Genomic DNA, 112,484 nt, shown 5'->3' with positions numbered 1-112,484 from the left:
CACACGTTCTTTTAATTGTTAATTACGTGTGAAGTAAATCTGTATCATGTCATTCTATGTCGGCACATTAAAAATGTAATTATTTTGAAATAATATGCAGCGTTTATCGTTTTATAAGCATCTAAGCTTATATAGTCATAAAAACAAGTTAGACATGAAGCCATTGATTTTATCTTTTTTTGCGGTTTTATTAGGATACTCATTCTTTTTCGATAAAGATGATGAAATAAAATTGCGTAATGTTGACCAGATATCGTTGGAATCTAATTCTACGATGCCTGAGAGGGGTGATTCTGTCACTTTGTATGCGAAAAGGCTCCCTAATACTCCGGAATATATTTTACGAATCGCAAAACCGGAGGATTATCTCTTTACGAAATAAAATTTTCGTGTTAAAATATTTGTTTATTTGACGAATATTGCTATGTTTGTGCCCATGTAACTTTTAATGCGTGGGATATGGATTTGAAATCTACTCAATATATAGAAAAAACAGGAAGTGTCGCAAAGGCATTCCTGTTTCTTTTTCTTCTCTTTCTATCAAGCATATATAATCTGTTTAAGTTTGCCAGCCTTGAAAATGAGGAGGTAGAAGTATCAGATATGGTGCTACCTTCTAAGACTTCCGGTGATGTCGAGTATATAGAACAAGATGACTTATCTGCAAACTGTAAATTCCTAATCGATAGAACTACTCACTGGTTGGGCTGAGTAAGCCCTTATCTGATCCGTGTGAGTGCATAGAAGGATAAGGGGGACTTATTTTAGATAATTAAACGATTTTCTCCAATAGATTGTATTCCGGTATATCTTCGAGGAAAGCATACGTCTGTTTCTCATAGTCAATTTTGCAACAAAAATGACGGATGCCGTTGCTTACGGTTAAGTATTTTACGTGTAAGACCATGTTATAACGTACGATTTGATCGAATACAGCGCTTGTTATCTCGATATGTGGAGCTTTATATTCAATAATCATTAGAGGTGCTAGAAACCGATTGTATGCAACGGTATCGCATCGCTTGGATGTTCCGTTTAGTTTTACCGCTACTTCATTCGCTAAAAGTTCTTGAGGATAGTTTTTTTCCGTGACCAAATAGTTCACGAAATGTTGTCGTACCCATTCCTCTGGCGTTAATGCGACAAATTTTCGGCGTACAGGATCCCAAATAGAAGGCTTTCCTGCTTTCTCCGTAACTTTGACTGAGAATTTTGGTAGATTTAATGGGAGCATTTGCTATATTTGCTATTTATATTCTAACTAAAATGCACCTCAAAGGTAGTTATTTATGAGAACAAAACAAGAAATCGTAGAAAATTGGCTGCCTCGTTATACCGAGCGAAAGCTAGAAGACTTCACTAAGCACATATTACTCACTAACTTTACTAAATATGTCGAGATATTTGCGGATCATTTTAATGTCCCGATTTTGGGATTGAAAAGTTCGATGCCCAATGCCTCGGCAGAAGGGATTACCATTATCAATTTTGGGATGGGAAGTGCGAACGCTGCTACAATCATGGATTTATTATCAGCAGTCATGCCCAAAGCGGTGCTTTTCCTCGGTAAATGTGGAGGATTAAAAAGAGCGAATGTATTAGGGGATTATGTATTGCCAATAGCGGCGATCCGAGGTGAGGGAACGTCGAATGAGTATTTACCACCTGAGGTACCTTCATTGCCCGCTTTTTCAATGCTTCGTGCCATTTCTTCCGCCATACGTGATCATGGAAAAGATTATTGGACAGGTACGATTTACACGACAAATCGCAGGGTTTGGGAATACGATAATGCTTTCAAGGAATATCTTCGTAGTACGCATGCCACTGGTATCGATATGGAAACCGCAACCTTGCTTACTGCCGGTTTCGCTAACCAAATACCTACGGGTGCATTGTTGATGATATCGGATAAACCGATGGAAGAAGATGGTGTAAAAACAGAAGCGAGTGACCGGAAGGTAACTCAACAATTTGTAGGAGAACAGGTAATGTTGGGAGTTGAAGCTCTTCAACAGATTTTGGATGGTAAGAAAACCATCCGTCATATCCGTTTTAGTTGGTAATAGCGAAACCTCATAATTTATGGCAAAAAAAGAAATTACTTTCGAGGAGATTTGTAGAGATATAACAGCAAGGAAGTTTCAGCCTGTTTATGTGTTAATGGGCGAAGAGCCTTTCTTCATCGATCAAATAACAGATTTGTTATTAAAAAGCGTATTAGAGGAATCTGAGAGAGATTTCAATCAGATTATTCTATACGGCGCAGATACAGATGCTATTTCTATTATCAATGCGGCACGTCGTTTTCCGATGATGTCCGAATATCAATTGATCGTTGTTCGAGAGGCTCAATTAGTGAGAGATATAGAGTTGCTGAGCAGTTATGTGAAGAATCCTTTGTCATCAACTATTTTGGTCATAAATTACAAATATAAGACTTTAGATCGCCGTCGTGCGTTAGCGGCCGCAACCGATAAAAACGGTATTTTATATGAGTCAAAAAAGATCCCGGATTATAAAATGCCGAGTTTTATCACCTCTTTGATGCAACAGCGTTCTATCGGTATCGATCCAAAAGCCGCTCAAATGCTCTCAGATTTCCTTGGAAACGATTTAAACCGTCTTAATAAGGAATTAGATAAGCTGGCAATTATCTTGGCTGAAAAGGCCTCAAAACGCATCACACCGGAATTGATCGAGCAAAATATAGGGATTAGTAAAGAATACAATAACTTTGAGCTGATAAAGGCACTTGCCATGAAGGATATATTAAAGGCTAACCGGATCGCTCAGTATTTTGAGAAAAACCCTAAAAGTAATCCGATACAGATGACACTTCCTGTATTATTTAACTATTTCTCAAACTTGCTGATTTGTTATTATTCAAAGGATCGATCGGAATCAGGATTGATGACCGCACTTGGTTTACGGGGAACTTATCAAGTAAAGGACTATCTTTTGGGGATGAAAAATTATCCAGCGATGAAAGTTTTTAATTTGATCAGCGATATCCGAACGACTGACGCAAGATCTAAGGGAGTGGAAAACTCTTCAGCGACAGATGCAGATTTACTAAAAGAATTACTTTACAAAATTTTACATTAAACAGAAATCATAGACTTAGTGCAGGCAAAAGGGCCTTTTTTCCTAGAATGATGAAAAAGTCAAACTGGAAAAAGAGGCCTTTTTGTTTATTTATCAATTAATTACGCATATTTTATCTCTCTGAGATTTTAAAATTTATTCAATCACGTATCTTCTTCCTCAAAAATTCCAAGAAATCCATACTTAAAGCTATAATCGGTATAGCCATAGATTGCCTTCATTATCCGTTAAAGGAAAAATAGACAAGTTGGCAGTAAAATAAATAGAGTAAAATTATATTGTATACAAATATAACCGAGAAATAGATGTTTACAATCATATATACAATAAAAGTATTTGAGTAGATTACAAATGTTGGTGGTTTTTGTAATCATTATATAGGCGTTACAAATGTATCATATTTACATTACTAATATAAATCATGGATTACTATATATTTCTTTATCCACGTAAGATTTGCTATAAATTATAAATAACCAGTTTTTTATATAGAAATATTGATTGTTTACATTAACTAAACATGTTTTTTCGTCTACAAACGTATAAAAACCCCCTAACTATACATCATATGTATTATTATATTTACATATAGATCAGATATATATGCTATTTTTCTAAAGTTTTTCTAAATACTCTATACCTCCTTCTTGAACACGGTTTACAGTTCTACCCATCACATATGTATCGGCGTGACACATATGTATTAATTTAGTTTTATAAAAATAAATTGCACAAATGGAAATATTGATTTATCTTTGTATCTAGTTTACTTTATGGAGATTTATCTTAGTAAACGGTCATAATGGCAGTATTCTAGTAAGAATTTAAGATATATATGAATATGAGAGATCGTATTTTAAAAATAATGGAACGTGAAGGACTTACCCCTTCTAAATTTGCCGAATCGATCGGTATACAGCGTTCGGCAATGTCACATATTATATCTGGGAGAAATAATCCGAGTTTGGATGTTCTGCTAAAAATACTGGAACGGTTCACTTATGTTGATTCTGACTGGCTATTGTTTGGCAAAGGCGAAATGATCCGAGAACATGTGTTAACTGAACCTAATTTGTTTACAAATATGCTTGAAAATCGTCCCAATGTACAAGTTGTTGCCGAAAATCGCAAGGAAATTGGGGTTGAGACACCTGTAAACATCCATAAACAACCTGTTGTAGAGCAAGTTATATGCCAAGAAAAGCCTTCTAAAAATGTTAGTAAAATAATGATATTTTACTCCGACAATACGTTTGATACTTTCGTCCCTGAAAAAAACAAGAAAGACTAAGGTAAACTGTTCGGTATATACGTTATATTCATGTATCTTTGCGGATAAATTGAGTAATCGTGTATATGAAGAAGTACATCTTAGACATGAAGGTGACTGAAAACTGTCACCTTCATAAAAATTATTGCCTGCTAAAGTTAACCTCGGATGGGAATCTTCCAGAGATGCTTCCCGGACAATTTGTAGAGGTTCATGTAGAAAACTCTCCTACAACATTCTTACGTCGTCCGATTTCCGTCAACTATGTAGATAAGTCTAAAAATGAGTTGTGGTTATTGATTCAACTTGTTGGTGATGGCACGAGAAAAATGGCAGAATTCCGTCCCGGTGATATTGTAAACATAATGCTACCACTGGGTAATAGTTTTACAATTCCTTCCAAGGAACAGGAGAACAAAAGACTTTTGCTGATTGGTGGTGGTGTTGGAACCGCTCCGATGTTATATCTAGGAGCTTGTTTAAAAGAAGCCGGTTTTGAGCCTACTTTTCTACTTGGGGCTCGTTCTAAGGATGATGTATTGCAATTAGATGAATTCCAGAGATTTGGTAAGGTTTATATCACAACCGAAGATGGTTCGCTAGGCGAGAAAGGGTATGTGACTAACCATACGATCCTTAAAGAGGTTCGATTTGACCAGATTTATACTTGTGGTCCTAAACCAATGATGGTGGCGGTAGCGAGATACGCAGGTGCGGAAGCTATTTCTTGCGAGGTTTCTCTTGAGAACACGATGGCTTGTGGCATAGGTGCTTGTTTGTGCTGCGTAGAGAAAAACAAGGAAGGTCATAATGTGTGTGTATGTACAGAAGGTCCCGTATTTAATATTGAGAAATTGTCATGGCTGAATTAAATGTAAACATTGGGAATTTACCGTTGAAAAATCCGGTAATGACAGCATCCGGCACGTTCGGATATGGTATAGAATATGCTGATTTCATGGATATTTCACGTTTGGGGGGTATTTTCGTGAAAGGTACCACTATCCAACCTCGTGAAGGTAATGATTATCCAAGAATGGCGGAGACTCCTTCCGGAATGTTGAATGCCGTGGGGCTTCAGAATAAGGGCGCCGATTATTTCGCTGAGCATATTTATCCGGAGATCAAGGACATCGATACGAATATGATCGTAAACGTGAGTGGATCTTCGGTTGAAACGTATGTCGAGTGTGCGGAAAAGATCGCAGAGTTGGATAGGATTCCCGCTATCGAACTGAACATTTCTTGTCCGAACGTAAAGCAAGGTGGTATGGCTTTCGGCGTTACTACGTGTGGTGCGGGGGAGGTTGTTAAGGCTGTTCGTAGGGTTTATCCAAAGACACTTATTGTAAAACTTTCTCCTAATGTAACTGATATTACGGAGATCGCTAAAGCTGTTGAAGCGGAGGGTGCGGATTCTGTTTCGTTAATTAATACGATGCTTGGAATGGCCATCGACGCAGAGAAACGTAAACCTATATTATCTACAATAACTGGAGGTCTTTCCGGGCCTTGCGTAAAACCTGTAGCTCTACGTATGGTATGGCAAACGTATCATGCGGTAAAGATTCCAATTATAGGTTTGGGAGGTATTTCAAATTGGAAAGATGCCGTGGAGTTCATGTTAGCTGGGGCTAGTGCTATCCAGATCGGAACTTATAACTTTGTAGATCCAACTGTTTCTATCAAGGTTATTGATGGATTGAATGACTATTGTGACCGACATGGTTTTAAATCAGTAAAAGAGTTGATCGGAGCATTGGATATTCAGAGATAATCTAAGTTCATTTATAGACTTTATTTCCATTTTTTCAATAATAAAAAAGGATGTGTTCGCTTACGCAAAAAGAACACATCCTTTCTTTTTATTATGAAAGATTATTCGATCTCTAATACGGCCGGACAATGATCAGAATGTACGGCATCATTTAATATATAAGCGGCTTTAACTTTCGGCTTCATATTGTCGCTAACCATACAATAATCAATACGCCATCCTTTATTTTTAGATCTGGAATTGAAGCGATAACTCCACCATGTATATTCTTGCTTATCCGGGTTCAAGAAGCGAAATGTATCCGTAAAACCTGCGGATAAGAAGCGAGTCATCCATTCCCGTTCTTCCGGAAGGAAACCACTGTTCTTTGCGTTCCTGATCGGATCATGAATATCTATCGGCTCGTGGCAAATGTTGTAATCGCCACAGAGAATTAAGTTCGGACGGGATTTCTGTAACTCAACGACATATTTCTGGAAATCTTCCAACCATATCATCTTAAAATCCTGCCGTTCATCCCCACTAGTCCCGGAAGGATGATAGACACTTACGATCGATACATCCCCGAAATCAGCACGGAGGAAACGTCCCTCATTATCATACTTCTCGATCCCCATTCCATACTCGATATGATCCGGTTCCTGTTTCGTAAGAATGGCCACGCCACTATATCCCTTCTTTTGGGCACTAAACAAATAAGACTTATATCCTAAAGTCTCGAATGTTTCCGACGGAAACTGGTCTGGTTGTAACTTTGTCTCTTGGATACATAACACGTCTGGCTGTTCTTGAGCCAACCATTCGGGCAAGCCTTTACCTACGGCAGCCCTTAATCCATTTGTATTGTACGTTATTATTTTCAATTTTTCTAAGTTTAGAGGTGAATGACTTTTATTCTGTCTCAAAGATACAACTTTTGACGATTTTACATTGTTTTCATTCCATAATCGGTACATAGAAATTTTCTATATTTGTATAACTTAGAATGAATGACAGACTATGCTGGAACATTTGAACGATATTTTAGAGAATACTCAGATAACGGCCTCGACCGCCGCCGTACGATTAGCTATCAGTTTCGTGCTTGGCGCTATTATCGGTGTAGAAAGACAATTTCGCCGCAGGGACGCTGGTATGCGAACCTTTACCTTGATCTGTATGGGATCTGCCGCCGCCATGTTGATATCTATCTGGATACCACAAACCTATCCGAATTTCTTGAATGGAGATCCGGGGCGTATCGCCGCCCAAGTCCTTACAGGTATTGGTTTCTTGGGAGCAGGAGCTATTATTCAAAGTCATGGAAGCGTGCATGGACTCACTACGGCGGCTTGTATTTGGGTAATGGCTGTAGTAGGTTTGGCCGCTGGTGCCGGTATGTTCTTGGCCGCTTCTATCACTACGGCATTTACCTTGTTCGTATTGGTTTCTTTAGAAAGGTTGGAGCGACGTATGTATTTGGATGGTGTTAATAAAATACTTACGATAATTTGCTCAACCTCGACTCCCGATCTTAAAGGTATCCGGAAAATCTTGGAAAATAGGAGCATATTTATCGTAAGTCTTTCTTATGAGCATAATTACGACAAGAATACATCGACAATTACCTATAAAGTCAATGTGAAATCCAAGTCCTCTTACAGTGAGTTATTCACTGAGATTCGAAAACTTGGTTACATTTCACAAATACGTCTTCTAGCTTGACAATCCCGTTTATTCAAGTTCACCCTTTAGCATATGCCCGGCGATACGAGCCGCTTCCTCAACGTATTTACCGCAAGGACGTTTGGCATAATACTGTTGTGTGCGTGCGGAAGGAGCGGGATTCGTCGATGTCTCTTCCGGAGGAAGAAGGCTACGGCAAATGATCGTCCCATGTTTCTCCTTGAATAAAGCCGCCATTTTTTGTACCATGCCATAGTTGCGGGCACGCGCCTCTTGATCTAGCGGATCAAATACCGGATACTTAAATCCGGCTAACATCGCCATTGCGTTTACGGTACCACAAACCTCACGCATGCGTCCGACACCTCCTCCAAAAGATACAGACATCTTTTTCGCCAGCTCTAAATCCAACTCGAAGACATCCGAATAAGCGAGGAATACTGATTGAGCGCAATTATATCCGGACTCGAAGTTGTGGACCGCTTGGTTCACACGCTCCTCTATATCAAAGGATTTCATAGTCAACACAAGCTCTGTCCGCCTTTACCGGGCCAATAATTCCTTTAGCGACCGCTACATGTTCCGGATGATTAGCGTACGTATTTACATCTTCCAAGGTAGGTAATTCAGTAGTTAAAATAATATCCCAAGTCTCCGCCTGATTACAATTAAAATCTACACGGATCATTTTCAATACGTCTATCTTATTGATTAAGGCTTCCAGCTTATCCTTAATTTCTTGCATTTTGGCTTGCTTCTCAGCCGGAGTTTGAAACTCCCTCAACTTAAACATTACAATATGTCTGATCATAATCGCTATACGTTAATTATATATATTACATCTGTTCATCCAAATACGAATCCTTGTATCCAAGGAAATATAAGATACCATCGAGGCCAATCGTAGAGATAGATTGCTTGGCGGTCGCCTTAACCTTCGGTTTGGCATGGAAGGCGATACCTAGACCGGCGATACTAATCATCGGCAAGTCGTTCGCCCCGTCGCCAACCGCTACGGTCTGGCGAATATCTACGTTCTCCACTTGCGCGATCAGGCGTAATAACTCCGCTTTACGCTTTCCATCTACGATATCACCCACATGATTACCCGTTAGCTTGCCATTCTCGATCTCAAGCTCGTTGGCGTATACATAGTCGATATTATATTTTTGTTTAAGGAAATTACCGAAATAAGTGAAACCTCCGGAAAGGATAGCGATCTTGAAGCCCACCTTTTTCAAGATACGCATCAAGCGGTCTACACCTTCTGTGATCGGTAGATTCTCGGCGATCTCCTGCATCACGGATACGTCCAACCCCTTTAATAAGGCACAACGCTGGCGGAAGCTCTCGCAGAAATCGATCTCTCCACGCATGGCTGCCTCTGTAATCGCTTTTACTTGATCGCCAACTCCGGCACGTATCGCCAACTCGTCGATAACCTCCGTCTCTATCAAGGTAGAGTCCATATCGAAACAAATCAGACGGCGCATACGGCGATACATGCTATCCTCTTGGAAAGAGATATCCATCTCAAGCTCCGTGGAAAGTTTCATGAACTCCGCTTTCATGCACTCCTTGTTTTTCGGGGTGCCACGTACGGAAAACTCCACGCTCGCCTTAGGAGTACGGGCATTCTCGTCCAACGGGATACGTCCCGTGAGCCGCTTGATATCATCAATATTCATATCTTGCTCCGCTACGATCCGGGAAACACCTGCGATTTGCTTGGCCGTAAGCTTACGGCTTAATATCGTGATGATATACCGGTTCTTGCCCTGCATACCTACCCATTTACTATATTCTTGCTCTGTAATGGGATTGAAACGGATATTGACGTCTAATTCGTAACTCTTGAACAGTAGTTCTTTTAATATATCGCCGGAATTTCCTTCCGTGCTTTGAAACAAGATACCCAATGATAAATGGTTATGGATATCCGCTTGACCGATATCGAGGATAACAGCGTTGTTCTTGGCTAGAATCTCCGTAAGAGCTGCCGTTACACCCGGACGATCCGCTCCATTGATATTTATCAGTATTATTTCGTCGTTTTGTGCCATATTTGTCATTCTATTAGGCAAAAGTACGTAAGAATTATCGAAAAAGAGTACATTATATTGAACATTTTTGCTTATATTTGTTTTATCGTATTAACGACAAAATGTTTAATGAGAACCTGGCAACCTTAAAAAGTCCTGACCGGCAGGCGAAATGTATGAGAATCCAATTTGAAATCAAGGAAAAGTTGCCCGACATTATTTCTGAAATACTTCATTCAGATAAGTGGCTGACTTTAGTGAGAGATGAGAATCATGGATTGCGACGTGTGACGATTAAAGATCCCTACTTTGATTCAGAGGCATGCGTCGATATCTGGGAGCATGAGATTCATGTAACGACAGCTTGGTCTAACTACACCTATCGAATCTATCAAAAAGGTAATTCTGTTTGGTGCGAATACATTGGCGCTTATAGAGGATTGTTGGAACAAAACCTTTTGCCGACAATGACTCTGAAAGAAAACATTCTGGATTCGGAAGTATTGAACAGTTCTTTGTTTGGTGACAGAAAGGAGACCTTGAGAAATTACAGCGCGGAAAACCTTAAGCTGAAGAATTTTAGGCGGGATAATTTCGCCGCGGAATATCAACTGGCTTCTCCGCAAGACCATCCTAAGATCGTATATGATGAGTTTATTAAAGAAGGGGTTCCAATTCCCCCTCCTGAAGATAGAAAAGAAAAGTCCGGTAATTAATACCGGACTTTTTTTATTTGAGGATCATCGCATGATACCCGAATCCTCGTCACTATTCCAAAGTTTCTTGTTGGTCTCCTTGAACTTGCGGCCGAAGTCAAAATTCCAAGAGAAGGTTAGCATCAACATTCGGCTGAAGTCGTTCGCGTACATGTTCGTACGGCTGGGAGCGTAAGCGTTCCGATTTTCCTCTACCCGTTTGTACTGGCTGGAGAAAGGCATCATCAATCCGGCTCCAACGGCGAATTTACCTTGATTGTACCGGAACATAAACATATGGATATTCTCGCCGCCATGCAATAATTCGCCGACAAACGTATTATAGCTACTTTGTATCTGGAACATAGCCATGAATTTCTTGTACATAGCCATGACGGAAGCCCGGTAATACCAATTGTTATAGGTATGCGAGTAACTATTTCCTTCGCTGATATAACGATTGACTCCACCTGTCACGGATAGGCTTATGATCCGCTTGATGATAGGGCCGACACGTAATGTCAAGTCACCGCTTAGTTTCTGCCATCCTTTTTGGTTATCGGTAATGCGAATGAACTTATTGTTTTCCCGTATCACTTCCTCCATGATCCGGTTCGGGCTATTGCTGTAATAAAAGTTTAAGTCTCCGGTGAATATTCCTTTTTTATATAGATAATTGGCTTGCATGTCATAACTCTTATAGGGTTTCAGATAAGGATTTCCCCGGCGTATCTGGAGCGTATCGATGTATTGCTCGATGGCGCTTAGCTCCGATAGGCTAGGTGAGACATTATTTACGCTACCGTTCACCCGGAAATACATATTATCCGTAAAGTTATATTGTAAGGATACCTTTGGGCGGAACGTATAATATTGATAATCTTCCTCACCTTCTTGCTTGAGCCATGAGCGGGAGACACCTATTCCGGCGGTATAATTCAACTTCTTGACACGTCCGCTGAATTCCGTATAGAGATACGTCTCCGACTGTTTCATCTTGGTTCGTCCTCCAACCGTTCCGCTGTAGGTGTTATCCGTCCACGATTGGGTGTGTTTCAATCCTCCTCCCAATCGACCGGCCTCGAATTGCCGTTCGTAGATTCCCTCGCCGATGATGGAATATTTGTCTCCGTCCACGTTCGACAAGATATCCGATAAGAGGATATCGTTTTTCCATTCTTGATACATTTGGTTTGCGTTCGTATGTATGTACGTACCTACCATATTAAGTATCAATGTCTGCTTATGTGGTAAGGAGCGTTGGTAATAAAGGTCGAGGGAAGGACGTTTGGTAGAGTTGCTATTTGGATTCCAAGCGTATGTCTTATCTTCGGGATTATTGTTGGTATACAGGTTCTTGCCGCCACCTTTATCCTCGTCTGATAAGAAATAGCGTAGCGTGGCATTGAAATAATAATGGTCGTTATCTACCAGATTATAATTAAGAGAGAGGTTATGAGCGGTCTCGGACATTCCTCTTGGCAGACCTTCCGAGGTACGTTCCATCGTCTCGCCACTCTCAAAGCGGAAGGTCTCGACTCCTTCCGTCCAGATATGATACGGATTCCGGTAACGGACGGCGTATTGCAATCCGAACTCCGATTTCTTATGATTGAACTTCGTCGATACCTGATCGTCTCCAAAAGAGGTGGTCGGTGAATTACTAAGATCCAGATTGACAGAACCGCCGCTAGTTTCCCTCCGGACAATGTAGTCGAGTACGACAGAGGCGTTACCGTAACGTAAGCCCGGATTATCATGATATTCTACCCGGATTACCTCCTGTGGCGATAAGCCCCGGATATCGGATAGCTCCACCTTGATACCGTTGATGCAGAATTGAATCGTCCCTTCATTCGGTAGCGATACGCTATTCCGGATCGGGTCTACTTCCAAACGAGGAAGCATCAAGGCGTTCAATAGATTGATGCCATTGCTGGAGGCCGCTTTTTGCTCGGAGGTAGGGAACGCGATCTTACGGTCCGCCGTATTACGGATAGCGGAAGCGTTGACCGTGACTTCATCTAAGGATATAGAGGAGGATGCCAATGAGATCGTACCGAGATCTATATTCTGGGAAAGTCCCAGCACGGAGACTACCGAGGTCTTGTAACCTATGGAGGAAACAGATACTTGATAATCTCCGGCCTTGACTTTCTCGATCCGGAAAAGTCCTTTACTATCCGTCGTCGTCCCTGTGATGAATGCGGAATCGGCTGTTTGAAGCGTGATATTCGCAAACTCAAGAGGAGACTTGTCGGATAGATCAATGACTTTCCCCCGGATCTGTAATTGTTGTGCCCGAATACCCCAAGAAAAGGATATAAGAAGAGCTGCCATAATGATTTGTTTCATTATAGTACGATTTAATGATTAAGAAATAATGTGTGTATGTGCTTGTTACTTAGTCCAAATCTCTTCTCCGTTCAGACGGATCTTCTGGATATTGTTGATACGGATATGCAACGTGAGATTTTTATCTTGCCCGGCGTCCCTCGCCCCGCTAACCAATAATAGAGAATCGTGGCGGCTGACTTCCGGCAAATACCGTTTCATTCCCTCGTAATAGAGCAGCGACCGGTCCTTTGCTTCCAGTATTTGCCCCCGGGGAAATTCGGAGGCGGTTCTCGTATCGACTTTTATGTTTTCCGCTTTCAACTCCGGATTATCTATCTGGATAATCTGAAACTTTTGCGTGAAACCTGTAAGGCATTTTTCCGACGTAAACTGGGCAACGCCGAAAGTGAGGGCTGGAACGATATATAATGTCGCTATCAAGGCGATAAATACGCGATTACTTTTTTTCATGATTGTCTTTATTTAATGGTAGATATATATAATGTATAGGCTTTCGTAAGCTCGTCGATACCTACATCTAGCAGGTGCATCTCCTTGAAGACGGCGGGAAGTACCTCTTCCACGAACTGGTTATGGCGCATCTCACGGATTTTTTGCTCGGCGTCGGAAGCGACGAAGTAGCCGATCCCACGCTTGTTGTAAATAATATCGTTGGCTTGCAGGCGCTCGAAGGAACGCATGACCGTATTTGGATTTACCTCCATCTCTACCGCCAGTTCCCGTACGGACGGGATACGGCTATCGGCTTTGTAATTACCACTCAATACCCGGTCGCAAATCCGCTCGGCTATCTGGATAAATATGGATTGATTCGTATTGTAGTTCATCTTAGTTCCTTTTCTTTAAGTTTTAGATAAGCGACGTATAAGACCACGAGGGTCGCGATGAGAAATGCGGGTGTAAAGGCAAAGCTCAGCCAATACACGGCGGTATAAAGCGGGGAAGATTCATAACAAAAACTATTCATACCCGGCTGGATATTCAAGATGTTTATGCATAGATAAACAATCCCTATGATAGAAGCGATTATCAATATATATCCACCACAAGCGATTCCTAAAGCATACTTCTTGAATGTGACATAAGAGAGAAACATCAAGGAGCCGGCAAACGCCAGCATGGTGAAATCTTGCAAGGTCATGATAATGTCCTTGAATGCTACAGGCTGTATATGAATGAGCATTGAGGCTATTCCCGTCCCAGTCCAGAACGTGACTTGGTATGTTAAGAATACCACGATGCCTTCGATCAAGATAGCGGCAAATTTCTCTTGGTTGCTCGCGGGAAGCGTCAAGAACAATCCTCTAGGGCGGTGTATCATTAAGTTTACGTAGCTACAGAAAGCGATAAAAGTTCCTAATGATCCCAATACATATAATGTAAAGGTACGGAATCTCGTAGCCCATAAAATGGAGGATAATAGGAAAAAGAAGAGGACTCCGAGGATGACCAACACCCCATAAGCTAATTTCTTCTTATTCTCTATCCAATCTTTGCGAAGTAAAAGATTGATGCGTTGTATACTAAAATCTGTTTTCATATCTATGTGTATTTAGGAGTTCATGATTCTTTGGATCTCTTTGGGATACGTTATCGCCGCGTTAAAGAGCAACTCTAAGGATACGGCCGTCTCTTCCTTGCCATCCCTTGCGGTGACGCCTATTGTCCCTTGCGGGGTAGGCTCGGAATAAAGAGCTTTCTCTTCCGGCAGGAGTGGTCCGAAATAAAGTTTCTCGCCGATCTCGTTCAACGTCTTATTCAATAGGATTTGCCTTTGGTCTAAGATCAATACCGTGTCGATCAAGCTTTCCAGATCCCTGACCTGATGCGTGGAGATAATAACCGTCTGATTGTCATCTATCAAAGAGGCTACCAGTCTGCGGAATGTCGCTTTCGAGGGAATGTCCAGCCCATTTGTAGGCTCATCCATTAGAAGCAGGGGCGTATGAGCGGCCAGCGCCAAGGTTATCGCCACCTTTTTCCGTTGTCCTTGAGACATTTTCGACAGGCGATCGGATAGATTGATCTCAAACGATTCTACGCAAGCCTTGCAGATATCGTCCCTAAATGTCGGATAAAAAGGCGCGTACATCTTTATATATTCTATGGCGGTGACCTCAGGCATGGAGATTTCCTCAGGCAATAAGAAGATCTGCTGCAAGAAACGAGCGTTTCTCTCTGAAGGAGTTTCCTCCAATACGAGGCAAGAACCTTGATCCGGAAAGATCTGTCCGCTTAGAAGGTTTAGAAGCGTAGTCTTTCCTTCGCCGTTCTTTCCCAATAAGCCACAGATGTGTCCCGATCCAACCTCAAGATTGATACGATCAAGTACCTCTTTTTTGCGGCTATAGCTGAATGAGAGTTCTTTTAATGTAATCATATGTTTTGCTGCTTTAGTGTATTAGTTTAATAGTACACTGCAAATGTAGTGGAAGTTTTTGAATAAACAAGAGGGAAGGGTATTTTTTTCCTTTTATTTTTCAAGATGGCAGTACAAGGTGATTAAAGGGAATCTCTTAATGCTATTAGCCTCTTTTCCAAGAAGGATTAGCGGTTTGTTCTTGAAGCATTGCTAATTTTTCAGTTGGTGCATGATCTTCTAACGGCTGTTGGAAGATCATGCACCAACTGTTAGATGATTATGCAACAGCCGTTGGATAATCTATACTTAAAGATGAAATCGCTAAGGATTCCCTGTTATCGGTCTAAAGGTAGGGGAGCGGGAAGCTAATGATTCTTGATGATTTTGCGGTTCTCTCGGGGAGAAAAAGGTACTCTACTTCTAAATTTATGTTGCAAAACAGTTAATTTTTTATCGATGTGTGCGCTAAAACATATAAAAAAGCTTGCTAATTTGCAGAAAATCGCTATATAATTTGGTGGAAAGAAGTATTTGGTTTTATATTTGCACCCGTTAAAGACAAGTAAGTGTCTCTTTAGCGAAAGAAACATGCTTGTTTACGATCCTGAAAATCAGGAGTCGGGAGTTTGTCCCCCGGGAGATTCCCCCGATTAAGTTTAACGTAAAATTGAAAATATGAAGGTAAGAGCTTATGTTCTCATCGCATCGGTAGCGTTATTAGGGATGTCTGCCGGTTCGAAAAAGGCGAAACTTACCGAGGGTGTGAACCCCGGTGATCTAGCTCCGAGAATAGAGTTTTTGGGAAACGACGCTAAAGCCAGTTTCCACAACCAATTAGGACGTTATACATTGCTCAACTTTTGGGCGGCTTACGATGCGGAATCGCGGGCTCGTAACGTGCAATTGGCGAATGAGGTTAACAAGTTTGGTCCGGACAAAATCGCGATGTGTTCGATCTCTATGGATGAGAAAGAATCTATTTTTACCGAGACGGTAAAGATTGACAAGTTGGATCTGTCAACGCAATTTCACGAAGGACTGGGTAAAGAGTCAGAGTTGTACAAGAAGTATGATTTAAGAAAAGGTTTCAAGAACTTCTTGATTAACGACGAAGGAGTGATAATCGCCGCCAACGTCACCCCGGAAAAACTGACCGAGATTCTGAAAGCAATTTAATCAGTATTATTTAGCAAAGAGGGCTGTTCCACTTCAAGATGGGACAGCCTTTTTTTTATCGATTCACGAGTTTTCGTTTCGAGATGATGAAATATCATGTATAGTCTGAGAAGGAAATGTACGCTTTCTTTTTAAGTCCGTGTTTATTATTAACTCTTTTTGATTTATTAACCCTAATGGATAGGGTGATTGAGAAGGTCCTCTGTCTTTACTGTAAATGAACAACTAACATCCTATAAATAATGAGATCTATACTTTTCTTTATTTGTTTGATCTTTACCTTTGGGGGACAGGCGCAAGAGGAAGAAAAATCCCATATGTGGAAAGTAGAACTCTCCGGTGCCTTGAATAATAATTCAGCATGGGAGGTAGAGCCATCTGTTACTTATCTACCGATTCCTTATGTGGGAATTACTATGGGGTTGCTTTTCTGTAATACGATTGAGAAAGATAGTTATACGGGGTTTTCAAGAGATAATCAGTGGTTCTGGGATTCAGATGAGAGTAATCCGGGCTGTCATTTCTTTGCGTTACGTCCGGCCATCCAGTTAGTAACTCCCGCTTTTAAATTCGGGAAAGACAAGGATACGGGACTCTCTTTGGTCGTTTCACCCGGATTAACCATTCCTTTGCCTGTCAATCAAGAGTTTAATATAAGCTATGTTCCAAACACTCCCGGGGTATGGATACCTCAAAAATTCGATCATATAAAGAACAAGGGAGGTAAATCGTTATTTTATCATATTAAAAGTATGTTGAGCCTCGATATAGACCAGCGGTATATATTCTCTTTGGGGTATATATTCTCGAATTTTGATTTATATAGTGGAGGGCGAAACTTCGTTGTAGAGGGGAAAAGGCTTAGTATGCCTCGGATTCGTTTTATGCATTCGTTCTTTCTAAGTATCGGATACCGCTTTTAAATCGTTTCATACATTGTCTTTCTCGTTTAGCCCAAAAAGGGAGAGCTGTTTTAAGGCTCCCCCTTTTGCATAAGCTTATATATAATAATGTATAGGATTTATCGAATGGCTTCCACTTCTTCCGTACGCAAAGGGATCTTCTTTCCTAATAGACGAGCGCCGTTCTCGGTAATCAGATAGTCTTCCTCGTTACGTATGCCACTGAAATCTTTATATGTAAACAACTTCTCGTAATTGATGAATTCGGTGAACTTGTTCTGGCCTCTCCATAAATCCATTAATTCAGGGATGAAGTATACACCCGGCTCGATGGTCAAGACAAAACCCGGTTCCAGCTTACGTCCCAAGCGCAATGACTTACGTCCGAATTCCGTACTCTTCGGCTGTCCGTCATAACCAACGTATACCTCTCCCAGATTCTCCATATCATGTACATCCAATCCCATCATATGGCCTAAGCCACAAGGCATAAACATGGCGTGAGCACCGGCTTTTACGGCTTCCATCGGATCTCCTTTCACGAAACCAAGGTCCTTTAAACCCTCCATGATCACTTTACAAGACAACTCATATACATCCACGAAAGGAATACCCGGGCGCAAAGCCGCTACGGCAGCCTCATGGGCGGCTACTTGAATGTCATAGATGTCTTTTTGACGGGTCGTGAACTTGGAGTCGGCCGGGATGGTGGAGGACATATCTCCGGCATATCCCATCTCAGTCTCGGCGCCGGCGTCCAATAACAGCATATCGCCGCTCTTAATCATATGGCTATGATCATGGTTGTGCAAAGTCTGCCCATTGATCGTGGCGATGATAGGGAAGGAGAGCTGGTAATTGTTGGCGAAAGCGACTTCCGCAACGGCAGCCGCTACATCCGACTCCCGGATTCCCGGACGTACGGTACGCATGGCAGTCAGGTGCATATCGGCGGTTACGATACAGGCTTTCTCGATCTCGGCGATTTCTTCCTCGCTCTTGTAATTCCGTTGGTTTACGACACCCATGATAAAAGGCACGGAAGGTTTCTCCGCGCCGGGTACGATACCCAACCATTGGAATAACTTGATCTGGTGTTCCGCACGATACGTCGGCAGATAATGGATTGGCTGGCCTTTTTGCTGGGCATTCTTCAAGTATGTCTCGATCTCCTTGAAAGGACGGACTTCCTTGATACCTGCGGCCTCGCTCTTCTCTTTTAGGGTGGGCTGCGTACCCATCCATACAATCGCGTCTATAGTCAACTCATCGCCAAAGATGATCTCCTTATCGTTATCGATATCGATGATAGCGGATAACCCGGCGTATGGCAATCCGAAGAAATACAAGAAGGTAGAGTCTTGACGGAAGTGATACGTATTATCGGCGTAGTTCATCCCACTCTCGTCGTTTCCAAGGAATAGCAACAAACCGGAACCTATGGTTTGTTTCAGCTTAGCCCGGCGGGCCATATAAGTTTCTTTACTGAACATAAGGATTATTTTTTGTTAGTGTACCAAAGATAGTAATTAATGTAATATACTAGGCCGACATTCGAAATTATTTCTTACATTAGCCCATGTAAAATGTAACCTCTGGTACCTTATGAAGATTCAAAGAATTCAAGAACTTACCGATGCCTCCATCGTCTGTGGCTCAGAGAAACGGGAGAATGATGTGCAGTGCGCTTTTGCCAGCGATCTGATGAGTGACGTGCTTACGCTGGATTGTGGCGATGTGCTGTTGGTGACAGGACTTTGTAATTTGCAAACGATCCGTACCGCGGAGATGGCGGAAGTTTCTTATATACTTTTCGTGCGGGGGAAGAAAGTAACCCCGGATATGCTGGAGCTGGCTCGTGAGAACAATATGGTTCTTCTGGAGACGGATCATTCTATGTATCATACGGTCGGAGAGCTTTATAGCGCGGGGCTCCTTCCTATATATTGAGAAAGGAGGTCGTGAGATATGCTATTTAAGTTTGAGTTAGAGGGCGGTAATTTCTCGAAGGCGGGTTATGCGTCTAGCCAGATAAAGAAGGTCTTGAAGCAATTGGCTATCGATCCCCGGATCATTAAGCGGGTGGTCGTGGCGCTTTATGAGGCGGAGGTGAATATCGTGGCTCACGCTTGGAGAGGAACGGTTGTCGCTGAATTGGACGCTGATAAAATATCTTTGGAACTGAAGGATGAAGGGCCCGGAATCCCGGATATATCGCTAGCTATGCGTGAAGGGTATTCGACGGCATCCGAGGCCGTGCGTGAGATGGGATTTGGTGCCGGAATGGGACTTCCAAATATGAAGAAGAACGTAGATGAATTAACGATCGAGAGCCAAGTAGACGTAGGTACCACGGTACGTATGGTCACATGGTTTAATAAAGAAGGAGCGTAGACCATGGAGGAAGCTAATTTTTATCATGCCTTGAAGATTGACAATGACCGCTGTATAGGCTGTACGCATTGCATGAAAGAGTGCCCTACGGGAGCGATCCGTATCCGGGATGGTAAGGCTTTGATCCATAAGGATTGGTGCGTGGATTGCGGCGAGTGCTTGAAATCGTGCCCGACAGAGGCTATCTATGTGGAGCAGGATGACTTCCAGCGTATATTTGATTATAAATGCAGGGTAGCGTTGATGCCCACGGTATTTATCGGGCAGTTCTCAAAGTACACGACCGAGAAGGAAATTATCAGCGCCGTTATGGAACTGGGCTTTACCCATGTTTTCCAAGTAGAGTTTACCGCCGATATGATCCATAAGGAAATGGTACGGCAGATGGAAAACGCCGAGGAAAAACCGGTGATCAGTTCTTTTTGCCCCGCTATCGTCCGGTTGATACAAGTCCGTTTCCCTGCGCTGGTGGAGAATATCTTATTGGTGAAAGCGCCGGTAAACGCCTCGGCCACTTATTATCATAAGATATTGGAAGGGCAAGGTGTTCCCTCGGAAGAGATCGGTATCTTTTATGTTACGCCTTGCGCGGCGAAAATCGCGGCGTTGAAGGGAGCGGAAGGTTACTCATCTACGATCAAAGGCGTGATAAATATGGATACCCTATATAATAAGGTATACCATATTCTTAAGAATCGCCCGAGAGGATATGAGCCGGAATGTGAGCTTCCTCCGCCATTAACGAAAAAAGAGATGCGATGGAGCCAGACAGGAGGGGAGGCCAAACATTTCTCCGGTCGTTGCCTCGCGATCGATGAGATCCATAATGTGATCGATTTCTTGGAACGAATGGAAACGACCAGCGAGGTACGTAACGTAGACTTTCTGGAACTGAGGGCTTGCGACCGTAGCTGTGCCGGAGGTGTATTAGCCGTAGCGAACCGTTTCCTCACGGCCGAGCGTATCATGAAGCGATCCATGAACCGGGATAAAGTACCGATGATATACGCCGCCGATAATTTCGAGGCTTTATCCTATTTGAGGCAGCATATTACGATCCGTCCGGTGCAACCGAATCCCAAACGGTTGTACGAAGGAACGATCGATGAGATGCTGAAGAAAATGGAGCAAGTGCGGAAATTGATGTGCTACCTACCGGGAATCGATTGTGGCGCTTGCGGCAGCCCGAACTGTCAAAGCTTGGCCGAGGATATCGTACGCCACGAGGCTCAATTCAGTGATTGCGTATTTATGCAACGTAATATGGAGAAGCACGGTAAACTAGACCAAGAGCATGCCTTCCGTATCGTTGAGAAGACATGGGGGAAAGATCGTTTAAATAAGGATTGTTATAAGAAAGGAGCTAAATATGAAGGTTTGTGATTTAGTGAAGATGTTGAATCTTACTGTATTTTGTGGAGAAGAGGGCCTTGATACAGAGATAACCGGGGGCTATACGAGCGATTTACTAAGTGATGTCATGGGACATATCGAGGAGGGTATGCTATGGATTACCATGCAAACGCATCAGAATATACTGGCCGTGGCTACTTTAAAAGACGTCTCCGCGGTATTGATCGTGAACGGAACCTCTCCGGATGATGAGACCTTACAAAAAGGTAGGGAAGAGGCTGTCCCTCTTTTAGGAACTACACGCTCCGCGTTCGAGGCTTCCGGTATGATTTACCGCTTATTACAGAATGAGAATGGATGAAACAGTATTTAGCTGATTTACATATCCATACTTGCCTGTCGCCATGCGGCAGTCTGGAAATGAGTCCATCGGAGATCGTGCGTCGTTCCTTAGCGAAAGGTTTGGATGCTATTGCCATTACGGACCATAATACGACCTTACAATGCCCGGAGATTCAATCCCTTGGCGAGAGATTCGGACTAAGGGTCTTTGCGGGCGTAGAAGTTACGACCCGTGAGGAAGCGCATTGTCTGGTTTATTTCCCGACCGATGAATCCCGTAAGCGATTCCAACGATATTTAGAAGAGCATCTCCCTCCAATTCCAAATGATCCGGAACGTTTTGGCGATCAAGTTTGGGTGAATGCGGAGAATGAGATTCTAGGAGAAGTACCCTATCTTTTGCTCTCCGCCTTGGATCAAAGCGTAAACCAAATAGCCGCTCAAGCACGTAAGGTGGATGCTCTATTTGTAGCCGCCCATGTAGAACGTCCGTCATTCAGCTTGATCAGTCAATTAGGTTTTATAGACCCCTGCTTATCTTTAGATGCTATTGAATATAATAATCAGCAAAGATACAGTAAGTTATTGTCTATTCACGGGTATTTGAAAGAGCAGACTCAATACTCAGCCTCGGATGCTCATTGCCCCGAACAAATAGGTACTCAGCCCTCCATTTGGCAAACGGAGGAATTAACCTTCGATGGCTTACGAAAGGCTTTTGATCAAAAAGACAATCACTTAATTTTCGCCTCTCATGGATAATCTCTCGTTTCATATCACGGATATAACCGCTAATAGTATCAGAGCAAAAGCTTCTGACATAGAGATAGATATACAGATAAAGGACACATCCATATGTATTCGTATCGCGGATAATGGCTGTGGTATGGATCCGGAAACAGTCTCTCTGATCCGTAATCCGTTTTATACGACTCGCACGACACGAAAAGTGGGTCTAGGCTTACCTTTCTTGATACAAAACGCGGAGCAAACAGGCGGGAATGTGGAAATATCTTCCATACAGGGAAAAGGTACGGTAGTTGTTGCTTGTTTTGTCTCATCTCATATTGATTGTCCGCCTTGGGGAGATTTGGCGGGTACAATGGCTATGCTTATAGGCAGTAATCCAGACATAAACATTCATTTCTCATATCATTCAGATCTGGTTTCATTTGATATCAGTACGCGAGAGCTTAAAGAAATCCTAGAGGACATGCCATTAAGTCATCCGAAAGTCATGCTTTATTTGAAGGAGTTAATAGCGAATCAAATAGTTGCGTCAAGCTGAATTAATCTTTTCATATAGGTGATCTGATCTTTTCACAGCTGTGATACGATCTTTTCACATCCATGAAACAAACGTTTCACAGCCGTGAAAAGATCTGTGTCTTTACTCAAAGCAGCTACAAGCTTTGCTTGAATGCACTAATTTATCCTTATCTTGCTATTAATTTTATAATTCCCATTATGTTTAATAGTATTATAAGCGATCAAAAAATGACTACTCCAATACATGATACACAAATAAAAAACCGCCTAGTAACCTTATATTACTAGACGGTTCCAATTTATTCTGAAAGAAGAAATTACTTATTCATCTCTGCTTCAATAGCATCGAATTTATCACCCATATTCAAGTTGTAGTAAATACCTCTTAAAGCAGTCATATATTCTCTTTCTTCTGGTTTCATTTGGTGAGCTTTCTCAAAGTAAGGAAGAGCTAGCTTAAAGAATTCCTTAGCTTTGCCTAATTCCTCTTGATATTGTTTTGCGTCGTTGATCATATTAGCCTCACCTTGCTTGTTTACACCTTGGTTGTAATATACACGACCTAAGTTAGAGAGAGATTCGATATAGTCCGGATTGATCGCCAATGCTTTCTTGAAATACTCTTCAGCTTTAGCGTAATCTTTCAAACCAGTCTCATAAACACGGCCCATTACATCGTAAAGCTGTGGATTGTTGGAATCCTTAGCGATAGCTGTGTTCAAATATTCAATAGCTTTCTCATTTCTATTAGAATAGATGTAATTGTTTATAAGGCTCATTAAGAAATACTGTTCCTCAGGGAATTTATTCAAACCTTCTTCCAAAGTCTTCTCTAAATTCACGGTATCTTTAGCTTGCTCATACTCATAGCATAAGTATTGATATACCTCGCTTGCTCTATAATCCGTATTTTTAGCACGCTCTAACGCTGCGATAGCTTTTTGAGAATCGCCAAGTTGGGTCGCTGCTACAGCGGCATAGAACTGAACTGTCATGAAGTTTGAATCTCTTTCAGCGACAGCCTCACCTTTAAACATCGGCATATCAGATATTTTCAGGTATTGCTCGAAGAAATCGTAAGCTTTGTTATAATCTTTCTGATCGAAATAGTAAGCACCACCATTGATGTAATATACGTGGTTTGCTCCTAGGATACCTTTGATATCTTTCGTGAACTTAGGTTTAACTTTTCCTTTTTCATTAGGAAGTTGATCTAACTCATATGCTTTCTCAAAGTATGGCAAAATACTACCCAATGCCTCGTACATAACAGGCTCGTCCGGTTGTTGGCCCAAGACTTGTTTAGTTCTTTCGTTGCTGAACTGTTGATCCTCGATAAAACCGGCAACATACCAAGTTTTAGCGTCATCCTTTGTTTCTGGATTTTCCAAAGCTCCTTTAATAAGAGTTCTGGCTTCCGAGAAATCAGGAGTTGAACCCTTAGCTATACTTTGAGCCTCATTTACAGCTTTTTTCTGTGCAAAAGAGACCGATGCTGCGACACATAGTGCCACTGTTAATAATACTCGTTTCATTGCGATAGTAATTTTGAGATTAATATTTCTATTTGTTTAAAATTATTCAGTTATTTCTTCGTTATCATTTTGTTCGTTATCCTCCTCTGATTCCGGCAGATCAACATCGGTACCTAGACTAGCTTGATTCTCACTGAACTCTCTTCCCTCATTCTCTTGTCTGGCTTCTTGTTCCGCTTTTTGCTCGGCTATCTCCTCCTCGCTCTCAGACAATACTTTACATACAGAAGCGATTTCGTCGTTACGCTTTTCCAGATTAATCAAACGAACACCTTGAGTAGCACGTCCTATTACGTTTAAATCGGCCACTTTCATACGGATAGCGATACCCGACTTATTGATAATCATTAAATCGTTCTCGTCCGTAACATTCTTGATGGCAACTAATTTGCCGGTCTTCTCCGTGATATTAATGGTTTTTACGCCTTTACCGCCACGATTCGTTATACGATAATCCTCGATAGAGGAACGTTTTCCATATCCCTGCTCAGATACGACGAGTACGGTCTCTTTTTCCTTGTCCTTGATACAGATCATACCTACGACTTCATCGGTATTATCCTCGTCCAAAGTCATACCTTTCACTCCGGAAGCCGTACGGCCCATTACACGTACCGCGCTTTCATGGAAACGGATCGCCCGGCCGTTACGGTTCGCTATGATCACCTCGTTGTTGCCATTCGTCATACATACTTGGATCAAGCCATCGTCTTCACGCAATGTAATAGCGTTCACACCGTTTTGACGAGGACGGGAATAGGCCTCCAACAAGGTCTTTTTGATCACACCTTTCTTCGTACAGAATAATAGGTAATGAGAATTAATGAATTCCGTATCGGTGGTTAATTTCTTAACACGTATAAAAGCTTGTACCTTATCATCCGGCTCGATATTCAGAAGATTCTGGATCGCACGTCCTTTAGCGTTCTTAGCTCCTTCCGGAATCTCGAATACCTTCAACCAATAACATTTACCTTTTGCCGTGAAGAATAATAAGGTTGCGTGCATGGATGCCGGATAGATATACTCAACGAAATCCTCGTCTCTAGTCTCGGAACCCTTCGCTCCTACACCACCACGGCCTTGCGCACGGAACTCACTTAACGGGGTACGTTTGATATATCCCATATGAGATACGGTAATGATCATCTCATCATCCGCATAGAAATCCTCCGGATTTAATTCCTCAGAGGCGTAAACGATATCCGTCTTACGTTCGTCGCCAAATTTATCCTTGATTTCCAATAATTCATCTTTGATAACCTTCATACAAAGGTCCTCATTCTCCAGAATCTCATTCAAATAAGCGATCAACTTCTCGATCTCCTCATATTCCGCACGCAATTTGTCTTGTTCCAGACCTGTCAACTGACGAAGTCTCATCTCGACAATCGCACGTGCTTGAAGCTCAGATAAAGAGAAACGTTCGATCAAACGCTCGATAGCCTCTTGCGGGCTCTTGGAAGACTTGATAATCGCGATTACCTCGTCTATATTATCGGAAGCGATGATCAAGCCTTCCAATATATGGGCTCTCTCTTCCGCTTTCCTCAATTCATATTTTGTACGCCGGATAACGACCTCATGACGGTGCTCAACAAACGCCTTGATTAAGTCTTTTAAGTTAAGCAACCTCGGACGGCCGTTCACCAAAGCGATATTATTAACGCTGAATGAGGATTGCAGAGCCGTAAGCTTATACAATTTATTCAGTACGACACTCGAGTTCGCGTCACGTTTCACGTCAACTACGATACGCATACCGCTACGGTCGGACTCGTCATTGACATTGGAAATGCCATCGATACGCTTCTCGTTTACTAGGTCAGCGATATACTTGATCAACTCAGCCTTATTTACCAAATAAGGAATCTCGGTAATAATAATCTTCTCATGATTATTCTCCACCTCAATCTCGGCTTTACCGCGAAGGATGATACGTCCCCTACCCGTCTCGAAAGCGTCTTTCACGCCTGCGTAGCCATAAATTGTAGCGCCTGTAGGGAAGTCCGGAGCCTTGATATATTGCATTAAGCCCTCTACCTCGATATCTCCCTTGGCATCGATATAAGCGATACAACCATCTAATACCTCGCTCAAGTTATGAGTCGGCATATTCGTAGCCATACCAACGGCGATACCCGATCCACCATTTACAAGTAAGTTAGGAACACGAGTCGGCAATACGGTCGGCTCCTTCAACGTATCATCGAAGTTAAGCTGGAAATCTACCGTGTCCTTATCGATATCCCGGAGCATTTCTTCGGCGAGTTTACTCAGCCGTGCCTCTGTATAACGCATAGCGGCAGGACTATCACCGTCCACTGAACCGAAGTTACCTTGTCCGTCTACTAACGGATAACGCATAGACCATGTCTGGGCCATACGAACCATGGCGAAATATACAGACGAGTCGCCATGTGGATGATATTTACCTAAAACTTCACCAACTATTCTCGCAGATTTTTTATAAGGTTTGTCGGATGTGTTACCCAGTTCATTCATTCCAAATAAAATACGGCGGTGAACCGGCTTAAAGCCATCCCTAACATCAGGAAGAGCACGTGAAACAATGACAGACATTGAATAATCAATGTATGCCGATTTCATTTCCTCTTCGATGTTAATCTTAATAATTCTGTCTTGATCAACCATTTAGTTTTATATTAATTACACTCAATATCTCACCTCTGAAAAATTGCACTAAGGTAAGGTTTTTCCGTATACTACGAAAGAATTTGTCTTGAAATTTTGCGCCTCCGGGCTTTTCAAGGCTTATTAAGGAATAATGGCACGAAATTTGATGATAGTTGGAATAGATTATGTAACTTTGCGTAATCAGTACATATATAATATAGTATGAAAAATTATTCGAAAAGATTGATTGACGTGATTGAGTATAGCCGTGAAGAAGCGGCTAGACTCCAGAATAGCTATATCGGGCCGGAACATTTGATGCTAGGCATCATCCGGGAAGGCGAAGGCGAGGCAATGCGTGTCTTGCGAGAGCTACATACCGATCCGATGGATATTAAACGCAAGATTGAGCAAGAAATAAAGAACACATTCGATTCTGAGGATTCTGTCCAGCATGAGATCGCTATAAGTAAGACTACAGAACGTGTCTTGCGTATGAGTATGCTGGAATCTCGTTTATTCAAGGAAGATGAGACCGATACGGAACATCTCCTATTGGCGATATTGAAAGAGGAGTTTAACGTAGCCGCCAAGGTGTTGAACGATGCGGGTATTACTTATCGTTCCGCATATAATATATTAGTAAGCGGAACCGGTTTGAATAATATGGAGGAATTCGACGAGATCAGCGACGGATATACGGATGATGACGAAGATGACGAGGACGAAGGTTTCTCCTCTCGTCGTGAGGCATCTCGCCCCTCTTCCGGTACTGGAGCGGGAGCCGCTCAACCGAAATCCCCTAATGATACACCTGTTCTGGATAACTTCGGAACGGATATGACACGTGCCGCCGCAGAAAACCGTCTAGACCCGATTGTGGGACGTGAGAAGGAGATCGAGCGTTTGGCCCAGATATTAAGCCGTAGGAAGAAAAATAATCCGGTATTGATTGGTGAGCCGGGTGTGGGTAAGTCGGCTATCGTAGAGGGATTGGCTTTACGCATTATTCAGCGTAAGGTTTCCCGGGTGTTATTCGATAAGCGTGTGATTAGCTTGGATATGGCTTCTATTGTCGCCGGTACGAAATACCGCGGACAATTCGAGGAACGTATTAAGGCTATCTTGAATGAGTTATCGAAGAACCCGAATATCATCCTCTTTATCGATGAGATTCATACGATTGTTGGCGCTGGTTCCGCTTCCGGATCTATGGATGCGGCGAATATGCTGAAACCTGCGTTGGCTCGTGGTGAGATTCAATGCATTGGCGCTACTACTTTGGATGAATATCGTAAGAATATCGAGAAAGACGGTGCGTTGGAACGTCGTTTCCAGAAAGTGATCGTTGATCCGACTACGGCGGAAGAAACTTTGCAGATCTTGCGTAATATCAAACCTCGTTATGAGGAGCACCATAATGTGATCTATACTGAAGATGCTTTACAAGCGTGTGTAAAATTGACAGAAAGATATATCAGTGACCGTAATTTCCCGGATAAGGCGATCGATGCTTTAGACGAGGCCGGTTCCCGTGTACATATATCTAATATCATTGTTCCGAAAAGTATCGAAGAGCTTGAGGCAAAGATCGAGGATACGAAGAATGAGAAATTAGCGGCCGTGAAATCTCAGAACTTTGAGTTAGCCGCAAGTTTCCGCGATAAGGAGCGTCAGTATTTATTGCAACTGGAGGCCGCGAAAGCTAAATGGGAACAAGAGCTTCAAGAACATCGGGAGACCGTTGATGAAGAGAAGGTCGCTGAAGTTGTTGCCATGATGTCTGGTGTGCCTGTTCAACGTATCGCTAAGGCAGAGAATGTCAAGCTTCTGGAAATGGCGGACGTATTGAAAAGTAAGGTGGTCGGGCAGGATGATGCTGTTCAAAAGATTGTAAAGGCAATTCAACGTAACCGTGTTGGCTTGAAAGATCCGAATAAGCCGATCGGAACTTTTATGTTCCTAGGACCGACGGGTGTAGGTAAAACTCACTTGGCCAAGAAGCTTGCTGAATATCTATTTGATTCGGCGGATTCTTTGGTACGTATCGATATGAGTGAATACTTGGAGAAATTCGCTGTTTCCCGTTTGATCGGAGCGCCTCCCGGATACGTTGGTTACGAGGAAGGTGGCCAGTTAACAGAGAAAGTACGTCGCAAGCCCTATTCAGTGGTCTTATTGGACGAGATCGAGAAGGCGCATCCGGATGTATTTAACTTGCTGCTGCAAGTCTTGGATGAAGGCCGTTTGACGGATAGTCTGGGTAGACGTATTGATTTCAAGAATACGATCTTGATCATGACTTCCAATATTGGTACCCGGCAATTGAAAGATTTCGGCCGTGGCGTTGGTTTCAATACCCAGATGGCTGGTGAGCCGGATAAGGATTTCTCCCGTAGCGTGATCCAGAAAGCGTTGAATAAAGCATTTGCTCCAGAGTTCTTGAACCGTGTGGATGATATCATTATGTTCGATCAGCTTGATAAAGCCGCTATTCATAAGATTATCGATATTGAGTTACAGGGTCTGTATCAGCGTGTATCAAATCTGGGCTATGAGTTGTCGATCACAGACGAGGCAAAAGATTTCATTGCGACAAAAGGCTACGATATCCAATTCGGTGCCCGTCCGTTGAAGCGTGCGATCCAGAAGTATCTGGAAGATGAGATGGCGGAGATGATTATCCGTGCCTCAGTAGGTGAAGGCGATACGATTATCGTAGACTTTGATAAGGAAGAGCAGAAAATCACGACTTCGATAAAAAAGAAAGATGCTGAATAAGTTTGTCTATGAATATAGAAGCCGGGCGTGAGTCCGGCTTTTTTTATGTTCGTCCATCTTATTCGTCTGTCATTTTGACACACAAAAAAAGCATGACCTAATTGAATAGATCATGCTCTTATTTCTTTTTTTACTTAAGTACGCAGGATGAGACTTGAACTCACACGCCGTAACCGGCACTACCCCCTCAAAGTAGCGTGTCTACCAATTCCACCACCTGCGCATTTTAGGAAGGGTGCCCAGAACAGGACTCGAACCTGCACGATCGCAAAACCACTCGCACCTGAAACGAGCGCGTCTACCAATTCCGCCACCTGGGCAATCAATACGAGAAAGAGCGGAAGACGGGACTCGAACCCGCGACCCTAACCTTGGCAAGGTTATGCTCTACCAACTGAGCTACTTCCGCATATACAACCGCTTTGTTCTCGATTGCGAGTGCAAAGGTAGTGATTTCATTGAAACCACCAAGCCTTTGCGTTACTTTTTTATTGGATTTTTTTGACCAATTCCGTAAATAGTTGTGTCATAACAGATGCTGCTTTATTAGCCGCTACGATAACATCGGCACCATCATTTACAAAGTCGTCAGCGAAGTGATAACCTTCGTTCGTGATGACAGACATACCGAATACACGCAAGCCCGCATGACGTGCCACGATTACTTCCGGTACCGTACTCATGCCGATCGCATCTCCCCCGACTTTTCCATAGAAAGCGTACTCGGAAGGAGTCTCGAAGGAAGGGCCTGTCAAACCTACATATACACCTTTCTTTAACGGGATAGATCGGGAGGCGGCTATTTCTTCCACATAGCGGATAAATTCACGATCATAAGCACGGGTCATATCCGGGAAACGAGTGCCGAAATCCTCATTGTTCGGACCGATCAGCGGGTTCGGCATCATATTGATATGATCCCGGATGATCATCAGATCACCTACCTTGAACGTATTATTGATACCTCCGGCGGCGTTCGAGACCAAAAGGTTCTTGATTCCTAAGAGCTTCATTACACGTACGGGAAAAGTGACCTGTTGCATTGTGTAGCCCTCATAGTAATGAAAACGGCCTTGCATAGCCAAGACTTGCTTATCCCCTAGTTTGCCACAAATAAAATTCCCCTTATGCCCGGTAGCGGTAGATTTCATAAAATGTGGGATCTCCGCATAAGGTATCACTATAGGATCTGTTATTTGATCGGCTAAAGAGCCTAAGCCACTACCAAGGATAATGGCGGTCTCCGGGTTACCTTCGATCCGGCTAGCTAAATAGGCGGCCGCTTCCCGATATTGTTCGGTTTTAATCATTTCCATATTTAATCAATTTAACGTTTCATCAAGTTATAAGCTATCTCTGTCGCTTTCTCCATAATCTCGTCCTCTCCCGGTACCTTCTTATTCTCCATCAATATTTTACCATCACAGATAACGGTATCCACGCAACTGCCGTTGGCGGCGTATACAAGATTTGAGACGAAATTGAAGTTCGGGGTAAAAGCGGGGGTGTTGAGATCTATCAAACATAGATCGGCTAAATACCCTTCCTTGATCTGCCCGGCTTTTAAACCGAACATAGCGGCTCCTTCCGCAGTAGCGGCTTGCAGCATCTCATTTGCGGTCAAGGCTTCGGGATCCTTTCGCCAAGCTTTTCCTAACAGGGAAGCCAGCTTCATCGCCTCGATCATATCCAAGTTATTGGAAGAGGAACAACCGTCCGTTCCCAATCCCACGGTAATACCCAATTGGCGCATTTCCTTAAACTTAAAATGAATACCGGAAGCCAGTTTCATGTTTGAGGCCGGGTTATGTACGACTTTCACCTCGTGATCGGCCAACATGCGAAGCTCGTCATCATCGATGTAAATTCCGTGAGCGATAATCAAACGTGGAGAAAGCACACCTAACTTATATAAATAACGTACAGGAGTGAGTCCGAATCTATCGAGAGAGTCTTTCACTTCCCCCTCTGTCTCTGCTAGATGCAGATGGATCGGGATTTGATGTTCCATAGCGAACCGATGCGCCCATTTCAGAAGCTCACCGGAAACGGTATAGATGGCGTGCGGCCCGATCGAGAAGCGAACCCGTTTGCTGTAGTTATCCACATCTTGGATCAGTCGCTCGTTATGGCGTTTGCATTTCTCCGCCTCTTCTTTATCAAAACCATCGAAGCAAACGCCGGCTATGATACCTCGCAATCCCATCTCCTCCGTCACATCGGCCGTGACACGAGGGCGTTGATACATGTCGAAGAAAGTGGTCGTGCCACTTTTTATCATTTCCAAGCACGCTAATTTCGCTCCCCAATATACATCCTCACGGGTCATTTTCGCCTCATTCGGCCAGATCTTTTGCTCAAGCCATGGCATAAGCGGCATATCATCGCCGAAGCCGCGGAACAAAGTCATGGCAGCATGTGTATGAGCGTTCACGAAACCGGGAATGACGGCTTTACGGCTACCATCCAGTATCTTATCGGCAGGAAAAGACAAGCCCTCTCCTATTTGCTTGATCTCTTTTCCTTCGATATAGATATCAATCGTCCTATCGTTAAACAGGACATTCTTTATTAATATACTCATCTTCTTCCTTCTTATTTATATAAACGGTAGAATTCCGCTACCGACTCGATTCCCTTGAAGAAGATATCCAACTCCTGACTCTCGTTGGGCGAATGGATCGCGTTTTGCTCCAAGCCGAATCCCATCAGTACGGTCTTGATACCTAATACCTGCTCGAATGTAGAGATAATAGGAATGCTACCTCCGCGACGAACCGCCAACGGTTTCTTCCCGAATGCGATGCCAACAGCCTTTTCTGCCGCTTGATAAGCTGGCAAGTCTATCGGACAAACATATCCTTGCCCGCCATGGCTGGGCGTAACTTTCACTTTAACATAAGGTGGGGTCACACGAGCTATATACTCCTCAAACATTTGGGAGATCTTGGCATGATCTTGGTGTGGAACCAAACGAGTGGAAACCTTGGCATAAGCCTTTGAAGGCAATACAGTTTTGCTTCCTTCCCCCGTATATCCGCCCCAAATACCACAGATATCGAAAGAAGGCCGACAACTATTACGTTCTAGCGTAGAATAGCCTTTCTCTCCGAAAAGAGCGTCTACCCCGATCGCTTTCTTATATTTTTCCTCGTCGAATGGGATTTGGGCGATCATCTCCCGTTCTGCGGGAGATACATCCTCCACGTCGTCATAAAAACCCGGGATCGTGATGCGTCCATCCACGTCGGTGATATCTGCCATCAATTTGCAAAGTACATTGATCGGATTCGCTACGGCTCCGCCAAAATGACCGGAATGCAAATCGCGGTTCGGTCCGGTTACTTCTATTTCCCAGTAAGCCAAACCACGTAAGCCTGTCGTGAGCGACGGTGTTTCAGCGCTGACCATGCTTGTATCGGAAACGAGGATTACATCCGCTTTCAATAATTCTTTATGTTCCCGGCAAAAATCTTCCAAGCTAGGAGAACCTATCTCCTCCTCTCCTTCGAAAATAAACTTCACGTTACACTGTAACAAGCCTTCTTTAATCGCTGTCTCAAAACCTTTTACTTGAATCATACCCTGTCCCTTATCATCGTCTGCTCCACGGGCCCAAATGCGTCCGTCCCGGATCACCGGCTCGAAAGGTTCACTCTTCCACAATTCCAAAGGTTCGGCGGGCATCACGTCGTAATGAGCGTAAACCAATACGGTCGGAGCATTGGGAGATACCATTTTCTCGGCGTATACGACAGGATTGCCTTTCGTAGGCATTACCTCGGCCTTATCCGCACCAGAAGACAACAGCACCTCAGTCCAACGCTGGGCACATGTCAACATGTCCGGCTTATTCTCATGCTTGGCGCTGATTGACGGAATGCGGATTAAAGAGAACAATTCCTCAAGAAAACGATCCTTATTGGATTCGATATAAGATTTTACTGACATAGCGTTTTATTTTATCAAGTTTATAAATTGTAGCAAATATAACCAAACAGATGGGGATTGCAAGGAGTTTTATGGTATTTTAGCCGTGTTACTACAATAGGCGTGCAGTAACACGGCAAGGCGGGTTGCAGTATACGAAAGAGTTTCATCCCATGATCCATTTAGCTCGTTCACCTAATATACGGTACATGAACCAAGTAAACGCCCATGAGATTATGAAAATCAAAAGTGCCATTATGGGTACTTGCAAAGGTATCGGTAAATCAAACTTCCCGATCAAGATAAAGATCGGACCTACGACAAAATAATGTACGATATAGATTCCGAAACCATATTTGGATATTTTCGATAGTTTTTTAGCTATGAGAGTATTATGAATACGTACCTTTTGAAGAAGAATAAATACAGCTGCCGTCATTAAGACTACATTCGGACTACAGAAGGTGAAAAATAACTCCATATCCAATTCTGTTGCCTCGGGATTCGCTGCGGCCGAACTGAATCCACAATAGGTTATGGCATAACCAACCACAAACATGGCTGCGCAAATAGCGAAGGTTTTCCAAATATTCCAATTATTACCTTGTTTTAAGTAATGTCCTAATAGGAGATATCCGTTGAATCCTGCGAAATAATAAAACATGCCGAATTGATTCCACGTCGCTTCCCCGTATAAATATTTGCTGATATAGGCAGACATATAAGGCAAGAAAAGAGATACGAACCATATCCCTAAATAGACCCTCTCTTTGGAACGATCCGCCTTCTCGATCCATGCGGAGAAGAATGGCATATACAGATACAATCCGATGAGTAAATAAATATACCACATATGGTTTTCCTTAAAACTGAAATTGAACGGGATCATGGCGATGTCTTTCAATGCGTCGGATAAGGATTGTGACTCATTTCCTTGCACATAGCAGAAAAACTCACCGATTATCTCTTTCGGCAAACCTAATAGCCCTGTAACCCAAGGGAATATATTGTATAATACAGACCATATCAAAAAAGGAAATAATACCCTATATATTCTCTTTTTATAGAAAACACCTAAAGATTGTTCCCGTATAGGCAATAGTAAAAGTCCCGTCATCATAACGAAAAGAGGAACGGAGGGCCGTAAAAGAGAGCCGTAAACAGCGGCCCAATGTTTATATTCCGGTAAACTTCCGAGTGTAGGTGAGATATAAAAAGGATCTATACAATGTACTCCGATAACCATCAGCATAGCTACGGTTCGTATTACATCGAGCCACACGATATGTGACTGTGTTGTTGCGTTGTTCATGGATTTATGTGTTAAATTTAAAAGATGGGTGACAAAGATAGAGCTTAGTATGAGAATTTTGTTTATCTTTATTGTTAATTTATTGTATTAAGTATTATGGTCAAACGAATTATCATTATCGGCGCTACCTCCGGTATCGGCTATGAGGTTGCTAAGATTTATTGGAAACGAGGATATCAACTGGGATTGGCTGGTCGTCGGGTTGATCGGTTGGAGGAGTTTCGTAAGCAAGATCCGGAGCATATCCAGATAAAGCAGTTGGACGTGACCGCCGAGGATGCCGCTGATCGTTTAGACGAATTAATCCGTGATTTGGGAGGAATGGACATCTTCCTGCTTAGTTCAGGGATCGGCAACCAGAATAAATACTTAGATACTTCCATTGAACAAGCTACGATACAGACGAATGTGACAGGCTTTACACGTATGGTACTAGCGGCCTATCGTTATTTTTCCAGTCAAGGTGGCGGGCATATATCTGTAATCAGCTCTATTGCCGGAACCAAAGGATTAGGTGTCGCTCCCTCCTACTCGGCTACCAAACGATACCAAAATATTTATATAGACGCTTTAGCCCAACTTTCCCGTATGGAGAAACAGCCTATTACATTTACGGATATCCGTCCGGGATTTGTCCGTACGGATTTATTGAAAGACGGCAGGAATTATCCTATGCTGATGTCTCCCCAATACGCCGCCTTGCGTATCGCTAACGCTATAGACCGGAAAAAGAGAAGGGCGATCATCGATTGGAGATACGCTATCCTTGTCTTTCTCTGGAGACTGATCCCTGAATGGCTTTGGGAACGGCTGCCAATACGGAATTAGGATCGGATATGTTAGAGGTTCATCTTTTTTGCTTCTACATTAGATTTTCTCTTGTGTCGGGAGCATGCTGAAGGACCGCACCGACTATCTGGCAACTATCCAATTCATCACAATCGCCACATGTATTAAAGCCTTTTCCGGATACACATTTGCGTATTTCACAATAATCACTGCAATACGCAAATTTCACTCCGTCCGTACGACACCCCATACAGTTTATAGTTGCGGCTGTAATTTCGGGCGCATTGTTCATGGCACTCCACTTTTGGGCGGTTTTTTCTCTTAGCTCATTATCATTCTTAACTGTGGCTATGCGGGCATCGCAACTTTCGCAATCTAATCCGCAACAGGCTATCAATTGTTTCATTATTTAGTTGTCTATTTATTTTCTTGTTTGTTTCTGTCCTTGCTTTTACTTTTCGGCAAACATAATAAAAATTCCTACCTTTGCGCCCAATTACTAATTTTTTAATCTATACAGATGGGTTTATTTATTAAGAAGCCTTTAGCGGATTTGATGACCGAGGCAAATGATTCGGGCAGTAAATCGCTGAAGCGTATCCTTGGCCCGTGGAGTTTGATCGCCTTAGGTGTCGGTGTTATTATCGGTGCCGGATTGTTCTCCATTACGGGTGCGGTGGCCGCCGGGTATACGGGGCCTGCCATTACTTTATCTTTCGCTATCGCCGCCTTAGGCTGTTGTTTCGCCGGGTTATGTTACGCCGAGTTCGCATCCATGATCCCGGTGGCAGGTAGCGCATATACCTATTCGTATGCCACGATGGGTGAGTTGGTCGCTTGGATTATCGGTTGGGATTTGGTGCTCGAGTATTGCGTGGCCGCTACGACCGTTAGCATAAGTTGGAGTCGGTATTTGGTCGTTTTTCTGGAAGGAGTCGGAATGCATTTACCGCAAGCTTTGACGGCTTGCCCTTGGGATGGCGGTATCGTAAATATTCCGGCTTTTTTGATCGTGGTGTTAATGAGTATTTTGTTGATACGAGGGACGGAAGGCAGTTCTATCTTCAATGGGATTATCGTATTCTTGAAAGTCTCCGTAGTATTGGTGTTCGTAGTCTTGGGATGGAAATATATCCGTATGGAGAATTATACGCCTTATATACCCGCTAATACGGGGACCCTAGGCGAGTTCGGTTTCTCCGGTATCCTACGAGGGGCGGCTATTGTATTCTTTGCTTTCCTCGGTTTCGACGCTGTAAGTACGGCGGCGCAGGAAACCAAGAACCCGAAACGGAATATGCCGATCGGGATCTTGATGTCATTAGTGGTTTGTACTATATTATATATGTTGTTTGCCCACGTGATGACCGGAGTCGTACATTACTCAGCGTTTGCTGGCCAGAATGGAATCGCTCCTGTGGCAATAGCTATCGATCATATGGGGCAAATGGATGCTTCTGGTGTGATTCGTCCGGATTACCCTTGGATGAACCGGGCGATCGTAATAGCTATTTTACTGGGGTATTGCTCGGTTATCATGGTAACGTTATTAGGACAGAGCCGTGTATTCTTGAGTATGAGCCGGGATGGGCTGCTCCCTCCCCTATTTTCTCATATCCATGAGAAATTCCGCACGCCGGCACGAAGTAATTTCCTGTTTATGTTATTGGTCGGTGCATTGGCAGCTTTCGTTCCGGCGAGCGTAGCGGGCGAGATGTGTAGTATCGGGACTTTGTTCGCTTTTACGCTAGTTTGCGCCGGGGTATTGATTGTCCGTAAGACAATGCCGGACGCTCCCCGGTCTTTCAAAACCCCGTTGGTTCCGTTCGTGCCTATCGCCGGTATCATAACTTGTCTGGTGATGATGCTTTTTCTCCCGGCTGATACATGGATTCGTTTGGTATTATGGATGTTAATCGGTCTGGATATATATGTCTGCTATGGCATCAAACACAGCAAACTGGAACATATGCAGAAACATCGCTCGGGACAGACCACATTGGATATGATCGGTATTACCCTATCCGTGCTTTGCGTGATTACGGGGCTTTGGCACCAGCAAACCGTGGGATGGGGCGAAAGTAAAGTCTTATTGATTATCTCATTCGTATTCGCTTTTACGCATCTAGCTTTCTATCTTTACAGACTCGGGAAGCAGTTTACGAGCCTTACCCGTTAGCGATTCAGCACGATTAGTCTCGATGGCTCACGCGACTAGTCCCGATGGTCAACACCAGTAGTGGTGAAGGCTTATGCGAATAGTCGCATTGACCTTCACCACTACTGGCGTACTATACCACTTCCTTTGATACGATTTATCGGATTCTAGCTCTTAAAAGTAAGCCTCTTATTCATCATAAAATTAACGGCTCCGTAAACGAAAAGTCCAAGGAACTGACCCAGATATTCATTTAGATCGATCACCTCCACCATTAAAAGCAAGAATATGAATTGAGTAGCGTAAGCGCAACCAAAAGCGATTAGGAATAAAGGAATCTCCTTCCAGAAATTACCTTTCCCGGAAGAAAATACCCAGTATTTACTCCAAAAGAAGTTATTCACCAAGGCAGCCACATATCCAGCCATGTTCGACCACAAGTAATTACAATCCAGAATATCCATTAATATCCAGATTACCAATGCGGTGATCAAAGCGTTAGAAGAACCTACAATGGCGAAACGAAGAATACGAACAGATTCCTTCATGCTGTTAATTATACGTTTCGAATGACAAATATACGGGTTTATTTCTATATTTGTGCTGTACTTTTGATCAAGTATGTAACATTCTTAAAACAATTATGAGTATGATTAGACTAAATGTATTTATTCAAGTAAGTGAGGAGAATCGTCCCGCCGCATTGGAGACTGCGAAAGAATTGGTTGAAAAGTCTTTGAAAGACAATGGCTGTATTGCTTATGATATTTTCGAGAGCGCTACTCGTAGTGATGTATTGATGATTTGTGAGACGTGGAAAGACGCTGAATCCTTATCAGCTCACGAAAAAGCTGAGCATTTCGTAACGTTGGTTCCTAAATTGCAAGGATTAGGTGCGATGAAACTTGAGAAATTTACATTTTAAGGGTTTTATGTAGGCTTATTATTATAAGCTTGAGCATGTTAAAAAATCATAGTTATGAATCCTTCAACTTATAACTATGAATGAAAGAAAACATAACTATGATTTTTTTAGTGTTATCGCTCGTTGATTGAGATATATTCCCTATCGTCCAAAACGTTCTTGTAAGCCGGACGGATGATGCGTTTTCCGTCAAAGTTCAACTCCTCGATACGGTGAGCGGTCCAACCCACGATTCGGGCCATGGCGAATAAAGGCGTATAGATTTCCTGTGGCAAACCGATCATCTCATAAACGAATCCGGAATAGAAGTCCACGTTCGAGGAAACCCGTTTCTTAGTTCCTTTATGCTTGGCGAAACATTCGATCGCTCTTTCCTCTAATAACTCAAGGAAGGCGAATTCCTCAAAGCGACCTTTCTCTTTTGCCAGATCACGAGCCAGTTCCTTTAATACAACCGCACGGGGATCGGAAATCGTATAGACCGCATGGCCGATACCATAGATCAAGCCTGTCTTGTTATAAGCCTCTTTGTTAAGCATCCGCATGAAATAAGTATCGATCTCGTCCACGTTCTTCCAATCCGCGATATTCTCTTTCAAATGATGGAACATATCTACTACCTGAATATTGGCGCCTCCGTGCAACGGGCCTTTCAATGAGCCGATACCAGCTGCGATAGATGAGTACGTATCCGTTCCCGTAGAACTAGTGACGCGTACCGTGAACGTAGAGTTATTACCACCACCATGTTCTGCTTGCAATACCAAGAGCAAATCCAACGTACGTGCGTCCAGATCCGTGAAATCACGTTTCAGCATGTGAAGGAAATTTTCTGCGATCGATAAGTTCTCGTGCGGATGACGGATGTGTAAAGAACGCCCCTGTGTGCTATGACGATAAATATTGTAGGCATAAGCGATAATCGTCGGGAACTTAGAGATCAATTCAATAGATTGGCGCATTAAGTTATCTCGGGAGGTGTCGTCCGGGTTTGCGTCGAAGGTATACATCTCCAATACGCTACGAGCCAATATATTCATGATGTTCTGTCCTTCCAGATCCAGAATATTCATCTTGGTCTTTTGCTCCAAGGGCATATTATCGTTCAACAGTTCTTTAAAGGCTGATAATTCCTCTTTATCGGGGAGTTTACCAGAAAGTAATAAATAAGCCACTTCCTCAAAACCGAACCGTTTTTCCTTGATGAAATCACGCGCTAAATCCTCTACGTCGTAACCTCTATAGAATAACTTACCGGGGATCGCTTTAAGACCGCCCTCTGGCAAGCGTTCGTATCCTACTACATTACCGACTTGGGTCAATCCTACTAACACGCCACTACCATCCTCGTTACGAAGGCCACGTTTCACATTATACATCGGGAAAAGTTCGTTGTCGATCTTGCAAGCCTCTTTGGCAGCCTCGGACAATTTGTAAATTAAATATTCTTTCTTCAACATGACTATACTAATTTAATTGTTTCGATAATAGAGATGATACGATCACCAAATTCTTTGGTGCCGAGAGATTTGCCGTTCGGCATAAAACGAGCCAAGTCATGAGTGGCCTCTCCAGCGGAGAAAGCTTGCTCCATAGCGGATGTAATCAGGTTAGCCGCATCACTCCATCCCATATATTCCAGCATCATCACGGATGATAATAATAAGGAAGAGGGGTTTACGAGATTCTTTCCCGCAATATTCGGAGCGGTTCCATGTGTTGCCTCGAAGATCGCATGACCACTGTTATAGTTGATATTAGCACCGGGAGCAATGCCAATGCCACCTACCATCGCCGCTAATTGATCGGAGATATAATCGCCGTTCAGGTTCAAGGTAGCGATCACGGAATATTCTTCCGGAATTAATAGAGTGTTTTGCAAGAAAGCATCGGCTATGACATCCTTGATAATGATTTTACCGGCCTTTGAAGCTTCCACTAAGGCGGTATTGGCCGCTTCCTCGCCTTGCTCTTTCTTGATCTTCTCATATTGAGGCCATGTGAAAGTGAGATCCGCAAACTCCCGTTCCGCTAAAGCGTATCCCCATAGTTTGAAACCACCTTCCGTGAATTTCATGATGTTACCTTTGTGTACCAAAGTCACGCTCGGTAACTGATGCAATATCGCGTATTCGATAGCGGCACGCACCAGACGCTCCGTACCTTCCACAGAAACCGGCTTGATGCCGAAAGAGGAAGTTTCCGGGAAACGTATTTTCTTCACTCCCATTTCCTCGGTGAGGAACTTCAATAACTTTTGTGCCTCCGGAGTCCCTTGTTGCCATTCGATTCCGGCATAGATATCTTCCGTATTCTCACGGAAGATATACATATTCACTTTCTGCGGCTCCTTTACCGGAGATACGACTCCTTTGAACCAACGAACCGGACGGAGACAAACATATAAATCCAACGTCTGACGGAGGGCCACATTTAATGAACGGATACCTCCACCAATTGGAGTCGTCAGCGGTCCCTTAATACCGACGATGTATTCACGGAACGCTTCCATAGTCTCATCGGGAAGCCAACTTCCGGTTTGCTTAAACGCCTTTTCGCCGGCTAAGACCTCTTTCCATTCGATGGAACGGGTTCCGTTGTAAGCTTGCTTGATGGCAGCGTTTACTATCTTTTGGCTAACGGGAGTGATCTCATGCCCCACGCCATCTCCTTCAATATAAGGGATTGTCACGTGATCCGGAACGAAAATATGATTACCTTTCTTTGTTATCTTACTCATGATATCAAGATTTTTTGTTTGTCTTAGTGAGCTGTATTTAAAGCGGAACCCGCCTTGAACCATTTAATTTGTAAATCATTATACGTATGGTTAACCGGGAATGATTCTTGCGTACCATCCGCATGAAGAAGAACGGCCGTCAACGGTTTGCCCGGCTGAAAATCTTTCAATCCGATGATCGAGATATGGTCATTCTCGCGGATCTTGCTGTAATCCTCCTTATTGGCGAAAGTCAGTGCTAACATTCCTTGTTTCTTCAAGTTTGTCTCGTGGATACGGGCGAAACTCTTGGCTAGGATCACTTTTACATTTAGGAAGCGAGGCTCCATGGCTGCATGTTCCCGGGAAGAGCCTTCACCATAGTTTTCTTCCGCTACGACGATCGAGGAAATACCATTTGCCTTGTATTGTTTCGCTACGGCAGAAACTGCTTCATATTCATTGTTCAGTTGATTCAATACAGAGTTTGTCTTCCCGTTGAAAGCGTTTACGGCTCCCATCAACATATTATCCGATATATTTTCCAAATGCCCACGGAAACGTAACCATGGACCGGCCATCGAGATATGATCCGTCGTACATTTACCTTCAGCCTTGATAAGAAGGGGCATATCCGTGAAATCCTCTCCATTCCAAGGAGCGAAAGGCTTTAATGCTTGTAGGCGGTTGGATTCCGGATCGATGTTCACCACTACGTTCTTACCCGTAGGTGCCAGATAGCCGTTATCCTTTACCTCGAAACCTTTCGGCGGAAAATCCGTGCCTTTCGGTTCTTTCAGTTTCACAACCTTACCATCCTCTGTCTTCAATGTATCGGTCAAAGGATTGAAACATAGATCACCTGCGATGGTCAAGGCCAGTGTCAGTTCCGGAGAAGCGACAAAAGCATGTGTATTCGGATTACCGTCCGCACGTTTAGCGAAGTTACGATTGAATGAAGTAACGATCGAATTCTTACGGGTATTATCATCCGTATGACGTTTCCATTGTCCGATACAAGGACCACAGGCATTCGCCATAATGGTTGCGCCAATCCGTTCAAAATCACCGATAATACCATCTCTTTCCGCCGTATAACGGATTTGCTCGGAACCCGGGTTGATGATCAAGGGTGCCGCTACCGGTATTTTATCCTCATAAGCTTGGCGAGCAATGGATGCCGCACGGCTTAGATCTTGATAAGAAGAGTTGGTACAGGAACCGATTAATCCGACCTCCATCTTTCGGGGATAGCCATTCGCTTTTACTTTTGCGGCAAACTCCGAGATAGGCGTAGCTGCATCCGGCGTGAACGGACCGTTGATATGCGGCTCCAATTCGGAAAGGTTAATAACGATTACACGATCGTAAAACTTATCTGGCTCGGCACGAACGTCCATATCCGCTTCCAGATATTCACCGATAGCTTCGGCCCAGCTCGCTACCTCGTCACGTCCCGTGGCACGAAGATATTGAGCCATTGTATTATCGAATGGAAATAAGGAAGTCGTCGCTCCTACCTCGGCACCCATATTACAGATCGTAGCTTTTCCGGTCGCTGAGATTGAGGCGGTGCCCGGACCAAAATATTCGATGATAGCGTTCGTTCCACCTTTTACGGTTAAGATGCCCGCTAGCTTAAGAATCACGTCCTTCGGCGAGGCCCAACCATTCAAATTACCAGTTAACTTAACACCAATTAGTTTCGGCATCTTCAGTTCCCATTCCATTCCGGTCATGACATCCACGGCGTCGGCTCCTCCTACTCCGATAGCGACCATTCCAAGTCCTCCGGCATTCGGGGTATGTGAATCAGTTCCTACCATCATACCGCCGGGAAACGCATAATTTTCCAATACCACTTGATGGATAATGCCTGCTCCGGGTTTCCAAAAACCGATTCCATATTTATCGGAGACCGATTTCAAGAAATCATAGACCTCGCTATTGCTTTTGGTAGCCGTATCGATATCCGTCTTGGCTCCCATATTCGCTTGGATCAAATGGTCGCAATGCACGGTAGCCGGTACTGCGGATTTTTCTTTTCCGGCGTTCATGAATTGTAAAAGCGCCATCTGAGCGGTGGCATCTTGCATAGCCACACGGTCGGGACGGAAATTCACATAATCCTCACCTCTTTTGAAAAGGCGAGTCGAGCTTTCATCGTATAGATGCGCATATAAGATTTTCTCGGCCAAGGTCATCGGGCGACCACCGATACGTTCGCGGGCTGTGTCCACTCTTCTGGGGAAATTCGCATAGAAATTTCTAAGCATGTCAATGTCGTACACCATATTCATATTCGTTTTTTATTGTAAGCCTTTTCGCAAATATATTTATCTATAACCAGCTAAAATGTAATAAATAAGACATCTGCCAATGAGTCTTTGTTTTTATTATCAACAAATATATAATATAATGAAATACAATTTGTTCGATAATTTCTATGAGGTTATAGAGGTTATTTATAATCTCCCGGATAACTTAGAAAAACGGGCTAATCGCACGTTTATTAATAAAACGTACCATTAGCCCGTTTTGTTCAAGCCTTGGAGCTGTTTTTTCTACTTATCGAGACTTTCTTTCCATCTTTGGGCATAACTATGCAAAATAGATGCGATACCCTCTCCGATCCGGACATAATCTTCCCGTTTAAGGTTGGCTAAAGATGCGCGGATAGACCACTCGGGAGCATCAAAACCTCCTCCGTTCAGTAAAACCAAGGAAGTTTCCTGTGCCAGACGGAAAACGACATCCAGAGGTTCGTAATTCTTTTTTAGATATTCCACGAAATCATCCCCATAGAATTTCTTAGCCCAGACAAGCATATCGATCTCACTATAATATCCCGCACGCAAAGGGTCGTCTAATAAGGTGAATCCGGTGCTTTCCCACAATGTGTGTAAACGCTCGTGGATCATATCCTGCATCCTTTTCTTATAGGTATTTTCCGCATCTAATAGAGCGAAAGACGCAAACAGAGACATTTGTGTTTGCTGTGGCAAGGAAAGACCGGCCGTATGATTCAAGGCTACTTGACGGCTATCGGCTACCATACGATCAATAAAGCGGATATCCTCGGGATGTAAGGATAGACTGCTATATCGTTTTTTTAGAAGCTCCTGTTTATCTCTTGGCAATTCACGGATCATCCGGTCGTAAATATTATCTTGATGTAAAGCGATTACCGCCAATCTCCATCCGGTTGCCCCGAAATATTTGGAGAAAGAGTAGACACATAACGTATTCTTTGGTAATTCGGCCATCATCGAGCGAAAATGCGGAATAAATGTCGCATACACATCATCCGTAATAATCATGAGGTTGGGATTGTCGTTCCGTACGATCTCAACGATCCTATTCATCAATGCTTTTGTCAATCCGTATGAAGGCGGGTTGCTCGGGTTTGTTATGAAAGCAGCTTTCACGCTAGGATCTTTCAGGACATCTAAATCTTTTTCTTGATATTGCCACGTGTGATAGCCGTCTTTTGTCATCTTCAAGGCTTTTATCTCTATGACATTAAAAAGATAACGAGCCTGTTCCGGAATCTCTATATAAGGAGTGAATACCGGAGCGAAGAGAACGATCTTATCTCCCTTATTCAACAAGAAATTCTGCTGCAAGGTATCGAAGATATAACACATGGCGGCAGTTCCGCCCTCGGTAGCGAAAAGGTCGAATATTCCCTCAGGGGGCTGGTTATCACATAATTCTTGGTCTAAATAATCCCGCACGAGCATTTCTGTATATTTCAAGATACGATCGGGAACCGGATATTGATCACCAATGACGCCTTCCGCCCATTCATATACAAGCTCATTCTCATCTACACCTTTTTCCGTGACCAGATATTCATAGGTACCCTTCAATAAAGTAGCGCCGGGAGATTGCGCATGTTTCTTTAGAAACTGTACGAAGCGAGACGCGATCCTTTTGCGGTTGGGAACCCCTGCGGCTCCGGCCATCTCATCTGCCAATTCGGTTTCCTGCAGGCATTCCTCCAAGGCGAACTGCCCTAATAGGAAGAATGCCTCCCGTGGAACCGTACTGATCCAGTTTGGATTTCCCCTTCCTGCGTTCAGCATGATGTGCGTACTTTTACGAGCGCTCTCATCCGCTAACTCTATCAAGATGTTCTTTAGCTCGAAAGGGCTAATCTCCGACATCTTTTTCTCATATTCTCTCGTGACATGTATTTTCTTCTTGTCCATACATTATATATATTACATGATTAGCACAATAACGACACCCCAGATGATTAATAAAGTATTACCCACCGCATAGGTAACGGTATAGCCTAAGGCTGGAGTCTCACTTCCTACGGCATCTTCCACCGCTCCTAATGCGGCAGTTGTCGTACGTGAACCCGCCGTACAACCTAAAGTAATAGCCGGGTGGAACTTAAAAACGTAACGTCCCATCAGAATACCGATGATAAGCGGGATAGATGTCGCTAAAGCACCGATAATAAATAAACTTATACCGACTTCCTTCAATCCGGTCACGAAACTGGGACCCGCCGTGATACCGACTACGGCGATAAACATATTCAACCCCAAATTATTTAATATCCAAACGGAAGGCTCCGGAATACGCCCGAAGGTCGGATGCTTAGAACGAAGCCATCCAAAGACGAGCCCGGCTATCAAAGCACCTCCACTCGTACTTAGGCTAATCGGGACACCCCCGAAATGAATCGCGAGCGAACCTAAAATTCCCCCTAAGAAAATACCGATACCCACGAAAATCAAATCGGTCTGATTGGTTGGGCGATCGGGATATCCCAAAGCCGTCGCCGCTTTATTTACCTCTGATTTCATGCCTACCAATTCCAGCATATCACCAGAATCTATCACCGTAGCGGCCAAGACCGGGATATTGATACCCGCACGCCTTACGGACTTGATGCTAACACCATGCATAAACGATTGATTGCGTAAATAGCAGATCTTTTTCCCCACGTATTCCTTATGGATCACTAGTACGGGTAACGTCTCTGCCGGAAAATCGAGCAATTCAATGTCATTGACCTCGTCGCCAATCCAGTTCTCCTCTCCGATCACGAATTCTCGGCGACCGCTTAGAACAACCTCATTTCCGGTATGTAAAACCAAATCCGGTTTAACATCGGTTACTACATTATTAATACGGACACACTCCACGAACAAATGCCGTCCCAATTGGTCTAAATATACCTCCAACTGCTTTACGCTTTTGCCATCCTTGAACCATTCATTACTAATCTTATAGGCCCGGAAAGTTACCGGACGGGCAGCAGGCATAAAGCCCGGTTGCTCGCTCTCGTCGTTATTTCCCATTTTAGCCTCTAGCTCTTTACACGCTTTTTTCACGTAGTCGAGTCCTCCTAAAAGACGTGGCCCGATATCACTCACTAACCATGCGGATCCTGCCGTACCGAAAATATAAGTTACCGCATAGGCCACGGGCATTACATTTACCATAGCGCTTTTATCCGTATCGCTAATATTCATCTGTCCGATCGTATCTTCGGCAACTCCTAATACTGCCGACATCGTCTGGGAGCCCGCCAATAATCCTGCGGCCTCGCCTGCGTTATATCCCATAAGTTTCGCTAACAAAAAAGGAGCGATCAAACAAAACACACACATGACGGCGGCGAAAAGCATTTGAGGAAGACCTTCCTTTTTCAATCCCCGGAAGAACTGTGGCCCAACACTATATCCTACAGCGAAGAGGAACATCAAGAAAAAGACGGACTTTAACGGTCCGCTTATATCGATTTTTAATTGCCCGATCAATACACCGACCAATAATACGCTGGTAACCGTTCCCAGCGTGAACTTCTTTATCTTAAACTTGCCAATCCAGAAACCGAGAGCTAAGGTTATGAAAATAGCTAGCTCCGGATAATGTTGAAGTAAATTAGTTATCCATTCCATATCTATTTATTTGATGTTAAACAAAAAAGATGCTATTGAAACAGGGATTCTTTGAAAGATGTTGTTACTTTTCGGGATTATTTATATAAATTTGCGACCGCTTAGGTGATAGAGTTTGTCTACCGACAATTCTATAAAAGGGAATCCGGTTAGAATCCGGAACAGTGCCCGCTACTGTGAAGCTCTTGAAAAGGAAAGCGTTCTGCTATGCCACTGTCTTAAGAAAGATGGGAAGGTTGCTTTTCGAGCCAGTCAGGAAACCTGCCAAGCGAAGTAATGATTAATTCCTCCCGGGGTTAGGAGTAATTAAGAGGATAGAAATATCACCTATATCTAAAAGATGTTGGAGACGGAATAATACGTTGTCTCCGTGGGATTGATATGTAATCTAATTATTAATATATTCATATGATGAGGAAACACTTACTATCTTTCTTCCTGCTGGTCATCAGCCTAGTTTGTCGTGCGCACGATGGCGAGAATTTTGTAGCATCCGATTTATTCGCCTCTTTACAACCGGGCGATAAGGCCGCTTTATTGATGGTACATTTTGGAACAACCCATGATGATACCCGTGCCTTGACAATCGACGCGATCAATCAAAAAGCGAAAGAAGCTTTCAAAGATGTTGAGTTGCGTGAGGCATGGACTTCTCGCATTGTAATGCGCCGCTTAAAAGCTCGTGGCATAGAGAAACTAAACCCGATCGAAGCCTTGGAAAAGTTAAAGGCTGATGGTTATACGCACATCTTGATCCAATCCACGAATATAATCGAAGGTATCGAGATGGAATCCTTACGTAAAGACGTTGCCGCCATGAAGTCTTCTTTCAAGGAAATCCGAATCGGCAATCCCCTATTGTATACGCCGGAAGATTATGAGGCAGTAATCGCTGCTATCATAAAAAATGGGGCGAAGGAAGGCGCTACATTATTAGTAGGTCATGGCACTTATACTCCAGCAACGGCCCAATATGCCATGTTGGATTATATGTTGAAGGAGAAGGGGTTCAAGAATTATTCCGTAGGAACTATTGAAGGTTATCCTTCTTTTGATACGATGGAAGCTCAAGTAAAAGCCAATGGTACGAAGAAAGTCGTGTTAATGCCATTTATGTTTGTCGCTGGAGACCATGCGAAAAACGATATCGCCGGTGATTGGAAAGAGGAACTGGAAAAGAAAGGCTACGAGGTAAGCGTATTTATGGAAGGTCTGGGACAGAATCCGGATATTCAGAAGATTTTCATCGAACATGCCCGTTTCATGGCTAAACATAAGATGATCGATATCGTTGATAAGAAGAAAGCTTATGCGGTAGAGAAGGACTAAAAAAGTTCTCCAAATCTATGTTTTATTCCTTTCGGAAGAAAAAGTAATTCCTTCCGAAAGAAACTAAATTTTCATTCGAAGGAAAATGGAATTTCTTTCGAAAGGGATTTCACATGCATACAATAAACAGTTATAATGCTAAATATATGAAAAGAGTTTTGACAATCTTACCGTTGACAGCCTTATGTATCAGTACGATGCAGGCACAACACAAGAATGAGTACACGAATTTCGCCGATACGACATTCAATATTCAAGAAGTCGTAGCGACCGCCGCACGCAAGCCACGTCCACAAATCACGAAGTTGGACGTACCTATGAAATATCTTCCTATTTCAATTAATAGCATTACGGCGAGTAGTTTGGAGTTGCGAGGTATCCGTAATATCCAAGATGCGGTACGCTTTATGCCGGGCGTACGATTCCAGACATCTTATGGCGCATTTCAACAATTGTCGATCCGTGGTTTCGATCATTCTATCATGATGATAGACGGTATCCGCGATGAACGTTCGGCAATAAACAACTCTTATCCCGTACCCGATCTATCCTGTATCGAGTCTATTGAATTATTAAAGGGACCGGCTTCTGTACTTTACGGACATTCAGCCGTAGGTGGAACCTTGAATATCGTTCGTAAATCCCCGTCAGAGAAACAGAGCGTTAATGCTCGATTGGCCTACGGTAGTTACGAGAATAAAGAGGCGACACTTGGCATGGGCGGTAAATTGGTCGGTCCGGTCAATTATTACGCCAATGTCAACTTTTCCGATCAAGAGGGCTGGCGTGATAATGGCAACCGTCGCTTTTCCGGTTATCTGGCATTGCAAGCTAAAATGACGGAACGTGACATATTAGATGTTCGCGGAGGTTTTAACCGCGACTTCTATGGGACGGAGATCGGTCTTCCCGATTTAATGGCAAATGATGTATATAATGTGCAAACAGGACAGTTATATCTCCATAAAAATGAGATGCTACCGGGACTTGACCGTGAGGCTCGCTACAATAACGAGTCCGACTTTATGAAGAATCACGCATGGAACGTATCGACGCAATACACACATACTTTTTGGAACGGCGCGAAACTAACAGATCGCCTTTCTTACAATAACGACGATATCAACTATTTTGGGACGGAAGCCCTCGACTATCTCGAAAGTGATGATCCGATCTATGATCATTATTATATGAAAAACGGCCAGAAAAAATATATCTGTTTGGACAGTGTATATCTTTCTTTCCCGCTTCGCTTCTCCCATATAGCCAAGACGGTAGCCAATACGCTCGAGCTAAGCGGTAAATTCAGGACGGGTGAGATAAAGCATACGTATATGGGAGGTTACTCTTTCGTCGCCTTGAATCGTACCAGCTATTCGGGCTATAATTTAGGAGATGATGTTCAGGGTCCCGGCCTTTATTCGCATGTATCCGTTTATGATCCGCATAGCATGGGATATATGACCAGTAAATTCTCGAAAGCAACGGTTACGCATCATTATTCCAACAGCCTTTATCTTCAAGATATGGTTGAGTTCAACGAGCAATGGAAGGTATTAGCCGCTCTACGTTACGACTTTTTCCGTTATATGTCCGCCAGCGCTACAACTCCTACCGGACGACGTGAGTATGAGGAGCATTCAAGCTTCAATATGATAAAGAATAAGGCGTTGACTTATCGTTTCGGAGCGGTCTATCTGCCCCATCCGAATACATCCATTTATGCGTCTTTCGCCTCTTTCTTCAAGCCGATCCGTACGTTCTATCAAGATAACGTCATTTATGTAGGAGGTGATGGAAATCGTTTCGAGCCTGCTCGCAATGAGGAAGTATTTAAGCCGGAGAAAGGATACCAAGCCGAGGTGGGTCTTAAATATCAATTGAACAATATATTAAGCGCCAATGCCAGCTTGTTCTATATCCGGAAGATGAACAGTACGGCTACGTTGACCAACAACTATCAAGAGGAAGTAAACGGCGAGACTACCACGATGAGTGTAATCGGACAGGTGGGTGTACAAGATTCCAAAGGTTTTGATTTTGATGTCACTCTTTCTCCGGTAAGCACCTTAGCGCTGACGATCGGTTATGGATTGAACGACTCCAAGATCCGGGAGATGAAAGAAATAAAGGATCCGGAATTGATCGAGGCTATCTATGGCAATAACCCGGATGAGACAAAGCAACAATTGAATAGCCAAGAAGGAAACTGGCAGAGCAACGTACCGAACCAGACTTTCTACGCATACGGCAGTTATACCATCCCTCGGGGTGTCTTGAAGAATCTGGAATTTCACTTGAGTAGCAGTTATACCGGTAAAGTATACCGTAATACATCTAACAACTCTTGGTTCGATCCGTATTGGGTAACCGATTTCGGTATGTCTTATTTGTTGAACAACAATATTCACCTTACATTCAACTTGAATAACTTGTTTGACAACAATTATTATAACCAAGCGCTCGGACAACAGATAGTGCCAAGCATGCCTCGTAATTTCCAAGTGGCTATCTTCTATACATTATAATATATAGAACATACGCTCATGAATCTATTGACAAAGATCATGCAATTTATACACAGGATACTGGGCACGGCGCTCAGTATCCTGTTCCTCGTTTGGTTCCTATCGGGATTGGTAATGATCTACCATACGTTCCCGCGAGCGGATCGGGCCGATAAACGGGCGAAGATGGATATTCTCTCTCTGGAGAATCTTCCTTCGTTAGACCAGATAGAGAAACGTTTACCGCAGAACGAGCGGATAAGCCATGTTACCTTAAACAGCTATTTGGGACAAACTGTTTTTCATATCCGGACGGAGAAAGGGAGCTATGATATTCCTGCCGACTCGACGGAAAGATTACCCGTAATCGACTGGAATCGTATCCAACGTGTGGCATCACTATGGAATACCTCTTCCATAGCGAAGGTAGATTCCTTGTACACCTTGGACCAATGGATTCCATTCGGTCGTTTAAAAGAGGAATTTCCGATCTATAAATTCCATTTCGCCGATCCGGAACGACATGAATTATACATATCCTCTAAATCCGGGGAGGTTTTGCAATATACGGATAAAAACAGTCGTTTCTGGGCTTGGCTCGGGGCGATCCCTCATTGGGTCTATTTCACTTCCTTGCGGCAAGACGCTGAATTATGGATAAAGGTAGTTGTCTGGTTATCCGGAATCGGGTGCGTTATGTGTATCGCCGGGATCTATTTAGGAATACGGGATTTCCGGTTAGCGAGGAGACGTCATTTGATTTCCCCTTATAAGAAGTTCTGGTATAAATGGCATCATATTCTTGGGGTGTTATTCGGTTTATTCGTCCTCACCTTCTGCTTTAGTGGTATGATGTCTTTAGCTCGTGTACAGGATTGGGGGTTGAAAGCCAAGCTCTATATAAACCCGGTTCAAGAACTGCGGAAGATGGCTCCTTCCCCACTCGATTATCCGTTGGATTACAGGGCGGTCATACAAGCCTATCCCGGCCAGATCCGTCAATTGGAATGGAGTAGTTTTGGTGATATACCCTTTTACATCGTACAAACAGACACGAAGGATATTGTCGTGAACGCAAATAAGAGTGACGGGATATCTTTATTGAACCTGCGACCGGAAGAAATCCGTTCCGTATTGTCTCAGATACATGGTATCGGGACCACGGCTGATATCAAACTGTTGGATGCTTATGATACGTATTATATCTCACGAAAAAGGAATTTAGAACTCCCGGTCTGGAAAGTATCTATTCAAGACGTGGATAATAGTTGTTATTACATTAATCCCCGTAATGGACAATACCGTTATGTAAATACGCCGTCTCGTTGGAACCATTGGATGTATCCGGCATTGCATAGCTTGAATCTGAAATTCTTGGTAGATCATCCGGTCTTATGGAATATCGTGATGTGGGGAACCATGTTGGGAGGCACGTTCGTTTCCTTATCCGGTGTATGGCTTGCGATAAAATATATCAGGCGAAAAGCGAGAAGAAAGAAGTAAAGCCTGTATATTTGTATTATATTTATTGAGAACATTGTATTATAAAATAGATTTGAATGAATAAAGGCAAGATTATAGTCGCCGGAATCGGCCCCGGTAGCGAGGCCGATATAACGCCTGCGGTTTTGGCCGCTATCCAAAGCTCGGATGTCATCATAGGATATAAATATTATTTCCGTTTTATCACCCACTTGCTTCGTGAGGGAACGGAATGTATAGATACAGGTATGAAACGTGAGCAAGCTCGTGCCGAGCAAGCTTTCGCTTATGCGAACGAGGGAAAGACGGTTTGCGTGATCAGTTCCGGTGACGCCGGTATTTATGGCATGACTCCTCTGATTTATGAGATGAAGAAAGAATCCGGAAGCGAGATCGAGATCGAGTCGTATCCGGGCATCAGCGCTTTCCAGAAAGCTGCGTCCTTGCTTGGCGCTCCTATCGGACATGATTTCTGTGTGATTTCCCTCTCAGACTTGATGACTCCTTGGGAACTGATCGAGAAACGGATTCGTGCGGCGGCCATGGCCGATTTTGTTACGGCGATCTATAATCCAAAAAGCGAGGGACGTTATTGGCAACTCTATCGTTTAAAAGAATTGTTCCTGCAAGAACGCAAGCCGGAGACTCCGGTCGGTTATGTACGTCAGGCCGGACGGGAGGAGCAAGAAGTATTCGTCACTACGCTCGCAGATCTGGACCCCGAGCAGATCGATATGTTTACGGTAGTCTTGATCGGAAACTCACAAACATATCTTTCCGGGAATCATATGATCACTCCCCGGGGATATTATGGCGAGATCAAACAAAAGAAAATGGATACGGGTATCGGACAGGACATCATGATCCGTAGTTTCCGTACGATCGAGAAGGAATTGAAAAACCAAGAGATCCCGTTGGATAAGAAATGGGCGTTACTCCATGCCATTCATACGACGGCCGATTTCGATATGGAAAATATCCTTTATGCCGACCCGGATGCTGTCTCTACATTATATAATAAGATCAGCGGCGGGGAAGTTCCTACGATCATCACCGATGTCACGATGGCTGCTTCCGGCATTCGTAAGGGAGCTCTGCAACGTCTGGGTGTCGAAGTGAAATGTTACCTTCAAGACGAGCGGGTCGCTGAGATGGCTTCGAGCAAAGGAATTACCCGTACTCAAGCCGGTATTCGTCGGGCCGTGGAAGAGCATCCGACCGCTCTGTTTGTCTTCGGGAACGCCCCGACCGCCCTTATGGAATTATGCGATTTAATACGTAAAGGTAAAGCCACTCCAGCTGGCATTATCGCGGCTCCGGTAGGTTTCGTACATGTGCAGGAATCCAAACATATGGTGAAACCTTTTATCGGTATACCGAAACTAATCGTGGAAGGTCGTAAAGGAGGTAGTAATTTAGCGGCTACGCTAGTGAATGCCATCCTTTGTTTTAATGACGCAGAACAATTAAAGCCGGGAAGAGACGTATGAACCGATTTTATGTCATAGGGCTGGATGATAATATGCGGCAATACTTTCCGCCGGAGATATTGGAGATAATCTCGTCCCACCGGGTGTTCTCCGGAGGCGTGCGGCATCATGAGATCGTACGTTCGCTCTTGCCCGAGAAAGCGGACTGGATCGATATAAAAGTCCCGTTGGACGAGGTCTTCGATCGCTATCGTTCGTACGACGGTCGGGAAAGCATCGTTGTATTCGCTTCCGGAGATCCTTTGTTTTTCGGATTCGCCGTTACGATTCAAAACCGATTGCCGGATGCGCAAATCCGCCTGTACCCGTCATTTAATTCCTTGCAACTCTTGGCACAAAATCTATTGATGCCTTACCACGATATGCGGATCGTCTCCCTTACCGGACGGCCTTGGCACGAGTTCGATCGTGCCTTGATCGAAAGTGCGTCTAAGATAGGCGTGCTCACGGATCGGGAACATACGCCTACGACTATCGCTCGCCGGATGCTGGAATACGGCTATGATAATTATACCATGTTCGTGGGAGAACGGTTAGGAAATACCGAACGGCAGAGCATCCGCCAATTCAGTATACAAGCCGCAGCAATGAATAATTTCGTTCATCCGAATTGCTTGATTCTCCGGAAAGAACGTGACGGGCATTCCCGTAAGTTCGGCCTGCCGGATTCCGCGTTCGAGCATTTGAGCGGGCGGGAGAAGATGATAACCAAAATGCCGATCCGTTTGTTATCTTTAAGCATGCTGGATCTGAGAAACCGGGAACGTTTTTGGGATATCGGCTTTTGCACGGGTTCTGTCTCGATAGAGGCTAAATTGCTGTTCCCGCATTTGCATATCACGAGTTTTGAGATCCGGGAAGAGGGACGAAAGTTAATGACTGAGAATTGTCGTCGTTTTGGGACTCCGGGTATCGAGGCTATAATCGGAGATTTCTTATCGGTGGATTTATCAGCGTTGGAGGCTCCGGATGCAATCTTTATCGGCGGACATGGCGGGAAATTAGTGGAGATCCTTATGGTAGTTTCCAAAAAGATGAAAGAGAACGGTGTCATCGTCTTCAACTCCGTATCCGACGAAAGCAAAGCGCTTTTAGAGGAAGCGGTCCGCCAAACCGGTCTTCGGATATCCGCCCAAACCCGTATCACGATTGATGATTTTAATACGATTACCGTGAATGTTATTTATAAATTATGAGTACAATATCAATTATTCCAATATCCGGTAGCAGCCGGGTGCTTGCTGAGCGAATTCTTGCTTCTTATCCCGAGGCGAAGATCTTACCATTCGGCTCTTTCTCAAAAGAGGTTTTTCACGAATCCAGTAGTTTGGTATTTATAGGAGCGATGGGAATTTGCGTACGCAGTATCGCTCCCTTCGCGGAAGATAAACATACCGATCCGGCCGTGGTTTGTATAGATAGTACCGGCAAATACGTGATTCCTGTCTTATCCGGACATATCGGTGGAGCGAACGATCTTTCCAAAGAGTTAGCGAACCTATTAGGAGCCGAAGCGATTATTACGACACAAAGCGACAACGCAAACCTATGGGCGCTCGATACATTAGGGAAGAAATACGATTGGACCTTGATCGTCAAAGATAGCAATGCCGCCATCTCCACTTTTGTCAATGGAAAACCGACAGCGCTACTCCTTGATATACGAGATAAAGGAACGGATTATTTGGAGCGTACGGTCCCGTCTCATGTCTCTATCTTTTATTCCTTCGAGGCGATACCGCAGCAAGACTATGAGTTATTGATGATCGTCAGTCCCCAACAATACGATACATCCATCCCTACGATCACCTATATACCGAAAGTCCTCCACCTAGGAATGGGTTGCCGCAAGGATATGCAAGGCGATCCTACGGTCGTTTACGAACATATTAAAGATGTATTGCGTGATAAACGCCTATATCCGGAAGCTTTGGCGGATGTAAATACAATCGATTTGAAGAAATGCGAACCGGTGCTGACATTACTGGCTTATGGAGTTATGGAATGCCCTTTCCACACCTATACATCGGAGGAGCTGAAAGATATCCCGGTACCCAATCCCTCGGAGAAGGTACTGGAGGTAACCGAATCCCCAAGTGTATCGGAAGCTTCCGCCATTTATGCGGCTCATGGCGGTCCGCTTTTGGTCGAGAAGCAAAAAGCGGATTTAGGGAAAGGAAATGAATATACCTTTGCCGTAGCGTTAGATCGGGCGGCCTGCCGCAAGGGACATATCGAGATCGTAGGAGCCGGTCCCGGCGATCCGGACTTGATCTCTATCCGCGGACGGCAAATGTTGGAGAAAGCGGATTTGATCCTGTATGCAGGAAGCCTCGTCCCGAAAGAACTTACCTTATGCGCGAAGGCAGGCGCTACGGTGCGAAGCTCGGCGGATATGAATCTGGAAGAACAGTTCGCGTTGATGAAAGAGTTTTATGATAAAGGATTGTTTGTCGTTCGTTTGCACACGGGCGATCCTTGCATCTATGGAGCTATTCAAGAGCAAATGAATTACTTTGATCAATACGGGATGGATTATCATATCACTCCGGGTATTTCCTCTTTCCAAGCCGCCGCCGCCGCTCTTTATTCCCAGTTCACGATTCCGGAGAAAGTACAAACGATCATCCTCACTCGTGGCGAAGGACGTACGCCCATGCCTGAGAAAGAGCAACTGCACAAACTGGCTCAAAGCCAAAGTACGATGTGTATCTTCTTAAGCGCCGGTGTCGTAGAGAAGGTCCAAGAGGAATTATTGCGACATTACGCTCCAACCACTCCGGTAGCCGCTTGCTATAAATTGACATGGAAAGACGAGCGGATCTACCGTGGGCAACTGAAAGATCTCGCGAAAATCGTAAAAGAGAATCATCTTACACTGACAACATTACTTGTCGTCGGGGATGCCATCGATAATCGCAAGGGTCTATCCCGCTTATATGCGGATGAATTCAAACATCTTTTCCGTAAGTAATGATACTGATCCTTGGAGGAACGACAGAAGGCCGTGTGGCTGTGCGGATAGCGGACGAGGCAGCCGCTACCTATTACTATTCTACGAAAGGAACTTTGCAATCCATTGAATGCGCGCATGGAATCCGTTTGACCGGAGCCATGAATGCGGAGGAAATGGAGTGTTTTTGTCGTGACCACGCGATTAAGCTATTGATTGATGCGGCACACCCTTTCGCTCAAGTGTTACACCAAACGATCGAAAAAGTATCGAAATGTTTACAGATTCCGGTGATCCGTTACGAACGTCGGTATCCACCTCGTGATGAGGACTTGATTTGGTGCGATAGTTATGCAGACGCAATTCACCAAATGGAAAACAAAGGTATCCAACGGCTGCTTGCCCTCAGTGGCGTGAACACCCTTGCCCCGCTCCGCCCTTATTGGCGATCGCATACCACTTGGTTCCGTATATTGGAGCGGGAGGAATCTTTGTCGTTGGCCGAGAAGCAGGGCTTCCCCCAAGAACGTCTGGTTTTCTATCGAGAAGGTGAGGATGAGTTAAAGTTGTTGGAGCAACTCCATCCGGATGCGATCTTGACAAAGGAAAGTGGTTTCTCCGGCTATTTTACGGATAAAGTGAACGCTGCCCGCCAATTCGGAATACCAGTATTTGTCGTGAAGCGTCCCGCATTACCGGAAACTTTCTACCGAGTGTATGGTGAAGACGGATTGCGCAAACAAATCGAACGCCTATTACCCGAATTCTTTCCCTTGAAAAGCGGATATACGACCGGAGCTTGTGCTACCGCCGCCGCAAAAGCCGCTTTATTGGCCTTATTATCAAGGAAGGAACAAACAGAAAGCCAGATAACATTACCCTCGGGAGAACAGATAACGTTGCCGGTAGCCTATACCGAATGGGCCGGGTGTTCCGCCACCTGTACCGTGATCAAGGAGTCTGGGGATGATCCGGACGTGACGAATCATAGCCGGATCCGGGTTACTGTTCAATTATCTCTCGATGCATCCGGTTGTGCCATCGCCGTGGCACGACTCTGCCACGGTGATGGCACAGCTGTGCCAAGCCGATGGCACAAGCGTGCCACGGTAATGGCACAAGAAGAATATTGTCAAGAAACAGAAAGCGACGATACGGGAAGAGTCATCTTCCAAGCAGGTGAAGGAGTCGGAACCGTGACCCTTCCGGGACTCGGCTTGAAAGTCGGCGGCCCGGCTATAAACGCCACGCCCCGTAAGATGATCCGGCAAGAGCTGATTCCACTCCTGCCCTCACCCGATTCCGTCGCTATTGTCACGGTCTCGGTTCCCGGTGGCGAGGAGTTGGCGAAACGTACCTTCAATCCGAAACTTGGAATTATCGGGGGAATCTCCATTATCGGGACATCCGGAATCGTGCGTCCTTTCTCATCGGACGCTTTTATCGCCTCGATACGGAAAGAAGCCAGTGTCGCCAAAGCGATAGGTTGCGAGACGTTGGTTATTAATTCCGGGGCGAAGAGTGAACGCTACCTTCGGAGCTTATACGCTTCTTTGCCTCCACAATCATTCGTCCATTACGGGAACTTTATCGGAGAGACGCTAAAGATCGCTGCCGATTTAGGTTTCAAGCAGGTTATCTTAGGTATCATGATCGGCAAGGCGGTGAAACTTGCGGAAGGTTTCCTAGATACACACAGCAAAAAAGTCGTCATGAACAAAGGCTTCCTTCAAGATGTAGCGAAAGAAGCGAAATGCGAGGAGGCGACCGTAGATGCAATCAATCGGATTACGTTGGCCCGTGAATTATGGGAGCTTCTTGCGGAAAAAGAACAAAATCGTTTCTTCCCATTACTTTTACAAAAATGTAAATCGTATTGCGCTCCTATCCTTCCCGACGGCGAACTAACCTTGCTGTTAATATCCGAAGAGGGCAAGGTCTTATACCAATCTTAGCTGTAGAGACGCAGCACGCACGCTACGTCTCTACAACCCCCAGACTGTAATAGCATTTCTTTTTAGCTGTTTATTCTTTTTTATTAGGGATTCTTTAAGAATACATATTAGGAGGATTTCGTACTTTTGCCCTCTAAATATTGATTAAAATAATGTTTAGATATCTTTTAATTTATATGGCCTGCCTTCTATTCGCCTTTTCCGTAAAGGCGCAAGGTATTTCCAATGACACGATTCCGAAAGAAGTGCTGATGCTGGACGGTAAGCCTATGACCGAAAAGCAAATACAACGTTATCATAAACAATTACGTAAAGACTCCATACGGGCCAACAAAAGGATCTGGTGGTCTATCCTTGGTGGACCGTCTTATACGCCGGAAGCCTCCTTTGGCGTAGGTGGCGCGGTTTTGGCTAGCTTTCGCTTAAACAAGAATGATACGATATCCCAACGATCGTTTATCCCTGCGGGATTTAACATCACCTTAAACGGGACGTTCGTTTTTGCCGGTGCTGGTACCTTATTCTTCAACGAGAATCGCTTCCGTATTTATATCAGTTACGGTTATCGGAACGAACCTTCGCATTATTTCGGGAAAGGCTATGAGACGATCGAGCAAATCGAGAAAAGCGATTCGACAACGAAATTCCATAAGAGTTCTTTCCAACTATATCCCCGTTTCGTATGGGAAGTTAGGCCTCATTTATATACGGGTCCTCTTTTTGATATTAATTTCAGCAAATCAGATGATATCAACCCGGTGATGGCCGAAGATCCTTATTTCAATAAGTTCAAACGAGATTATGTCAATATCGGTGTCGGCGGCTTGATTCAATACGATACACGAAATGACGTGGCGACCCCAAGTTCCGGTATGTTACTAAGCGCGATCGCTAAAGTGTATGGAAAGTATTTAGGCGGTGCATATAATTATGAGATGTTCGAGCTGGAATACCGCCAATTCCAGCAAGTATTTCGTCCTCGTAGCACCTTGGCATGGATCGCCAAGACACAAATCGGTGTGGGAAACGTTCCTTTTACGGAGCTTCCTTCGTTTGGCTCTCCTTTCGATCTTCGCGGATACTATTGGGGCAAGTACCGTGACAAGACCATGGCGTATGGGATTCTGGAGTATCGTCATATGTTCGGCAGCGTGGAGAAATATAAGAGCGGTAATTTCTGGGCGAAGTGTGGTTTTGTTGGCTGGGTCGGCACGGGTACGATCGGAAACGCTCCTATCGTAGACTGGAATAAATGGAAGTTCAACTACGGCGTAGGCTTACGTATCCAAATGCAACCCGGCAAGAACTTCCGCTTAGACGTAGGCAAAGACCCGAACCAAAAAGGGATGGCGGTTTATATGAATATGACGGAAGCCTTCTAAAACCAGAAGGCTCCCGCCTACGATTTATGGAAGTATAACCTTGCGTTAAAATTATCGTTTAAAAGCCGGAAATATCTTAATATCGATTTTTTTCACTAAGTTTGCGTCGTCGAAGGGGTGCCATACTATATGGGCTGAGATCATACCCTTACTACTTGATGCGGGTAATGCCGCCGTAAGAAAAACGAATGTTAGATGGATAAAAATGAAACGTACCGTTATCCGGTAGCTTTAACGATCGCGGGCTCTGATAGTGGCGGTGGTGCCGGAATACAAGCGGATATTAAGACTTTTTCCTCGCTGGGTGTTTTTGGAGCCTCGGCGATAACGGCTATAACCGCTCAAAACACACAGGGAGTGCGAGGGATCCAAGCGATCTCTCCCGAGATTTTGAGAGGACAAATCGAAGCCATTCTTGAGGATTTCATTGTAGATGCCATAAAAATAGGGATGCTACATAACAAGGATGCCGTAAAGGTTGTATCTGAGACTTTACCTTCCTTCCGACGAACTTCTATCATTTTAGATCCAGTGATGATATCCACGAGCGGAAGTAAATTATTGGAGGATGACGCCATCCGAACCATCATGGATGAGTTGTTCCCTAAAGCGACACTGCTTACTCCGAATATTCCCGAGACGGAATATCTTTCCGGTATAAAAATCAATAACGAGGCGGATATCTTACTTGCCGCCCGGAAATTGCAGGAAAAAGGATGTAAGGCTATATTGATCAAAGGGGGGCATATTCCCGGAGTAGAAACGGTGGATCGGTTATTTATCAATGAGAATAATCCGATTTGTCTGGCTTCGCCAACAGTGGAGACCTTCAATACCCATGGAACGGGCTGTACGCTATCGTCCGCCATCGCCGCTTATATGGCACTCGGCCATTTATTGGTGGAAGCCGTACGATTAGCCAAGGAATATATGAATAATGCGCTCGTTCACGGGGCAAATGTATGCATGGGAAAAGGGCACGGACCTGTAAACCACTTCTTCTCACCCTCTGCCCTTCATAAAATCCGATGGAATCATGAATAAGCTGGTCGTAATTACTACACCTTATTTTTTCGCGGATGAAGCTTCTTTGATCGAACTTCTATTCGCGGAAGGAATGTCTCGTTTACATCTACGTAAACCGGATTGTAAACGTGATGAATTGGAGGGCTTATTGGATAACATCTCTCCGGCTTATTACGACAGGATCGTTCTTCATGATTGGTTTACCTTGGCAGAAGAAAGGGCTTTAGGAGGAGTCCATTTGAACAAGAGGAACCCGGAAGCTCCACCTTTATATAAAGGCAGTATAAGTCGTTCTTGCCATAGTCTGGAAGAGATTATCAAGTATAAACCGGTATGCGACTATGTATTCCTTAGCCCGATCTTTCAGAGTATATCCAAAGAAGGATATGGTAGCGGATTCCCCTTAGATGGATTGCGAAACGCAAAGGGCATCATCGATGATAAGGTGATCGCCTTGGGAGGAATCTGCTCACAAACAATAACGAAATTAAGAGATATCCCCTTCGGCGGTGTCGCCGTTCTCGGGGCCCTTTGGGGAAACGATCCCTCCCTTCTTGTTGCGGATCAACTCATAAAACAATTCAAACGATTACAAGTATGGCCTTAAATTATTATTTCGGATATGATGAGAATGGAAGAGTCGGTCGGAGAACAACCGGATTACGCCCTCCTTTTGGTGGGAGTAACCGCTTGATGTTTATAACGCATCGTACACCTAAATATACGGAATGCGACGAGGTACGCATGGCAATCCAAGGAGGATGTTCGTGGATACAATTGCGTATGAAAGACGGGATCTATGAGGATACCGTACGTAAATGTGCCACTATCTGCGCGGACGAATGTGAGCGAATCGTGGATTTCTGCGTAAACGATGATCTGGAAGCCGCCGTGACATGTGGCGCTACGGCTTGTCATCTAGGTAAGAATGACATTCCCTTGGATATCGCTTGGGAAGTACTGAAAGACAAGTTGGACTCCAATGCCATCTTCTATATCGGGGCTACGGCTAACACGTTCGAGGATATCCGGCTGGCCGTAGAACGAGGCGCCTCGTATATCGGACTAGGGCCGTATCGCTTTACAGGTACCAAGAAGAATTTGAGTCCCATCTTAGGTTTGGAAGGTTATCGTAAAATTATCGTTCAATGTAAGGAGGCTGGCATTGATATTCCTATCTTCGCGATAGGTGGTATTACGTTGGAAGACGTAGGCCCTTTGATGGAGACGGGTATAACCGGAATCGCTGTTTCGGGCGCGATTATCAATGCCCCCGATCCCGTGGAGGAAACCCGCCGGTTTATAGAGGAAATCAATAAGTACTAAACTAAATACATATGGCTACTAAAAAGAATATGCGTATTTCCTATCCGTCCTCGGAAAAGATTTATGTCCCGGGCGAGATCAATAAGATCAAGGTTGGTATGCGTAAGATTAAATTGTTGGACACGGTAACCTTGGATGAGCATGGAGAGCGAATCTTCAAGAAGAACAATCCGGTAATCGTTTACGATACGAGCGGCCCGTATTCCGATCCCAAGATATCGATTGATATCGCTAAAGGACTTCCTCGTATACGTGAGGAGTGGTACGGTAAGCGTAAAGATGTGGTTCAATTGCCGGAATTGACTTCCGCTTATGGCCGTGAGCGATTGGCGGACGCGAGTCTGAATTCCCTGCGTTTCCCCAAGCGATACTTGCCTTTCCGGGCTAAAGAGGGTAAGAATATCACCCAGATGTATTATGCGAAGAAGCGTATTATCACTCCGGAAATGGAGTACGTGGCGATTCGTGAGAACCAGCAAATCGAGGCTTTGGGACTGAAGTCGTATATCACGCCGGAGTTCGTCCGCAAGGAAATCGCCGCCGGTCGCGCGATCATCCCGGCGAATATCAATCACCCGGAAGCCGAGCCGATGATTATCGGTAAGAAGTTCTTGGTAAAGATCAATACCAATATCGGTAACTCCGCTCTTTCCTCCGGTATCGACGAGGAGATCGAGAAGGCGATATGGAGTTGTAAATGGGGCGGAGACACGTTGATGGATCTCTCTACCGGCGATAATATCCATGAGACGCGCGAGTGGATTATCCGTAACTGCCCGGTTCCGATGGGTACGGTTCCTATTTATCAAGCCTTGGAGAAGGTGAATGGTAAGGTAGAGGACCTTTCTTGGGAGATCTATCGGGATACGTTGATCGAGCAGGCGGAACAGGGCGTGGATTATTTCACGATCCATGCGGGTTTGTTGCGTAAACATGTGGAGCTGACGGCGACTCGCCTGACGGGGATTGTCTCCAGAGGCGGATCGATCATGGCTAAATGGATGCAGCTTCATGACGAGGAAAACTTCCTGTACACACATTTCGCCGAAATCTGCGAGATACTAAAGGCATATGACGTGGCGGTCTCTATCGGAGACGGGCTTCGTCCGGGTTCTATCTATGACGCGAACGATGCGGCGCAATTCGCCGAGCTTCACACGATGGGAGAACTGACGAAAATAGCTTGGGAGCAGTTCGTACAAGTGATTATCGAAGGCCCGGGCCATGTTCCCATGAATAAGATTCATGAGAATATGAAGGAACAACAGTATGCCTGCCATGGAGCGCCGTTCTATACGCTGGGCCCGTTGACGACCGATATCGCTCCTGGATACGATCATATCACGTCGGCTATTGGTGGCGCGCAAATCGCTTGGCATGGGACGGCTATGATCTGCTATGTTACGCCGAAGGAACATTTGGGATTGCCGAATAAGGAAGACGTGCGTAATGGGGTGGTCGCTTATAAGATAGCGGCGCATGCCGCTGACTTGGCGAAAGGGCATCCCGGCGCTCAAGTACGTGATAACGCGTTGAGCAAGGCCCGTTTTGATTTCCGCTGGAAAGACCAGTTCAATTTGTCCTTGGACCCGGAAAGGGCTTTACAGTATTATAAGGAGAGTGCTGTTACGGATGGAGAGTACTGTACGATGTGCGGTCCTAATTTCTGCGCTATGCGGTTAAGTAAGGATTTGCAAGGTTGTAAATAAAATACTGTTTTGAGGGGATGAGACGGGGCATGCCCCGTCTCTACAATTGAGTGATTTGTTTTCCGCATTCGTAGCCTTCCTCATATAGTTCTTCCAGTTTCTTTGTGTCGCTTCCGGTACGACCGACTTTAATCGGGCTTTGCGGACGGATGACGAAGGCTTTTCCTTCGGCCTCCAGTTGGTCTATGTAATCCAAGACCTCGTTGTACTGCCGGTATCGTAGTCGCAACTGTTCCCGGATCGCCGGGTATTTGTTATAAATAAAGCCGGGAAGGTAAAAATCTTTCTCTTCTTTCCGATAGCCTTTGTTACGGGTAAGGATGATGACGTTCTTGGAGAAGCCGTCAGCGATAGCCCGTCGGATAGGGATGGCGTCGCATACGCCTCCGTCGACCATCGGTATCCCGTCTACATACGTAATTGGACAGAGGATCGGTAAGGTGCAAGATGCTTTACAGATATCCACCAAACGTTTCTTATCTTTCTTCTCCTCGAAATATTCCGCTTTACCCGTCAAGCAATTGCTCGTGACCATAACGAACCGATCCTTGGACTTGAAATAGGTATCGTAATCCAACGGATAATACAAATCCGGATAGACATAAAACAAGAAATTCAGATCGATATATCCCCTCCCCCGTAAGAAATGACGAAGACCTATGTAATTATATTTCTTCAATAGGTCGATATTGCTAAAACGGGAGCGTCCCCGCTGGCGGGAAGCATACGAGATTCCGTTACTCGCGCCCGCCGATACTCCGATCGTATAAGGAAACCAAATATCATGATCCATAAAATAATCCAATACTCCCACCGTAAATATGGCACGCATTCCGCCACCTTCCAACACCAAACCTGTCTGACTATCTATTTCCATATATATACCTCTGAATTAAAAAAGCCATTGCTGGGTTCCCACCAAGCAATGGCCACAAAAATATAATAAATCAGCGATAAATAATAGTTCCTTTTTAGAATTTACTTGGTCACTTCGTTCACTAAGGGACGGCCTTCCTCGAAATCCTTGATGTTCCGCAAGGTAGTCTCAGCGATATTATGCAGAGCCTCTTTCGTGAAAAACGCCTGATGGGAAGTAACGATCACATTGTTGAACGAGAGCAGACGGGCCAAGACATCATCATCGATAATCTTATCCGATTTATCCTCGTAGAAATAGTCTCCCTCCTCCTCGTAGACATCCAATCCAGCGGCAGATACTTTCTTGGTCTTCAATGCCTCGATCAAGGCGTTGGTATGGATCAGTAACCCGCGTCCCGTATTGATAATCATTACGCCGTCTTTCATCTTGGCGATCGAATCGTCGTTGATCAGATAACGGGTCTGGTCGGTCAACGGGCAATGCAAGGAAATGATATCGGACTCTTTGTATAACTCGTCCAAAGCGACATAGGTGATCCCTTCCTCCTTGGCGAATTTCTCATCCGGATACAGGTCGTTTGCCAATACACGCATCCCCAATCCTTTTAAGATATGAATCAATATCTTGGCGATCTTTCCGGTACCGATAATACCGGCGGTCTTGCCATGCATATCAAATCCCATCAAGCCATTCAAGGAGAAGTTGCCATCTCTCGTACGCCAGTATGCCCGGTGTATCTTACGGTTTAACGATAACATCAAGGCCAACGTATATTCAGCGACCGCATAGGGTGAGTAAGCCGGTACGCGTACGACCGGTAATTTCCCCCTGGCGGCATTCAAATCCACATTATTAAAACCGGCGCAACGAAGCGCCAACAGTTTCACACCATTGGCAACCAAAGCGTCTATTACGGCGGCATCAGCCGTGTCGTTCACGAAAATACATACTGCGTCTACCCCTTGGGTTAAGACGACATTATTGATATTCAAATGTCCTTTATAGTAACGAATATCGAACTCATACCGCTCATTGATCTTATCGAAAGAAGCGATGTCGTAGGGTTTAGCACCAAAAAACGCGATCTTATACGCCATATAACTTTAGTTTTTTAATATAACTAAATTAAGTCCTTGATTGTTTATCGAAAAAGAAATCCATTCGTTTAATTATAGTACTTTTGTCCGCTGGGTAACAATATAGATGAGCATGAATCAATCCCATAAAAGATCTTTTATAGCAGTTCTTATTTTTATTGGCTTTCTCTTGTTTATGGCATTTTGGGGCATCGACCTGATCTTAGGGGCGTATGCGGGACATAAATTGAGTAAACTTGCCGAAAGGCATCATCTTGACATACGCTATGATAAGATCCGGTTGATGGGGCTGAGTACCGTACGTATGGAGGGATTGACCGTTATCCCGATTGATGCTGATACGTTGATACATGCGGACAGGCTTCAAGCGAAACTGGAGCTTGGCAGATTATTGCTACTTACCCCTTCCATAGAGAGTGTACAAGCGGATAATTTGCATATTCATTTTATTAAGAAGGGAGAGAGAGCTAATTTTGATTTCCTTTATAAACCATCGAATCACCCAGGTGAGCCAGAGGAAACAGCTGTAGATGATAAGGAACGGGATTACGCGCGCAAGGCTGAACGCTCCCTTAGTCTCCTTTTCAATTTATTGCCCGGAAATGCCTTGGTACATGATTTATGTGTTTCTTATAGTAATAAAGGAGATGAACTAATACTAGAGATACCCGAACTCAATCTTACTAACAATCAATTCTCTACGCATATAAATAGCACGGAGAACGGAGTTCGTAGCGAATGGATTTGCGAAGGCTCTATCTCTGATAAGGAGCGACTCGTGAAAGCCCGTCTCTACGCCGACGAGCATACGAAGATTCCTCTTCCTTTTCTGGAATATCGTTGGGGGGCATCGGTACGTTTCGACACCTTGGCCTTCGAGCTTAAGGGACCTAAAATAGAAGAAGACATACAATCCTTACTCGGAAGCGCCTATGTGAGCGGGCTTACCATCCACCAAGAGCGTATATCTCCGGACACGGTCTTACTGGATAAAGGCTCTATACACTTCCGGACAAACATCGGTAAGAACTATATCGAATTAGATAGCGTCAGTGATATCCGGTTTAATCATCTGGATTTCCATCCTTATCTGAAGATCGTTAAAGATACCAGTTGGCAAATCACGGCCTCTGTGAATAAAAGGGATTTCCCTGCGGATCAACTGTTCTCCTCCCTGCCTAAAGGCTTATTCTACAATCTGGAAGGCCTGAGAACAGAAGGTACCCTCTCCTATCATTTTCGATTGGATCTGGATTTCGGACAGGTAGACAGCTTGATCTTGGAGTCTACCTTGAAAGCGAAGGACTTCCAGATCCTTGCCTATGGGAATACAGATTTGCGGAAGATGAATGAGCCATTTGAATATACTGTCTATGAGCAAGGCGAGCCGGTACGCTCTTTCGAGATCGGTCCGGCGAATCCCTCTTTCCGCCCGTTCAACGCCGTATCCCGTTATCTTCCTTTAGCGATCATGCAGAGTGAGGATGCCGGCTTCTTTTATCACAACGGTTTTATTCCAAGCGCTATCCGGGAATCGTTGATACAGGATATCAAGGAACGACGTTTCGCCCGTGGCGGCAGTACGCTCAGCATGCAATTGGTGAAGAATGTATTCTTGAGCCGTAATAAGACGATCGCCCGCAAACTGGAGGAAATGTTAATCGTATGGCTGATCGAGAGCGATCATCTGACCTCTAAAGAGCGGATGTTTGAGGTTTATCTGAACATCGCCGAATGGGGCCCCATGATTTATGGAGCCGCCGAGGCCTCACGTTATTATTTCGCGAAGGAACCTTCCCAATTAAACCTTGCCGAGTGCATTTTTATGGCCAGTATTATCCCCAAGCCCAAACAGGTCCGCTATTGCTTCGACGGGTTGCGGTTGAAGCCGTATTATGAGGATTTTTACAGGGTAATACTGGATCGCTTGGTAGATCGCGGACTTATATCTTCGGAAGAGGCGGTAGGGGTAACGCCGGAGTCTGTCGAAATAACAGGTCCGGCTAAAGAATACCTGACGGCTACCCAAAGTCGATCTCCACGCTCGTCCCAATTCCTAGATCAGAAGTAATATTCACCTTCGCCCCATAGGTGCTCAATATGCGTAGCGAGAGGCTTAGCCCGACACCATGCCCGGCGTATTCCCGGGTATTGCTCGCCCGGTAAAAGGGCTGGAAGATTCGTTTCAACTCCTCGGGAGGAATGCCGATACCTCGGTCGGATATGGTCAAGACACTGCCTCGAAGCCGCATCTCTACCGGTTTATCGTCCGAATACTTACAGGCGTTGCTCAAGATATTCTTGATCGCTATCTTCAATAAATAGGGATTGGCACGGATCATATAAGAGAAATTATCCGGGGAGAACGAGATCCGGGCCGAGGAGAACTGCATCAAGAAGTCCGCTAGGAAGATCGTCTCCATCGCGCTTTTCTGGATCTCCTTATCCCCGTGCGACAAGAACAGCAAGTGTTTGATCAATTGTATGATACGGCTTGTCTCCGTAGCGATACGTCTTAATGCCGCTTGGTATTCCTCCGGGGAGCGCTCTTTCAGCAGGCTGATCTCGCATTCGCCTTGAATGGCTGTCAGTGGATTGTTCAACTCATGCGAGGCGTTGCTGATAAACGCTTTCTCACTTTGGTAAGCAGCGTCGATCCGGTCTACCATCCGGGTCGCGTATAGTCTGCCGACAAAATAGATCAATACCGAGCTAACCAATATCAATCCCAGCAACAGCCAGCCGATCCGATGCTGGATATCCATCCCATACTGATTCCCGGAAAGGACAATCACGATGAAATTCCCCTCGTTGTCGGGATAATACAAAGCCGCTCCCATTTGCGTATCGTGCTTGAAGTGAACGATATCCTCTTGGTATAGAGATCTCACCTGCGTGGCGTCCAGATAACGGGACAGCACTTGCCGGGTCTCCAAGCTATCGGCGTTCAGCAATATCTCGGTAGCGACGGGAAGGGTTTCCTCGTAACGCTGTTGGATACGGGCATAGCTCTCGTCGTCGGTCTCGTCCTTCTCCCAATGCTTCTGTGCCGTGGCATAGGCTTTTTCCGTCAGGTAAGAATAGTACAGGCGAGAGATATAGCTCGTGGAAACCCAATAGAAGACAAGCGTCACGACGGCTATCACGCCTATGGTAATGGCCGAGTAAAAGAGAGCGATCTTGTTTCCTGTCTTCATGCTTCCATCATATAGCCCACACCCACCACGGTATGGATTAGCTTAGGTTCGAAGTCTTTGTCTATCTTCGTGCGCAAATAATTCACGTAAACATCGACCACGTTCGTATTGGTATCGAAATCCTTGTCCCAGACATTCTTTAGCAAGTTCATCCGGCTCAAGGCCGTTCCTTGGTTCTGTATGAAATATTCCAAGAGCCTATATTCCTTTACGGTCAAATCGATGACCTGCCCATTCCGTATAGCCCGATGGCTTGGAGGATCTAAGACCAGATCTCCGCACCGGAGAGCCATATGGACGGATTCGTTTCCCGATCGACGTAATAACGCCTTTATGCGGGCCTCGAGCTCTTGGAAGCTGAAAGGTTTTACCAGATAATCATCCGCCCCGGCATCCAGCCCGCTAACGATATCCTCGGTGGTTCCCAAGGCGGTCAGCATAATCACGGGGGCATGGTAACCGAACCGTTGCCGGTACTGTTTGCAAAGTTGCAGGCCATTCATCTTCGGCATTATAATATCCAGAATCAGCAATTGGAAATCGTTCTTCTGTGTCAGTTCCCAACCAGCGGCACCGTCATAAGCGACATATACCTCATGCCCGAACTCCCGCAAGCCTCTTTCTATAAAAGAGGCGATGTTTATCTCGTCTTCTACTAATAATATCTTCGCCATTGTATCGTATGTATTAATTAAGAATGTCCATCATTAGTAATGCGTACTTAGGGTGATGCTAATCGTATCACAGAGGTGAATCGTTCTTTTCACAGTTGTGATACGATCGTTTCACCTCTGTGATATGATCTTTTCACAGCCGTGAAAAGATCAGTAAGTATAATCCTTTCGCATAATAACTCCAGTCGCCCTCCCTAATAGTTCCGGACTTTCTTGCTACAAATATAGCAATTACAACCTACGTTGCACTAATTTACCGTTCTTATCATAAAGCATTCGTCGATAAAAAGCCTCCACCATCAACGGAAAGACAAAGAGGGTGAAGAACGTGGCTCCTATTAATCCGCCAATGATCACGATCGCCAAAGGACGCTGGCTTTCCGATCCGATACCGTGGCTCAAGGCGGCCGGAAGCAGGCCGATAGCGGCCATGGAGGCGGTCATTAATACGGAACGTACCCTTGATTTCACGCTCATCTTGATCGAATCTTCCAGAGGATGCCTCTCCCGCAGGTTATTCTTGATGTCCGATATCATGATCACGCCATTCTGTATACAGATACCGAAGAGGGCGATAAAGCCGATACCGGCGGAGATCGAGAAGTTGAAACTCGTGATTAATAGGGCCAAGATACCTCCGACGGCGGCGTAAGGCACGTTTAATAAGACCAGTCCGGCATCCCGGGCGTTGCCGAAAAGGACGAATAGGATCACGAAGATGATCGCTATACTTACGGGGACGACTTGGGCCAAGCGTTTGGTAGCCCGTTGTTGGTTCTCGAAATCTCCGGTCCATTTCAAGGTATAGCCTTCGGGGAGCTTTACCTGCCTCTCCACTTTCCGCTGGGCTTCAGCCACGGCGCTACCCATGTCGCGGCCCCGGACCGAGAATTTCACGGCGCAGAAACGAGCGTGGTTATCCCGGTAGATAATCAACGGGCCGGTAATCGTATGGATATCCGCCAGCTCGCGGATAGGAATCATGGAACCATCCTTCGCCGGAACCAGTATCTTGCCTATCTCATTCTCGCTACGGCGGAAAGCGGATTCGTAGCGGACCATGATATTGAACTTACGCTCGTCCTCATAAAGCAGGGAGGCGCTCTTACCTCCTATCGCCATCTCGATAATGGATTGTACATCCTCCTTGGCCACGCCGTAGCGGGCTAAACGAGACTCGTTCAACTCGATCCGCAGCTCCGGCTGGCCGATATTCCGGATAACGCCCAGATCCTCGATACCGTCTACGGTCTCCAAGACCTTGAAAACCTCTACCGCCTTTTTCTCCGACTCGTATAGATCTTTACCGAAGACTTTCACGGCGATGGAACCTTTCACGCCGCTGGCCGCTTCCTCTACATTGTCCGAGATAGGCTGCGAGAAGTTAAAATCCACGCCCGGATAGATCGCCAGATCCTCTTGCATCTTCTCGATCAGGCCCGCTTTCGAGCGTTCGCTTTCCCACTCTTTCTCGGGATATATATCCACATGAAACTCGATGTTGTAGAAACCTGTCGCGTCCGTGCCATCGTTCGGCCGGCCGGTTTGCGATAAGACCTGACGAACCTCCGGATAAGCCGCCAGCTTCCGGCGCATCTGGTTGGCCAACGTAACGGATTCATCCAAAGATATACTTTGCGGTAAGGTCGCACGGATATAAATAGAGCCCTCGTTCAGTTGCGGGAGAAACTCGCTGCCCAACAAGGTGAAGCACCAGATACCTACGGTGGCTACCAGCGTGGCGAACGTGATTGTCCGCTTCTTACGGGCGTGGCACCAGTCGAAAATACCGATCGACTTCCGATTGATCCACGCAAGGAACGGATTATGTTTCTCACGCACCTCTTTCTTTAATAGCATGGAAGAGAGGACGGGTACCAATGTCAACGTAAAGATCAACGCTCCCAACAAGGCGAACCCCAAGGTATAAGCGAGCGGGCTGAACATCTTTCCTTCCACCTTCTGGAAAGAGAAGATCGGGACCAAGGCTGTGATGATAATCAGCTTAGAGAAGAAAACCGCTTTCGCACGGTCCTTCGCCGTATGACGGATAATACCCATCTTACTCATCAAATTAAAAGCGGGCATGCCGACTTCACGGGCTTTCCGGTCCAATGCCACGAAAAGCCCCTCCACCATCACGACGGCGCCATCGATAATAATACCGAAGTCGATCGCTCCCATAGATAAGAGGTTGGCGCTCATCCCCATCGCCCGGAGACAAATAAAGGCGAAGAGGAGTGCCAACGGGATAATGATCGACACGATCACCGTCGTACGCCAATCCGCCATGAAGATTAATACGATGAAAGTTACCAGCAGAATACCTTCCGCCAGATTATGTGTTACGGTCTTGACCGCCAGATCTACCAGATTCTCACGATCGTAGAACGATACGATTCGCACGTCTTCCGGCAAGGTGTTTTGTTGGATATCCTTGATCTTATCCTTCAAGGCGGTGATTACCTCGCCGGGGTTCTCCCCTTTTCGCATGACAACGATGCCTTGTACGACATCATCTTCCTCCATGCGGCCCACTTGCCCTAGGCGGGGAAGACTGGATTCGTGTACGGTAGCCAAGTGCTTGACAAGGATTGGCGTGCCATTGATATTCTTTACGACGATATTCTCGATCTCTTTTATATCGTTAATCAAGCCAATACCCCGCACGACATAGGCTTGCGAGCTTTTCGTGATCACGTCGCCGCCTACGTTGATATTACTTTTCGCGATAGCGTCATAAAGTTCCAAGGTTGTTACCCCGTAACTGATCAGTTGATTCGGGTTGACGCTAACCTCGAATGTCTTTACCTCTCCTCCGAAGCTGACGATATCCGCTACACCGGGTACGGCCCGCAACTTCCGCTCGATCACCCAATCCTGCAAGGTCTTCAATTCCCGGACGGAACGCTTATCGCTACGTAATGTATAGCGGAAGATCTCGCCGGTCGGACCATATAAGGGCTGCACTTCCGGCGTGACCCCTTCCGGCAGGTCGGCGTCGTTCAAGAGATTATAAACTTGCTGGCGGGCGAAGAAATCATCCACCTTATCTTCGAACATCACGTTGATGACGGAAAGACCGAAAAGGGTTGTGCTCCGGATATCCGTCTTTTTCTGTACCGGGTTCATGGCGATCTCGATCGGGATTGTGATAAACTTCTCGATCTCCTCGGCGCTCCTGCCCGGCCATTGGGTGATAATCGTCACCTTCGTATTCGTCACATCCGGAAACGCGTCGATCGGCGTATGGATAAAGCTGGTGATACCGGCGATTACGGTGATCGTGGTACAGAAGAAGATAAAGAATTTGTTCCGGAGGGAGAACGTTATGATATTATCTATGAATGTGTGCATATCGTCTGGTTACTTTAATTCGTTATACACCAAGAGAGCGTTCCGATCTACGATCCGATCCCCATCCTTCAAGCCGGATCGCAGGTAACAGAACTTCTCGGTTTGCTTATACACCGAGATCTCACGCATTTGCAAATATCCCTCCTTCGAGACATAGACAACGTATTCTTTACCATCCTCGAAAATCACGGCATGGGCGTTTACGCAAGGCATACTTTCTCCTTTTACCGCGCTCTGTACATATACGTTCGTAAACATTCCGGGTTTAAGCATATACTTCTCGTTCCTTAATTTGACTCTTACGCTCATGGTCTTACTTTCTCGGTCTAGCATATGATAGACCTTATCGATCGTTCCCGTAAACTCCATATCCTTATAGGCCAAAGTGGTGATACGAACGGTAGCCCCCTCTTTTACCTTGCTGATATCTCCCTCATAGACATCGGCCATCACCCAGACATCGTCGAGACCGGAAATGGTAAACATCTCCTCCCCTTGATCGGAACGGATCTGCATATCCCGGTTTATATTCTTATCGATGATAAAGCCGGAGACCGGCGCTTTCACCACATAGGTAGATGGGTCTGTTATGTTATAAATAGAATACATTTCTTGGATACGTTTGGTCTCGGCCTCGGCATCGGCTTGCTCTTGCTGGGCTTGCAGGAAGTCCCGGTCGGAAGCCATACCGCTCCGGGCCATATCTTGGGTAGCCTCCAAGTTACGGTTAGCGATAGCCAGTTGATGCTCGGCCTCCTTTCGCTGCTTGTCGATATCAGCGATCTCGCCGCTCCGGATCACCGCTAGGACATCTCCTTTCCCTACGTAATCGCCAACTTCCGCATGAATGGAGGTGACATTTCCACCAAATATCGGATACACATGGGCCACTCGCTCTGGATTGAAACTGACACGGCCATTGAGCAATAACTCGTTGGTTAATGGTGTGTCACGAACCGTATCCAGTGTTATAATCTCCTGTAAACTGTCATTTAATAGTAAAGGTTCCCGGGTATCGACCGAGGTGGTCGCCTGTTTCCCGCAGGAACATACCAAGGGTACTAAAAGGATGCATGTGATTAGATGCTTATTCATATCATTTGATTTGCTTTTAATAGTTGAATACATGGCTACCCGTTACGGTATTTACCTCCTCCAAGGCCAGTAACACTTCTTTTTGAGTTTGGTAAAGTTGCAAGCAGGTTGTTTTGTAGGTCTCATAATAATCGATAAACTCAAGGAGACTGATATTCCGTTTTTGGAAATTCAAGTTCACGCCTTCGATAATCAAGGCGAAATCCTTCTCCAATCCATAGTTCGAGGAACGATAAAGCTGAATCGCCTTTTCCAATCGGGCATAGCTGGTGAATAATTCATTCTCGGCCTGGCGGCGTGCGTATTCTTCCTTATGGGCCTTTTGAGCGACAGATATTTTCGCCGCCCGGATATTCCCTTGATTCCGGTTAAATATAGGGAGAGAGACGCTCAATCCGATCGCCCAATAATCATTGATAAAGTTACCGGCCTTATCATACGTACCCTTTACGCTCACTTCCGGGAAAGCGAGGGAACGTTGTAATTTCACGTCCGCCTCCGAAGCCTTGATGCTTACTTGCGCCAACTTAAGATCCGGACGTTCGTATAATAAAGAGGTCAATTCAGAGAAAGGGACGGAGTCCATATCGATCTGGTTCAACACAGACTCATCGAATATCGGCTCGAAGGTATCATTGCCGGATATTCCTAGTAAAAGCCGCATGTCTCCTTGAAGGGAGATTGCTTGATTGGCGATATCATTCCGCTCTTGCCGCAAGGAAAGCAATAGGGCCTCGATACGGGACTTCTCTAATAAAGAAACATTCCCTTTCTCATTCTGCTCCTTGAGAACCTCCAGCAGATGAGCCAAAGAATCGATCTCACGATCGTAAATGGATTGGGATTTCCGGGTGAAATAAAGCGTTACGAATTTCTCCTTCAACTCGCTCCGGAGGGTTCTTAATACTTCCTCGAATTGGTAAAGGGCCATTTCCTTATGGATCTTCTCCAAACGGACACGTTTGTTTCGCTGTCCGGCGATATAGATCAACTGTTCCACCTCTACGATCGTTTCCCCTTGTTTTCCGAAATCAAAGTAATGTCCGTTCAACCGGTTATAAACATTTTGCTCCAAAGAGACCACGGGATTCTCGAAAAGTTTGGCCTGTACCACCTGAGCCTCGGCTATATCGATATTATACCGTTCGGCTATCACTTCCAGATTGTGTTCAGAGAAACGTTGCTCGGACTCTTTCAAGGAGAGGGAGACAACAGAGGCTTTCGCCCCAGAGAAAAGAAGAGATAAAAAAAGTAAAAGAGTGACTCGTCTGTCCATTTGCGTTAAATTTTACGCAAAGGTAGAAGTCACTCTTTTATCGCTTATGAATATTTAGTTAGAATACTCTTAGGCCAAATTAGAAATTTATTAGAGAGATTTAAAGTATAATATTGTTTTCTTTAATCCTTCCTCCAAACAAACCGTAGGTTCCCACCCATCTAATTTCTCTTTGGCCAACGTAATATCGGGCTTACGTTGCTTGGGATCGTCTCCCGGCAACGGGCGGTATACGATCTTAGAGGAGGAGTTTGTCAAACGGATCACGATCTTGGCCAACTCGTTCATCGAGAACTCTCCCGGATTTCCGATATTTACCGGACCGATAAAATCATCCGAGGTATTCATCATACGAATCATCCCCTCGATCAAATCGTCTACATATTGGAAACTACGAGTTTGGTTTCCATCCCCATAAATCGTAATGTCCTTATTTTGTAATGCCTGTATAATGAAATTAGAGACGACACGGCCATCGTTCGTACTCATATTAGGCCCATACGTATTAAAGATGCGGATGATTTTAATGCGAACCTTGTTTTGGCGATGGTAATCCATAAATAAGGTCTCGGCGCAACGCTTGCCCTCGTCATAACAAGAGCGAGGCCCTATCAGGTTGACATTTCCCCAATAGCTTTCCGGCTGCGGGTGTATCATGGGATCTCCATACACCTCACTGGTAGATGCTTGTAATATCTTAGCGTTCACCCGTTTTGCCAGACCTAACATATTGACCGCTCCTAACACGGATGTCTTGATCGTCTGTATCGGATCTATTTGATAATAAACTGGAGATGCGGGACATGCCAAATTATAAATCTCATCGACCTCGGCTTGGAACGGTATAGAAACATCATGCCTGATCAACTCGAAATGTGGATTTTTCAGCAGAGGAATCACATTCTCCTTACTTCCCGTAAAATAGTTATCCAGACAAATTACTTCATTTCCTTCTTCTAAAAGACGGGCACATAAATGAGAACCGATAAAGCCGGCGCCCCCGGTGATAAGTATTTGCTTCATTATATTAAATTTATTTCGTGAATTTCACCCTATAAGGTGGATCCGGACGTAAATAATCTATATCCAGATAAGGAATCTTAGGATAGATCAAGTCCAGATAGCGGAGGTCTAAGGGGCCGGGAACGACTTCTATCCGTACCTTAGCGACACCTTTATCGATAAAATCCAATATCTCGGCGGCGCTCGCTGATACATCAATGATTCGTTTTCTATAACGAGGTCCACGATCCGTTACGCATACAATGGTACTTTTCATATTCTCCAAGTTCGTGACTCTTAAAAAAGTACCAAAAGGATACGTACGATGCGCGGCGACTAATTCTTCTTTATCATGAACCCTTCCACTGGATGATTTCCTGCCGTGGAAACGATGATGGTAATACGAAGCAAGTCCTTCCTCCTGTGCCCATATTCCTTCTCCACACTTAACTGCGGCAAATATAAGTAATATGTAGAACAAGCGGAAGGACATGTACCTTTTTTAATCAATTATTGAAGCATTTTTCCATTATATTCTCCGTTCAAAGTTCCTAGAAAAACAACGATTTTTTCAACTTCTACATCATTGATCTCCTTTCCGATCTGGAACTCATGCATGATACGGATCGCATCCTCTACAGAGGCTACCGTTCCGTCGTGCATGTACGGATAAGTCAGCATCACGTTACGAAGTGTCGGGGTTTTGAACTTATGACGATCGGATTCTTTCTTAGTCACGGCATAGCGTCCGTTATCACCGTCCGTCAACCCTGTATTCCGGTAATCGAAATAGCTGTTCTTGATACCCATGAACTCGTAAGATTGACCACCGACATTTACACCAACGTGGCAAGTAGCGCATTTATTGTCCTTGAATAGTTGATAGCCCTCTAATTCTTCCGCTGTAAGCGCGTTTTTATCTCCCATCAAGTATTTGTCGAAACGACTCGGCGTAAGCAAGGTCTTCTCAAACTCAGCGATAGCGTCCGTGATCGTAGATTGAGAATAACCTTCCGGATACACTTCCGTGAATTTCTTCGTGAAATCCTTATCTTGCGCTAAAGCCTCGCAAATCTGGTCGAATGAGGTACAACCCATTTCCACTGGGTTCAATGGAGGACCAGCCGCTTGCTCTTTTAGGTCTGCCGCACGTCCGTCCCAAAATTGAACGAAATTAAGCGCCGCATTATATACGGTCGGAGCGTTAACACCACCGAACTGTCCATTAATACCTTCCGAATATTGCTTACGGTCTACACCACCTGTGTTCAATCCGTGGCAAGTAGCGCAAGAGATCGTATTGTCCGCAGACAAACGAGTATCATGATACAGGGCAAAACCCAACTCTACCTTCGCCGGATCTGTAGGCAAGCTCTTCATTAGAGGCTGAAGAGGCTCATTCTTAAATTCTTCCGCTACGGTTTCGGTCGTGAAACGATCTTTACGGACATTCTTCGCCCATGAAATGATCACCGCTTTCTCATTGTCGTCAAGGCTGGTTCCCCAGTGCATCGGCATATGGGAATACTTAGCCGGGGGCATAGAGCCGCTTAGGGCCGTATTCTCCACCTTCGCCAAATCAACCTCTGAAACGGGCTGCCCGTTCTCCAAGGCTTCCACCATAGCAGTCAAGTCCACATAGTGAACGGCCTCCTTCATGTCTGCCTGTACTACGGGACCGATCAACGGTAAATTACCGTAAAATGGCAGAGGCGCATTTTCAGAGTGGCAGGCCAAACAGTCGTTTTCCCGCAGGATAGAGGCCACTTGCTTACCTTCATTGTCGGCAAATTTCTTGTATTCGGAAGAACCGCACGAGGTAACCGCAAAGGCTAAAGCGCAGAGTCCTACCGGTAATGCCGTCATTTTAGCATAAATTGTTTTACGCATAACTATATTTATTTAGATTTATTAAGTGCAAATATAGAACAATTCACTTACATGTACCCTAAAAGCCTTGGATTTCATTGATCAGTTTTATCTATGGGAAGATAAATAGAATCTATGCGGTGGGCTTCCATCCGCAGCATCGCGGCAAGCTCCTTCCTATAATGCCCAGTATGAGGTTCTAACAATGGGCAATATAAGGATGTTACAATGCCCATTATAAGCAGCTAACAATCGCAGTTATAAGCAGCCGCCAATCGCTATGTGGATAATCCGATTTTTTTATATAGCTTTGTCTCATTATGTATAATCAATAAATTATAAGGCAAAGATGTTTAAGAACAAAGTTGTATGGATTATCATCGCTATCGTAGCGATATTATTCTTTTGGGTGAAAGGCGTGTATAATAATATGGTAACTCAAGACGAAGGCGTGAAAAACGCATGGAGCCAAGTTGAGAACCAATATCAACGCCGTATGGATTTGATCCCGAATCTGGTAAATACGGTAAAAGGATACGCCGCGCATGAGAAAGAGACTTTAGAAGGTGTGGTCAACGCTCGTGCCGAGGCGACGAAGACTACGATTGATCCTTCTAACCTTACTGAGGAATCCTTGAAGAAATTCCAGTCCGCACAGGGTGAGTTAGGAAATGCCCTCTCCCGTTTGATGCTTGTTTTAGAGCGTTATCCAGACTTAAAAGCGAATCAAAACTTTATGGAGCTTCAAGCGCAATTGGAAGGGACCGAAAATCGTATCTCAGTAGAGCGTAAACGTTTTAATGAGGTAGCTCAGTCTTATAATACCTATATTCGCCAATTCCCGAACAATATTTTGTCCGGAATGTTCGGCTTCCAATCGAAAGCTTATTTCGCCGCTGAATCCGGTGCGGAAAAGGCTCCTAAGGTAGAATTCTAATAGCCATTCGCTGAATGAGTGAGATAAAGAATATAAGATCTAGGCGCAAGTGTCCGGTAAGCCTTTTATGGATCAGTTTATTGCTGGTTGGTTTTGCCTCTTCTATTTTCGCGGCAAAGGATTATTCGATCGAGACCATTCCGAACGTACGTCTTTCCAACCGGTTGAACCATGTCAGTAATCCGGATGGTATCATTACCCCGGATGACGCGGCACGTATCAATCAATTATTAAATGTAGTGGAAGATAGTCTCGGTATCGAGGTAGCTGTCGTTGCCGTGAATAGCATCGGGGATCAGGATGCCCGGATGTTCGCCACAGATCTATTTAAGCATTGGGGCTTGGGGCAGAAGAGCAAGGATAATGGTTTATTGATCCAGTTGGTGACGGAACCTTCCCAACGTTCGGTCGTTTTCGAGACGGGATATGGCATCGAGGGTGTCTTACCCGACGCGATTTGCTACCGGCTCCAGCAGCGGTATATGATGCCCGATCTAAAGGCCGGGGATTATAGCGCCGGCATGTTGAAAGGAGTCATGGCGGTTACCAAGTATTTAATGTCCAGCGACTATGAACGGGCAGGCATGACTGGCAACCGTTCTTCTTCCTCGTCCGATGATGATTTTATGTGGATATTCGTGGTGGGGATTATCGGGATGATCGGTTTCTCGGCATTTATCGCATACTTAAAGTATCGTCCGAAGGCATGTCCCCGTTGTGGAAAGAAAACCTTTGTATATATGGGGCAGCAGGTGATCCGGGAAGCGACTCGTTTCTCGGAAGGTCTGGCCGAAGATGTATACCGCTGTAAGAGTTGCGGGTATACAGAGAAAAAAAATCGTACCATCGACCGCATACACCGAGGAGGAGGTGGCCCTATTATTATGGGTGGCGGTGGTGGTTTCGGAGGTTTTAGCGGAGGCGGCGGTGGCGGCTCTTGGGGAGGTGGAAGCTCCGGGGGTGGCGGTTCGATCAGTCGTTTCTGAAAATACGATTATTCGCATTATTTTATACAAGCGGTCACGTAAAACCTTATGTGACCGCTTGTGTTTTCGTATCTTATTGCTCTTTCAGATAGTAGTCGGAAAGTATATCCCGTACCTTCTCGGGAGTAACCCTTCCATAGACCTTCCCGCCGATCATGACCACCGGAGCCAATCCGCAAGCACCGACACAGCGTAAGCAATCCAAGGAGAACAAACCGTCCGGTGTAGTCTCTCCTACCTTTATTTCCAATTGACGTTGCATTTCTTCCAGAACATTTTCCGCACCACGCACGTAACAGGCCGTTCCCAGACAAACCGAGATGGGGTATTTCCCCTTGGGGGTCATCGTAAAGAATGAATAAAAAGTAACTACGCCATATACCCTTGAGACCGGGATATTCAATTCGGCGGCGATAACCTGTTGGACTTCCGGTGGTAAATATCCGAACAAGCCTTGGGCGGCGTGCAAGATATTGATCAACTCCCCGGGATCGTTGTTGCGTTCAGCGCATATCGCATGTAGCTCCGCTACTTTTGTTTTAGGCAAATGTATCTCATTCATGGCTTATTTACTTTTTTCAGTTTCTATATACATACCGATTACTTCCTTACGATCTATGTAATGTGTATGCAGTAATTTGTGGGCTTTCGGTCCGCAAGGCTCTCCCAAATACTCGCTGTATAATTGCTGGATATACGGATTCTCATGGCTCTTGCGAAGCGGTTTGTTAGCGTCTTCCCGGTAAAGAGCGGCAGCACGCCGGCGAAGTACCTCCATACGGCCTCGGTGGAACGGTTGTCCGCCACCGCCGATACAGCCTCCCGGACAAGCCATCACCTCGATCGCATGATAAGGAGAGGTACCGTTCTTCACCTCCTCGATCAATTTGCGGGCATTCCCCAGACCATGAGCGATACCGATCTTTACCGGAGTCCCATTAAAATCGATGGTAGCGCTACGAATACCTTCCAGCCCGCGTAACTCCTCGAAGTCCACTTTATCCAGATTTTTCTTCGTATATAATTCATAAGCAGTACGGCAAGCGGCCTCGATAACACCGCCGGTAGTACCGAAGATCACGCTCGCTCCGGTAGATTCACCCAACGGACGATCGAACTCACCATCCGGCAGTTCATTGAAATCTATATTCGCATAACGGATTAAACGGGCTAACTCACGGGTATATATCGAATAATCTACATCGGGATTACCTTCCACGCTAAACTCCGGGCGGCTAGCCTCATACTTCTTCGCCAAACAAGGCATGATAGATACGACTACCAAATCCTTACGGTCCACTCCCAACTTCTCGGCGAAATAGCTCTTGGCGATCGCTCCGAACATTTGCTGCGGGCTCTTGGCTGTAGATAAATTATCCCGTAACTCGGGGAAATGTTGTTCCACAAAGCTAACCCAGCCCGGACAACAACTCGTCATTAACGGTATTTTCACCTCTTTGTCTCCATTCAAGTAACTACCTAGGCGATGTAATAATTCCGTTCCCTCTTCCATAATGGTCAAGTCGGCGGCAAAGTCCGTATCAAATACATAATCAAAACCCAATTGACGCAAAGCTGAAACCATCTTGCCTGTAACCAATGTACCCGGCTCATACCCGAAATCACGTCCCAACGCTGTGCGAACCGCCGGCGCTGTCTGGGCGATAACAATTTTAGTAGGATCGGCCAAAGCGTCCAAGACCGGCTGTTGCGTATTACGTCCGCTAAGCGCGTTTACAGGACAGACGGATACGCATTGTCCACAATAAGAACAGGTACTTCCGGCCATATCCCGTTCGAAAGCTGTCGATACGGCCGCGTTAAATCCACGGTTCACGGCAGTCAAGGCGCCAACCGTCTGTATCGTATTGCACATGGTCTCACAACGGCGGCACATGATGCATTTGTTCATGTTCCGGACAATAGAAGGGGAACGATCTATCGTAAATGTAGACATTTCTCCCTTATACCGGATCTCGCGGATTCCTAGGTCGTGCGCGATCTTTTGTAACTCGCAATGTCCGTTGCTACTACATGTCAGGCATTCCGCCGGATGATTCGAGAGGATCAGCTCCATCACCGTCCTGCGGGCATTCATTACCCGAGGGGTATGTGTCCGTACGACCATACCTTCCGTACATTCCATTTTACAGGATGGGGCTAAATTTCTACGTCCCTCGATCTCTACGACACAAATACGGCAAGCTCCCGGATTATTCTCATAATGCAAATCCTCCAGTTTCATATAACAGAGTGTCGGGATATGGATACCTACACTTTTTGCCGCATCTAAAATGGTGGTTCCTCTCGGCACTTCCACCTCTTTATTATCTATGATTAATTTAATTGTTTCCATGATTGTAAATGAATTTAGTGGACATAAATCGCTCCGAACTTACACTTCTCCATACAGGTACCGCAACGGATACAAGCTTGCGGATCGATAATATGAGGAATTTTCCGTCCACCTGTAATTGCGTGCACCGGACAAACACGGGCACAGAGCGTACATCCTTTACATTTCTCCGGATTGATGAAATATTGAGTAAGTTCCCGGCATTGATGAGACGGACAACGATGCTCCCGGACATGCGCCAGATATTCATCGTAGAAATTATCCATCGTAGATAAAACCGGATTCGGGGAAGTCTGTCCCAAGCCGCATAAAGCGGTATCCTTAATCACCATCGCCAGATTCCTTAGACGGGTCAAATCCTCTTCGGTTCCGTTTCCACTCGTAATTTTCTGCAATATCTCATGTAAGCGTTTATTACCGATACGGCACGGTGCGCATTTACCGCAAGATTCCTCGACCGTAAAGTCCAGATAGAACTTAGCCATGGCTACCATACAATCATCCTCGTCCATGACGATCATACCTCCGGAACCCATCATGGAACCAGCGGCAAGCAAATTATCATAATCGATAGGAAGATCAAGATGCTTTTCTGTCAAGCAACCTCCTGACGGGCCACCGGTTTGCACAGCCTTAAACTTCTTTCCATCCTTGATACCTCCCCCAATTCCAAAGATAACCTCACGCAAAGTCGTACCCATAGGAACCTCGATCAGACCTACATTGTTTACCTTTCCAGCCAAGGCGAACACCTTTGTTCCTTTGCTTTTCTCCGTTCCGATACTACTGAACCATTTAGCGCCTCTTAACAAGATCACCGGGATATTCGCATAAGTCTCTACGTTATTTACATTGGTCGGACAACCTTTATACCCGTGTTCACTAGGGAACGGTGGCTTTACGGTAGCCTCGCCTCGCAAACCTTCCATACTGTGGATCAAAGCGGTCTCCTCTCCACAAACAAAAGCTCCGGCACCGTACCGGATCTCGATATCGAATGAGAAATCAGTCCCAAATATATTCTCGCCCAGCAATCCATATTCTTTCGCTTGCCGTATGTCTATTTTCAAACGTTCCACGGCTAGCGGATATTCGGCACGGATATATACCAAACCTTTGCTAGCTCCCGTACAATATCCATTAATCGCCATAGCCTCCACAATCGAATGCGGGTCGCCCTCCAATATGGAGCGATCCATAAAAGCGCCCGGGTCGCCCTCGTCCGCATTACAAACCACGTATTTTTGAGGCGCTTGTACCTTACGGGTAATCTGCCATTTCAAGCCTGTGGGGAAACCACCACCGCCACGACCTCGTAAGCCGCTATCCATGATTTCCTTGATTACTTCCTCGGGAGTCATTTCCACAAGGGCTTTTCCCAACGCTACATAGCCGTCACGAGCGATATACTCATCGATATTCTCCGGGTTGATAAAGCCACAATTTCGAAGGGCGATTCGTAGCTGTTTCTTATAGAATCCGATATGCTTGGAGTCCGGAACCAGCTCACGGTTCTCTGGATTCATATAAAGTAACCGTTCCACTTTACGGCCTTTTACCAAATGCTCCCGTACGATCTCGTCCGTATCCGATGGTTGAACTTGTACGTAAAAAGTGTTATCGGGGATCATCTTAACCACCGGACCCTTCTCGCAGAAACCGAAGCATCCAGTACGGATCACTTGTGTATCCTCTAATCCGTATTGCTCGACGGCGGCTCTCAGATTCTCGATGATCTGCTCGCTTTGTGATGCACGGCAACCTGTGCCACCGCACACCAATATATAATTCGTGTATTGTGCCATTTATGTAAGATATTAAATTTCTTATTCGGGTTTTACGGTGGTGTAAGTTACAGGAATGATGCCGTCTACCAAGATACCCTTACGGATATACTTGTCTATGATCTCTTCTACTTTTGCCTTATCGACATAACCGAATACCAACGGCTCCTGACCCGGAAGCTTGATTTCGATAGTCGGTTCCGCATAACAATAGCCCATGCATCCGGTTTGAGTTACCAACGCATCGATTCTCTGCCGGTCTAAAACCTCGATAAAATAACTCATTATCTCCTTGGCTCCGGCAGCTATACCGCAAGTGGCCATAGAAACCTTAATTTGTACGAGCTGATCAGGGGTATTGCTTTTTTCACGCAGATCCAAAGACGCACGAAGAGATTCACGCATTTTCTTGAGATCATCTAATGTCTTTACTTTGTTCATGGTCATATTCTATTATTTAAGGAAAACACCGTAATGTCATTTGCACAAACATACGGAATCTCTTTCAAATAATATCATATTTCCGTGAATTTTTCTTCGACACGTGATTGAGATATCTTGGAATTGGGAGGTACACTATGGGTGAGCCAGATGTTACCCCCGATAATAGATCCTCGGCCAATAGTGATCCGTCCTAATATCGATGCGTTGGAATAAATGGTCACATAATCCTCGATGATCGGGTGACGGGGCAAATCTATCGGAAGTCCTTCCTCGTCCAGCGTAAAACTCTTGGCTCCTAACGTCACACCTTGATAAAGGCGGACATGGTTTCCGATAATGGCGGTTTGTCCCACGACAATACCCGTTCCATGATCGATACTGAAATATTCTCCGATCTGCGCCCCGGGATGAATGTCGATCCCGGTTTGCGAGTGTGCCATTTCCGTAATGATACGCGGGAGTACCGGTACGCCTAGCTCGAATAATTCATGAGCGACCCGTTGATGTAAAAGCGCGTAGACCGCCGGATAACAGAATATAATCTCACTCACGCTCTTGGCTGCCGGATCACCATCCAAGATGGCCTTTACATCGGTGGACAGTAAATATTTGATATGAGGAATCCGGTTAATAAAAGCGATCGAGATCTCGGAAGCCCGGTCCTTGGAATCACAACAACGCTCTACCTCAAAACAAAGTCCATTATATATTTGCTCTTGCAAGAGATCATAGATCTTTTCCAAATAGACTCCCGTATAATATTGGATAGAGCCTAATTGAGCCTCTTGTTCCGTACCAAAGAATCCGGGGAAGATAACCGTACGTAATAGGCGCATGATCTCATGCAACGTAGCGACTGAAGGCGATGGCTTCTGATGCAACGGGATATATTTGTATTCCGGTAGATCAGGAGCCGACAGCCGTTCTACGTTCTTCTGTATCTGTTCTAAAATCGCTGTTCTATTCATCTTTAATTATCCCAAGTAGGATCGTAACTGATTAATGAGTTAGAGGCATTGCCCAAACCTATATAGATATAATTATCCAAGACATACATGCAATGTACAGACCTGTTAGCCGCTGGTAACTGGGATTTCTGGCTCCAGTTCTGAGAGTCCGGATCATAGCGCCAAATATAACCGTCCCCGTCTACGCCATATACGTAATTACCATAAGCGATAGCACATAAAAGCATCCTTCCGGGGAACGAAGCCTCCTTTTCCCAAGCTACAGCGTTCTTGTCTGTAGACCAAAACTGTGTCGTATATTCCAAAGAAGGATCCGCTTTATTAATAATCCCCAGTCCGGCATATATACGGTCACCAATTACAACGGATATTCCGCCGTATTGTTTAATCGGGAAATTAGATTTCTTGCTCCAAACGAAAGCGCTCGGTTCATAAGTCCAGACTTCATCGATTAGTTCGTTACCTCTACGTCCACCTATGAGGAACGCTTGATCTTCCATTCTGCAACATGCCGCCCGATACATACCTTTAGGCCGTTGCTGGTCTGTTTGTACGGCGCTCCAAGAATTATCGGATGTGGAGTATACATATAAACTGTCACATATCTTTCCCGTGTTATCCAAACCACCAAAAGTCCATAGGCCAAATCCGATGCTGAAACATGCTTGGCCCGATAATTTCTCAGGCTGAGACCTTAAGGGCAACCATTCTTTCTTAGAGGTCATATATCCCCAAAACTCATCGGTGTATTCCCTACCCGTGTCACCGCCTAACAAGAATCCCGTGCTATTAGCCAAGGTACAGAAAGAGGTAGATCCCGGTATCCGGAAAGCTCCCTCAAACCTTGCCCCTGCTCCAAATATATCCGGAGTTTGGAAGCGAACTTCCTCTCCGTAAGCGATACCATTCTTATTTTTAGCGTAAGCTCTTAAATAATAGCTCGTGCCTCCTCTCAATTCCTTTATCGTACCCGTAAACGCTTGTGTACCGGAAGAAAGAGCTACCGCTCCTTCACAATTACCAAAGGCCGGACTAGGACTAGTTCCCCAACATACACCAGCCTCTGTAACCGGTGAGGCACCTTCGGCTAAGACCTCTCCTCCTACCCATGCGGTACCGTTTTTAATAGTAGACACCTCCTTTGTATTGACTGTAGGCAACTCACTTTCCAGAATCGTATGGATACCTTCGCCTGCGCTATAGGTAGTACCTAAAGCGTTTGTCGCATAAGCACGTACGTAATACCCTTTCTGCTGTTGCATATCATAGATTTTCCCGGCAAATTCTCCGATACCCGCTCCGCAAATAATAGTATCCCCATTTTCTATTGTCGGTGATTTATCAGTACTAAAGCAGAAACCACATGCCGTGATCGGAGAATCTCCCTCGCTTATTATTTCCATGGAGAACTCCGCATAGGTAAACTCTGTCGCTATTTTCTTGAATTTGTTATCATCTAATACAGGACGACCATTCGTGGTCTTAAAGGTCTCGACTTTCGCCCCGTTATACTCACCATATTTACTTTTTGCGTAAGCTCTAACGTAATAGGTAGTTTCCGGTTTTAAATCGGAGATCGTACAATAGAACGAATCGGCTTCCATGTCTATACGAATCGTAGAGTCGGATGCTGAAGGCTCCGGATTCAGCATTAAGTAAATACCCCTTTCCTCGATTTCGGCTTCCCCTTGTTTGGTTATCATACCTCCGCATTGAACGGAAGTAGACATCACGTTGACTGGAAATAAGGTCTTAACGCTTCCTAATCCATCTTTCGTCTTAAAAGGTAAAATCTCTCCATAAGCGGTATCTACCGCATTGATCGCATAGGCCCGGATATAGTAATCCAGATCATTGGTTAAGCCCTCGATCGTAGCCTCATATTTTACCTTACGCTTGGATACGGCTTTTTTATTTTTCTCTATCACAGTAAAGGTAGATTCCGTGCTCCAACAAAAACCGGCCTCTGTCACGGGAGCGCCGTTTTCTTGCAGGACCTCCCCCGATACTGTCACGGAACTAGCCGTGGACTTCAATATCTCGTCTGTCTTAACAGACGGTTTTTTAGCGTTTCGAATGCCACCATCTATATCCGGATCATTCACGCATCCGGCCATTAATAAAGCCGCAAATAGAATAGAGAAGAGTGAGTATATATGTTTCATAAATAATCAATATTAAAAGAATACACCTAAGCCAGCGTTTAGATCCAAGTACTTAAAATTAACCGTATTGCATCCAACGCTAATAAATACAGAGTTCGTTATTTTCATCATCAAGTCAACCTCGGCAGCGACCCCTTTGTATGAGGAATCAATATTCCGGCACCATACCTCTCGTGTACTATCGTAGTTTTCATAGGAATGGGTCGTGAACGAATGTAGTAAAGCTCTTTCACCATATCCCAAACCAACGGAGGCATATAGCCACGGAAAGCATTTTACGATTAAACCGGCCGTTCCGGCTATACTATTTGTCTTCGAGGATTTACCTGTATTAAGCTCATAAGATTCCCCTTCCGAATTAGAGAACTTAATAATCTGCCCTTGGTTATTACATTCGTCCGTATAATTCATAAAAGACATATTCGTCTTGAAACGGACATACCAACCGAAGCGTTGCCCCATACCTCCTACCGTGATTCCATAAGGAGATTCGATCGAATACGAGTATCCCGCAAAAAACTCCATTCGTTTCTTAGGGGATACCGCCGCGGAATCTATCGGTTGGGCCTCCGGTTCCGCCGGCTTTAACAACATCTCTTGGTATTCTTTCCAATAGGTTGCTAGCTCCTCACTTTTAGGGGTTCCGATACCTTCCGAATAATAAATGATTAATTTAGAGATGGCATCCGGATCATCTTCCGTAGCTTTGACTGTCAGGCAGTTTAAACATTTATTCATCAAGCTACGCATGGAAGGCCGCATTCGCTCGTTGGAAAGCCAAATCGTAGTCAGCTGATCAATACTGTATGCGTCGCATTGCGATACGCCTTCCTCGTACCACATTTTAGCGTCACTATAATCAAGACGTTTCATCGCTTCATCTCCCTTACGGTTGTATTCCGTACGCTGTTGCGCCAGCAGTCCGAGGGGAAATACCGCACATATCATCAATATCCAAAGTCTTTTCATATAATAGGTAAATACATGTTTAGTTGTTCATAATATTACAATCAATAATAAGTAAGGCCTTCGCTAATCAATGATCCGTCAGAATTATAAATATCAAACAAATTGTCTTCCCGTTCGAATGCCCGGCCGTTATCCGCGATACCGACACTTAGGTATTTGCAAGGAATACGTTCCTCGGCTTTCGAATCGATCGCCCCGTATCTGTTATTTGACTTCTTACGTACGATCTTATATCGTCCGAAAGCCATTTTCTCCTCATACAGGGCCTTTTTGTCCGCTATACGTTTCTCCTCGGTTTTCTCATCGCAAGCGATGATCAACCGGACTACCTCTTCCGTAAGTTTCGTATCCTTTGCCTCCGACAAATCTTTCTTAGCTCCCAAATAATCAGCTTTGGCCATTTTTTCCTTACCGGAGGCGATTAACGAGTTATATTTCTCATTCATCTCATTTTCCGATGGCTGATCCGGGAGAACATTCTCTTCTATCGTATGCTCTGTTTCCATAGGTCGTTTCTCTTCCACTTTAGGCTCTTGTTTCTCCGCTTCCTTTATCTCAGAGATAGGAGGTTCCGTATGTAAAACTGGGTGATCTGGCATTTCTACTTCTTTTGAGACATTGCTATCCGGCTCCACAGCTGAAGGTAAATCAATACTCTCGACAACCTCTTTTGTGGGCCTATTGCTATGCACTAAAAGAGCCGTAGCGGATCCTACAACGACAAATATAGCGATTCCGATAGGAATTATTTTCTTTCTGGAATTATTCTTTTCTGTTATTGGCTCCACGGCAGGTGGATTAGCCACATTGACAACAGTCTCTTCATCATCCGATCCTACTAATTTAGAATCTACAGGTGATGAATAAACCACCGTTGTTTCCTCATTCACAATCTCGGGAGATGGACTTGGGACAACCTGAACTTCCTTTTCCGCTTGAGAAAAATCCAAAGACGCCAACATCTCGCCCACCGTCTCAAAGCGATCCGCAGGAATGATTTGCATCGCTTTTATGATAACAGCCTCTGTTTTCGGGCTGATCGCCGCATTGATTTCAGAGGGGTTTCGCAAAGGACGTGCGGCACGTAGTATAGATTCTGTAGGGATTGTTCCCGTTAACAGATTATACATCGTGGCTCCCAAGGAATAAATATCCGGACGGGGCGAGAACACTTGTGTTCCTTCGTTATCGTATTGCTCTATGGATGCGAATCCTTTAGAAAGGGTTAACATCGTAGTGCTGGTCTCTTCCTGTTCGATATCGTAACGTTTGCTGACTCCGAAATCGATCAAGCGGGCGTTCCCGTTCTTATCGATCAAGATATTGCTAGGCTTGATATCCAGATGCAAGATACTCTTATCATGAACGAATTGTAACGCCTCGCCAATTTGCCGTACATATTTAAGGACCGTAGCTTCGGGCAATATCCCGTTTTTCTCAAGCATATATTTTAGCGAGAAGCCGGAAATATACTCCATGGCAATATAAGCCGTATTGTTTTCCTCGAAAACCTCCAACACGTTTACGATATAGGGATGGTGAACTTCCGATAGGATCTTTGCCTCTTTGATCAGTTTTTCCTTGAACTTGTTAAATAAGACCTTTCCCGTCTCCGAATGTACTTTTACGGCTTGGGAACCGGGTTCTCTATAACAATAATCCTTGAAGAAATATTCCTTGACACAGATAGGGACCTCCGTCTTTACGGTGCCTAAAGATCCTTTAACCTCTGTATACCAAACTCCTCTGTAGGTTATGCCAAAACCACCTTGACCAACCACATGAGTAAGTCTGTATTTTCCGTTTTGAAGAAGATGTCCGTCTGGCAGATTCATAACCTTGAATAATTCCATTTAATCTGCCAAAAGTACGTTATTTATATAAAAGAATAAAGAAAAGAGAGAATATTTTGCTTAAAACCCATGCTATCTTCCACTTTTTGAATAGGTATGATATAAAAAGAAAAATTATCCCGAGTCTTGCCGTCACAGGCTTCCATGAGAGCGTCCTTTATTTCCGGAACAGATAAACGACCATTAAATATCTCTGCGATCTTTTCATTCTTCAGTCTTTCAAGAACCCCGTCCGTACAAAGAAAGAGGAAATCGTCGGGTTGAATATCGTTCAAGGTAATAATGTCCGCTTCTGTTGGAGTATGAGTGCCTTGTATAGCCCGGATAATCACATTCCGCTGGGGGTGGGTTAACGCTTCTTCCGGAGTGATCTTACCTAATTTAACCAATGAATTTACCAATGAATGATCTTCTGTTTGATATAAAATCTCCCCCTTCCTCAGATGATAGATCCGGCTATCTCCGATATGAGCCAATACGATTCCGGAAGAAGCGATATAGGCCATGGTGAGCGTAGTAGCCATACCCATCGCTTCCGGATGCTCTTGAACATAGGAGTCGAAACAGACTTCCGCATAATGTACGGCTTTATGGATAAACTCAGGCGTGGGATCATCCTTTAGGAACGTAGAAAAGAAAGTTTGTATGGACTCGCAAGCTAATGAGCTGGCTACCTCCCCTTTCTCGGCTCCACCCACACCATCGCAAACCATAAACAATTTTTGGTCAAGGGTCACTTGTTCGGGAAGCGGGTAAATGGAATCCTCGTTATTCGATCTGCCTCCTTTTTCCGTAATAGCACATGGCTTACCGATCGTTATAATCATAACAAATGAGTTTTATTCATTAAAACGTAAGACGGTGCGACCAATAATAATCTCGTCATTATCATTGAGCACGACCACCTCGCCATTCTCTAGGTAACTGTTATTATATAACGTATGGTTTTTACTATTATTGTCGGTAAGGAAATGTTTATATCCACCTTTTGAATCTTTTTTCACCTCAATGCAAATATGCTCGCGACTCATCGTGCGATCAGCCGTGATAATTGGCATCGTGGCTTGTGAGGCGTTCGACTTCCGGCCAATGACAACCTTCCCTTCGTGAAGAGGAAACGCTTGTTCAGGTGTATCGGCGTCTGGAAGAACCGTCAGTCTGTCGATTCCAGTCTTGACAGGTGTCACTAAAATCGTATCGGAATCGACTTCCTGATGATTACTTTTCTCGGATAATAAGGACAAAGGAATAGGCTCTTTGCATTTCGGACACTTAAAGGAGGTAATGCCGAGGGGAATCTTCCCCTCGTCTACCTTTAATCCTACATGGCAATGTGGACATTTAACTGCGATCATACGATAAACGAAATATCTGCGCCATCCATATCCGTAGAGTACAGATCCATCATATCTGTATCGGAAAGCATAACCGTATCGTCCGCCAATGTTATAAAGTCTGAATGATCGAAAGACTCGATGCTACTATCGTCTATAACAATGGCGTCGCCTAGGTCGACACCTCCTCCTTCCACGTCTATTATGACAGCATCCGCTGGCATGACGTCATTGCCGTCTAAAGTTACGAATGTATATTCCTCTTCTTGCATAACCTTTGTTCCTAATATATTAATATTCCGAAAACAAAAGTACAAAAAGCAATGGATTAATAAACTTGTTATTCTCTCTTATAATCAAACATTTGGGTTTCATGTACAAAAGAGGCTGTTTTACTATACGAAAAGAAAAGGCTCATTCTCTCACCCATTTGGCCTTACAGGAAGAAACTGGGCATTGCTTTCGGTTTTTCAATGATTCCCAAGGGATCTCACCTAAGAATGTCCCACATTTCGGACAAACATAGTCTATCTTAAATTGATTGGCGATATCCTGCAATTGCTGGGGAATCTTGGCCGACTGCTTGGCTCCTAGATAGATTCCTACCGTAGGGGCACAAATCGTTATCAGGAGGCTGATGCCGAATAGTTCCGGGCTACCTTTCCCTAAGAAGCCTATCACGACCCCCACTATTCCGGGCAAAGCAAATGGTAAGGATTGAAATAATCTGGTCTTAAACTGATTAGAGGATTGAATCTTAACTTTTGCTTGAATATAATCATCGTAGACTTTTTTCAATGCGGCAAATTCATCGCTATAATCATTATTGTATTTAAGCACCTCGGAAAGATTTAAGACATAGCTATCCCCCAAGCGAATATGATCCGTAGGAGTAACACGTTTCTTTACGATCTGGGCTCCATTCACGAACGTACCGTTAGTAGATCCCGTATCCTCCAATAATAAGTTGCCACCATCCTCACGTATCAGACGGGCATGATGGCGGCTTACATGAGGATCGTTTGCAATAAAATCATTGTCTTTTGCTTTTCCTATCTTTATAATCATAGTCTTATTCCTTTTCCTCTTCCTCTTGAGGCTTTCCCATCTCCTTCTCAAGATTATCTTTCAGCACTTTCAACGGATCCTTGGATATTACCAACTCTTTAGGCTTACCCTCTTCCGTCAATAATAATAAACGCTGCTTAGGGAGATTTATTTGTAAGATATGATTTTTATTTATGATATGACTTTTTCCGACACGCATTAATATCTTGTTACAACCAGCGACCTGCTTCTCTAAGATCTCTTCTATTTTTCCGATATTTATAGCGAAGGTAAATTGGATGCCATTTGACAACAATAGTTTCGTATAGTTCCTGTCTGCTTCAAAATAAAGGATCTGACCAATCTTAATGCGCAACAACTCATCCCTTGTTTTTATAATTAAATACCGCTCCATACGTAGAAATTGTTTTTTCGTTTCTCTTTCAAAAACAAATATACGGTATTTTCTTTATTTAATAGGTATCTTTTGGGGGAAAGATTGGTAAAGTGCACCAAAAACAAGAGCCTTTTCCCTGCTCAGAAGAGACACCGATACGCCCTCCCAGCCTTTCAATTATATTTTGGCAGATAGAAAGTCCAAGCCCTATGCCTTGCTTTTGGTTTCGTCCTTTATAAAAACGATCGAACACATGAAGTTTTATTTCCTCCGACATTCCTTCCCCCGTATCGGTCACGGACAAAAGAACCTCGTTCTCCATGGCTTGATATGACAAGATGATGCTACCTATAGAGGTGTACTTAATTGCGTTTGTTATAAAATTGCCAAGAACTTGTTTCAAACGGATACGGTCGGAGCGTAATAAAAAGGAATCCAAAGATTCCGGATAGGTCAAAGCTACCCCTCTCGGTACTTTGATCTGGAAAGATGCTACCGTTTCTACAATAAGTTGTCTTAGATCAAATTCCATGAAATCAAAGGTCATGGTACCAGACTCGAGCTTAGCCAGATCCAATACATCATTAACGATACCCAATAATAACTCATTATTGGTCTGAATAAGATTAATATACTCTTGTCTTAGCTCACCATCCTCTTCATCCCCTAAAAGAGAAGAGAATCCGACAATAGCGTTTAATGGCATGCGGATCTCATGGCTGATGTTTGCCAAAAAGGAGGATTTCAAACGCTCTGATTTCTCGGCCTTCAGCATTCGTTCTTCCATCGCTTTCAGTTCAGATATATCATAATTCATCAGTAATAGGATGGGGCTTGATTTCTCCAGACCCGCCTCCATTATATCCAGACGAACCCATTTCCATCCCTCGCCATCCCTGACCCGGACTTCCCCTTGATCATGATCAGTTTCTCCGTGGACAAGTCGGCTCAAGGAAGTTTTCAAGCATTCACGGTCTTCTGGCTTGACATTGGAATATATGCCTACTATCTGGCTCAATGGAGTTCCCGGAACTTCACCCATATTCAGATACCATTGTTCCATCGCCACTCCTTCCCCAGTAGACAAATCATACTTTGCGCAGCCGATCTTGGCACGATGACTTATCTGAGGAAAAAAAGGCTCGAACTCTATGCCTAATGTCGTTTTCATATATATCCGTTCTCATTATATTTATGCAAAAAGAGGGTTTATCAAAAAAAAATCGGCATAAGGCGCAAAGAAAAGCAAAGTTCTACATAAATAAATGCAGGTCAGCATCTTGTATGCAGAGCGGGTGGAAACGGACTTCGGCATAAAATGCCTGAAAACACCCCTTTCGGACAAAGTTCGACTACTAAACAGCTACCGGTTCCGAAACGGGGTATATACGGCATAACAAGTTCTGTTTCATCGCTTTGCCTTGTTTTGCATAGCTCTTGGTAAGAAATAAGTAACTACCTTTAGAAACGAAAATTTTAGAGTTATGGAAACAAAGAGAAGTACGTTTGCGACCTCGTTCTACATCAAGAGATCCGCAGTGAGAAACCGGGACGGGAAAGCCCCCATCATGGTGAAAATCTCCGTTGACGGGGATGACAAGGCAGTGGGAACCAAGCTGTTCGTCACTCCCGACCTCTGGGAGAACGGCAAGGCGAAAGGCAAGTCCGCCGAGGCAAACGAGATAAACGGGCAACTGAAGGAGGTTTCCGCCCGGCTCACCAACCACTACCACCGCATCCTCCGGGAAGAGGATTTCGTCACCGCCGAGAAGCTGCGCAACGCCTTCCTCGGTGTCGGCGTGATGGAGAACTGCATACTGAAAGACTTCGGGAACATGAACCGGGAGTTCGGGGCGATGGTGGAGAAAGGGCAGCGAGCCAAGTCCACCTACAACAAGTATCTGGCTGTTTACAACCATTTCAAGACCTTCCTTTGGGAGAAGAAGAAGCGTACCGACATGGCTTACAAAGAGCTGACCAAGGAGATCATCGCCGACTTCGACAAGTACCTGCGGGTGGAGAAGGGATTGAGCGCCAACACCCTCTGGATATACACCATGCCCCTGCTCAGCCTGACCGACAAGGCGTGGCGGCGGGGCATCGTCCGCACCGACCCCTTCGGCGAGTACAGCCTTGAGATGCAGGAGACCGACCGGGGCTATCTCACGGAGGAGGAGCTGCGCACCTTGGCTAACGCCGTGTTCGTCAAGAAACAGACCAGCCTCGTGCGGGACATGTTCCTCTTCGGGTGTTTCACCGGGCTTAGCTACATTGACATAAAGACGCTCACCCATGACAAGATACAGCGCATGGACTTCGACGGCGAGGAATGGATCATCACCCGGCGCACCAAGACCCGTGTGTCGAGCAACGTCCCCCTCATGGAGATTGCCAAGGAGCTGATAGAACGTTACAAAGGGCTTGCCGGAGGCGACCTCGTGTTTCCCATGCCCAGCAACAGCGTGTGCAACAGGCACCTCAAACAGATAGCCAAAGCCTGCGGCATCCACAAGGAGATCGGCTTCCACCTAAGCCGCCACACCTTCGCCACGACCGTCTATCTCTGCAACGGCGGCACCATCGAGGCGCTTTCCAAGATACTCGGGCACAAGCACATTTCCACGACCCAGATCTACGCCGAGGTGACCAACAGGATGGTAAGCTCCGATTTCCGGGCGATCTCCGGCAACCTCGCCGCCATGCAGCGGAGCGTGCTGGAGAAGAAGGACAGGAAACAGGACGGGAAGCGGGTGCGCCGCTCCCTCCGGGAAACGGCTTGATGCCTTCCCCGGCGCAAAATGCGGCAAAGGCAGGAACTTCCGATGCGGTGTCCCTGCCTTCGCTGCATTTCCCGATGCACACCCCCGTGCGTTTATGTTGGACTTTTCCCCCGTTTGCGCTTTGGGCGCATGTCCACGTAGTTCTCCTCCAGCATACGCAGCAAATCCGACTGGCGGTAGAGCGTCTTGCCCGGCAGCGATATGTACGGGATCAGCCGTTGCGTGCGGTAGTCCTGCAACGTCCTCGGCGTGATGTGCAGCAGCCTGCACACGTCCTCGCCCGTGAGATAGACCTCGCCGTTCATCGCCGGGCGGAAGTGCGCCGTTACCGTGTCGAGGTACCTTATGCCTTCCTCCAACGCCTCGAAGTACGCCCGTACCTCTTCCGTGTCCCTTGTGATCACTTCCATCTCACTCGTCCTCCGTCATTTCCCGGCTCATGGCTTCCACGAACGCTTCCACGTCCTCCGTCCGGTAGTAAATCTTGTGGTTGATCTGGCTGTACGGCAGCAGCCCCCGGTCACGGTAGGTCTGCAACGTCCGCTTGCTGATGCCCAGTTTCTCGCACACGTCCGCCCCGTCCATCCAGTTCATCTTTTCGGGCGGGCGGTAGCGGGCGCAAAGCTCCCTCACGTGCTGCGAGAAGCTGCCGAACCGTTCCTTCATCTCCTCGAAGGTCTTTCTCTCGATGCTTACTATTTCCATTGTCCCGATACGTTTTTATTGTTATACTTCCCTGCAAATATACCGGTCTGTATATGTCCGTGTATCAAAACCGTACCGCTTGTCCTCGTTTTGCTTCACGTTTGTAGCCTTGTCACGTTCCGGGCGGTGAAAAGCAGGGAGAAGCTCTACATATCCGCACGCCCTTCCGCATATTTCCCGTCTCTTCCGCTTGCCGTGTGCCGGACATTTCGCATATTTGTAACCGACCAAACATCATCACTATGGACGAGGCTGTCTTTATCGCGCAATACACCTTCCTTGCCACTCCTGCGGTCATCGAGGAGGAGAGCCGCATCTTGGGCAAGATCGCACGCCGCCTGCGCTGCGAGTACGTCATCCGTTTCGAGGACGACGGCAAGTTCTATTTCCTGCTGGAGACCCATTCCGGCTACGAGGAGCATTTCGCCCGGTGCGGCTGGTACATCGTCAGCCAGACCGACTTCAACAGCCGCCTGACCATCGGCATGGGCTTGTACGAGAGCGGGAACTTGGCGGGCTTCATGTACAGGCTCGATTCCGGCAGCTGTATCCGGGCGATTCAGGAGAACAGGCATCGTGCCGCTTGGATTATAAATTAAGCGTTATTTATTCCTAAATATCAGCACTTTCTGGAATTTTGGCTTTGCATCCGTCACGCTTTTAGTCCTTAAAAGCTGTCTGCTGTTGTCCGGTGTCTGTCTGCCAACATCTTGGGTTCAGATGTCCGCATTATTTTTGGATTATGCAAATCGTTGAAAATAAACATTCTAAGGTTATTGCAAGGTGCAAGCTATATATAAATATATACTTGTACCTTGCACTAAATTTCAATACTTATTTTTCCGTCTATTTTCCATTATCGTTTCAAAATTTTCTTGCCCCCATTGTTTCAACTGCTCTAAATAAGGGATTAAAGTTTCTCCAAATTCAGATACATAATATTCCACTTTGGGTGGAACTGTGGGATATATTTTTCTATTTACCAATCCGTCCGTTACCAATGACCGCAAAACAGTAGATAGCATCTTTTCCGATATAGGGGGGATTGTTTTGTATAGTTCATTGAAACGTATTACTTCATTCTCATGTAGCTTCAATAAGACAACTAAAGCCCATTTGTCACCCAGCCATTCCAGTATAGGGGAAGCAGAACAATAATCGTAATCTAACTTTTTTCTCATTTTTCTTTTATCCAACAAATTGATATACAGGAAAACTAACCTAAATGTAAGTTGCTGATAACCAAGATAGTTCTTCTTTTTTTTAAAGAGACCTATTAACTTTGCTGTCGCAAAAATAAATGTTATGGACTATAAAAGCAAAACGGCAAACGACAAAGAAATATCCATCTATTATTTCTCCGCCACAGGCAACAGCCTGAAATTGTCGCAGGATATTGCGGCGGCTTTTGGAGGAGCCGGGCTGTTCAGAATGACACCGTCAACTGGAATCACCGCATCGGACTCCCGAATCGTAGGTTTTATATTCCCCGTATATATGGGCGGACTGCCCGGCATTGTCCGCCGGTTCTTGGAAAGTTATCCGTTCAGGAAAGGCGTGTACTATTTCTCCATAGGCACATATTACACGTACAAGGGCTGTGCGGTGTCCGTTGTGGACAAAATCATGTCCGGCAAAGGCGTGCGTCTGGACTATGGCTACAACCTGCCCACCGTAGGGAACTGCCTGAAGGAATACGAGGTATCTTCAGTAAGGAGGACGAAGATACTGGAACGGGCGGAGCTTTACACTTCACGAATAATCGACGACTTGAAAAAAGGCAAACGGAAAAAGCCTTTCCCGTATTGCAGGTTATCGGATCTGTTGCACAAAGGGCTGTTCAATGCCTTTTTCAGTCGCTCGCACTTGAACTTCTCCTTGGAAAATGGTTGTATGGGATGTGGTGTCTGCGAACGTGTATGTCCCGTGAACAATATTACGCTGAAAAACGGAGTGCCCCGGTGGGGAACCGGTTGCGAGGCTTGCCATGCTTGCGTACACTGGTGTCCCCGGAATGTCATTCAGATCGGGAAGTCCAAAGGGCGGCTGCAATACCATCATCCAGCTGTAAAAAGAACGATGCTGTACCGTGTGGAATGACGGGTTCCTATGCTGCGTATCCAGAGATTCCGGTCTGTTTCCCGTTTGTAGGATTCCACCGGAACCAGCCCGTTCTTGCGTTGTTCATGCCGACAGGTCATAGAAACGATATGGATGACCTTACGCATCCTTGTCATCATCTGGAAGAATCGGCGCATGTATTGGAATATCCTCATGCGTCCCTCTTTGCAGGTTATCGTGAATGGTCTAACTCAATGTACCAGCCTTCCCTGACGGGCTTGTACAGCGTGGTGTCGTTGTACGTCCTGCGATAGATCTCGTTCAGGTCGCCGTGTTCGGTGATACGGATGTTCCGGCGGCTTTCCAATCCGGGATCGTAAATGAAACTCTTGGACGTTCCCGCATCCACGATGCCGTGGGAATAGTACGGCATAACGAGGCTCACATATACCGAATCCGCCGTTTCCCATTCCCTGCGGTCAACAAGGACAAGACCGCATCCAATCTCTGACAACAAGGAATCGAGCTGTATTCGGTCTGGCTTCAGCAGCCCATATACCGGGAGGTCTTCTTCGTCATTCGTTTCATGGGATGTATCGCTTTGCTCTGTTGAATCAAGTATAATGACCTCTTCCGGAGAAAGCGGCGGGTAGTGGAAACTGCCTTCTGAACTCTCTGCCATGATTTCGTACACCTTGCGGAACGCCGCCTCGTGCGTGGCGAAGTGGCGTATCATTTCCTCGTCGCTCGGTGGCATGGGCGGCTCTCCGCAACTTGCGGCAAACAGGCTTGCTAAAAGCAGGATTGTGATGGGTATTTTCATTTTTGCTCCCAATGTTTTTCAAATTACTGATATATATCTGACAGCAATGCCTTTGAGTTCTTCTACACTGACTTTTCGGCATGCTTCTAAATTCAATCTCTCTAAATTATACAAACTTGCGATTGTTGGTTTTAGGTTTGTGAGAGCCGTACACCTTTGTAGAAAAAGAGTTTTTAGATTGACACACTTTTCCAAACCTTCGATCGAAGTAAATGAACCTCCGATAATACGCAAATACTGTAAACTAATGGTCTTTTCTAAAAATGAAAGGTTGTCTGTCCTAACTTTGCTTAGCTGAAGCCAATTTAATTGATGCAGCATTTCCCAACCACTGATTTTTGCATCATAACTGATATTGACTTTCTCTAATACTGGAAAAAGAGATAAATCCAAGTCAAAATTATTATCTACTCCCCAACGGAAATCTTTCAGTTTTGAAAGATGATATAATCCAGTAATGTTCGACCTTTTAGAAAGAGAAACGATCCAATGAAATGTTTGTATAAAATCCCGCCCATTTAGAAAATCAAAGTTTACAACTCTTTTTATATCATTCTTTTCAGAGCGGACTAAAACATCTTTGATATTATGTCTTTGGGCATAATCAAGACCTTCTTCTAAAGAATCAAAATCTATCGTTATGCCTTTAAAATAAGAAAACTCACTATAATCTACTTTGTATTTTTCCATAAATGCAATTCTTTTCAAAAATAGGTAGTGATTTGCTTTTTCGCTGTAATCTTCGCTTCAAGCCTTGATATGCAGCTATTTTTTCCGTTCAATTACAAATATATATCATAAGGACGAAACTTCGGAATATTCGGTCTTCCTTTTTTCAAGGTATGCTTAAAAGCAGTTTTTGCGGATGGTTGTTTGGGCGTTCCCCTTCGGGTCGGGCTTTCCGTTGCAAGTCCTCGCTATGCTGTGGGCTTTCCCCTGCAATCCCTAACGTGGGTGAAAGGGTTTTCACTTTCTTGCGCTTGCACCTTGGCGCACGGGCTGTCCCGTCCCGGCGTCCGTTTCCGACCATTCCGGCAGGCTGCATGGCCGAAGCCGGACATCGGGGCGGAAGGACAAACGGAACACGTCCGTCCGTGCCGTCACACGGAATGAAATTCATCATCGGCATATCCCTTGTCAGACCATCGCTTTCGAGGATGAACGGGAATAGCTATTTCACTTTTGCGGTAATTTCATCTATCAGGTCTGTAATTTTCCCAATGGAATACTTTTCTATCAATCTTCTGTTTGCCGCTTCTGTCTTTAATTTCTCATTGATTAATTTTAGTTGGGGCAGATCCGATTGGCAGCATTCGTTCAAGTATTCTATTTCAGTGCCATAGGAGGTATATTTATAACGAGACTGCAAAAAATGCAGAAAGGTGTTGCGTGATTCGTTAGACAATCCCAAAATACTTTTTGAAACCTTGTCCGCATCAGCCTCTTGGAATATTGAAGTATCCCTATAAAGACGCTGTTTGACCGGGATTGCATCATTCAATGCCAGATTCAGGCGTTCGCAAGTTTCATCCGTCAGATTTTCCAGCATGGCAGACACTTTATTAGGACATTTCTCAAATCTTTGCTCGAATAGTTTTTGAAAATACGCAACCAGTACATTCAAAATTCGATCTGAACCAATATTAGAATGATTCCTTCTTGTACCCGCATGTACCTTTGAGCTACAATTCAACAAACCCTCCATGTCGTTGATACCTTCCATCAGCCTGTCTATGGAGTGCTTGCCTTGGGCAATGATGTCTTCCTCGGATACGTGAACAAGGTTGTCGCTATATAAAACCGATAGTATAGATATAATGACAAACAATTCTTTTAGATCAACGCTTTTATCCGCAAAGTAATACCGTACCGTTTCCTCGTAATGTTTCTCGTATTCTTCGTTATCCAGTCTCCAATAATCATACAGATAGTCCCAACTATTCAAACTTGCGTCTTCGGCTGCAAAGTATTGCTGCAAATAGGTTGTGTCAAAATACCCGCTTTCCAGATAGCAGACAATTTCATTGACGATAAAATCACTGAAAATATCCAACCGCTTGCCTATCTCTATAAAATGGTATTTGGAGAGGATTTTTTCACGCTCCTCATTTTTCTCTTTATCTGGGAACATATTGTACAGGCTGTTGAACAGGCTCGCAATTTCGGTATTTCCACCCTTATACTCGCAGTAAACGGCGACAAAATTTGCCAATAGTGATGTTATGATAAGTTTGTATTTGGGAGATTCATGATAATGTTCCGGCAAAGCCATGATTATCCTGTGGTAATCGTTCAGACATTGCCGAAGGACTCTTAAATTATCGAATTTAGAGGCGTGGAATATCTTGATGATAAGCTCTTTGTTCTCAGACAAGAGGTTTCTGTTGTTGGCGGATATTTCGCCAATGAAAAAATCGAGTGTCTCCTCTATATTCACTTTAATCTCGAAAGTGCGCCCGATGGTCTTTTCCTTGAAATCCTTGAATTTCAAATTAGATTTTTCGCCCTCTTTTTCGGAAATCTTGTTCTCATCGCCAATGATGATGACCTTGCATTTACAATGTTCCGAAAAGTAATTGATGTATCCCAACAAGGTTTCCAGTTTTATATCACATCTTTCAAGGTCGTCAAAAATCAGAATCTTGTTTCCTTTTATTTCTGAATTTTCTTCTTTCAACAACAAAATGGAGTCCAAGTCACAGGTTACACTTCCTTCATCCTTGCCGTCACTGTCGATGTCATATTTCAAAGCGATTTTCGAGGCGGCTTTTAATATATTCTTGGCAAGTTTCATTCCCTTGCTGTACAGCCACGGGGATATTTCCTTGTTGATTTGTTCTGTGATTTGCTGGGTAGTGGTCAAACCGTATAAAGAGACATAAATAGGCTGCCATTTTAACTTGTCCGCATCTCTGTTGCTTTTCAGTTGCTCCATCCATTGGCGGATGAAAAACGTTTTGCCGCATCCCCAAGCACCTCGCAACATGATGGCATATTGCGGATCGGGTATTTCCGCATATTCATTTAAAAAGGTGAGTATGTTTCTATTCATAACCATATTCATTAGAGGTTTCAAAGTTACGGAAAAGAGTCGTAATGTTCGGCAACCTTCCGCTTATTCAGTCGGTTTGCTGTTTGTTATAATCAATCATATCACCGAAAAATCATTAATAGGCTTATAAGAGTATTTCACCCTAAAGCCTTCATCATCCCAGTTTCGGGCGGCGATAATCGCATGTGTCAAATCCAGCCGATATGTTTTAAGGCATGATTTGATTGCGGATACAGCCCGTTCTTCCTCCACGACTATACAATAAATATTCAATTTGCCGTTATCTATTGCAAAACTTTCGACTACACCTATACCTCGCCAGCCCAAATGTTCTTTTAGATACTCTGAAACTTTGTCTTTTAACCATTTATCCCGTTTGTTCCCATCCTTGCTTTTCAATAGATATTGAACTACTATCGTACATAATTGATTTTCGGACAACTTTGTATATCCTTCACTCGCACATACATTACTAAAATCCTGTAAACGTATAGCTGCTTCTTTCTCTGTCATACTTGTTTTCGCAATAGTTCCAACATATCCAACTTTTCCAGAATGCTCAATTAGAACCTTATCGGCATTTTCATACCACATTTCCTTGTAGTATAGACCTTTTGTTTCAATTTGTTTATATAGCGTTATCATGATATGATTGGTTATAATGTTTTGCAGCGTTCCGCTTTAAATGTTTCATCTGTTTGTCAGCAATCTTGTTTTTTTACCATATACCAACTTCACAAATACCCTTGAATCTATCTAATACCATTCCGTTTTTTTTATCACTTCCCAAATTTACACTTATATGCTTGAGGTTAGGAAGATTTTCAGGAATTATATTATCCAATACATCAAAAGGCAATTGCAAGAGTAAGTTTTTTAAATTCTCGTGATATAAAGGAAAACTTTGTAACCGTTTCATATTGGCAAGAGACATACCGGTTAAAGAATGAAGGCTGCTTAAATCCGGCATTTCTTCAACATTGCTAAGTCCCTCTAAACCAATAGATCTTAGTTCTTTCAAGTCCAATAAAAAATTAAGATTCAATATTTTCGGAGAACGGTATATATCTATGCTTCTTAAATTTGGTGCCTTAATACCTAAATGTGTCCCATCCTTTAAATTAAAACAAGTTAATGTTTCCAAGTTTGGTAAGCAGGACAACATGTTCGAATCTAACCCTTTTATTTTTAATCGTTTCAGTCTGTTCAGCTTGTTCAATGTAGGATATTGATATTTCGTTATAGGATAAAAACTCATACAGAGTTCTTCCAGTTTCTCCAATGAAACAAGTTCGTCAATACAGAGTTTATTATCATATAGTGCATCAATAACTATACTCCTCAAATTTCTGAATATTGAAATTCCTTCAATTGTTTTCAGAATATTCTCGGTGTAATTATACGATTCAACTCCTATTATATTGTCACTTATACATTCAAAATAGGAGAAAGCAATCAGATTGTTGTTATTTGAACGCATTACCAATGTTACTTCTGTCGTTTCATTGATTATAGCTTCTTTTAGAAGTTTCAATTTCTCTATGTCAGGTTGTTCTTCTATCAACAATCGCAACTTATTATCTTCATTCTTTAATCCGATAATCTGTTCTTCTGTATATTGATTTAATTTTTCAATGAACATATAATTTGTATTTACAGGGTTGCTAATGTCTGGTGGATAATCATCATTAAATGAGATTGATCCGCTTGTTATCCGTCTCATTCCTTTTTTAATGATGAAATAAACGATTCAAAATCACTCGCCAATAAGGAAAGAGCTACTTCTTCCATTTCCAAGAAATAGATTTTACCTTCAGTTTTGTCAAAAACGAAATAATTGCCGAATGGATCTATAGCAAATGGTATTACAGTATTCGGGATTATATCACTCAAATCAGTTATTGTTGCCGAATACGTCAAGTCTTCAAATTCTGTGGACTTTATGGGCAGAAAGAAATCCACCACATAATCCTGACTATTTTGAGTGTATATCGTTTTATTTGGTTGACCTCCGTTATTGGCAAGAAGGAACGATTTGATTTCCTGCGGGAAAATAAATTTGTTTTTCCGCTCAACATCAGCTATATCCTTAGCTGTAATTGATTCTGATTTATTGTTAAATTCAAGTTCCATTTTATTTTTTATTTTGACGGATAATGTTTGGTGGATAACCGACCATTTCGAGAGCAATTAATCCGCTTTTATCTGCCCATTCTATTCTTCTCATTGTTCAAAATGGATATTATTCTCTGCGACATATTTCTTAATCGGCTCAACTATATCGGTAACGTAGTTTGTGCACTTAAAAAATTCTCTAAATATCCAACCTCCTTCACTTGCTTTGGCTAATGGAACCAAAGTTTCTTCAATGAACTCTTCATGGTTGCACAAGAGAGAACAGATTACTCCTAAGCTAAACTGTTTATCTGCATATATATGTTGAATATGACCCGAATTTGAGTAAAAATCTATAATTTTTGTATATTGTTTGACAAAAGGTATGATATACGGAAAAAAATCCTTTTTCAAATCGTTTAAGAATCTCTCAACGTTAGGAGTCTTGTCACTCTTATTCCCGAAAAAATAATCCATATCCATTAGATGCTGCTTAAACCAATCAATATTATTATCAAAACAAACAATGATGTTACCACCAGCGTCTTTTTTATTTAATGGTTCTAATACAAGACTACATAAATATGGATTCTTTATTTTAGCTGATACACCCATACAAAAAGTGTTTTTACCGGCATATCCACCTTGGGTTGTTTGAAAGTAAAACTCAATACTACAATCGTTTTCCACTATGTAAGTAAAGTAGTCTTTATTCTTTTTTGCTTTGACCACATTTACAGGAAGCATCTCTTGTATTCTTGTAAACATGTATTTTAGGACTTCCGCTTTAGTTTCCATATCACTTTTTTTAGTTCATATTATTGGGCAGATAATGTCCGACAGCGTTCCGCTTTAAGCGGTAGTGCTGTGTGTTAGTGATTCATTTATGTTCTCAATTTCCATATCAAGAAAGGTTACATACCATTCTATAAATGATATTCTTTGCCCATCTTTCAATTTCGGTACAAGTCCACTATAATCAGCTCGTCCATCAAACCAAATATGTCCTTTTTCATTTCCATTCACCACCAATAGAAATGTACATCCATGTCCGAAATGACTTATTTGCAGACAGCCTGCAATATGTGCGGTACTAATATACGCATTGACAATTTCCGTTTCCGGGTATCCCTCGTTCCAATTAAAGGAGGTTATCCATTCTTCATTCCAACTATCTTGATATGGGAATTTTTCATTCAAGGAAATATTAGGTTTGTCTCTTAATTTGAAATCAACAATAGCTTTATCAAGAGGCAATAATCCATATCTCGGTCCGAAACCTCCATTTCCTATTTCAGAAATAAAAGTTCTGTAATCATCAGGAAGAGTTATACAATGTTTATGCTCAAACTCCTTAATATCTTCTTCAGATAGACAAGGATTATAAGATACCTCTTGTTCCTTTACTCCAAAAGATGCAAATTCTTTATGGCGTCTTATGAAAGCCAATTTTTCTAATATTTCCTTTTTTTGATTCATAATCACTGACATGTAATTATCTACGTTTTCCGCTATTATCTTCGCTCAATTACAAATATATATCATAAGGACGAAACTTCGGAGCGTTCGGTCTTCCTTTTTTCTATGGTATGCTCAAAAGCAGTTTTTGCGGATGGTTGTTTGGGCGTTCCCCTTCGGGTCGGGCTTTCCGCTGCAAGTCCTCGCTATGCTGTGGGCTTTCCCCTGCAATCCCTAACGTGGGTGAAAGGGCTTTCACAGTCTTGCGCTTGCACCTTGGCGCACGGGCTGTCCCGTCCCGGCGTCCGTTTCCGACCATTCCGTGAGGCTGCATGGCCGAAGCCGGACATCGGGGCGGAAAGACAAACGGAACACATCCGTCCGTGCCGCCCGAAAGAGTTCCCCGGCGTTTGTCCGGCAGCCGAAACCTGACCGTGCTCCCATATACTTCTCCCGCCCGTATCTCCTTGCCTTGGGAAACGGGCGTTCCCGGCTCTCCGGAAGGCTTCTTCTTCCCGCACCCGGCAAGTAACTTACCATTGACTGGAATAGACTGACAGGGCATTTTTTCCCTAAGCTGATTGGAAAAACATTGACGAAGGTAGGCGGAGGTGAAAGCAAATCCGCAAAAAATGCCAAATCTCCACCCTGCGGGTAGTATTTACCATTTTTTCAGATGGTTGCAATTCACCTTTTCCGCTATCAATGATGGTCAATGTTCTTCCCAATCAGCCAAGGGAAAAAAATTGGTTGGGGCGACAAGCGATGAAAACAGAGTAATAACGATTAAAATTTGTGAGTTATGGCAACAACGAACAGCACCATCGAAAAGATTGCACCGATGTTCACCGATTTGTTAATCAAGAAAATCGAGTGCTTGAAAACGGATTGGCAAAAGCCGTGGATTGCGAGCCTTGAACAAGGTTTGCCCCGCAACATCAGAGGGACGCTCTATAACGGCGGAAATGTCTTGATGTTATTGTTCTACACCGAGTTCATGAAATTCACTTTGCCCGTGTTCCTCACGTTCAACCAAGCGAAGGAAGAGGATTTAAGTGTTTGCAAGGGCGCACGCTCGTTTCCCGTCTATTATTGGTTTAAGTTCGTGGTACACAAGGAAACGAAAAAGACAATCAAGTACGAGGAATACCGCAAGCTGCCCGCAACCGAGCAGGAAAATTACAAGGTCATCCCGCAGATGAAGTATTACAATGTCTTCAACATCGACCAGACCGATTTTGCCGAAAAGCAGCCCGAACGCTACGAGCGTATGAAAAAGGGGGAGCAACCCGAAGACTATTCGGACGGGATGATTTACGAGGCGTTGGACGAGCTTGTCTATCTGCAAAATTGGTATTGCCCCATCAAGGTGCAGTATTCGGACAGTGCCTACTATTCGCCCTCTTCCGACCATATCATTTGCCCGCAGCGTGAGCAGTTCCCGCAGGGAGCGGAATATTACGGCACGCTCCTGCACGAGATGGCGCACAGCACGGGAAGCCCCCAACGGCTGAACCGCACGTTCGGCAGCTTCTTCGGGGATGCGCTCTATGCCCGTGAGGAACTTGTCGCTGAACTTACCGCAGCCCTTTGCGGTGCGTTCTTCGGCTACGCAACCGCACCGCAGGAGAACAACGCCGCCTATCTGAAACACTGGCTCACCAAGCTAAAGGAAGAACCCGCCTTTTTGGTGGAGATATTGGGGGACGTGAACAAGGCGGCGAAGATGATTGCCGACAAGGTAACCGAACCGATAAACGAACCCGCAGCAGCCTAAGCGGGACAACAAAGGAACAAGAGTATAAACCAACGGGCGGAGCAGTCCGCCCCACTAAAGACATAAGACGATGAAAACATTATCGGAAAAGGAATTTAACGGGTTAAACATAAAAGCTATGTTTACCGAGAAGGTGGAACAGGCAAAAAAAGAACTGTCTCCACTCATGCAGGAGGTAAGGAAGTACATACCCCAAGCGGAATACGGCTACCACGTGGTAAGCGGTGAATACCCCGCATTTTACGGCGTGCGCATAGAGTTCACGTACAACGGCATCCGTTTCCATGTGTACAGGATAAACAAAGAGAACAAATACAGGATAGCCACCGACATGGAGCATTTTGAGTATGTCAACCGCTACGACATCGAAAGGGCGGGCAACCAATACGAAAAGCCGTGCAATATCGGCGTGTTCACCGCCAAGAAAATAAACGATTGGATAAACTACTGCACGCAGATATACAGGCAGGTGGAGCAGGAAAATGCGGAGAACTCGAAAAAGGTAGCCGACTTCTTGAAAAGTATCGAGAACGAACCCGTAAGCTGGGAACGTAGAAACTATGCGAAAGGGACGATAACCCGCAACGGCTTGCGCTTCACTTTCTACATAGAGAAAGGACACCTCTCCTTTGAACTGTCCCTAAGTTATCGGGGAACGGCTGATTACGACACTTTCCGGCTGTTGGCTGATAACCGCTATATCCCGAAAGGAAACTATTAAACAACCACGGGCGGAGCAATCCGCCCGACAAGACCCAAGAATATGAAAACGGCATTTGTTTACAAACGGATATACCGCCTAATCCTTTGGGCTTCGGTGGTTTATTTCCTCACCACCACCGCAGGGCGGTTTTTCGCCTTGTCGCTTGTCGTGGCTCTGTTTTACTTCGTGGCACGGCTTGTTCTCGCCCTTGCGTGGCGTCTGTTTGTCGGTTTCGTGTTCGTACTGATAATCATTCTTTTAATACTCTAAAATTTACCGATATGGAAACAAGGACATGGACAGAAAACGGAACACCCGTTACCAAGGAAAAGACGGTAGCCTTTTCGGGACACCGCACCAACCGTATAGCCAAGTTCACGGCAGACCGTGAGAAACTCTTCAGGGAGGTGGCGTTCGATACATTTGTAGCCATCGAGAGTTATTGCATCAAAAAAGGCTACGACACCTTTTTGTCGGGAATGTGCGAGGGCTTCGACCTTATCGCAGCAGAGGAAGTATTGAACCTTAAAAAGGAATACCCGCATATCCGTTTGAAATGCGTTGTCCCCTTCAAGGGACAAGCCGAGCGGTACACCCAAGCCGACAAGCGGCGTTACGACACCATTTTGGCGCAAGCCGATGAAGTGGTAACCTTGCAGGACGGATATACCGAGGGCTGTTTCCTACGACGTAACGACTACCTTTTGGAAAACTCCGCTTTTCTGATGGTCTATTACGATGCGGTAGCCGTGGGCGGTACGTTCTACACCCTCAAACGGGCGGTAGAGCAAAAGAAGAAGTTCGCGAACGTGTGCTATAACCGCAGGTAGCCCGCAAGGGCGGATTTTCCGCCCGCTACTTTCTTTCGTGAGCCGGAGCGGGGAAAGAAAGATAGCAAAGAAACCGATTGCCCGAACGGGACGGTTTGTCAAAAATCAAAAAGAACAAGAATAAACAATCAACTTAAAAATAACAGATTATGAAGACAAAAGCAAATCAATCAGCAGCAGAGAGAAACATCACGATGGTAGCATTGGCAGACATTCAGCCGAGCGGTTTCAACCCACGCAAGCGTTTCGATGAAACGAGCCTTTACGAGCTTGCCGAGAGCATCAAGCAGCAGGGCGTGTTGCAGCCCATCACCGTGCGACCCGTTGACGGGACAGACCGTTACGGGATTGTTTTCGGGGAACGCCGTTACCGTGCGTCCGTCATTGCGGGCAGGGACGAAATTCCCGCAATCGTAACCGAGTTGTCGGACGAGGAAGCCGAGGAAATGGCGATTACCGAGAACTTGCAGCGCAAGGACGTGACACCCGTGGAGGAAGCCGCAGCCTATCAGCGGCTTATCGAGAGCGGACGCCACACCGTGCAGACCTTGGCGCAACTCTTCGGAAAGAACGAGAACTACATCCGCACACGGCTGAAATTCACCGCCCTTATCCCCGAAATCGCCGCCCTCTTGGATGCGGATGAAATCACCATCAGCGTGGCGGCTGAAATCTGCCGATACGGGGAGGACATTCAGCGTGAGGTGTACGAGAAACATTTGCAGGACGAGGGAACGTACAACAGTTGGCGGGGACTGAAAGCCGCCGATGTCGCAAGGCGCATCGAACAGAACTTCACCACCGACCTGCAATACTACCGCTTTGACAAGACCGAGTGCGCCACGTGCGCACACAACACCAATAACTTGCTATTGTTCCGTGATGGCGGGTGCGGGCATTGCGCCAACCGCACGTGCCTTGCCGAGATGAACGCCTCTTTCCTCATGGAGCGAGCCGTGCAAATCATGCGGAACCAGCCGGAGGTGTCGCTCTGCCGTGACCGCTACACCGCCAACGAGACGGTGGTAGAACGGCTAACCGCTTCGGGCTACGAGGTGGAGACCCTTGACAGGTACACCGCCTTTCCAAACTGCCCGAAAGAACCCAAAGCCGAAAATTTCAACGACCCCGAACGCTACGGGGAAGCCCGCACCCGCTACGAGCAGCAATGGGCGGACTACATGGAGCAGGAGGAGGAAGTCACCCGCAGGAGCGGAGCGGGGGAAATCACCGTCTATGCCAAAATCGGGCAGAAGGAGATTACATTCTGTTACGTGGAGAACATGACCGAAGCGCAGACAGCGGACGGAACGCCCGCACCCGCACCGCTCTCACCCGTGGAGAAGTTGGAGAAGCAGGACGAGCGCAACAAGGAAATCGCACTCGAACGCACGGTGGAGGACACCAAGAAGCAAATCCTCGAAGCCGACATCACGGGCGGTAAGTTCAGTGCCGATGAAGATACCATGTTGTACTTCTTCCTTCTCTCCTCGCTCCGGAAGGAACACTTCGCAGCCGTGGGGATTGCGGAAGACAAGCAGTATATCACGGACGAGGACAAGATGGGGATTATCGGCAACCTCACCGTGAGGATGAAGACTATCATCCGCAGGGACTTCCTTGTAGCCAACTTCAAGGGAGCGTGCGGGAACAACACCGTGGCGACCCTCTTGCTTGACTTCGCACGCAGGCACATGCCGGAGGAACTCGCCAACATCGAAAGGGAGTACAACGGGGTGTACGAGAAGCGTCACCAGCGCATCGAGGAAAAGAAAGCCGTCCTATTGGTGCAGGAACGGGCAAGGGAGCGCAAGGTAACGCAACCCGAGGAACAACCGCAACCCGAAGAGATTGCAGCCTAAGGACAAAGGGCAGGGCGGAGAAATCCGCCCGCTACTTTCTTTCGTGAGC

General features: G+C 44.7%; 106 protein-coding genes, 3 tRNA genes and 2 riboswitches. Of the genes, 44 read left to right on the top strand and 65 right to left on the bottom strand.

What is annotated here, in order from left to right; all coding sequences use genetic code 11:
* Positions 1 to 154 precede the first annotated feature (154 nt).
* Both DWY79_RS11855 and DWY79_RS11850 read left to right on the top strand, forming a co-directional pair.
* Positions 155 to 382 (top strand): hypothetical protein, encoded by a 228-nt coding sequence (locus tag DWY79_RS11855; protein WP_010182987.1) that lies wholly within the window; start codon positions 155 to 157, stop codon positions 380 to 382.
* Positions 383 to 459: 77 nt separating this feature from the next.
* Positions 460 to 711 carry a hypothetical protein gene (locus tag DWY79_RS11850; RefSeq protein ID WP_005862263.1) on the top strand — a complete coding sequence of 84 codons (252 nt, stop codon included), beginning with the start codon at positions 460 to 462 and terminating at the stop codon, positions 709 to 711.
* A gap of 61 nt (positions 712 to 772) precedes the next feature.
* Here DWY79_RS11850 and DWY79_RS11845 read toward each other — a convergent pair whose 3' ends face one another.
* Positions 773 to 1,234, bottom strand: a complete 462-nt coding sequence (locus DWY79_RS11845) for a type I restriction enzyme HsdR N-terminal domain-containing protein (protein WP_005856901.1) — start codon at positions 1,232 to 1,234, stop codon at positions 773 to 775.
* A 55-nt stretch (positions 1,235 to 1,289) separates the two neighbouring features.
* Between DWY79_RS11845 and DWY79_RS11840 the strand changes: the two genes are divergently transcribed.
* The 5 genes from DWY79_RS11840 (at position 1,290) to DWY79_RS11820 (ending at position 6,155) form a co-directional block, all read left to right on the top strand.
* Positions 1,290 to 2,066 (top strand): AMP nucleosidase, encoded by a 777-nt coding sequence (locus DWY79_RS11840; RefSeq protein WP_005856904.1) that lies wholly within the window; start codon positions 1,290 to 1,292, stop codon positions 2,064 to 2,066.
* 19 nt (positions 2,067 to 2,085) lie between these two features.
* Positions 2,086 to 3,108 carry a DNA polymerase III subunit delta gene (holA, locus tag DWY79_RS11835; RefSeq protein WP_005856906.1) on the top strand — a complete coding sequence of 341 codons (1,023 nt, stop codon included), beginning with the start codon at positions 2,086 to 2,088 and terminating at the stop codon, positions 3,106 to 3,108.
* Positions 3,109 to 3,949: 841 nt separating this feature from the next.
* Positions 3,950 to 4,399 (top strand): helix-turn-helix domain-containing protein, encoded by a 450-nt coding sequence (locus DWY79_RS11830; protein WP_199705227.1) that lies wholly within the window; start codon positions 3,950 to 3,952, stop codon positions 4,397 to 4,399.
* Between the two features lie 65 nt (positions 4,400 to 4,464).
* Positions 4,465 to 5,250, top strand: coding sequence for a dihydroorotate dehydrogenase electron transfer subunit (locus DWY79_RS11825; RefSeq protein ID WP_122369374.1), 786 nt, complete (start codon positions 4,465 to 4,467; stop codon positions 5,248 to 5,250).
* Positions 5,238 to 6,155 (top strand): dihydroorotate dehydrogenase, encoded by a 918-nt coding sequence (locus DWY79_RS11820; RefSeq protein WP_005862273.1) that lies wholly within the window; start codon positions 5,238 to 5,240, stop codon positions 6,153 to 6,155. Before DWY79_RS11825 ends, DWY79_RS11820 begins: the two co-directional genes overlap by 13 nt.
* Positions 6,156 to 6,256: 101 nt before the next feature.
* Here the strand turns inward: DWY79_RS11820 and DWY79_RS11815 are convergent, their stop codons facing one another.
* The gene (locus DWY79_RS11815; RefSeq protein WP_036628709.1) at positions 6,257 to 7,018 is read right to left on the bottom strand and encodes an exodeoxyribonuclease III; all 762 of its coding nucleotides are present in this window, start codon (positions 7,016 to 7,018) and stop codon (positions 6,257 to 6,259) included.
* 136 nt (positions 7,019 to 7,154) lie between these two features.
* Between DWY79_RS11815 and DWY79_RS11810 the strand changes: the two genes are divergently transcribed.
* Positions 7,155 to 7,859 carry an MgtC/SapB family protein gene (locus DWY79_RS11810; protein WP_005862277.1) on the top strand — a complete coding sequence of 235 codons (705 nt, stop codon included), beginning with the start codon at positions 7,155 to 7,157 and terminating at the stop codon, positions 7,857 to 7,859.
* Positions 7,860 to 7,868: 9 nt separating this feature from the next.
* Here DWY79_RS11810 and DWY79_RS11805 read toward each other — a convergent pair whose 3' ends face one another.
* From DWY79_RS11805 to serB, 3 genes are read right to left on the bottom strand one after another with little or no spacing between them, the layout of a single operon-like run.
* Complete coding sequence (locus DWY79_RS11805) at positions 7,869 to 8,339, bottom strand: C-GCAxxG-C-C family protein (protein ID WP_008772149.1); 471 nt, start codon at positions 8,337 to 8,339, stop codon at positions 7,869 to 7,871.
* The gene (locus DWY79_RS11800) at positions 8,326 to 8,631 is read right to left on the bottom strand and encodes a Dabb family protein (protein WP_122369373.1); all 306 of its coding nucleotides are present in this window, start codon (positions 8,629 to 8,631) and stop codon (positions 8,326 to 8,328) included. The genes DWY79_RS11805 and DWY79_RS11800 overlap by 14 nt, the downstream gene beginning before the upstream one ends.
* Before the next feature lie 25 nt (positions 8,632 to 8,656).
* Complete coding sequence (gene serB / locus DWY79_RS11795) at positions 8,657 to 9,883, bottom strand: phosphoserine phosphatase SerB (RefSeq protein ID WP_005856925.1); 1,227 nt, start codon at positions 9,881 to 9,883, stop codon at positions 8,657 to 8,659.
* Between the two features lie 101 nt (positions 9,884 to 9,984).
* On the opposite strand from serB, the gene DWY79_RS11790 reads away from it, so the two are divergent.
* On the top strand, positions 9,985 to 10,578 hold the full coding sequence (locus DWY79_RS11790) for a hypothetical protein (RefSeq protein WP_122369380.1): 594 nt from the start codon (positions 9,985 to 9,987) through the stop codon (positions 10,576 to 10,578).
* 24 nt (positions 10,579 to 10,602) lie between these two features.
* Here the strand turns inward: DWY79_RS11790 and DWY79_RS11785 are convergent, their stop codons facing one another.
* From DWY79_RS11785 to DWY79_RS11765, 5 genes are read right to left on the bottom strand one after another with little or no spacing between them, the layout of a single operon-like run.
* A complete protein-coding gene (locus tag DWY79_RS11785) occupies positions 10,603 to 12,912 on the bottom strand; it encodes a TonB-dependent receptor domain-containing protein (RefSeq protein ID WP_122369372.1) in 2,310 nt (769 codons plus the stop codon).
* A gap of 45 nt (positions 12,913 to 12,957) precedes the next feature.
* Complete coding sequence (locus DWY79_RS11780) at positions 12,958 to 13,365, bottom strand: hypothetical protein (RefSeq protein WP_005862287.1); 408 nt, start codon at positions 13,363 to 13,365, stop codon at positions 12,958 to 12,960.
* 8 nt (positions 13,366 to 13,373) lie between these two features.
* On the bottom strand, positions 13,374 to 13,742 hold the full coding sequence (locus DWY79_RS11775) for a GntR family transcriptional regulator (protein ID WP_005856933.1): 369 nt from the start codon (positions 13,740 to 13,742) through the stop codon (positions 13,374 to 13,376).
* Entirely contained in the window at positions 13,739 to 14,455 is a 717-nt protein-coding gene (locus DWY79_RS11770; RefSeq protein WP_122369371.1) for a hypothetical protein, read from the bottom strand. Before DWY79_RS11770 ends, DWY79_RS11775 begins: the two co-directional genes overlap by 4 nt.
* A 12-nt stretch (positions 14,456 to 14,467) precedes the next feature.
* Positions 14,468 to 15,295: an ATP-binding cassette domain-containing protein gene (locus DWY79_RS11765; RefSeq protein ID WP_005862293.1), complete on the bottom strand. Its 828-nt coding sequence runs from the start codon at positions 15,293 to 15,295 to the stop codon at positions 14,468 to 14,470.
* A 657-nt stretch (positions 15,296 to 15,952) separates the two neighbouring features.
* Here DWY79_RS11765 and DWY79_RS11760 point away from each other — a divergent pair.
* Entirely contained in the window at positions 15,953 to 16,453 is a 501-nt protein-coding gene (locus DWY79_RS11760; protein WP_005856939.1) for a thioredoxin family protein, read from the top strand.
* Positions 16,454 to 16,695: 242 nt separating this feature from the next.
* Entirely contained in the window at positions 16,696 to 17,376 is a 681-nt protein-coding gene (locus tag DWY79_RS11755; RefSeq protein ID WP_121773192.1) for a hypothetical protein, read from the top strand.
* A 98-nt stretch (positions 17,377 to 17,474) separates the two neighbouring features.
* Here DWY79_RS11755 and DWY79_RS11750 read toward each other — a convergent pair whose 3' ends face one another.
* Complete coding sequence (locus DWY79_RS11750; protein WP_005856943.1) at positions 17,475 to 18,848, bottom strand: aminopeptidase P family protein; 1,374 nt, start codon at positions 18,846 to 18,848, stop codon at positions 17,475 to 17,477.
* Positions 18,849 to 18,960: 112 nt separating this feature from the next.
* On the opposite strand from DWY79_RS11750, the gene DWY79_RS11745 reads away from it, so the two are divergent.
* Genes DWY79_RS11745 through DWY79_RS11720 form a run of 6 tightly spaced genes read left to right on the top strand, consistent with a single transcriptional unit; the run spans position 18,961 to position 22,732 of the window.
* Positions 18,961 to 19,305 (top strand): hypothetical protein, encoded by a 345-nt coding sequence (locus DWY79_RS11745; RefSeq protein WP_005856945.1) that lies wholly within the window; start codon positions 18,961 to 18,963, stop codon positions 19,303 to 19,305.
* An 18-nt stretch (positions 19,306 to 19,323) separates the two neighbouring features.
* Positions 19,324 to 19,749, top strand: a complete 426-nt coding sequence (locus DWY79_RS11740) for an ATP-binding protein (RefSeq protein ID WP_005856948.1) — start codon at positions 19,324 to 19,326, stop codon at positions 19,747 to 19,749.
* A gap of 3 nt (positions 19,750 to 19,752) precedes the next feature.
* Positions 19,753 to 21,132 (top strand): [Fe-Fe] hydrogenase large subunit C-terminal domain-containing protein, encoded by a 1,380-nt coding sequence (locus tag DWY79_RS11735; protein ID WP_122369370.1) that lies wholly within the window; start codon positions 19,753 to 19,755, stop codon positions 21,130 to 21,132.
* Positions 21,119 to 21,463: a DRTGG domain-containing protein gene (locus DWY79_RS11730; RefSeq protein ID WP_022192654.1), complete on the top strand. Its 345-nt coding sequence runs from the start codon at positions 21,119 to 21,121 to the stop codon at positions 21,461 to 21,463. Before DWY79_RS11735 ends, DWY79_RS11730 begins: the two co-directional genes overlap by 14 nt.
* A complete protein-coding gene (locus DWY79_RS11725) occupies positions 21,460 to 22,206 on the top strand; it encodes a PHP domain-containing protein (RefSeq protein WP_048927298.1) in 747 nt (248 codons plus the stop codon). Before DWY79_RS11730 ends, DWY79_RS11725 begins: the two co-directional genes overlap by 4 nt.
* On the top strand, positions 22,199 to 22,732 hold the full coding sequence (locus DWY79_RS11720) for an ATP-binding protein (protein ID WP_005862300.1): 534 nt from the start codon (positions 22,199 to 22,201) through the stop codon (positions 22,730 to 22,732). The genes DWY79_RS11725 and DWY79_RS11720 overlap by 8 nt, the downstream gene beginning before the upstream one ends.
* 298 nt (positions 22,733 to 23,030) lie before the next feature.
* On the opposite strand, the gene DWY79_RS11715 is transcribed toward DWY79_RS11720, so the two are convergent.
* Together DWY79_RS11715 and gyrA are read right to left on the bottom strand one after the other, a co-directional pair.
* Complete coding sequence (locus DWY79_RS11715; RefSeq protein WP_009017452.1) at positions 23,031 to 24,248, bottom strand: lipopolysaccharide assembly protein LapB; 1,218 nt, start codon at positions 24,246 to 24,248, stop codon at positions 23,031 to 23,033.
* A gap of 42 nt (positions 24,249 to 24,290) precedes the next feature.
* Positions 24,291 to 26,903 (bottom strand): DNA gyrase subunit A, encoded by a 2,613-nt coding sequence (gene gyrA / locus DWY79_RS11710; RefSeq protein ID WP_005856960.1) that lies wholly within the window; start codon positions 26,901 to 26,903, stop codon positions 24,291 to 24,293.
* Between the two features lie 204 nt (positions 26,904 to 27,107).
* Between gyrA and DWY79_RS11705 the strand changes: the two genes are divergently transcribed.
* A complete protein-coding gene (locus DWY79_RS11705) occupies positions 27,108 to 29,666 on the top strand; it encodes an ATP-dependent Clp protease ATP-binding subunit (protein ID WP_008779884.1) in 2,559 nt (852 codons plus the stop codon).
* 139 nt (positions 29,667 to 29,805) lie between these two features.
* On the opposite strand, the gene DWY79_RS11700 is transcribed toward DWY79_RS11705, so the two are convergent.
* The 7 genes from DWY79_RS11700 to DWY79_RS11670 form a co-directional block, all read right to left on the bottom strand.
* A tRNA-Leu gene (locus DWY79_RS11700) sits at positions 29,806 to 29,889 on the bottom strand.
* Positions 29,890 to 29,902: 13 nt separating this feature from the next.
* A tRNA-Leu gene (locus DWY79_RS11695) sits at positions 29,903 to 29,986 on the bottom strand.
* Between the two features lie 16 nt (positions 29,987 to 30,002).
* Positions 30,003 to 30,075: transfer RNA gene (locus DWY79_RS11690), tRNA-Gly, on the bottom strand.
* A gap of 79 nt (positions 30,076 to 30,154) precedes the next feature.
* The gene (locus tag DWY79_RS11685) at positions 30,155 to 30,982 is read right to left on the bottom strand and encodes a purine nucleoside phosphorylase I, inosine and guanosine-specific (RefSeq protein WP_005862304.1); all 828 of its coding nucleotides are present in this window, start codon (positions 30,980 to 30,982) and stop codon (positions 30,155 to 30,157) included.
* 11 nt (positions 30,983 to 30,993) lie between these two features.
* Positions 30,994 to 32,250: an amidohydrolase gene (locus DWY79_RS11680; RefSeq protein WP_008772160.1), complete on the bottom strand. Its 1,257-nt coding sequence runs from the start codon at positions 32,248 to 32,250 to the stop codon at positions 30,994 to 30,996.
* Between the two features lie 11 nt (positions 32,251 to 32,261).
* Positions 32,262 to 33,617: a dipeptidase gene (locus tag DWY79_RS11675; protein ID WP_009017450.1), complete on the bottom strand. Its 1,356-nt coding sequence runs from the start codon at positions 33,615 to 33,617 to the stop codon at positions 32,262 to 32,264.
* Between the two features lie 145 nt (positions 33,618 to 33,762).
* Positions 33,763 to 34,908: an acyltransferase gene (locus DWY79_RS11670; RefSeq protein ID WP_008772162.1), complete on the bottom strand. Its 1,146-nt coding sequence runs from the start codon at positions 34,906 to 34,908 to the stop codon at positions 33,763 to 33,765.
* Positions 34,909 to 35,004: 96 nt separating this feature from the next.
* On the opposite strand from DWY79_RS11670, the gene DWY79_RS11665 reads away from it, so the two are divergent.
* Complete coding sequence (locus DWY79_RS11665) at positions 35,005 to 35,736, top strand: SDR family oxidoreductase (RefSeq protein WP_057326247.1); 732 nt, start codon at positions 35,005 to 35,007, stop codon at positions 35,734 to 35,736.
* 34 nt (positions 35,737 to 35,770) lie between these two features.
* On the opposite strand, the gene DWY79_RS11660 is transcribed toward DWY79_RS11665, so the two are convergent.
* On the bottom strand, positions 35,771 to 36,103 hold the full coding sequence (locus DWY79_RS11660; RefSeq protein ID WP_048927295.1) for a DUF3795 domain-containing protein: 333 nt from the start codon (positions 36,101 to 36,103) through the stop codon (positions 35,771 to 35,773).
* Between the two features lie 114 nt (positions 36,104 to 36,217).
* Here DWY79_RS11660 and DWY79_RS11655 point away from each other — a divergent pair, with 114 nt between their 5' ends.
* The gene (locus tag DWY79_RS11655; RefSeq protein ID WP_057326246.1) at positions 36,218 to 37,876 is read left to right on the top strand and encodes an amino acid permease; all 1,659 of its coding nucleotides are present in this window, start codon (positions 36,218 to 36,220) and stop codon (positions 37,874 to 37,876) included.
* A 146-nt stretch (positions 37,877 to 38,022) separates the two neighbouring features.
* Here DWY79_RS11655 and DWY79_RS11650 read toward each other — a convergent pair whose 3' ends face one another.
* A complete protein-coding gene (locus DWY79_RS11650) occupies positions 38,023 to 38,403 on the bottom strand; it encodes a GtrA family protein (RefSeq protein WP_005856979.1) in 381 nt (126 codons plus the stop codon).
* A 101-nt stretch (positions 38,404 to 38,504) separates the two neighbouring features.
* Between DWY79_RS11650 and DWY79_RS11645 the strand changes: the two genes are divergently transcribed.
* On the top strand, positions 38,505 to 38,780 hold the full coding sequence (locus DWY79_RS11645; protein ID WP_057326245.1) for a putative quinol monooxygenase: 276 nt from the start codon (positions 38,505 to 38,507) through the stop codon (positions 38,778 to 38,780).
* A gap of 113 nt (positions 38,781 to 38,893) precedes the next feature.
* Here the strand turns inward: DWY79_RS11645 and DWY79_RS11640 are convergent, their stop codons facing one another.
* The 5 genes from DWY79_RS11640 to aspT form a co-directional block, all read right to left on the bottom strand.
* Positions 38,894 to 40,237, bottom strand: coding sequence for a citrate/2-methylcitrate synthase (locus DWY79_RS11640; protein ID WP_122369379.1), 1,344 nt, complete (start codon positions 40,235 to 40,237; stop codon positions 38,894 to 38,896).
* A 5-nt stretch (positions 40,238 to 40,242) separates the two neighbouring features.
* Positions 40,243 to 41,520 carry an NADP-dependent isocitrate dehydrogenase gene (gene icd / locus DWY79_RS11635; RefSeq protein ID WP_005856984.1) on the bottom strand — a complete coding sequence of 426 codons (1,278 nt, stop codon included), beginning with the start codon at positions 41,518 to 41,520 and terminating at the stop codon, positions 40,243 to 40,245.
* 23 nt (positions 41,521 to 41,543) lie between these two features.
* Positions 41,544 to 43,793: an aconitate hydratase gene (locus tag DWY79_RS11630; RefSeq protein ID WP_057326310.1), complete on the bottom strand. Its 2,250-nt coding sequence runs from the start codon at positions 43,791 to 43,793 to the stop codon at positions 41,544 to 41,546.
* Positions 43,794 to 44,063: 270 nt separating this feature from the next.
* The gene (locus tag DWY79_RS11625) at positions 44,064 to 45,713 is read right to left on the bottom strand and encodes a bifunctional aspartate transaminase/aspartate 4-decarboxylase (protein WP_122369369.1); all 1,650 of its coding nucleotides are present in this window, start codon (positions 45,711 to 45,713) and stop codon (positions 44,064 to 44,066) included.
* Positions 45,714 to 45,725: 12 nt separating this feature from the next.
* Complete coding sequence (gene aspT / locus DWY79_RS11620; protein WP_122369368.1) at positions 45,726 to 47,423, bottom strand: aspartate-alanine antiporter; 1,698 nt, start codon at positions 47,421 to 47,423, stop codon at positions 45,726 to 45,728.
* An 86-nt stretch (positions 47,424 to 47,509) separates the two neighbouring features.
* Positions 47,510 to 47,707, top strand: a riboswitch (cobalamin riboswitch).
* A gap of 127 nt (positions 47,708 to 47,834) precedes the next feature.
* On the opposite strand from aspT, the gene DWY79_RS11615 reads away from it, so the two are divergent.
* The 12 genes from DWY79_RS11615 (at position 47,835) to thiC (ending at position 64,582) form a co-directional block, all read left to right on the top strand.
* Positions 47,835 to 48,752, top strand: coding sequence for a sirohydrochlorin cobaltochelatase (locus DWY79_RS11615; protein ID WP_122369367.1), 918 nt, complete (start codon positions 47,835 to 47,837; stop codon positions 48,750 to 48,752).
* Between the two features lie 146 nt (positions 48,753 to 48,898).
* The gene (locus tag DWY79_RS11610) at positions 48,899 to 51,280 is read left to right on the top strand and encodes a TonB-dependent siderophore receptor (protein ID WP_057318755.1); all 2,382 of its coding nucleotides are present in this window, start codon (positions 48,899 to 48,901) and stop codon (positions 51,278 to 51,280) included.
* A gap of 18 nt (positions 51,281 to 51,298) precedes the next feature.
* Complete coding sequence (locus DWY79_RS11605; protein ID WP_122369366.1) at positions 51,299 to 52,762, top strand: PepSY domain-containing protein; 1,464 nt, start codon at positions 51,299 to 51,301, stop codon at positions 52,760 to 52,762.
* Between the two features lie 56 nt (positions 52,763 to 52,818).
* Positions 52,819 to 54,231 (top strand): precorrin-3B C(17)-methyltransferase, encoded by a 1,413-nt coding sequence (gene cobJ, locus DWY79_RS11600; RefSeq protein WP_122369365.1) that lies wholly within the window; start codon positions 52,819 to 52,821, stop codon positions 54,229 to 54,231.
* Positions 54,228 to 55,427, top strand: coding sequence for a bifunctional cobalt-precorrin-7 (C(5))-methyltransferase/cobalt-precorrin-6B (C(15))-methyltransferase (locus tag DWY79_RS11595; protein WP_057317050.1), 1,200 nt, complete (start codon positions 54,228 to 54,230; stop codon positions 55,425 to 55,427). The genes cobJ and DWY79_RS11595 overlap by 4 nt, the downstream gene beginning before the upstream one ends.
* Complete coding sequence (cobM, locus tag DWY79_RS11590; RefSeq protein ID WP_122369364.1) at positions 55,424 to 57,205, top strand: precorrin-4 C(11)-methyltransferase; 1,782 nt, start codon at positions 55,424 to 55,426, stop codon at positions 57,203 to 57,205. The genes DWY79_RS11595 and cobM overlap by 4 nt, the downstream gene beginning before the upstream one ends.
* On the top strand, positions 57,205 to 59,139 hold the full coding sequence (cbiD, locus tag DWY79_RS11585) for a cobalt-precorrin-5B (C(1))-methyltransferase CbiD (protein WP_122369363.1): 1,935 nt from the start codon (positions 57,205 to 57,207) through the stop codon (positions 59,137 to 59,139). The genes cobM and cbiD overlap by 1 nt, the downstream gene beginning before the upstream one ends.
* A gap of 152 nt (positions 59,140 to 59,291) precedes the next feature.
* The gene (locus DWY79_RS11580) at positions 59,292 to 60,521 is read left to right on the top strand and encodes a BamA/TamA family outer membrane protein (RefSeq protein WP_122369362.1); all 1,230 of its coding nucleotides are present in this window, start codon (positions 59,292 to 59,294) and stop codon (positions 60,519 to 60,521) included.
* Positions 60,522 to 60,624: 103 nt separating this feature from the next.
* Positions 60,625 to 60,722: riboswitch (TPP riboswitch) on the top strand.
* The gene (gene thiD, locus DWY79_RS11575) at positions 60,717 to 61,565 is read left to right on the top strand and encodes a bifunctional hydroxymethylpyrimidine kinase/phosphomethylpyrimidine kinase (RefSeq protein ID WP_122369361.1); all 849 of its coding nucleotides are present in this window, start codon (positions 60,717 to 60,719) and stop codon (positions 61,563 to 61,565) included. (Overlaps the previous riboswitch by 6 nt.)
* Positions 61,558 to 62,154: a thiamine phosphate synthase gene (locus tag DWY79_RS11570; RefSeq protein WP_121961924.1), complete on the top strand. Its 597-nt coding sequence runs from the start codon at positions 61,558 to 61,560 to the stop codon at positions 62,152 to 62,154. Before thiD ends, DWY79_RS11570 begins: the two co-directional genes overlap by 8 nt.
* Positions 62,145 to 62,873, top strand: coding sequence for a thiamine phosphate synthase (locus tag DWY79_RS11565; protein WP_048927289.1), 729 nt, complete (start codon positions 62,145 to 62,147; stop codon positions 62,871 to 62,873). The genes DWY79_RS11570 and DWY79_RS11565 overlap by 10 nt, the downstream gene beginning before the upstream one ends.
* A gap of 11 nt (positions 62,874 to 62,884) precedes the next feature.
* Positions 62,885 to 64,582, top strand: a complete 1,698-nt coding sequence (gene thiC, locus DWY79_RS11560) for a phosphomethylpyrimidine synthase ThiC (protein ID WP_005862332.1) — start codon at positions 62,885 to 62,887, stop codon at positions 64,580 to 64,582.
* A 40-nt stretch (positions 64,583 to 64,622) separates the two neighbouring features.
* On the opposite strand, the gene DWY79_RS11555 is transcribed toward thiC, so the two are convergent.
* On the bottom strand, positions 64,623 to 65,459 hold the full coding sequence (locus DWY79_RS11555) for a patatin family protein (RefSeq protein WP_005862333.1): 837 nt from the start codon (positions 65,457 to 65,459) through the stop codon (positions 64,623 to 64,625).
* 101 nt (positions 65,460 to 65,560) lie between these two features.
* The gene (locus DWY79_RS11550; RefSeq protein ID WP_122369360.1) at positions 65,561 to 66,559 is read right to left on the bottom strand and encodes a 2-hydroxyacid dehydrogenase; all 999 of its coding nucleotides are present in this window, start codon (positions 66,557 to 66,559) and stop codon (positions 65,561 to 65,563) included.
* Positions 66,560 to 66,671: 112 nt separating this feature from the next.
* Between DWY79_RS11550 and DWY79_RS11545 the strand changes: the two genes are divergently transcribed.
* Positions 66,672 to 68,630: a biosynthetic peptidoglycan transglycosylase gene (locus DWY79_RS11545; protein ID WP_122369378.1), complete on the top strand. Its 1,959-nt coding sequence runs from the start codon at positions 66,672 to 66,674 to the stop codon at positions 68,628 to 68,630.
* Here the strand turns inward: DWY79_RS11545 and DWY79_RS11540 are convergent.
* The 8 genes from DWY79_RS11540 to DWY79_RS11505 all read right to left on the bottom strand — a co-directional run bounded on the left by DWY79_RS11540 (position 68,581) and on the right by DWY79_RS11505 (position 79,050).
* Positions 68,581 to 69,756 carry a HAMP domain-containing sensor histidine kinase gene (locus tag DWY79_RS11540; protein WP_009275926.1) on the bottom strand — a complete coding sequence of 392 codons (1,176 nt, stop codon included), beginning with the start codon at positions 69,754 to 69,756 and terminating at the stop codon, positions 68,581 to 68,583. The two genes, DWY79_RS11545 and DWY79_RS11540, sit on opposite strands and share 50 nt — an antisense overlap.
* Entirely contained in the window at positions 69,753 to 70,430 is a 678-nt protein-coding gene (locus DWY79_RS11535) for a response regulator transcription factor (RefSeq protein ID WP_008772182.1), read from the bottom strand. The genes DWY79_RS11540 and DWY79_RS11535 overlap by 4 nt, the downstream gene beginning before the upstream one ends.
* Before the next feature lie 231 nt (positions 70,431 to 70,661).
* The gene (locus tag DWY79_RS11530) at positions 70,662 to 73,787 is read right to left on the bottom strand and encodes an efflux RND transporter permease subunit (protein WP_122369359.1); all 3,126 of its coding nucleotides are present in this window, start codon (positions 73,785 to 73,787) and stop codon (positions 70,662 to 70,664) included.
* A 9-nt stretch (positions 73,788 to 73,796) separates the two neighbouring features.
* Positions 73,797 to 74,882, bottom strand: a complete 1,086-nt coding sequence (locus DWY79_RS11525) for an efflux RND transporter periplasmic adaptor subunit (RefSeq protein WP_121961134.1) — start codon at positions 74,880 to 74,882, stop codon at positions 73,797 to 73,799.
* A gap of 16 nt (positions 74,883 to 74,898) precedes the next feature.
* Positions 74,899 to 76,158 carry a TolC family protein gene (locus tag DWY79_RS11520; protein ID WP_122369358.1) on the bottom strand — a complete coding sequence of 420 codons (1,260 nt, stop codon included), beginning with the start codon at positions 76,156 to 76,158 and terminating at the stop codon, positions 74,899 to 74,901.
* 90 nt (positions 76,159 to 76,248) lie between these two features.
* Entirely contained in the window at positions 76,249 to 77,181 is a 933-nt protein-coding gene (locus DWY79_RS11515) for a UDP-glucuronic acid decarboxylase family protein (RefSeq protein WP_122297240.1), read from the bottom strand.
* Between the two features lie 10 nt (positions 77,182 to 77,191).
* A complete protein-coding gene (locus tag DWY79_RS11510; RefSeq protein ID WP_005857026.1) occupies positions 77,192 to 77,653 on the bottom strand; it encodes a septal ring lytic transglycosylase RlpA family protein in 462 nt (153 codons plus the stop codon).
* 17 nt (positions 77,654 to 77,670) lie between these two features.
* Positions 77,671 to 79,050: a cytochrome c peroxidase gene (locus DWY79_RS11505; RefSeq protein WP_005857028.1), complete on the bottom strand. Its 1,380-nt coding sequence runs from the start codon at positions 79,048 to 79,050 to the stop codon at positions 77,671 to 77,673.
* A gap of 328 nt (positions 79,051 to 79,378) precedes the next feature.
* Here DWY79_RS11505 and DWY79_RS11500 point away from each other — a divergent pair, with 328 nt between their 5' ends.
* Together DWY79_RS11500 and DWY79_RS11495 are read left to right on the top strand one after the other, a co-directional pair.
* Positions 79,379 to 79,966, top strand: coding sequence for a LemA family protein (locus DWY79_RS11500; RefSeq protein WP_122369357.1), 588 nt, complete (start codon positions 79,379 to 79,381; stop codon positions 79,964 to 79,966).
* A 14-nt stretch (positions 79,967 to 79,980) separates the two neighbouring features.
* Entirely contained in the window at positions 79,981 to 80,952 is a 972-nt protein-coding gene (locus DWY79_RS11495) for a TPM domain-containing protein (protein ID WP_005862349.1), read from the top strand.
* Positions 80,953 to 81,025: 73 nt separating this feature from the next.
* Here the strand turns inward: DWY79_RS11495 and DWY79_RS11490 are convergent, their stop codons facing one another.
* The 14 genes from DWY79_RS11490 to DWY79_RS11425 form a co-directional block, all read right to left on the bottom strand.
* Positions 81,026 to 81,514, bottom strand: coding sequence for an NAD(P)H-dependent oxidoreductase subunit E (locus DWY79_RS11490; protein ID WP_005857033.1), 489 nt, complete (start codon positions 81,512 to 81,514; stop codon positions 81,026 to 81,028).
* Between the two features lie 3 nt (positions 81,515 to 81,517).
* Positions 81,518 to 83,308 carry an NADH-dependent [FeFe] hydrogenase, group A6 gene (locus DWY79_RS11485; protein ID WP_005862352.1) on the bottom strand — a complete coding sequence of 597 codons (1,791 nt, stop codon included), beginning with the start codon at positions 83,306 to 83,308 and terminating at the stop codon, positions 81,518 to 81,520.
* A gap of 14 nt (positions 83,309 to 83,322) precedes the next feature.
* Positions 83,323 to 85,113 carry an NADH-ubiquinone oxidoreductase-F iron-sulfur binding region domain-containing protein gene (locus tag DWY79_RS11480; RefSeq protein WP_122369356.1) on the bottom strand — a complete coding sequence of 597 codons (1,791 nt, stop codon included), beginning with the start codon at positions 85,111 to 85,113 and terminating at the stop codon, positions 83,323 to 83,325.
* Between the two features lie 21 nt (positions 85,114 to 85,134).
* Positions 85,135 to 85,533 carry a ferredoxin gene (locus tag DWY79_RS11475; protein WP_044546039.1) on the bottom strand — a complete coding sequence of 133 codons (399 nt, stop codon included), beginning with the start codon at positions 85,531 to 85,533 and terminating at the stop codon, positions 85,135 to 85,137.
* Between the two features lie 74 nt (positions 85,534 to 85,607).
* The gene (locus DWY79_RS11470; protein ID WP_005857041.1) at positions 85,608 to 86,504 is read right to left on the bottom strand and encodes a serine O-acetyltransferase; all 897 of its coding nucleotides are present in this window, start codon (positions 86,502 to 86,504) and stop codon (positions 85,608 to 85,610) included.
* Between the two features lie 2 nt (positions 86,505 to 86,506).
* Entirely contained in the window at positions 86,507 to 88,669 is a 2,163-nt protein-coding gene (locus tag DWY79_RS11465; protein ID WP_057318744.1) for a kelch repeat-containing protein, read from the bottom strand.
* A 12-nt stretch (positions 88,670 to 88,681) separates the two neighbouring features.
* A complete protein-coding gene (locus DWY79_RS11460; protein ID WP_036629346.1) occupies positions 88,682 to 89,638 on the bottom strand; it encodes a hypothetical protein in 957 nt (318 codons plus the stop codon).
* Between the two features lie 41 nt (positions 89,639 to 89,679).
* The gene (locus DWY79_RS11455) at positions 89,680 to 91,473 is read right to left on the bottom strand and encodes a serine/threonine-protein kinase (protein ID WP_158593847.1); all 1,794 of its coding nucleotides are present in this window, start codon (positions 91,471 to 91,473) and stop codon (positions 89,680 to 89,682) included.
* Between the two features lie 41 nt (positions 91,474 to 91,514).
* Positions 91,515 to 92,318: a PP2C family serine/threonine-protein phosphatase gene (locus DWY79_RS11450; RefSeq protein ID WP_005862361.1), complete on the bottom strand. Its 804-nt coding sequence runs from the start codon at positions 92,316 to 92,318 to the stop codon at positions 91,515 to 91,517.
* Between the two features lie 12 nt (positions 92,319 to 92,330).
* Complete coding sequence (locus DWY79_RS11445) at positions 92,331 to 92,846, bottom strand: FHA domain-containing protein (protein WP_122369354.1); 516 nt, start codon at positions 92,844 to 92,846, stop codon at positions 92,331 to 92,333.
* Positions 92,843 to 93,097, bottom strand: coding sequence for a hypothetical protein (locus DWY79_RS11440; protein ID WP_005857054.1), 255 nt, complete (start codon positions 93,095 to 93,097; stop codon positions 92,843 to 92,845). The genes DWY79_RS11445 and DWY79_RS11440 overlap by 4 nt, the downstream gene beginning before the upstream one ends.
* Positions 93,098 to 93,239: 142 nt before the next feature.
* Positions 93,240 to 93,893 carry an FHA domain-containing protein gene (locus DWY79_RS11435; RefSeq protein WP_005857056.1) on the bottom strand — a complete coding sequence of 218 codons (654 nt, stop codon included), beginning with the start codon at positions 93,891 to 93,893 and terminating at the stop codon, positions 93,240 to 93,242.
* Positions 93,894 to 93,897: 4 nt separating this feature from the next.
* On the bottom strand, positions 93,898 to 94,287 hold the full coding sequence (locus tag DWY79_RS11430; protein WP_005857058.1) for a LytTR family DNA-binding domain-containing protein: 390 nt from the start codon (positions 94,285 to 94,287) through the stop codon (positions 93,898 to 93,900).
* Between the two features lie 58 nt (positions 94,288 to 94,345).
* Entirely contained in the window at positions 94,346 to 95,440 is a 1,095-nt protein-coding gene (locus tag DWY79_RS11425) for a HAMP domain-containing sensor histidine kinase (protein WP_005862364.1), read from the bottom strand.
* Between the two features lie 313 nt (positions 95,441 to 95,753).
* Between DWY79_RS11425 and DWY79_RS11420 the strand changes: the two genes are divergently transcribed.
* Positions 95,754 to 97,049 carry a site-specific integrase gene (locus DWY79_RS11420; RefSeq protein ID WP_117913039.1) on the top strand — a complete coding sequence of 432 codons (1,296 nt, stop codon included), beginning with the start codon at positions 95,754 to 95,756 and terminating at the stop codon, positions 97,047 to 97,049.
* A gap of 92 nt (positions 97,050 to 97,141) precedes the next feature.
* Here the strand turns inward: DWY79_RS11420 and DWY79_RS11415 are convergent, their stop codons facing one another.
* Together DWY79_RS11415 and DWY79_RS11410 are read right to left on the bottom strand one after the other, a co-directional pair.
* Entirely contained in the window at positions 97,142 to 97,459 is a 318-nt protein-coding gene (locus tag DWY79_RS11415; protein ID WP_117899962.1) for a helix-turn-helix domain-containing protein, read from the bottom strand.
* A 1-nt stretch (position 97,460) separates the two neighbouring features.
* Entirely contained in the window at positions 97,461 to 97,754 is a 294-nt protein-coding gene (locus tag DWY79_RS11410; RefSeq protein ID WP_008629224.1) for a helix-turn-helix domain-containing protein, read from the bottom strand.
* 242 nt (positions 97,755 to 97,996) lie between these two features.
* Between DWY79_RS11410 and DWY79_RS22760 the strand changes: the two genes are divergently transcribed.
* Complete coding sequence (locus DWY79_RS22760) at positions 97,997 to 98,353, top strand: hypothetical protein (RefSeq protein WP_181983649.1); 357 nt, start codon at positions 97,997 to 97,999, stop codon at positions 98,351 to 98,353.
* Between the two features lie 228 nt (positions 98,354 to 98,581).
* Here DWY79_RS22760 and DWY79_RS11395 read toward each other — a convergent pair whose 3' ends face one another.
* Complete coding sequence (locus DWY79_RS11395) at positions 98,582 to 98,935, bottom strand: helix-turn-helix domain-containing protein (RefSeq protein WP_117543795.1); 354 nt, start codon at positions 98,933 to 98,935, stop codon at positions 98,582 to 98,584.
* A gap of 124 nt (positions 98,936 to 99,059) precedes the next feature.
* On the opposite strand from DWY79_RS11395, the gene DWY79_RS11390 reads away from it, so the two are divergent.
* Positions 99,060 to 99,854, top strand: coding sequence for an EFR1 family ferrodoxin (locus tag DWY79_RS11390; protein WP_117543797.1), 795 nt, complete (start codon positions 99,060 to 99,062; stop codon positions 99,852 to 99,854).
* Here DWY79_RS11390 and DWY79_RS23045 read toward each other — a convergent pair.
* The 11 genes from DWY79_RS23045 to DWY79_RS11335 all read right to left on the bottom strand — a co-directional run bounded on the left by DWY79_RS23045 (position 99,812) and on the right by DWY79_RS11335 (position 107,828).
* Entirely contained in the window at positions 99,812 to 100,030 is a 219-nt protein-coding gene (locus DWY79_RS23045) for a hypothetical protein (protein WP_173023019.1), read from the bottom strand. The genes DWY79_RS11390 and DWY79_RS23045 overlap by 43 nt on opposite strands.
* A 17-nt stretch (positions 100,031 to 100,047) precedes the next feature.
* The gene (locus DWY79_RS11380) at positions 100,048 to 100,638 is read right to left on the bottom strand and encodes a DUF4948 family protein (RefSeq protein WP_117971491.1); all 591 of its coding nucleotides are present in this window, start codon (positions 100,636 to 100,638) and stop codon (positions 100,048 to 100,050) included.
* Positions 100,639 to 100,656: 18 nt separating this feature from the next.
* The gene (locus tag DWY79_RS11375; protein ID WP_117899965.1) at positions 100,657 to 101,328 is read right to left on the bottom strand and encodes a hypothetical protein; all 672 of its coding nucleotides are present in this window, start codon (positions 101,326 to 101,328) and stop codon (positions 100,657 to 100,659) included.
* Between the two features lie 145 nt (positions 101,329 to 101,473).
* Positions 101,474 to 101,761 carry a hypothetical protein gene (locus DWY79_RS11370; protein ID WP_229128764.1) on the bottom strand — a complete coding sequence of 96 codons (288 nt, stop codon included), beginning with the start codon at positions 101,759 to 101,761 and terminating at the stop codon, positions 101,474 to 101,476.
* Positions 101,762 to 101,809: 48 nt separating this feature from the next.
* Positions 101,810 to 103,690, bottom strand: a complete 1,881-nt coding sequence (locus DWY79_RS11365; RefSeq protein ID WP_117913041.1) for a P-loop NTPase fold protein — start codon at positions 103,688 to 103,690, stop codon at positions 101,810 to 101,812.
* Positions 103,691 to 103,786: 96 nt separating this feature from the next.
* The gene (locus DWY79_RS11360) at positions 103,787 to 104,335 is read right to left on the bottom strand and encodes a hypothetical protein (protein ID WP_009041193.1); all 549 of its coding nucleotides are present in this window, start codon (positions 104,333 to 104,335) and stop codon (positions 103,787 to 103,789) included.
* Positions 104,336 to 104,408: 73 nt separating this feature from the next.
* Positions 104,409 to 105,413, bottom strand: coding sequence for a hypothetical protein (locus DWY79_RS11355; protein ID WP_117971482.1), 1,005 nt, complete (start codon positions 105,411 to 105,413; stop codon positions 104,409 to 104,411).
* Positions 105,410 to 105,823, bottom strand: a complete 414-nt coding sequence (locus DWY79_RS11350) for an SMI1/KNR4 family protein (RefSeq protein WP_117971479.1) — start codon at positions 105,821 to 105,823, stop codon at positions 105,410 to 105,412. Before DWY79_RS11350 ends, DWY79_RS11355 begins: the two co-directional genes overlap by 4 nt.
* A 90-nt stretch (positions 105,824 to 105,913) precedes the next feature.
* Positions 105,914 to 106,603, bottom strand: coding sequence for a hypothetical protein (locus DWY79_RS11345; protein ID WP_008620113.1), 690 nt, complete (start codon positions 106,601 to 106,603; stop codon positions 105,914 to 105,916).
* A gap of 54 nt (positions 106,604 to 106,657) precedes the next feature.
* Complete coding sequence (locus DWY79_RS11340) at positions 106,658 to 107,296, bottom strand: SMI1/KNR4 family protein (protein WP_118337479.1); 639 nt, start codon at positions 107,294 to 107,296, stop codon at positions 106,658 to 106,660.
* A gap of 91 nt (positions 107,297 to 107,387) precedes the next feature.
* Positions 107,388 to 107,828 (bottom strand): hypothetical protein, encoded by a 441-nt coding sequence (locus tag DWY79_RS11335; RefSeq protein ID WP_117913028.1) that lies wholly within the window; start codon positions 107,826 to 107,828, stop codon positions 107,388 to 107,390.
* 237 nt (positions 107,829 to 108,065) lie between these two features.
* On the opposite strand from DWY79_RS11335, the gene DWY79_RS11330 reads away from it, so the two are divergent.
* The 5 genes from DWY79_RS11330 (at position 108,066) to DWY79_RS11310 (ending at position 112,435) form a co-directional block, all read left to right on the top strand.
* Entirely contained in the window at positions 108,066 to 109,040 is a 975-nt protein-coding gene (locus tag DWY79_RS11330; protein WP_117971476.1) for an ArdC family protein, read from the top strand.
* Between the two features lie 70 nt (positions 109,041 to 109,110).
* Positions 109,111 to 109,761: a hypothetical protein gene (locus DWY79_RS11325; protein ID WP_117913024.1), complete on the top strand. Its 651-nt coding sequence runs from the start codon at positions 109,111 to 109,113 to the stop codon at positions 109,759 to 109,761.
* A gap of 42 nt (positions 109,762 to 109,803) precedes the next feature.
* On the top strand, positions 109,804 to 110,013 hold the full coding sequence (locus tag DWY79_RS11320; protein ID WP_009017693.1) for a hypothetical protein: 210 nt from the start codon (positions 109,804 to 109,806) through the stop codon (positions 110,011 to 110,013).
* Positions 110,014 to 110,024: 11 nt separating this feature from the next.
* Complete coding sequence (locus DWY79_RS11315) at positions 110,025 to 110,573, top strand: SLOG family protein (protein ID WP_032581444.1); 549 nt, start codon at positions 110,025 to 110,027, stop codon at positions 110,571 to 110,573.
* Between the two features lie 149 nt (positions 110,574 to 110,722).
* On the top strand, positions 110,723 to 112,435 hold the full coding sequence (locus DWY79_RS11310; protein ID WP_117913022.1) for a ParB/RepB/Spo0J family partition protein: 1,713 nt from the start codon (positions 110,723 to 110,725) through the stop codon (positions 112,433 to 112,435).
* Positions 112,436 to 112,484: the final 49 nt, after the last annotated feature.

The organism is Parabacteroides sp. AF27-14, from assembly GCF_003635425.1.
GTDB classification, from domain to species: Bacteria; Bacteroidota; Bacteroidia; order Bacteroidales; family Tannerellaceae; genus Parabacteroides; species Parabacteroides distasonis.
Note: the sequence above shows the minus strand (reverse complement) of the source record. Positions and strands in the feature narration are given on the sequence as shown.

What these genes read in the sequence shown, in the direction of transcription:
- DWY79_RS11855 (WP_010182987.1), top strand. Translation starts at nt 155, where the DNA reads ATGAAGCCATTGATTTTATCTTTTTTTGCGGTTTTATTAGGATACTCA.
- DWY79_RS11850 (WP_005862263.1), top strand. Translation starts at nt 460, where the DNA reads ATGGATTTGAAATCTACTCAATATATAGAAAAAACAGGAAGTGTCGCA.
- DWY79_RS11845 (WP_005856901.1), bottom strand. Translation starts at nt 1,234, where the DNA reads ATGCTCCCATTAAATCTACCAAAATTCTCAGTCAAAGTTACGGAGAAA.
- DWY79_RS11840 (WP_005856904.1), top strand. Translation starts at nt 1,290, where the DNA reads ATGAGAACAAAACAAGAAATCGTAGAAAATTGGCTGCCTCGTTATACC.
- holA (WP_005856906.1), top strand. Translation starts at nt 2,086, where the DNA reads ATGGCAAAAAAAGAAATTACTTTCGAGGAGATTTGTAGAGATATAACA.
- DWY79_RS11830 (WP_199705227.1), top strand. Translation starts at nt 3,950, where the DNA reads ATGAGAGATCGTATTTTAAAAATAATGGAACGTGAAGGACTTACCCCT.
- DWY79_RS11825 (WP_122369374.1), top strand. Translation starts at nt 4,465, where the DNA reads ATGAAGAAGTACATCTTAGACATGAAGGTGACTGAAAACTGTCACCTT.
- DWY79_RS11820 (WP_005862273.1), top strand. Translation starts at nt 5,238, where the DNA reads ATGGCTGAATTAAATGTAAACATTGGGAATTTACCGTTGAAAAATCCG.
- DWY79_RS11810 (WP_005862277.1), top strand. Translation starts at nt 7,155, where the DNA reads ATGCTGGAACATTTGAACGATATTTTAGAGAATACTCAGATAACGGCC.
- DWY79_RS11805 (WP_008772149.1), bottom strand. Translation starts at nt 8,339, where the DNA reads ATGAAATCCTTTGATATAGAGGAGCGTGTGAACCAAGCGGTCCACAAC.
- DWY79_RS11800 (WP_122369373.1), bottom strand. Translation starts at nt 8,631, where the DNA reads ATGATCAGACATATTGTAATGTTTAAGTTGAGGGAGTTTCAAACTCCG.
- serB (WP_005856925.1), bottom strand. Translation starts at nt 9,883, where the DNA reads ATGGCACAAAACGACGAAATAATACTGATAAATATCAATGGAGCGGAT.
- DWY79_RS11790 (WP_122369380.1), top strand. Translation starts at nt 9,985, where the DNA reads ATGTTTAATGAGAACCTGGCAACCTTAAAAAGTCCTGACCGGCAGGCG.
- DWY79_RS11785 (WP_122369372.1), bottom strand. Translation starts at nt 12,912, where the DNA reads ATGAAACAAATCATTATGGCAGCTCTTCTTATATCCTTTTCTTGGGGT.
- DWY79_RS11780 (WP_005862287.1), bottom strand. Translation starts at nt 13,365, where the DNA reads ATGAAAAAAAGTAATCGCGTATTTATCGCCTTGATAGCGACATTATAT.
- DWY79_RS11775 (WP_005856933.1), bottom strand. Translation starts at nt 13,742, where the DNA reads ATGAACTACAATACGAATCAATCCATATTTATCCAGATAGCCGAGCGG.
- DWY79_RS11770 (WP_122369371.1), bottom strand. Translation starts at nt 14,455, where the DNA reads ATGAAAACAGATTTTAGTATACAACGCATCAATCTTTTACTTCGCAAA.
- DWY79_RS11765 (WP_005862293.1), bottom strand. Translation starts at nt 15,295, where the DNA reads ATGATTACATTAAAAGAACTCTCATTCAGCTATAGCCGCAAAAAAGAG.
- DWY79_RS11760 (WP_005856939.1), top strand. Translation starts at nt 15,953, where the DNA reads ATGAAGGTAAGAGCTTATGTTCTCATCGCATCGGTAGCGTTATTAGGG.
- DWY79_RS11755 (WP_121773192.1), top strand. Translation starts at nt 16,696, where the DNA reads ATGAGATCTATACTTTTCTTTATTTGTTTGATCTTTACCTTTGGGGGA.
- DWY79_RS11750 (WP_005856943.1), bottom strand. Translation starts at nt 18,848, where the DNA reads ATGTTCAGTAAAGAAACTTATATGGCCCGCCGGGCTAAGCTGAAACAA.
- DWY79_RS11745 (WP_005856945.1), top strand. Translation starts at nt 18,961, where the DNA reads ATGAAGATTCAAAGAATTCAAGAACTTACCGATGCCTCCATCGTCTGT.
- DWY79_RS11740 (WP_005856948.1), top strand. Translation starts at nt 19,324, where the DNA reads ATGCTATTTAAGTTTGAGTTAGAGGGCGGTAATTTCTCGAAGGCGGGT.
- DWY79_RS11735 (WP_122369370.1), top strand. Translation starts at nt 19,753, where the DNA reads ATGGAGGAAGCTAATTTTTATCATGCCTTGAAGATTGACAATGACCGC.
- DWY79_RS11730 (WP_022192654.1), top strand. Translation starts at nt 21,119, where the DNA reads ATGAAGGTTTGTGATTTAGTGAAGATGTTGAATCTTACTGTATTTTGT.
- DWY79_RS11725 (WP_048927298.1), top strand. Translation starts at nt 21,460, where the DNA reads ATGAAACAGTATTTAGCTGATTTACATATCCATACTTGCCTGTCGCCA.
- DWY79_RS11720 (WP_005862300.1), top strand. Translation starts at nt 22,199, where the DNA reads ATGGATAATCTCTCGTTTCATATCACGGATATAACCGCTAATAGTATC.
- DWY79_RS11715 (WP_009017452.1), bottom strand. Translation starts at nt 24,248, where the DNA reads ATGAAACGAGTATTATTAACAGTGGCACTATGTGTCGCAGCATCGGTC.
- gyrA (WP_005856960.1), bottom strand. Translation starts at nt 26,903, where the DNA reads ATGGTTGATCAAGACAGAATTATTAAGATTAACATCGAAGAGGAAATG.
- DWY79_RS11705 (WP_008779884.1), top strand. Translation starts at nt 27,108, where the DNA reads ATGAAAAATTATTCGAAAAGATTGATTGACGTGATTGAGTATAGCCGT.
- DWY79_RS11685 (WP_005862304.1), bottom strand. Translation starts at nt 30,982, where the DNA reads ATGGAAATGATTAAAACCGAACAATATCGGGAAGCGGCCGCCTATTTA.
- DWY79_RS11680 (WP_008772160.1), bottom strand. Translation starts at nt 32,250, where the DNA reads ATGAGTATATTAATAAAGAATGTCCTGTTTAACGATAGGACGATTGAT.
- DWY79_RS11675 (WP_009017450.1), bottom strand. Translation starts at nt 33,617, where the DNA reads ATGTCAGTAAAATCTTATATCGAATCCAATAAGGATCGTTTTCTTGAG.
- DWY79_RS11670 (WP_008772162.1), bottom strand. Translation starts at nt 34,908, where the DNA reads ATGAACAACGCAACAACACAGTCACATATCGTGTGGCTCGATGTAATA.
- DWY79_RS11665 (WP_057326247.1), top strand. Translation starts at nt 35,005, where the DNA reads ATGGTCAAACGAATTATCATTATCGGCGCTACCTCCGGTATCGGCTAT.
- DWY79_RS11660 (WP_048927295.1), bottom strand. Translation starts at nt 36,103, where the DNA reads ATGAAACAATTGATAGCCTGTTGCGGATTAGATTGCGAAAGTTGCGAT.
- DWY79_RS11655 (WP_057326246.1), top strand. Translation starts at nt 36,218, where the DNA reads ATGGGTTTATTTATTAAGAAGCCTTTAGCGGATTTGATGACCGAGGCA.
- DWY79_RS11650 (WP_005856979.1), bottom strand. Translation starts at nt 38,403, where the DNA reads ATGAAGGAATCTGTTCGTATTCTTCGTTTCGCCATTGTAGGTTCTTCT.
- DWY79_RS11645 (WP_057326245.1), top strand. Translation starts at nt 38,505, where the DNA reads ATGATTAGACTAAATGTATTTATTCAAGTAAGTGAGGAGAATCGTCCC.
- icd (WP_005856984.1), bottom strand. Translation starts at nt 41,520, where the DNA reads ATGAGTAAGATAACAAAGAAAGGTAATCATATTTTCGTTCCGGATCAC.
- DWY79_RS11630 (WP_057326310.1), bottom strand. Translation starts at nt 43,793, where the DNA reads ATGGTGTACGACATTGACATGCTTAGAAATTTCTATGCGAATTTCCCC.
- DWY79_RS11625 (WP_122369369.1), bottom strand. Translation starts at nt 45,713, where the DNA reads ATGGACAAGAAGAAAATACATGTCACGAGAGAATATGAGAAAAAGATG.
- aspT (WP_122369368.1), bottom strand. Translation starts at nt 47,423, where the DNA reads ATGGAATGGATAACTAATTTACTTCAACATTATCCGGAGCTAGCTATT.
- DWY79_RS11615 (WP_122369367.1), top strand. Translation starts at nt 47,835, where the DNA reads ATGAGGAAACACTTACTATCTTTCTTCCTGCTGGTCATCAGCCTAGTT.
- DWY79_RS11610 (WP_057318755.1), top strand. Translation starts at nt 48,899, where the DNA reads ATGAAAAGAGTTTTGACAATCTTACCGTTGACAGCCTTATGTATCAGT.
- DWY79_RS11605 (WP_122369366.1), top strand. Translation starts at nt 51,299, where the DNA reads ATGAATCTATTGACAAAGATCATGCAATTTATACACAGGATACTGGGC.
- cobJ (WP_122369365.1), top strand. Translation starts at nt 52,819, where the DNA reads ATGAATAAAGGCAAGATTATAGTCGCCGGAATCGGCCCCGGTAGCGAG.
- DWY79_RS11595 (WP_057317050.1), top strand. Translation starts at nt 54,228, where the DNA reads ATGAACCGATTTTATGTCATAGGGCTGGATGATAATATGCGGCAATAC.
- cobM (WP_122369364.1), top strand. Translation starts at nt 55,424, where the DNA reads ATGAGTACAATATCAATTATTCCAATATCCGGTAGCAGCCGGGTGCTT.
- cbiD (WP_122369363.1), top strand. Translation starts at nt 57,205, where the DNA reads ATGATACTGATCCTTGGAGGAACGACAGAAGGCCGTGTGGCTGTGCGG.
- DWY79_RS11580 (WP_122369362.1), top strand. Translation starts at nt 59,292, where the DNA reads ATGTTTAGATATCTTTTAATTTATATGGCCTGCCTTCTATTCGCCTTT.
- thiD (WP_122369361.1), top strand. Translation starts at nt 60,717, where the DNA reads ATGGATAAAAATGAAACGTACCGTTATCCGGTAGCTTTAACGATCGCG.
- DWY79_RS11570 (WP_121961924.1), top strand. Translation starts at nt 61,558, where the DNA reads ATGAATAAGCTGGTCGTAATTACTACACCTTATTTTTTCGCGGATGAA.
- DWY79_RS11565 (WP_048927289.1), top strand. Translation starts at nt 62,145, where the DNA reads ATGGCCTTAAATTATTATTTCGGATATGATGAGAATGGAAGAGTCGGT.
- thiC (WP_005862332.1), top strand. Translation starts at nt 62,885, where the DNA reads ATGGCTACTAAAAAGAATATGCGTATTTCCTATCCGTCCTCGGAAAAG.
- DWY79_RS11555 (WP_005862333.1), bottom strand. Translation starts at nt 65,459, where the DNA reads ATGGAAATAGATAGTCAGACAGGTTTGGTGTTGGAAGGTGGCGGAATG.
- DWY79_RS11550 (WP_122369360.1), bottom strand. Translation starts at nt 66,559, where the DNA reads ATGGCGTATAAGATCGCGTTTTTTGGTGCTAAACCCTACGACATCGCT.
- DWY79_RS11545 (WP_122369378.1), top strand. Translation starts at nt 66,672, where the DNA reads ATGAATCAATCCCATAAAAGATCTTTTATAGCAGTTCTTATTTTTATT.
- DWY79_RS11540 (WP_009275926.1), bottom strand. Translation starts at nt 69,756, where the DNA reads ATGAAGACAGGAAACAAGATCGCTCTCTTTTACTCGGCCATTACCATA.
- DWY79_RS11535 (WP_008772182.1), bottom strand. Translation starts at nt 70,430, where the DNA reads ATGGCGAAGATATTATTAGTAGAAGACGAGATAAACATCGCCTCTTTT.
- DWY79_RS11530 (WP_122369359.1), bottom strand. Translation starts at nt 73,787, where the DNA reads ATGCACACATTCATAGATAATATCATAACGTTCTCCCTCCGGAACAAA.
- DWY79_RS11525 (WP_121961134.1), bottom strand. Translation starts at nt 74,882, where the DNA reads ATGAATAAGCATCTAATCACATGCATCCTTTTAGTACCCTTGGTATGT.
- DWY79_RS11520 (WP_122369358.1), bottom strand. Translation starts at nt 76,158, where the DNA reads ATGGACAGACGAGTCACTCTTTTACTTTTTTTATCTCTTCTTTTCTCT.
- DWY79_RS11515 (WP_122297240.1), bottom strand. Translation starts at nt 77,181, where the DNA reads ATGAAGCAAATACTTATCACCGGGGGCGCCGGCTTTATCGGTTCTCAT.
- DWY79_RS11510 (WP_005857026.1), bottom strand. Translation starts at nt 77,653, where the DNA reads ATGTCCTTCCGCTTGTTCTACATATTACTTATATTTGCCGCAGTTAAG.
- DWY79_RS11505 (WP_005857028.1), bottom strand. Translation starts at nt 79,050, where the DNA reads ATGCGTAAAACAATTTATGCTAAAATGACGGCATTACCGGTAGGACTC.
- DWY79_RS11500 (WP_122369357.1), top strand. Translation starts at nt 79,379, where the DNA reads ATGTTTAAGAACAAAGTTGTATGGATTATCATCGCTATCGTAGCGATA.
- DWY79_RS11495 (WP_005862349.1), top strand. Translation starts at nt 79,981, where the DNA reads ATGAGTGAGATAAAGAATATAAGATCTAGGCGCAAGTGTCCGGTAAGC.
- DWY79_RS11490 (WP_005857033.1), bottom strand. Translation starts at nt 81,514, where the DNA reads ATGAATGAGATACATTTGCCTAAAACAAAAGTAGCGGAGCTACATGCG.
- DWY79_RS11485 (WP_005862352.1), bottom strand. Translation starts at nt 83,308, where the DNA reads ATGGAAACAATTAAATTAATCATAGATAATAAAGAGGTGGAAGTGCCG.
- DWY79_RS11480 (WP_122369356.1), bottom strand. Translation starts at nt 85,113, where the DNA reads ATGGCACAATACACGAATTATATATTGGTGTGCGGTGGCACAGGTTGC.
- DWY79_RS11475 (WP_044546039.1), bottom strand. Translation starts at nt 85,533, where the DNA reads ATGAACAAAGTAAAGACATTAGATGATCTCAAGAAAATGCGTGAATCT.
- DWY79_RS11470 (WP_005857041.1), bottom strand. Translation starts at nt 86,504, where the DNA reads ATGAATAGAACAGCGATTTTAGAACAGATACAGAAGAACGTAGAACGG.
- DWY79_RS11465 (WP_057318744.1), bottom strand. Translation starts at nt 88,669, where the DNA reads ATGAAACATATATACTCACTCTTCTCTATTCTATTTGCGGCTTTATTA.
- DWY79_RS11460 (WP_036629346.1), bottom strand. Translation starts at nt 89,638, where the DNA reads ATGAAAAGACTTTGGATATTGATGATATGTGCGGTATTTCCCCTCGGA.
- DWY79_RS11455 (WP_158593847.1), bottom strand. Translation starts at nt 91,473, where the DNA reads ATGAATCTGCCAGACGGACATCTTCTTCAAAACGGAAAATACAGACTT.
- DWY79_RS11450 (WP_005862361.1), bottom strand. Translation starts at nt 92,318, where the DNA reads ATGATTATAACGATCGGTAAGCCATGTGCTATTACGGAAAAAGGAGGC.
- DWY79_RS11445 (WP_122369354.1), bottom strand. Translation starts at nt 92,846, where the DNA reads ATGATCGCAGTTAAATGTCCACATTGCCATGTAGGATTAAAGGTAGAC.
- DWY79_RS11440 (WP_005857054.1), bottom strand. Translation starts at nt 93,097, where the DNA reads ATGCAAGAAGAGGAATATACATTCGTAACTTTAGACGGCAATGACGTC.
- DWY79_RS11435 (WP_005857056.1), bottom strand. Translation starts at nt 93,893, where the DNA reads ATGATTATAAAGATAGGAAAAGCAAAAGACAATGATTTTATTGCAAAC.
- DWY79_RS11430 (WP_005857058.1), bottom strand. Translation starts at nt 94,287, where the DNA reads ATGGAGCGGTATTTAATTATAAAAACAAGGGATGAGTTGTTGCGCATT.
- DWY79_RS11425 (WP_005862364.1), bottom strand. Translation starts at nt 95,440, where the DNA reads ATGAAAACGACATTAGGCATAGAGTTCGAGCCTTTTTTTCCTCAGATA.
- DWY79_RS11420 (WP_117913039.1), top strand. Translation starts at nt 95,754, where the DNA reads ATGGAAACAAAGAGAAGTACGTTTGCGACCTCGTTCTACATCAAGAGA.
- DWY79_RS11415 (WP_117899962.1), bottom strand. Translation starts at nt 97,459, where the DNA reads ATGGAAGTGATCACAAGGGACACGGAAGAGGTACGGGCGTACTTCGAG.
- DWY79_RS11410 (WP_008629224.1), bottom strand. Translation starts at nt 97,754, where the DNA reads ATGGAAATAGTAAGCATCGAGAGAAAGACCTTCGAGGAGATGAAGGAA.
- DWY79_RS22760 (WP_181983649.1), top strand. Translation starts at nt 97,997, where the DNA reads ATGGACGAGGCTGTCTTTATCGCGCAATACACCTTCCTTGCCACTCCT.
- DWY79_RS11395 (WP_117543795.1), bottom strand. Translation starts at nt 98,935, where the DNA reads ATGAGAAAAAAGTTAGATTACGATTATTGTTCTGCTTCCCCTATACTG.
- DWY79_RS11390 (WP_117543797.1), top strand. Translation starts at nt 99,060, where the DNA reads ATGGACTATAAAAGCAAAACGGCAAACGACAAAGAAATATCCATCTAT.
- DWY79_RS23045 (WP_173023019.1), bottom strand. Translation starts at nt 100,030, where the DNA reads ATGAGGATATTCCAATACATGCGCCGATTCTTCCAGATGATGACAAGG.
- DWY79_RS11380 (WP_117971491.1), bottom strand. Translation starts at nt 100,638, where the DNA reads ATGAAAATACCCATCACAATCCTGCTTTTAGCAAGCCTGTTTGCCGCA.
- DWY79_RS11375 (WP_117899965.1), bottom strand. Translation starts at nt 101,328, where the DNA reads ATGGAAAAATACAAAGTAGATTATAGTGAGTTTTCTTATTTTAAAGGC.
- DWY79_RS11370 (WP_229128764.1), bottom strand. Translation starts at nt 101,761, where the DNA reads ATGATGAATTTCATTCCGTGTGACGGCACGGACGGACGTGTTCCGTTT.
- DWY79_RS11365 (WP_117913041.1), bottom strand. Translation starts at nt 103,690, where the DNA reads ATGAATAGAAACATACTCACCTTTTTAAATGAATATGCGGAAATACCC.
- DWY79_RS11360 (WP_009041193.1), bottom strand. Translation starts at nt 104,335, where the DNA reads ATGATAACGCTATATAAACAAATTGAAACAAAAGGTCTATACTACAAG.
- DWY79_RS11355 (WP_117971482.1), bottom strand. Translation starts at nt 105,413, where the DNA reads ATGAGACGGATAACAAGCGGATCAATCTCATTTAATGATGATTATCCA.
- DWY79_RS11350 (WP_117971479.1), bottom strand. Translation starts at nt 105,823, where the DNA reads ATGGAACTTGAATTTAACAATAAATCAGAATCAATTACAGCTAAGGAT.
- DWY79_RS11345 (WP_008620113.1), bottom strand. Translation starts at nt 106,603, where the DNA reads ATGGAAACTAAAGCGGAAGTCCTAAAATACATGTTTACAAGAATACAA.
- DWY79_RS11340 (WP_118337479.1), bottom strand. Translation starts at nt 107,296, where the DNA reads ATGTCAGTGATTATGAATCAAAAAAAGGAAATATTAGAAAAATTGGCT.
- DWY79_RS11335 (WP_117913028.1), bottom strand. Translation starts at nt 107,828, where the DNA reads ATGCCCTGTCAGTCTATTCCAGTCAATGGTAAGTTACTTGCCGGGTGC.
- DWY79_RS11330 (WP_117971476.1), top strand. Translation starts at nt 108,066, where the DNA reads ATGGCAACAACGAACAGCACCATCGAAAAGATTGCACCGATGTTCACC.
- DWY79_RS11325 (WP_117913024.1), top strand. Translation starts at nt 109,111, where the DNA reads ATGAAAACATTATCGGAAAAGGAATTTAACGGGTTAAACATAAAAGCT.
- DWY79_RS11320 (WP_009017693.1), top strand. Translation starts at nt 109,804, where the DNA reads ATGAAAACGGCATTTGTTTACAAACGGATATACCGCCTAATCCTTTGG.
- DWY79_RS11315 (WP_032581444.1), top strand. Translation starts at nt 110,025, where the DNA reads ATGGAAACAAGGACATGGACAGAAAACGGAACACCCGTTACCAAGGAA.
- DWY79_RS11310 (WP_117913022.1), top strand. Translation starts at nt 110,723, where the DNA reads ATGAAGACAAAAGCAAATCAATCAGCAGCAGAGAGAAACATCACGATG.